Source organism: Paraburkholderia sp. 35.1 (genome assembly GCF_050436525.1).
In the GTDB taxonomy this organism is placed as follows: Bacteria; Pseudomonadota; Gammaproteobacteria; order Burkholderiales; family Burkholderiaceae; genus Paraburkholderia; species Paraburkholderia tuberum.
In genome coordinates, this window is the sequence record NZ_JBNDMJ010000003.1 from 3,033,506 (window position 1) to 3,146,748 (window position 113,243).

Sequence of the window (113,243 nt, forward strand, 5' to 3'; positions counted from 1 at the left end):
AACGATCGTTCACAAATTTCCATTTTGCGCTAAACTGGCACGCAAGCCCTGATTCCACATGAAGGTCCTCGATTTACAGTGTCCGCATGGCCATCGGTTTGAAGGCTGGTTCGCTTCGACCGATGACTTCGAGTCGCAGCAGTCCCGCAAGCTCGTCGAATGTCCGATCTGCGGCGCGAACGAGGTGAGCCGTTTGCCTTCGGCACCGCGTCTGAATCTGTCGGGCGCGACCGACTCCAAGGCGCCGGCGGGCGTGGAGCAAATGCAGGCGCACCTGATGCGCGCGCTGCGCGAGGTACTGGAGAAGACGGAGAACGTGGGCGACCGCTTCGCCGAGGAAGCACGACGCATTCACTACAACGAAGCGCCTGTGCGCAGTATTCGCGGTGTCACGACACCGGAGGATGCGCGTGCCTTGGTCGAGGAAGGCATCGAAGTGATGCCGCTGCCGGTCCCAGCTGCGCTGAAGGAACCACTGCAATAGCGCGGTGGCTCCAGGCGGCCGGGCGGTGGCGGCCAGGAGACACTACGCATGAATCTGGACTATTCCCCCGCTGAAGACGCGTTCCGCGCCGACATCCGCGCCTGGCTCGAAGCAAATCTGCCTCGCGAGCTGAGCGACAAGGTTCTCAATCACAAACGGCTTTCCCGCGAAGACTTCGCAAGCTGGCACAGGCTGCTCGGCACGCGAGGCTGGTCGGCAGTCGCGTGGCCGCGCGAATACGGCGGCCCCGGCTGGGACGCGACGCAACGACATATCTGGGAAGAAGAGTGCGCGCGTATCGGCGCACCTTCCGTGCTGCCTTTCGGTGTGTCGATGGTTGCGCCGGTGCTGATGAAGTACGGTAACGAGGCGCAGAAGCGCCACTATCTGCCGCGTATCCTCGACGGCACGGACTGGTGGTGTCAGGGCTACTCGGAACCGGGATCGGGCTCCGACCTTGCGTCGCTGCGCACCCGCGCGGAGCGCGTCGGTGATCATTACGTGGTCAACGGCCAGAAGACCTGGACCACGCTCGGCCAGCACGCCGACATGATGTTCTGCCTCGTGCGCACCGACAGCGGCGCCAAAAAGCAGGAGGGCATCTCGTTCCTGCTGATCGATATGAAAACCCCGGGCATCACGGTGCGGCCCATCATCACGCTCGACGAAGATCACGAAGTCAACGAGGTGTTCTTCGAGGACGTCAAAGTGCCGGTCGACAATCTCGTCGGCGAAGAAAATCGCGGCTGGACGTACGCGAAATATCTGCTCGGCCACGAGCGTACCGGCATTGCGCGAGTCGGAGCGTCGAAGCGTGAGCTGGCGTTTCTGAAGCGTGTCGCGCTGAATCAGAAAAAGAACGGCAAGCCGCTGCTGCACGATCCGGTATTTGCGGCGAAGGTAGCGAGTCTCGAAATCGAGTTGATGGCGCTGGAAGTCACCGTGCAACGGGTGGTAGCCAACGAGGCGGGCGGTCGCGGCCCGGGCCCGGAAGCGTCGATGCTGAAGATCAAGGGCACGGAAGTGCAACAGGGGCTCACCGAGCTGATGTTCGAAGCAATCGGCCCGCTGGCCGCGCCGTTCGACGTGCCGTTCCTCGAAGGCGAACGCGAGCACAGTCTTGCCGGCGACGACGATGCCGCGCCGCTTGCCGCGTACTACTTCAACTTCCGCAAGACGTCGATTTACGGCGGCTCGAACGAAATTCAAAAGAACATCATCGCGCAGATGATTCTCGGACTTTGAGGGGCGGCGCATGGACTTCACTTTCAACGACGAACAACAGCAATTTGCCGATGCGCTGCGCCGCTATCTCGACAGGAGCTACGGCTTCGAAGCGCGCCAGCAGATCGTGCGCTCGGAGGCGGGCGTATCGGCTGTGCACTGGGCCGCATTCACCGAACTGGGGCTGACCGCGTTGCCGGTGCCCGAAACGCACGGCGGCTTCAACGGTGGTCCGATCGACATGCTCGTGGTCATGCAGGAGCTCGGCCGCGCGCTCGTCGTCGAGCCGTTTTGGGCGACCGCGGTCGGCATCGAAGCGCTGCGCCTTGCCGGCACCGGCGACGGCGAAGATGCCGCGCTGCTCGAACGGGCGGCCCAGGGCGAAGCCAGGCTGGCCGTGGCGTTTCACGAGCCGCATGCGCGCTACGATCTGTTCGACGTCGCGACGACCGCGAGCGGGCAGGGTGCGCAGCACGCGCTGAGCGGCACCAAATCGGTCGTGCTGCACGGCGCGCAGGCGGACCACTGGATCGTGCCGGCGCGCCTCGATGGCGAGATCGCACTCTTTGTCGTCGCGCGTGACGCGGCCGGCGTCACGCTCACCGAGTACCGCACGATCGACGGTCAACGCGCCGCGACGCTCGAATTCAATGGCACGCCCGCGCGCCGGCTCGCCGGCGAACACGGGGGGGCGGCAACCCTCGAGCAGATCGCCGACTACGGCACGCTGCTGCTGTGCGCGGAAGCGCTCGGCGCGCTCGACGCGCTCAATCACGCCACCGTCGAGTACACCAAAACGCGCCAGCAGTTCGGCCAGCCGATCGCGCGTTTCCAGGCGTTGCAGCATCGCATGGTCGAGATGCTGATCCACGCGGAGCAGGCGCGCTCGATCACGTATCTGGCTGCGATGCGCTACGCGAGTGAAGACGCGAACGAGCGCCGTCGAGCGATCTCCGCGGCAAAAGTTCGGGTCGGCCAGGCCGCGCGTTTCGTTGGTCAACAGGCGGTGCAGTTGCACGGCGGCATGGGTGTCACGAACGAAGTGGCGGCCGCGCATCTGTTCAAGCGCCTCGCGATCATCGAGACCACGCTTGGCGACGTCGATCATCATCTCGCGCGGTTTGCCACGCTGCCCGGATTTGCGGTCGCCGAAGACTGATCGGGCCGTTCCACCGGACAAAGGAGGTGCACGATGAAAATCAGTTTCGAAGACATGGAAGTGGGCTCGAGCCGCGAAATCGGCAAGCACATGTTCACGCGCGAGGAGATTGTCGAGTTCGCGCAGAAGTTCGATCCGCAGCCGTTTCATCTCGACGAAGCCGCCGCGGCCGAATCGCCATTCCGCGGCCTCGTCGCGAGTGGTTGGCACACCTGCTCGGTAATGATGGGCATGCTCGTGCGCAAGGTACTGGCGGATTCGACATCGATGGGTTCGCCCGGGATCGACGAGATCCGCTGGCTCAAGCCGGTACGAGTCGGCGACACGATCACAATGATGAACGTCATCGTCGACAAGCGCGTGTCGCAGAGCAAGCCGGATCGCGGCATCGTGTCGACACGCTGGGAGGGCATCAATCAGCACGGCGAAACGGTGATCACCGTGCGCTCGAACGGCATGTTCGGCCTGCGCAATCCGGGAGCGGCGGCATGACGGCGAGCGCGGCGACGCTAGTCGCTTTCGACAATGCGGGTGCTTTGCGCGCGCTCATCGGCGCCGAGCCGCTCGTCAGCGAATGGCTGAGCGTCGATCAGGAGAGGGTCAACCGTTTCGCCGAGGCAACCGGCGATCATCAGTGGATTCACATCGATCCCGAGCGGGCCAAACGCGAATCGCCGTTTGGCGGCCCGGTCGCGCATGGGTTTTTGACGCTGTCGCTGATTCCGGCTTTGCTCGGCAAAACGGTGAAGATCGAGCAGCGCATGGGAGTCAACTATGGCTTGAACCGCGTGCGTTTCATGTCGCCGGTACTCGTGGGGTCGTCGCTGCGCGGGAAGTTCGCCGTCGAGTCGGTGACCGACGTCGACAACAGCGGCGTGCAACTCGCGTGGAACGTGATGCTGGAGCGTCAGGGCAGCGAACGACCGGTGTGCGTCGCGGAGTTCATCACGCGGCATTATTTCTAGCGTTTTCCCTTCGCAGACGAAATGAAAAAGCGCGAGCCGGCAGGCATGCCGCTCGCGCTTTCTGTTTGTGTCGAGCCGCGTCAGCGAGACGGCCGAAACTAGTGTTTCGCGTACTGCGTCGCGCCAAACAGGATCTCTTTCGCCTTGTCGTCCATCAGCGGCGCGCGCGCCGACGCCAGCACGTCGACGCCGCGCACCACCGCCGGCCGCGCAGCGATCTCTTCATGCCAGCGTTTCACGTTCGGCAACGTATCGAGCTCGATGCCCTGGTTTTTCCACGAACGGGTCCACGGAAACGCGGCGATGTCCGCGATCGTATAGTCATTGCCGGCCAGGTAACGCGTCTTGCCGAGTTGCGTGTCCATCACGCCGTACAGACGTCGCGCCTCATTGGTGTAGCGATTGACCGCGTATTCGATCTGCTCGGGTGCATACACGCGGAAGTGATGCGTTTGCCCCAGCATCGGACCGAGGCCGCCCATCTGGAACATCAGCCATTGCAGTGCCGCGTAGCGCGCGGCCGGATCGCTCGGTAGAAACTTGCCGGTTTTCTCGGCCAGATAAATCAGGATCGCGCCCGATTCGAATAGCGCGAAAGGCCGGCCGTCGGCGCCTTTCGGACCTTCGGAATCGACGATCGCGGGAATCTTGTTGTTGGGACTGATGGCGAGAAATTCCGGCTTGAACTGGTCGCCGGCACCGATGTTCACGGCATGCACGTTGTAGGGTAGGCCTGTTTCCTCGAGCATGATATGAATCTTGTGGCCGTTCGGGGTCGCCCAGCTATAGACGTCGATCATCCTGGCTCCTTTGTTCGTCGAAGCGGCGCCGCAAAGAGGGCGCCGCCGTTGCCGAAAATTAGAGCATAGATCGCGCGACGCTGCTTGCCGCGGGCTCAGTCCCCACGCTCACACCGAGCCGAAGCACTTAAACGCGTGTGACCGGCATGTCAACGCGAGCCGCCGCGCCCGCATCCATATGACGCGCAAGTTCGAGCTTGGCGATCGCGTTGCGATGCACTTCGTCGGGGCCGTCGGCGAAACGCAGCGTGCGCGCCGACGCATAGGCATACGCGAGCGGAAAATCGTCGCTGACGCCGCCGCCGCCATGCGCCTGAATCGCCCAATCGATCACCTGACACGCCATGTTCGGCGCGACCACCTTGATCATCGCGATCTCGCCGCGCGCGCCCTTGTTGCCGACGGCATCCATCATGTACGCGGTCTTCAGCGTGAGCAGACGCGCCTGCTCGATCATGCAGCGCGCCTCGGCAAGACGCTCCTGCGTGACCCCTTGCGACGCCACCGGCTTGCCGAACGCGACACGCTGCAGCGAGCGCTTCGCCATCAATTCGAGCGCGCGTTCGGCGAGACCGATCAGGCGCATGCAGTGGTGGATGCGTCCCGGGCCGAGACGGCCTTGCGCGATCTCGAAGCCGCGGCCTTCGCCGAGCAGCATGCTGGTAGCGGGCACGCGCACGTTGTCGAGTGTGATCTCCATGTGGCCGTGCGGCGCGTCGTCGTAACCGAACACCGTGAGCGGGCGATGCACGGTGATGCCGGTGGCGTCGGCGGGCACGAGGATCATCGACTGCTGCTGATGGCGCGGCGCGTCGGGATCGGTCTTGCCCATCACGATATAGACCTTGCAGCGCGGATCGCCCGCGCCCGACGACCACCACTTGTGACCGTTGATCACGTAATGGTCGCCATCGCGCACGATGCTGGTCTGGATGTTCGTCGCATCCGACGACGCGACCTCTGGCTCCGTCATCAGAAACGCCGAACGGATCTGTCCCTGCAGCAGCGGTTCGAGCCACTCGCGCTTGTTCTCTTCGCTGCCGTAGCGCTCGATCGTCTCCATGTTGCCGGTGTCCGGCGCGTTGCAGTTGAACACTTCCGGCGCCCACGGCACGCGGCCCATGATCTCGCACAGCGGCGCGTATTCGAGATTCGTCAGGCCCGCGCCGCGCTCCGATTGCGGCAGGAACAGATTCCATAGACCGGCGTCGCGCGCCTTCTGCTTGAGTTGCTCGACCAGTTCGGTCGGCACCCACGCGTTGCCGTTCTGGCGGTTGCGCGCGATCTCCGCATAGAACGCCTGTTCGTTCGGGTAAATGTGCTCGTCGAAAAAGGCGAGCAGCTTTTCGCGCAACGCCTGGACCTTCGGGGTGTAATCGAAATTCATCTTGGACCTCGCGGGTAACGGACTGCGAATGATGGGGAGCAGGGCGCGCCCTTGTGTCTAGAGAACCTTCTGCGCATAGCGCCAGGCGAGTTCGGCCATCGGCTTCGCGCGCCGGCCGGCGTCGAGCGCCTGCGCGTTCGATGCGGTACCGTCGACGACGCGCTTCATGATCCCTTGCAGGATCGCTGCGATGCGGAACATGTTGTAGGCCAGATAGAAATTCCAGTCGCCACGAATCTCGAAACCGGTGCGTTGGCAATAGCGCTCGACGTACCGCGCTTCATCGGGAATGCCGAGCGCGGCCCAATCGAGTCCCGCGATGCCGCGGAACTGCGTGGGGTCGACATGCCACGCCATGCAGTGGTAAGCAAAGTCGGCGAGCGGATCGCCGAGCGTCGACAGTTCCCAGTCGAGCACCGCGAGCACGCGCGGCTCGTTGCGATCGAAAATCAGATTGTCGAGCCGGTAGTCGCCATGCACGACCGACACGCGCTCGTTCGTCTCCGCCGGCATATGCTGCGGCAGCCAGTCGATCAGCCGGTGCATCGCGTCGATCGGCTCGGTCTCGGACGCCAGATACTGCTTGCTCCAGCGGCCGATCTGGCGCGCGAAGTAATTGCCTGGCTTACCGTAGTCGGCGAGGCCGGCGGCGGCGACGTCGACACTGTGCAACGCCGCGATCACGCGATTCATTTCGTCGTAGATCGCCGCACGCTCGGTGGGCGTCATGCCGGGCAGCGATTGATCCCACAGCACGCGACCTTCCACGAACTCCATCACGTAGAACGCGCGACCGATCACGCTTTCGTCCTCGCACAGCGCGAGCATGCGTGCGACCGGCACGTCGGTGTCGGCGAGCGCGTGCATCACGCGGTATTCGCGTTCGATCGCATGCGCGGACGGCAGCAGCTTCGCCGCGGGTCCGGGCTTCGCGCGCATCACGTACGCGCGCGACGGCGTGATCAGCTTGAACGTGGGATTGGATTGTCCGCCCGCGAATTGCTCGAGCGTGAGCGGCCCCTCGAATCCGCCGACATGTCCGGCCAGCCACGCGGCGAGCGCGTCGTTGTCGAAGCGTTGCCGCTCGTTGACCGGGCGGGTGCCCTCGAAAGCCGAGTAGTCCTGTCTGCGTGCCGGTTCGCCGGTCTGCGTGGCTTGCGCCATGTGTCTCCTCCAGTTCGGTGTCAGCTACGCTGGTATCGGATGAACTGTGCGTAGAGCATTTCCATCGTGGTGTTGCGAACGTCGCGATGCAACGGCGACGGCGGTGAATAGTTGAGCATGCGCAGCACCCAGTCGCGCGGCGCGGCGCCGACGTCGAGCGCATTGATGCAGCCGGTCGCCTGCGCCAGATGACCGAAGAACGTGCGGCCGCCGGCCGTCAGCGCGTGCGACAGGATCGCGCGATTGACGCCGCCGTGCAGCACCAGCAACGCGGTGTCCCACGACGTGTCTTCGCGCAGCGCCGTGACGGCCGGCAGAACGCGATCGAACAGATCGCCGATCGTTTCGCCGTCGAGAAAGCGCATGCTCTCCGGCACGATGCCGTCGAACACGCCGAGAAACGCGGCCTCGATATCGCTCGGCGGAATGCCGCCGAGCCGTCCGCCGCGAATTTCTCGCCACGCGGGCTCGATTTCGGGCTCGATCTGCTGACCCGTTTCGGCAAGCACGCACCGCGCGGTTTCGATCGTGCGCGGCAAGCCGCTGACGATCACGCGGTCGAAGCGCACCTGCTGTTCGGCGAACACGCGGCCCGCCGCGCTCGCCTGCTCGCGGCCGTTCGCGTTCAGCGGCACGGTTTCAGGATCGATCGCGCGGCCGGAGTCGTCGAAGTAGGTGACGTCGCCGTGACGCATCAGGAAGATGCGGCGCCGTTTCGGCAGTTGGTAGTCGGGCATGTCGGGCGGCTCTCTTGTGGCTTATTTGAAGATCGGCGCTCGTTTTTCGAGGAACGCGGTGATGCCTTCGAGACCGTCGCGATGATGCAGCGACGCGACGAAGTTATCTCGCTCGGCGACCAGATGATCCGCGAGCGGCTGCGTACCGGCCGCGGCGATCAGCCCCTTGACGCGCGCGACCGAATTGGGCGAAATCGCGCCGAGCTCGTCGGCCCAGGCGAGCGCGTTATCGAGCGCGGTGCCGGCTTTGGTGAGCCGGTTGACGACGCCGAGTTCGTGCAGACGCGCGGCGCCGATCGGCTTGGCTTCGATCAGTACCTCGGTGGCCAGCTGGCGCGGCAGCGCCTCGGCGAGAAACCACGAGCCGCCGCCGTCGGGCGTCAGACCGACGCGCGCGTAGGACATCGCGAATTTGGCGTTGTCCGCGGCGACGATCAGATCGCAGGCGAGCGCGAGCGAAAATCCGGCGCCTGCCGCCGCGCCTTCCACCGCGGCAATGACCGGCTTCGACGATAGCCGCAGTGCCGAAATCCATTGAGCGAGCATGTCGATGCTATCGGCTTGCACGGAGGGATCTTTGGCGCGATTTTCGAGCAGGCGGTTCAGGTTGCCGCCCGCGCAAAAGAAGTTATCGGCGCCGGTGATCACGACGGCGCGAATCGACGGATCGCGCTCGACGGTATCGAATGCCTCGATGCCCGCGGCGTACATGTCCGGATGCAGCGCGTTGCGCGCACCGGGGTTCGACAGCGTGAGGACCAGCGTGGATTCGCTGCTGGCCGGGCGTGAAGCGAGCAGGGCGGCGCTCATGATTGGGTCTCCGTTGGGATGTCGGCGGCGTCGCGCTGCGTGAGCGCGAGGCCGAGTTGCGCGCGTCTTGCGAGCCATGGCGACGGACGGTAGCGCGGCTCGCCGAGCACGCTGTGCATGTTGCGCAGGATCGTGAGAATGGTGGTGGCGCCGAGCGCGTCGCCGAGCGCGAGCGGTCCGCGCGGATAGCCGAGGCCGAGCATGACGGCGAGGTCGATGTCCTCCGGCGTCGCGATCTGCTTCTGCGCGATGTCGCAGCCGATGTTGACGATCGTCGCGACCACCCGCTGCGCGACGAAGCCGGTCGAATCGCGGATCACGGTGACGGGGATGCCGTCGGCGGCGAACAGCGCATGCGCGCTTTCGCGCGCGGCGCGTGTCGTGGCCGGTGTGGTCATCAGCGTGCGGCGTTGCGCGCTGAGGAGCGGGAACAGTGCGTCGACGGCGACGACGCGGCTCGCGTCGAGCGCTTCGTCGACCGCGGCCGTGGTCGCGTCGTGGCCAAACGGCGTGACGACGATCAGCGAACCGGCGGCGGGCGTCGCGCCTTCGTCGAGCTTTACGCCCGCTTTGCCGACCAGTTGCACGACGGCCTCGTATGCGTCGCGGTAGCGTTGGCTGACCCACACGCTTTGCGGCAGCGTGGTCGGCGCGGGCGCTTCGGCGGCAACCTGCTGCTTGCCGTCCACGTAGCGATAGAAACCTTCGCCGCTCTTGCGGCCGAGCAGTCCGCCCGACAGCCGCGTGCCCGTGATCGGCGACGGCGTGTAACGCGGTTCTTCGTAGAACTGGTGATAGATCGACTCCATCACCGGATGCGACACGTCGAGCGCGGTCAGGTCCAGCAGCTCGAACGGCCCGAGGCGAAAGCCGGCCTGCTCGCGCATGATGCGGTCGATGTCCGCAAAGCTCGCGACGCCTTCGCCCGCCACACGCAAGCCCTCGGTATTCATGCCGCGGCCCGCGTGATTGACGATGAAACCCGGCATGTCCTTCGCGCGCACCGGCGTGTGGCCCATGCGGCGCGCGAGATCCATCAGCGCGTCGCCGGCTTCGGGGTCGCTGCGCAGGCCGTCGATCACTTCGACGACCTTCATCAGTGGCACCGGATTGAAGAAGTGATAGCCGACCACGCGCGACGGATCGGTGCAGCCCGCGGCAATCGCGGTGATCGACAGCGACGACGTATTCGACGCGAGGATGCAGCGGCCGCTGACCACGGTTTCGAGCTCGCGAAACAGCGCCTGCTTCACCTCGAGCTTTTCGACGATCGCCTCGATGACGAGATCGCAGCCGACCAGTTCGCTGATCGCCTGCACGCCGCTCACGTTGGCGAGCGCGGCGAGCGAGCGCGACTGCTCCAGCTTGCCTTTGGCCGTCAATTTGGCGAAAGTCTCCGCGAGATAGTCGCGCGCGGCGCCGACGGCGGCCGCGTGGGTGTCGTAGAGCCGCACGCGCAGGCCCGCGAGCGCCGCGATTTGCGCGATACCGCGGCCCATCGCGCCGGTGCCGACGATGCCGATGGTCGCGATGCTGAAATTGCGAGAGTTCATTGTGATGCCCGACTCCATGGTTATTTTAGAATAGCACGATCGTGCAATTTCTTGGATGATTCGATGGAAAGCCGCTGCTTCAACCTCGACGCGCGGTCTCACACACCATGACACAAGGAGACACCCCATGATCAAGCTGTGCGGTTTTGCGCTGTCCAACTACTACAACAAGGTCAAGTTCGTGCTGCTCGAACATGGCATCGAGTTCGAGGAGCAGTTCGTGAAGCCGAGTCAGGAAGAAGCGCTGCTCGAGCATTCGCCGCTCGGCAAGGTGCCATATCTGCAGACCGAGCACGGCGACCTCTGCGAGTCGCAGTGCATCGTCGAATATCTGGCTGCGCGTTTTCCCGACAAGCGGATCTTCTCCGCCGATCCGTGGCAGGCCGCCAAGGAACGCGAAATGATCTTTTTCGTCGATGTACATCTCGAGCTGACAGTGCGTAATCTGTACAAGGAAGCGTTTTTCGGCGGCACGGTCAGCGACGCGACGAAAGGGCGCGTCGAGAAGCTGCTCACGCATCACATCGCCGGTTTCAAACGGATCGCGAAGTTCTCGCCGTATCTGTGCGGCGAGCAATTCAGCGTGGCGGATACCGCCGGCTACGTGAGCCTGCCGCTCGTCGGTATGGCGACACAGACCATTTACGGCCGCGATCTTCTGCTCGAAGCGGGGATCGACTGGAAGCGCTACGTGAAGACGATCAACCCGCGGCCGGCTGCGCAGCGCGTGACGGAGGATCGCAAGGCCTGTGTCGCGGCATCGCGTGCGTCCTGAGGGAATGAGCGCAGTGCCATGAAGCGCGCATGGGTGCGAAGCGCACACCCGTGCCGCGCAGCGCGATGGCAAGTAACGTGGGTTCGTTCGTGGCATCGCGCAAGGCATCCTAGAGCCGCGCGAGCCGTTCGAGCGCGGTAGCGAGCGTGCCTTCCTGCTTGGCGAAGCAGAAGCGCACCACGCCCGACTCGTGCGCCTCGTGATAGAACGCCGAGACCGGAATCGCCGCGACGCCGATTTCGCCGGTCAGCCATTGCGCGAATTCGGCTTCGGGCAGGTCGCTGATCGCCGAATAGTCGACGCACTGAAAATACGTGCCCGTGCACGGTAGCAGCCTGAAGCGCGAATTCGCGAGGCCCGCGTGGAAGAAATCGCGCTTGCGCTGATAGAACGCCGGTAGCTCCACGTACGGCGCCGGGTCTTTCATGTAATCGGCGAGGCCGATCTGCATCGGTGTGTTGACGGTGAACACGTTGAACTGGTGCACCTTGCGGAACTCGGCGGTCAGCGCGGCGGGCGCGGCCACATAGCCGACTTTCCAGCCCGTTACGTGGTAGGTCTTGCCGAAGCTCGACACGACGAAGCTGCGCTGCGCGAGTTGCGGATAACGCGCGACGCTTTCATGCGGCGCGCCGTCGTAGACCATGTGCTCGTACACCTCGTCGGACAGGATCAGCACGTTGGTGCCGCGCACGATCTCCTCGAGCTTGCGCATGTCCTGTTCGCGCCACACGGTGCCGGTCGGATTGTGCGGCGTATTGATCATGATGAGCCGCGTCTTCGGCGTGATCGCGGCGGCGAGCTTGTCGAACGGGATCGCGTAGTCGGGTGCGTCGAGCGTGACGAAGACCGGCTTGCCGCCCGCGAGTTCGATCGACGGCAGATAGCTGTCGTAGGTCGGTTCGATCACGATCACTTCGTCGCCGGGATGGACAGTGCAGAGAATCGCGGTCAGCAACGCCTGTGTGGCGCCCGCGGTCACGGTGATTTCGCTATTGGCGTCGTAGTGGCGGCCGTACAGATTCGCGATCTTGTCCGAAATCGCCTGACGCAGCGGCAGCACACCGGCCATCGGCGGATACTGGTTGTGACCGTCGCGCATCGCGTTCGCGACCGCGTCGACGATGCGCGGATCGCAGGCGAAGTCGGGAAAGCCCTGACCCAGATTCACCGCGCCTTTTTCCGCGGCGAGCGCGCTCATCACGGTGAAAATCGTCGTGCCGACGTTCGGCAGGCGAGACGGAAACGTGGGGCTCCTGGGCGTGTCGTGCGGTGCGTTCATGGCGTCGTGGGTAGCAGGGCGATAAGGTGGGCCGGTTCTCGAACTGTCGTTGCGAAGGGCGAAGCCTGATTGTAGGGAATCGCGACACGCTGTGCGCGCCGCGGGTGTCACGTTGATCGTCAGAAGCCGCCTGACGATGAACCTTCAACATGCGCTCGGCTCAACGCGCCGCACGGACGGTCGGATTCACGCGTTGCCGAACTCGCCCCCAGCATTCTGCGCGATGCCGATTGCCGCGACGAACGGTGCCGGTTGCGCGATCCTGAAGCCGAAGTCGCGCGCGATCCGTTTCGCGAGCTTCAGCACCGCACGGTCTTTCGACACGAGCCAGTCGGCCTGCGCCGCATGCGCAAGCTCAAGGAACTTCTGATCGTCGCGATCCTTGCATTGGGGCAGCGGCCGCGCGTCGGCGGCGGACTCGGTCGGCTCACACGGCTCGACCAGTTGCGCCAGCCGCGCGACGACCGCGAGCGCAGCGGCTTTGTCGACACTGCGGTGCGCGAACTGCGGATAGTCGAGCACGTAGGCGAGCTCGGCGAGGCAGCGCGCGTCGATCAGCGCGGCGAGCGCGCCGCTTTCGAGCGCGGCGGCGATCGGCCGCGTGTGAGGGTCGTCGAATACGAGTATGTCGATCCAGACATTGGAATCGAGTACGACGCGCAACGCGCCGCTTGAGGCGAGGGAACCGGGCATTCGTTACAATCGGGCTTTCGTCTTTGACCGCCAGGCACGGCGTGCCTGCAAGCCTCTATGATAATCGTTCTGTCGCCGGCGAAATCGCTCGACTACGACACCCCGCCGCACGTCAAAAAGCACACGATCCCCGATTTCGCCGATGACGCCGCCGAACTGATCAGCGGCCTGCGCCGTTTGTCGCCGCAACAGATCGCTTCGCTGATGAGCATTTCCGATCAGCTCGCGCACCTCAATTTTCAGCGTTACGCGGACTGGTCGCCGCAATTCGGCATGCACAACGCCAAGCAGGCGGTGCTCGCTTTCAACGGCGACGTGTACGAAGGTTTCGATGCGAAGACGTTGTCGTCGGCCGATCTCGACTATGCGCAGAATCACGTGCGGGTGCTGTCGGGCCTCTACGGCCTGCTGCGTCCGCTCGATCTGCTGCAGCCGTACCGGCTCGAAATGGGCACGCGCTTCGTCAACCCGCGCGGCAAGGATCTGTACGCGTTCTGGGGCGAGCGGATCACGCACGCGTTGAACGCGCAGTTGAAGAAGAATGCGGCCACCTCGCGCGTGCTGGTCAATTGCGCATCGGGCGAATATTTCAAGTCGGTCAAGCCGAAGCTGCTCGACGCGCCGGTCGTCACGCCGGTGTTCGAAGACTGGAAGGGCGGCCGCTACAAGATCATCAGCTTCCATGCAAAACGCGCGCGCGGCTTGATGGCGCGCTTCGCGGTGGAAAATCGCCTCGATCGTCCCGAGCAGTTGAAGGACTTCGAGACCGAAGGCTACGCGTTCTGTGCCGAAGCCTCGAACGACTCCACTTTCGTATTTCGCCGCCGCGTTGCGGAATAAGCGTGCCGCTGCGCTAAAAAGGCAGCGTGAATTCAGGCAGGGAAGACTCCGATGACGTTATCGATTACGAGCAATTTCGACGCAGGCGCAGTTGATGTGTTGTCCTGCGAGGACGCCGGCAATATTCGCCTGCGCGTACGGCCCGACAGCCATGCCGAGTTCGCGCAGTGGTTCTATTTCCGCCTGTCGGGCGCGGCGGGCGAGCGCTGCGTGATGACCTTCGAGAACGCCGCCGCGTGCGCGTTCGCGGAGGGCTGGCGCGACTATCGGGCGGTCGCGAGCTACGACCGCGTGAACTGGTTTCGCGTGCCGACGTCGTACGACGGCCGCGTGCTGACGATCGACCATACGCCCGATTTCGACAGCATCTACTACGCGTACTTCGAACCGTACAGCGAGGAGCGTCATGCCGAGTTTCTCGGCGCCGTGCAGCAGATGCCGCACGCGTCGCTGACCGAACTCGGCAAGACGGTCGAAGGCCGGCCGATTTCGCTGCTCACGCTCGGCGCGCCGCCCGCCAACGATGCCGCCAACGCCGCGCCCAAAAAGAACATCTGGCTGATTGCCCGGCAGCATCCGGGCGAGACGATGGCCGAATGGTTCATCGAGGGGTTCGTGAAGCGCCTCGCCGGTTGGGGCGATTGGGCGGGCGACCCGGTCGCGCGCAAGCTCTACGATCATGCGGTGTTTCACATCGTGCCGAACATGAATCCGGACGGCAGCGTGCGCGGCAATCTGCGCACCAACGCGGCCGGCGCGAACCTGAATCGCGAATGGATGGAGCCGGATGCCGCGCGCAGTCCCGAGGTGCTGGTGGTGCGCGACGCGATTCATGCGATAGGCTGCGACCTGTTCTTCGATATTCATGGCGACGAGGCATTGCCGTATGTGTTCGTCGCGGGCTCCGAAATGTTGCCGGGCTTCACCGAGCGGCAGGGCCGCGAGCAGACGGCGTTCATCGAGGCGTTCAAGCACGCGAGTCCGGATTTTCAGGACAAGTATGGCTATGCGGCGAGCAAGTATCGCGAGGATGCGTTGAAGCTCGCGTCGAAGTACATCGGCAACGAATTCGGCTGTCTGTCGTTGACGTTGGAAATGCCGTTCAAGGACAACGCAAATCTGCCCGACGAGCGGGTCGGCTGGAACGGCGAGCGCAGCGCATCGCTTGGCGCCGCAATGTTGCAAGCGATCCTGCGACACGTGGAGACGTTCGCCTGAAGAAGCGGACGGATGGACACAAAAAACGAGGCGCGCACGGCAAAAGTGCGTGCCTCGTTTTTTATTGGGGCGACTGATCGGACGATGGCGCGGCTCGATCAGCGCCAGATGTCATTGGCTCTTCTTCTTCGAGCTCTTGTTTGCCGATTTGCTCGACGTCGTGCGCGACGATTGGCCCGAGCCTGTCTTTGACGACTTCTTCGACGTCTTGCCGCCGACCGCGTGCTTGCCTTTGCCGCCTTTGTGCTTGCCCGATCCCGCGCTATGCGCGCGGTTTGGCGGTACCGGATCGTTCCAGCTGAATGCGAGCATCTGCGAGCCGACGTAGCCGCAGCGGAATTTCAGATCGGCCGGCTCGCCCGAGTTGTCCTGGCGCACGCCGACGCCCTCGACGGTGACGATGCTGTCCACCTTGACGCGCTGCTTGCCTTCGTCGAACGAGTCGTTCCATGGCGTGACCGACGAGTGCGCACTGTCGAACGAACTGGACGGGAATTCGACGTGGTCGAAAGCGGTCGACGTGCTCGCGACGAAGTCGCCATGCGCGGCGCAGTCCGCGACGAGCGGATCCGCGTGCATTTCGGTGATAAATCTTTTGACGAGGTCGTTGTGCTGTTCGAGTTGATCAGCGAGTGCGGGAGCCGCGCAGATGAGCGAGAGACTCGCTGCGCAGGCTGCCAACCGGCCGATCACCCGCAGCAACCGGCTCGGTACATTGGTGCGATCCATCTAGTTCTTTAGACGCAAATGGGAGATGAGGCAAATAAGATGCCGCGCGCAAGGGTTGAGTTCAATGTTGCTGCAAATATTCTGCCTTGTCCTGATGGGGGCGCCCGGAAAGTCTCCAGTGACGAGGCGCTGATTATCACAGATGCGCCGCACGCGACGTCAAAGCGCGCATTCTCAGGTGCGCGGGCCGCCCAGACGATAGCGCCGCACGTCGTAGGTGGTCACCCATGCGGGACGGTAGACCGCGATCAGCGCGGTCGCCATGCCAGTGAACCATGCTTCGCCGGTGGCGAGCAGCAGCACGCTGAGCGCGTAGCCGATCGGCACCACGGTCATCGAACCGCCGGACACGACGATATGGATGCCGAGCGCTGCCGCGGCCGTCAACGACACGGCAATGGCGGGCGAAACGAAGCCCTGGCCGAAGATGAACATGAAAAGATTGCGCGGTAGCCACGCGGTGCAGATGCGCTGGAGCAAGGTCGAGATGGCGACGGGCAGGGCTCCGTACACGAGGAACGTCAGCGCGATGCCCTGCCACGGCGCATCGAAGACGACGGCGGCCAGACCCGCGACCACCGCCATCGCGATCAGGGCGAGCCCCCAGTCGAACAGCGTGACGACGAGCGTGGCGCCGAGCAGGTGCATCACGGTGCCGTCGTCGAGCCAAGCGTTGCTCGACCACAGCACCGACACCGCGACGATTATCGCGAGCCAGACATGCTGGAGCGTGCCGTCCTGAAGTCTTTTGAAAGGTTTTTTCCACAGCGCGAGCGCGATCACCATCGCAGTGGCAATCCAGCCACCGACAGCGACCCAAAACGGAAGCGGTGTGTAGAGGAAACCCATGTGTCTCATATTACTCGTTGGACGACAAAAGGTGTGAGCGGATTCCATGCCAGCCCACCCTCGACGCTGCGCGCATGCGGACGTTCCAACCCATGCGCGCGGCGTGCCCCGCACCCCGCGTCATGCGGAACCCGGCCCGACCGACTTCCGCGCGGGCCGGCCGGGTGGGGCCTCACCGTACGACGTGGCGGGCTCCGCGGCCATCGGTAGCGCGCTGCTGGTGTCGCTGCCCGGCAACGGATACTGGAAGCGCGCACGTGTGCGGCGCCGGAGCGGAACTGGGCCAGGCTGCCCGCGGATGACCGGCCGCGCGCTGTGCTCGCCGTTGTTGCGCAGCACTTGCAAATGATTCGTGAGCCATCCGTTGTAAAGCGCGACCGCGGCGGCGCGATTGGGCGCACCAAGTTGCTGGAATATGCTCGTCAGGTGGATCTTGACCGTACCTTCGCTAATGCCGAGCGTGCGCGCGATCATCTTGTTGGTGCTGCCCATGTGCACGCAGCGCATGATCTGCTCCTGCCGCGGTGACAGCCCGCCCGAGAGTTTGTTGCGGCGGGGCGGCGGACTTTCTTCGTCGAACGTACGGATCGCGGTGTCGGTCGGCAGCGGCGGATCGATCGCCAGCGCGCCGGGCGGCACGTAGTGACCGCCGAGCAGCACCATTTCCAATGCGCGCACGATCAGGCAGGGATCGGTGTCGCGTGGAACAACGCCGAGCACACCTTCGTCCATCAGCGCGCGCACGAGCGCGGGCAAAGTCCCGTCGGTGAGCACGCTGATGCGCAGGTCCGGAAAGTGGCTGAGCAACGCGCGCACCTGCGCAACCGACATCCAGTCCTCCCAGTCGATCACGACGAGATCAGGCCGATAACGCTTGAACGGACGTTCGAGCAGACGCCATTCATCGGCTTCTGTGAAGCGTGCCAGCCGGTCGATCTGCCGCAGCAAGGCCTTGAGTCCATCACGTCGTTCTGCGTTTGAATTGAGAATCGCGAAGCGCATGCATGTCTCCAGATGTATCGGGCGAAATGGCGCGACGCATCTGTGGGACTCGTGGAGCTGACTCGATCACGGCGATGCGTCACCGTGCCTATGATGACAAATTCCCTTCGTTTTGACGGCTGTCCAAAAGGCATAAGAAATGCGGACAATCAACAAAAAAGCCCCGTGTATACGGGGCTTTTTTGCGATAAGGCAGGGATGACGACTTCGAAATCAATGGAAATGGGGTTGCGCGGGCTCGGCGTCTTCGGGCATTTCCGCGTGGACGATTTCGCCGAGCGGGTCCGCATACAGCGGCACGCCGCAGTCGTCGCAATATTCCGGCTCGAAGCGGCCCGCGTGGCGGCGCACATCCGTGATGCCGGTTTCCTTGAGCAGCGCGACGATTTCCTCGAGCGGTTCATCCGAGCCGGTGATTTCCTCCGGCTCCTCGTCGATGCCCGCCTCGCCGTTTTCGCGGCCGTAGAGTGGCCACACGACACCGTAGATCACGTCGTTGCTGCCCTTGCGCGTGAAGCCGACGCGGTACTCGTCGATGCGCCGTTCGCCGAAGCCGGCGACCACCGCGCGCAGATCCTGCGGCGCCGCGCCAATAGTGTCGAAAAGATAACGCACGGCGGTACGCACGGTGTGCGGACGCACACTTTCATCGGCGTCGCGGCACGCCGAGTAGTACGCATCCGGCAGCAGACATTCGAATTCGCAGCCCGGCAGCACGACCGACAGATTCGCGCCGCCTTGGGTGGCCCATTGTTCGAGACATTGGCCGCGCTCGATGCGAGCGCCGTGCTCTTCTTCCTGCCAGCGGAACGTCGCGTCGCCGACGGGAGCGGCGACTACGGCGAGCAGAAAGCGCGGGTCCGCCAGAATCGGCGAGGTCTCCGGCAGTTCGCCGAAATTGAGCTTCGCGTTGCCGCCGCTGACCGCGGCTTGCGCAAGTTGCTGGGCGATGCGCCACGTTTCGACGTGATGGCGCGGCAACTGGTCGATGCTGAACAGGAACGGAGCCATTGCCACGCGCGTGTTGGCGGCGAGCACGTGCGCTTGCAGGTGTGCGCGCAGGGCGTCGGCGGCGTCGGACTTGAGCGGGCCGGACGGAATCACGTAGCGGGTCCAGGCGAGCACAGGCGCGGCGATCAGCAGCGCTTCATAAGACACGCCTTCATATTCGATCACGAACGATTCGCTGTGCGTTTCCGCCATGTCGGCCAGCGCGCCGTAGGCATCCGGATGGTTTTGCTGCAGATGGTCGAGCGCGGCGTCTAGCGTAGTCTGGTTGGCGTTGCGCACGACTTTGGCCAGCAGCGCGTCGAGCTTCGCTTCCCAGAAGCGATCTTCGGTACGGCTGCCCGAGGCGAAAAGCGCGAGCGAGAGACCGACGAGCTTGTCGGCGTCGGGAGGGAGACGTTTGGTGATTCGCGAGCGCATAAATCCAGAAAAATTGGGGGCACGGAACCTTATATTCTAGTCTTTTCCAGGCAGCTATATGGATTGGCCAGCAATCTCCGGGCAATTTGGGCGCTTTCATCTCAAAAAATGCGGTCGCCACCGGCACAGTCGCAAGCGACTCGCAACACCCTGGCGGGATGGTATAAGACACCCCGGACGCCCAACTCGCTTCTATACTGACGGCGTTCAGCGGGCGCCTGACGGGCGTGTGTCATGTCATTGCCACGGTCTGGCGCAATAGGAGATTCATCGTGAAATCTGACCAACTGATCGAGCGACTTGCCGCGGTATTCGCATTGATTGTGCTCGTGGGTGGGTCGTTGCTGGTGCTGGCGCCATTTACGACCGCGCTGCTGTGGGGCGCCATCCTCAGCTACAGTTCCTGGGGACTCTACCGGCGACTCACCGGCGTGGTCGGCGGGCGGCGCAAGCTGGCCGCGACCTTGATCGTGCTGATTATTCTGGTCGTGGTGCTCGGGCCGTTCGTCTATGCGGGTTTCGCGTTCGGCGCGCATGTTCACGACATCGTTGCGCTGGTGCAAAGACTTTTCGAGTCGGGGTTGCCCGATTTGCCGCCGTGGGTGCAGCGGATCCCGCTGGTTGGTTCGAGCATCGAGGCCTTTTGGGAGCGCTTGACCAGCAGCAATTCCGAGTTGATCGCGCAATTGCACACGCTCGCCGCGCCGGCTGGGAAGTGGATTCTGGCGGCGGCGCTTGCGGTGACGCATGGGCTGGGGCTGCTGGCGTTGAGCATCGTGCTCGCGTTCTTCTTTTATACCGGTGGCGAGGGGGCGGCCGCCTGGCTGAACGCCGGCATGCGTCGAGTAGCCGGTGAGCGCGCCGGGTATCTGCTGGCGCTGGCGGGCAGCACGGTGAAGGGGGTGGTCTACGGGATTCTTGGTACGGCCCTCGTACAGGCGGTTCTCGCGGGATTCGGTTTCTGGATGGCGGGCGTACCGGCGCCGGCGTTGCTCGGGCTCGTGACGTTTTTTCTGTCGGTGGTGCCGGGCGGTCCGGTCATTGTCTGGTTGCCGGCAGCGATCTGGCTGTATCAGGGCGGGTCGACTGGATGGGCGATTTTTGTGGTCATATGGGGCCTGCTGGTAGTCGGCATGGCCGACAACGTCATCAAGCCGATCCTGATTGGCAAAAACAGTGACATGCCGTTGATTCTGGTGATGCTCGGCATCCTCGGCGGCGCGTTTGCGTTTGGTTTTCTTGGTGTTTTCATCGGCCCGACGTTGCTGGCGGTCGCTTATACCGTGCTGCATGATTGGACGATCGGCGCATCCGCCGCCCAGACGCTGGCGCCCGAAGTGAAAACCCCATCGATAGACGATCCGGGCCGTATGGGAAAGATCCCCTAAGGAAAACCCCAGGATTTCGCTTGCAAGTTCGGGCTGCGGCGACTGGAATTCCGGTCTTTCGTGCTCCGGACGCCGGGGTGCGGAGAAGCGGGAAGCCTTTGATGGCGTGGGCTTCGGCGGCGTGGGCAGGTTAGGCGAGTGATAAAAACCTGTTGACGATCCGGTGGAAGTTCTCCATAATTCCGCTTCTCTGCTGCAGACGCAGCGACGCAAACGAAGCGGTGCCGGGTAGTGGTGGTTCAGGCGCGGCGGGTTTGGCGGACCGATCTTTAAAAACTAACAGTCGATAAGTGTGGGCGCTTGATGCGGAATGCGGCGGCGGATTCTCCGGAGTCTGCTGTCAGGCAGAAGTATCAGAAGCCTCACACAGTATTAGAGGAAGGTTTGTCTGTCGAAAGACGGATCAATCATCGTCAGTACGTTGAGTGAGCGACCGGGTTCGAGAGAGCCCGAACACAGTAACAGGTTTGAACTGAAGAGTTTGATCCTGGCTCAGATTGAACGCTGGCGGCATGCCTTACACATGCAAGTCGAACGGCAGCACGGACTTCGGTCTGGTGGCGAGTGGCGAACGGGTGAGTAATACATCGGAACGTGTCCTGGAGTGGGGGATAGCCCGGCGAAAGCCGGATTAATACCGCATACGCTCGGGAGAGGAAAGCGGGGGATCTTTCGGGACCTCGCGCTCAAGGGGCGGCCGATGGCAGATTAGGTAGTTGGTGGGGTAAAGGCCTACCAAGCCGACGATCTGTAGCTGGTCTGAGAGGACGACCAGCCACACTGGGACTGAGACACGGCCCAGACTCCTACGGGAGGCAGCAGTGGGGAATTTTGGACAATGGGCGCAAGCCTGATCCAGCAATGCCGCGTGTGTGAAGAAGGCCTTCGGGTTGTAAAGCACTTTTGTCCGGAAAGAAAACCTTGTGGCTAATATCCGTGAGGGATGACGGTACCGGAAGAATAAGCACCGGCTAACTACGTGCCAGCAGCCGCGGTAATACGTAGGGTGCGAGCGTTAATCGGAATTACTGGGCGTAAAGCGTGCGCAGGCGGTGCTGTAAGACCGATGTGAAATCCCCGGGCTTAACCTGGGAACTGCATTGGTGACTGCAGCGCTGGAGTATGGCAGAGGGGGGTGGAATTCCACGTGTAGCAGTGAAATGCGTAGAGATGTGGAGGAACACCGATGGCGAAGGCAGCCCCCTGGGCCAATACTGACGCTCATGCACGAAAGCGTGGGGAGCAAACAGGATTAGATACCCTGGTAGTCCACGCCCTAAACGATGTCAACTGGTTGTCGGGCCTTCATTGGCTTGGTAACGTAGCTAACGCGTGAAGTTGACCGCCTGGGGAGTACGGTCGCAAGATTAAAACTCAAAGGAATTGACGGGGACCCGCACAAGCGGTGGATGATGTGGATTAATTCGATGCAACGCGAAAAACCTTACCTACCCTTGACATGTATGGAATCCTGCCGAGAGGCGGGAGTGCCCGAAAGGGAGCCATAACACAGGTGCTGCATGGCTGTCGTCAGCTCGTGTCGTGAGATGTTGGGTTAAGTCCCGCAACGAGCGCAACCCTTGTCCCTAGTTGCTACGCAAGAGCACTCCAGGGAGACTGCCGGTGACAAACCGGAGGAAGGTGGGGATGACGTCAAGTCCTCATGGCCCTTATGGGTAGGGCTTCACACGTCATACAATGGTCGGAACAGAGGGTTGCCAAGCCGCGAGGTGGAGCCAATCCCAGAAAACCGATCGTAGTCCGGATCGCACTCTGCAACTCGGGTGCGTGAAGCTGGAATCGCTAGTAATCGCGGATCAGCATGCCGCGGTGAATACGTTCCCGGGTCTTGTACACACCGCCCGTCACACCATGGGAGTGGGTTTTACCAGAAGTGGCTAGTCTAACCGCAAGGAGGACGGTCACCACGGTAGGATTCATGACTGGGGTGAAGTCGTAACAAGGTAGCCGTATCGGAAGGTGCGGCTGGATCACCTCCTTTCCAGAGCTGTGCATTCATTGCACTCAAGTGCTCACGCTTATCGGCTGTGGTTAGAAGAAACGCAGACAGGCTCAGGGGTCTGTAGCTCAGCCGGTTAGAGCACCGTCTTGATAAGGCGGGGGTCGATGGTTCGAATCCATCCAGACCCACCAGTGTCTTGTCTGGTGAGCTGAAGGGCTGGGGCCGCTGGAGTATCTGTGAGACTGGGGGATTAGCTCAGCTGGGAGAGCACCTGCTTTGCAAGCAGGGGGTCGTCGGTTCGATCCCGTCATCCTCCACCAATCCTCAATGCCAAGGGTTCAGCACGAAGTGATGCTGAGTACTTTGCATTGGCGATTGAGCCAGTCAGAGCGGTATGAGGCACAGGCTTCATACCGGCTGCCGTTCTTTAACAATCAGGAAGAAGTAGTAAAGAGATTCACGAAAGGCACCTGGAGATGGGTGCGGAGTAGGTGAATCAGGGTTGTGATTGTATCGATGTATTTTAAAGGTGATCGAAAGATTGCTTTGGAATACGGCGCAACACGAATACTCAACCTGTAGCGAGTGCGTCTATCCCCTGCGGGGATGGGACCCACGTAAGCGCTAAAGCGCTAGCGTGGGTCGACACAGAGACACACCCGTTATAGGGTCAAGCGAACAAGTGCATGTGGTGGATGCCTTGGCGATCACAGGCGATGAAGGACGCGGTAGCCTGCGAAAAGCTCCGGGGAGCTGGCAAACGAGCATTGATCCGGAGATGTCCGAATGGGGAAACCCACTCCTAATGGAGTATCCGTAGCTGAATCCATAGGCTGCGTGAGGCGAACGCGGTGAACTGAAACATCTAAGTAACCGCAGGAAAAGAAATCAACCGAGATTCCCAGAGTAGTGGCGAGCGAAATGGGATCAGCCGGTACACGTTATCTGTATTGTTAGTCGAACGCTCTGGAAAGTGCGGCCATAGCAGGTGATAGCCCTGTAGACGAAAACAGCATGGAAGAACTGGGTGTACGAGAAGTAGGGCGGGACACGTGAAATCCTGTCTGAAGATGGGGGGACCATCCTCCAAGGCTAAATACTCGTGATCGACCGATAGTGAACCAGTACCGTGAGGGAAAGGCGAAAAGAACCCCGGGAGGGGAGTGAAACAGATCCTGAAACCGCATGCATACAAACAGTCGGAGCCTCTGCGAAGGGGTGACGGCGTACCTTTTGTATAATGGGTCAGCGACTTACATTCAGTGGCGAGCTTAACCGATTAGGGCAGGCGTAGCGAAAGCGAGTCCGAACAGGGCGTCCAGTCGCTGGGTGTAGACCCGAAACCAGGTGATCTATCCATGGCCAGGTTGAAGGCACGGTAACACGTGCTGGAGGACCGAACCCACTAACGTTGAAAAGTTAGGGGATGAGCTGTGGATAGGGGTGAAAGGCTAAACAAACCTGGAAATAGCTGGTTCTCTCCGAAAACTATTTAGGTAGTGCCTCGTGTATCACCTTCGGGGGTAGAGCACTGTCATGGTTGTGGGGTCCATTGCGGATTACTACGCCATAGCAAACTCCGAATACCGAAGAGTGCAATCACGGGAGACAGACATCGGGTGCTAACGTCCGGTGTCAAGAGGGAAACAACCCAGACCGCCAGCTAAGGTCCCCAAATATGGCTAAGTGGGAAACGAAGTGGGAAGGCTAAAACAGTCAGGAGGTTGGCTTAGAAGCAGCCACCCTTTAAAGAAAGCGTAATAGCTCACTGATCGAGTCGTCCTGCGCGGAAGATGTAACGGGGCTAAGCCATATACCGAAGCTGCGGATGCACAGTAATGTGCATGGTAGGAGAGCGTTCCGTAAGCCTGCGAAGGTGCACTGGAAAGTGTGCTGGAGGTATCGGAAGTGCGAATGCTGACATGAGTAGCGATAAAGGGGGTGAAAGGCCCCCTCGCCGTAAGCCCAAGGTTTCCTACGCAACGTTCATCGGCGTAGGGTGAGTCGGCCCCTAAGGCGAGGCAGAAATGCGTAGCTGATGGGAAGCAGATTAATATTTCTGCACCATTGTGAAATGCGATGGGGGGACGGATCGCGGAAGGTTGTCCGGGTGTTGGAAGTCCCGGTCCTTGCATTGGAGAAGGCGCTTTGGCAAATCCGGGCGCGGAATTCAAGGGTGCGAGGCGAGCCACTTCGGTGGCGAAGCAACTGGAAGGGGTTCCAGGAAAAGCCTCTAAGCTTCAGTTTCACAGTGACCGTACCGCAAACCGACACAGGTGGGCGAGATGAGTATTCTAAGGCGCTTGAGAGAACTCGGGAGAAGGAACTCGGCAAATTGGTACCGTAACTTCGGGATAAGGTACGCCCTCATAGCCTGACTGGCCTGCGCCAGAAGGGTGAAAGGGTTGCAATAAACTGGTGGCTGCGACTGTTTAATAAAAACACAGCACTCTGCAAACACGAAAGTGGACGTATAGGGTGTGACGCCTGCCCGGTGCCGGAAGATTAAATGATGGGGTGCAAGCTCCTGATTGAAGTCCCGGTAAACGGCGGCCGTAACTATAACGGTCCTAAGGTAGCGAAATTCCTTGTCGGGTAAGTTCCGACCTGCACGAATGGCGTAACGATGGCCACACTGTCTCCTCCCGAGACTCAGCGAAGTTGAAGTGTTTGTGATGATGCAATCTCCCCGCGGCTAGACGGAAAGACCCCATGAACCTTTACTGCAGCTTTGCATTGGACTTTGAACCGGTCTGTGTAGGATAGGTGGGAGGCTATGAAGTTGGGACGCCAGTCTCAATGGAGCCGTCCTTGAAATACCACCCTGATCTGTTTGAGGTTCTAACCTTGGCCCGTGATCCGGGTCGGGGACAGTGCATGGTAGGCAGTTTGACTGGGGCGGTCTCCTCCCAAAGTGTAACGGAGGAGTACGAAGGTACGCTAGGTACGGTCGGAAATCGTGCTGATAGTGCAATGGCATAAGCGTGCTTGACTGTGAGACTGACAAGTCGAACAGGTGCGAAAGCAGGTCATAGTGATCCGGTGGTTCTGTATGGAAGGGCCATCGCTCAACGGATAAAAGGTACTCTGGGGATAACAGGCTGATACCGCCCAAGAGTTCATATCGACGGCGGTGTTTGGCACCTCGATGTCGGCTCATCTCATCCTGGGGCTGTAGCCGGTCCCAAGGGTATGGCTGTTCGCCATTTAAAGAGGTACGTGAGCTGGGTTTAAAACGTCGTGAGACAGTTTGGTCCCTATCTGCCGTGGGCGCTGGATATTTGAAGGGGGCTGCTCCTAGTACGAGAGGACCGGAGTGGACGAACCTCTGGTGTACCGGTTGTCACGCCAGTGGCATCGCCGGGTAGCTATGTTCGGAAGAGATAACCGCTGAAAGCATCTAAGCGGGAAACTCGCCTTAAGATGAGATATCCCCGGGGCTTCGAGCCCCTTGAAGGGTCGTTCAAGACCAGGACGTTGATAGGTCAGGTGTGCACGTACAGTAATGTACTGAGCTAACTGATACTAATTGCCCGTAAGGCTTGATCCTATAACAGGTGTGTCTCGACCCGCGTGAGTGCTTCAGCACTTACGCGGGTCCGATCCCCGAAGGGGATTTGTGTGACCTCCCGCGGGAGCTCACAGAAACGCACGGTTGGGATTCAGTGTTGTGCCAGAAACAACACAACCCCCCACACTCGAATCCTTTACGCTTCTTCCCGATTGGCTGTGGCGCGACCGGTTGACTTCAACCCTGCGACGCAGCAACCCGTCATGCCTGATGACCATAGCGAGTCGGCCCCACCCCTTCCCATCCCGAACAGGACCGTGAAACGACTCCACGCCGATGATAGTGCGGATTGCCCGTGTGAAAGTAGGTAATCGTCAGGCTCCCCTCCAGTCAGAAACCCCACCCGCCGCGGTGGGGTTTTTGCGTTTACGCGGCCCAAATCAACAGCAACATGCTCGACCGAGCACGAACAACAAGCGTGGTCGGACGCCGTTGCCAGCCACTGCCAAAAGTAGCCTGTTGATCGACGCGTTTTTGCGCATACGACCTGTGCACAAACAAGCGTCTAGCTCGTCCCGAGCGCTGCTCGGTGGCGTTCCCGCGCTCGACGCTAGCCTCCCGCACGTATCTAAGGACACAAGGACTCTCTTACTATATCGGATAGTCTTATGCGTATCAGTAAGCCAAATCACTACGTGGAAAGGGCGGTTTCAAGGTCGAAGCGCAATGGCGGGTTTAATTGTAGTGGTCAAGTTATTTCGGACAGGCTGATAGGTTCTTTTACTGTCGGTTTTGCCTCGTAGGCAACGGGCGACGGATAGCCCAAAGTCGAATGCAAGCGTACTGCGTTGTAAAAACCGACGATGTACTGGTTGATGTCGCGCCGTGCTTCATCGTGGTTGGCGTACTGACCGGTGAAAGACGATCAACAGGTTCAGCAGAAACTCGCCGCCCTGAAGTCCCTGCTCATCAAGTTGCCTATACACCGATTGCTGCTCGATGCTCTTGACCGGCACGTAACGCATGTTCGGCCCCGCGACTGCCTCGCAGATTGCCTCAGCATCCACCGCGTCATTCTTGTTCGTCTTGACGTACGGTTTGACAAACTGCGGTGCAATCAGTCGGACCATATGGCCCATGGCCTGCAGCTTGCGAGCCCCAATAGTGCGCAGGCGGGGAGGTTGGCTGTGGCGCGACAATCTGGATGAGAGGCCGTGTTGCCTCACGGGAAGATGTTACTCCAGCCTAATTGTCGTTTTCCGATTGTTTTGCGATGAAGGCTGGCGCTGCGTAGCGGCGCCAGCCTTCATCGCAGCGGGCTCATCGAGGATTCTGGTAACCAGTTCCCTCGCGCGGTTTGATCGCCATGCTTTCACGCGGCGCTGCAGGGTGCGTAGCTGGGCACTGGAATACATCGCGGGTGCCAGCGCGACGAGGCGCTCGTGCAGTTTCCTTGCTGTAATGCCAGGCTCGGATTCGAGCCATTGCTGGATCGTCGGCCACGTGTGCTCGAACGGATCTTGCCGGCTGCGCCACGTGTGGGGCACACCGGCCTTCCGCTGGTGGGTTGGTCTCACCTCGCCGTCCTGCCACGCTGTTCCGAGGCTGACCAGGAATTCCGCCAGGGCAACGCGGTCAGGTGTCTCTGTCTCGGCCGGTGGGGTGCCGCATTCACTGCAGGTCGCAACGTGCTGCTGTGCTTCACGCATCCGGCACAACAGATCCAGCGGGTCGAGCGCCCTGAACCGGGTTCGGAGTTTGCGTTTGGTTGCCTCCGGCACTGAGGCCGATCGCAGGACGCGCTCGAGCGGCGTCAAGGGTGATTCATAGTGCTTCGTCACCTTCGCGCCGTGACGTGTCTTGGATTTCAGCTTGAACGACGGCTGGAAGAAGTTGATGTAGAGCCGCGAAACCTGGTAAAGGGAGGCAAGGATTTCCGTGGCCTCCAGACCTTGCAGCCTTCCGTAGCCGACCAGGCGGCGAACGATAGCGCCATTCTTCTGCTCGACCCACGCCTGGTCGTTCTTCTTGTATGCACGCGACCGCGTAAGCTCGATGCCCATCGCTTTGCAGAAGTCGAACACCGTCTCGTTCATGAAGGCGGTATCGTTGTCGCAATCCAGACCGCGCAGGGGAAACGGCAACGCACGGCGGACCTGCTCGATATACTCCAGAACGAATGCGCCGCTGCGAAACGGCATGGCCAGGCATTCGGTCCATCCCGTCGCGATATCGGTCATCACAAGCGTGTGCACGAGTTCGCTGTCGACCTTGCCGCCACCACAATGCTGCACGAAATCGATCTCGAAATAACCGGGCAGCGGATCGTTCCAGTCCGAGAAGGTCCGGATCGGCACGGCACGGCGAATAGCACTGCCGACTCCGCTGGCGCGTCGGTGTTGGCCACCGAAAGCCTGCTCGCGCACGTCGTGCAGCAGTCGGTCAATGGTGGCGGCGCTGATCTGCTTGAGCCGCTGGTGGACGCCCTTCGATAGTGACAGGTGACCATGCCTTGTCATCGACTCGATCAGCGTCGGGATCAGCGCTTTCAGCCGCTTGCCGCAGATCCGGTCAGCGGCCTCCCAGAGGGTGATCAGCGCGGCGCCCACCTCATCGTCATAGCGTCTCTGCGGGCCGGGCTTTACCTTTGGCGGCCGCAACTCCCGGCACAGCACACGGATCGCGTGCTTCCGATGGTAACCCGTCAACTCAACGAATTCGTCCAGTATCTGGCGTTTCTCATTCTGGTCAGAACGGCGGTACCGCTCGCCGACTGCTTCAGTCAATTCCTGTCGTGTTGTCATGCTGAGCCGCCTCGTCATAAGTCGCTCCCGCCTGCATGCTGACGGGTAGCAAATTACATGAGGCAACGACCCTCGCCCGGTAACAAAAAACCTGAGTCAATGCGGCTCTCATCTTGTTTGACGCGCGGCAGGTTGGCGAAGAAGCCCGCAACGTGATTTCGCTTGAGCACTTTCTTCAGCACCGTTCGACCATGCTCATTTACACCATGGACGGCAAAAACGTTCTTCGCCAGATCGATGCCAACTGTCGTAATCTTCATGATGGGCGCTCCCCTCGGTCAGGTGGTTGCTTCGACACATCCACTTTGGCACATTGATGCCGCTTCGGGTGGGGGCGTCCATCCCATTAGTCTTGACGCTAGCTCGTTCGACGGCAGCGACCACTTCTGCTTGTGCTGCGCGATGAGTTCGAGAACGGCCTGCAGTCGCAAGTTCGCCTGTGGCGCGCTGACCGTGTGGACCGCCGGCTTCTCCCTGAATCCGTCGTGAAGCGCGACCTTCCACTGGGCGGCAGACAGTTCAAGCGACACTGCCAGGATGACGCTCTCAGCATGTGGTCCGGTAACGTGATTTGCGTCCGTGATGACCTCCGTTGAGCAAACCTTGGCACGGTCAATCTTACGACTCGGGCCTTGATGTCATCGGCAACTTGAAAGTCGTCGAGATCTGACGGTGCGAACGTCATCTTCTTCGTGGTGGTTTTTCTTCCGGGTGCGTTTTCTTCCGGCTTTTGTTTCATAAAGGCCTGGCTGTTCTTCGCTTTTCGCTTCTTCTTCGGCTGTTGTTTTTTGTTCGTGCCGAACCTGACGGCGAGGCTCGGGCGTAGGCGCGCGCATGATCTGCCCCCAAGGAGGGTCGGTCATGAAGCGCGTCGGACAGCGAAAGTGCCGGCATTGCGGGGCCTGGTTTCGTCCCGATCCCCGCAATGCGCGGCACCAACGGTACTGCAGCGAACCCGCGTGTCGCCGGGCGAGCAAAGCCGTCAGCCAGCGGCAATGGCTGGCCAAACCCGAGAACCAGGACTATTTCCACGGTGCGGAGCACGTCGCGCGGGTGCGGCATTGGCGCGCCGAGCATCCGGGCTACGGGCGCCGAACGCAGCAGAAGTCCGAGAAGTCTGGGGATGCGTTACAAGAGAACTGCCGCGCGCAAACCCTTGCCCCACAAGGCTCGGGGGCCGATTCGGGAGGCGCTGCGTTACAAGAAGTCTTATCGGCGCAACCGGCCGTCCTGATTGGGCTGATCGCCCATTTGACCGACAGCCCGTTACAAGAAGACATCGTGCGCAGCAGCCGGCGGTTGCTACAACTGGGGCAGGACATCTTGCATGGGAGGGGGGAGCATGCCGAGCAAGCGTGTGATTTGCCCTGAGCGGATCCGGCAGATTCCGGCGCACTTCAGTTGGGTCGATCACCGGCTGGTGCGCGAGCGCTACATCGAGCGCTGTGACGCCTGTGCGGCTGCGCTGTACCTGTTTCTGGTCACCGTCGCCGATGCGCAGGGCCTGAGCTACTACGCCGACGCGACGCTCGCACGGCGCCTGTCGATGGCGCCGGCGCGTCTGGAGATGGCCCGCAGCGACCTGATTCGCGTCGGCCTGATCGCCTGGCAAGGGCCGATCTATCAGGTGCTGGCGCTGGATGCGCCGGTGCCGGCGCCGCCGCTGCCTCACGCGGACGTGACGACGCAGCTTGAGCGGTTGCACGCGGCGCTGGGGAAGCGTCGTGCTTGATTATGAAACGTACTGCAAGATTCGCGACTGCCATGATCGGCAGCACCTGACGATCACGCAGACGGCGCGCGCGCTCGGCCTGCATCCGCAAACGGTGTCCAAGTGGTTGAAGGCCGCGCGGTACGCACATCGCGCGCAGCCGCCACGCACCAGCCGGCTCGATCCGTTCAAGGCGCAGGTGGTGCGCTGGCTCGATGCGCACCCGTACAGCGCGCAGCAGATCTTCCAGCGCTTGCGTGAAGCGGGCTTCGACGGCGGCTATACGATCGTGCGCGACTACGTGAGCAAGATCCGCCCGCCGCGGCGCGAGGCATTCCTGAAGCTCGCGTTCGCCCCGGGCGAGTGTGCCCAGGTCGACTGGGGCGAATACGGTTCGATCGCCGTGGGCTCGACGCGGCGGCGGCTCTCGTTCTTCGTCATGGTGCTGTGCTACAGCCGGCTGATGTATCTGGAGTTCACCGTCTCACAGACGATGGAGCACTTCCTCGCCTGCCACGAACATGCCTTTGCCGCCTTCGGGGGTTGTCCGGCCAAGATTATGGTGGACAATCTGAAGTCCGCGGTGCTGCAGCGGCTGATCGGCCAGGCGCCGGTATTCAATCCGCGCTACCTCGATGCAGCGCGCCACTGGGGGTTCGAGATCGTCGCCTGCAACGTCGGCAAAGGCAACGAGAAGGGCCGCGTCGAGAACGGCGTGGGCTACGTCAAGAAGAATCTCTTGAACGGGCTCGAGCTCGCCGAGTTCAGCGCCATCAACCCCGCGGCCCGACTCTGGCTCGATACCATTGGCAACGTGCGCATCCACGGCGAGACGCACCAACGCCCCGTCGATCTGTTCGAGACCGAGCGCGCGCATCTGAAGCCGCTCAATGCTTCGCCCTACGACGTCGCGCGCATCCTCACGGTGCGCACGAGCAGCCAGTTTCGCGTAGCGCTGGACACCAACCACTACTCGGTGCCGGCGCGCTACGCCAATACGCGCGTCACGCTCAAGGCCTATCCCGATCGGATTTGCATCTACTACGAGAACCAGTTGATTGCCCGCCATGTGCGCAGCTACGAGCGTCACCTCGATATCGAGGATCCCGAGCATCCGAAGGCCCTGCTCGCGCAGCGTCGCCATGCGCGCGAACAGCGGCTGATGCTGCGCTTCCTGAGCCTGGGCCCGCACGCCCAGGCCTATTGCGAAGGCCTCGAGCAACGGCGCATCAATGCGCGCCAGCATGTGCGCAAGATCGTCGCGTTGAGCGAAATCTACGGCATCGAGGCCGTTGCGCGCGCCCTGCAGGACGGGCTCGCGTTCCAGGCCTTCAGTTGCGAGTACATCGCCAACATGCTCGAGGCCAGAGCGCGGCAGCGGCCCGAGGCCGGAGCACTGCATCTGATCCGCCATCAGGATTGGCTGGAGTTCGAACTCGCGCAGCCGGATCTCTCGTGCTACCGCGTGCCGGAGGCCAACGATGACCAGGATGACGACAAAGACAAAAGCTGAATCCAGCGCGCCACAGTCAGGCGCCGATTCTGCGGCGACGCTGCGCACGCAGCTTATGCAGCTGCATCTGGCCTACACGCTGCAACACTACGAGGCTTTGGCCAGCGAGGCAGCCGCCCAGCACTGGTCGCATGTCGGGTATCTGGCCCGCCTGGTCGAAGGCGAGGCGCATCGGCGTGAAGATCGCAGCGTCGCCCGACGCGTCGCGCTCGCGCGATTCCCGGTACTCAAGACATTGGACCAATTCGAGTGGAACTGGCCCACCAAGATCAATCGTCTGCAGGTCCAGAATCTGTTTCGCCTGAACTTCATCGAGGAGCACGCCAACGTGATCTTCCTCGGCGGCGTCGGGCTGGGCAAAAGCCACTTGAGCATTGCGCTGGGCCATACCGCCTGCCTGCGCGGCTACTCGGTGCTATTTGCCACGGCCGTGGACATCATCAATTCGGTGAATGCCGCCTGTGCCCATGGCGGGCTCAGGCGTGAATTGCGCCGCTACGCCAAGCCGCGCCTGTTGATTATCGACGAACTCGGATATTTGCCCATCGACCAGCAAGGCGCCGACATCCTGTTTCAGATCGTCAGTCAACGCTACGAACACGGCGCCACCATCATCACCTCCAATCGCGCCTTCAAGCACTGGCCCGACATCCTCAACCACGACAGCACCTTGACCTCCGCGCTGCTCGATCGCGTCTTGCATCATGCCGAGACCGTCGTCATCGAAGGCAAGAGCTATCGCATGAAAGACCAGAGCGACCCCGAACCCGCCGCTTGACGCCGTTCACCACCGTGAGTTTCAAACCGCCCGATTCGCGTGAAATTGACGCCGCCGCTGACACTTGACGACTCTCACGCTACATAGCTTCCGAAGGCCGCCAATCGTCCCCGGTGTTCCGGAAGAAACGATGATGGGCTATAACACAGGCGGCAGCGCGTGATGACCGGAAGATCACTGGTGCGCGCATGCGACGTCCCCGGACGCCGTGTGGCGAGTCCGGTACATAGCATGGTCCGGGAATCGTCGGTGACATTGGTGAGCGGCGCGAGCTGCATCCCGTTTGAGAGATCGAGTCGATTCAGACGCTTCCCCCTGGTGCTGCCCTGAACCAACCAGCCAGGAGCAGGCCATGGCCATGCGCAAGCGGGAAGACGATGAGGTGTATCCGAACGCCGCCGGGATCGATGTGGGCGCGTCCAGCCACTGGGGGGCAGTCCCCCGGACGGCCGACGACCAGCCGGTGCGCGAGTTCGGCACGATGACCGGTGACCTGCACGCGATGGCCGACTGGCTGCTCACGTGCGGCGTCGATACGGTGGCACTGGAATCCACCGGCGTCTACTGGATCCCGGTGTATGAGGTGCTCGAGCGGCGCGGGCTGACAGTCTGGCTTGTCGATGCGCGGCAGATGAAGTACGTGCCGGGGCGCAGGCGGCGCGCGTCAAGCAAGTTGTCGCCTCACTCATGCAGCCAGAGGCTGTTTATTTGCGCTGATCGACGCCATCTCGACGACTGAGTCGCGTTCGGGGTTAAGCGTCACGGCACCAACCGGTGTCCAGTTGCGCGTGTGACGCGACCAGCGGGCCGGATTGCACGCGCGCGCCTTCGCGTACAGTGCGTGACGTGCCACGAGAAGCGCACGATCGTCACCGGCATGCCGCTGCGCAGGTGTCACGTAGCGGATGCCGCTATGACGATGCTCGAAGTTGTACCACTGCACGAAGCCGGCAGCCCAGTTGCGAGCAGCGTTCAGGTCCTCGAAGCCTGTGACCGGAAACTCCGGCCGGTACTTCGCGGTTCGGAACAGCGCCTCGGCGTAGGCGTTGTCGTCGCTGACCCGGGGGGCGCGAGTACGACGGCTTGACACCCAGCCAGTGCAGCATCGCCAGCACGGTGGTGGCCTTGAGCGTCGCACCGTTATCGCCGTGCAGCACCGGCCGGGTCTCAAGGACGGCAATGCCTTCGGAGAGCGCCGTACGACGCACGAGATGAGCAGCGTGTTCGGCCGCGTCGCTGTCGTGCACCTCCCAGCCGACAATCTTGCGGCTGTACAGGTCCAGGATCATGTACAGGTGGAACCATCGCCCTGTTACCGTTGCCGGCAGATAGGTCATGTCCCAGCACCACACCTGGCGCGGTGCCGTGGCGACGTGCGTGGTCGGCGGCCGGGCGCTCGAAGGCGTTCTGGCACGGCCACGGCGCGTCATCTGCCCATGCTCGCGCAGCACGCGTGCAAAGGTCGATTCGCTGGCGATGTACACGCCTTCGTCGGCCAGCATCGGCACGATGCGCGCCGGTGGCATGTCGGCAAAGCGCGGCTCGCTGGCTACACGCAGCACGTTCGCCCGCTCCTGCGGGCTCAGGGCGTGCGCGGGCAGCGGGCGCGTCGCGCCTGGCGTCACCCTTGACGAGCCCCTCATGGGCCTTCCAGCGCTGCAGGGTACGCACGTCGATCCCGGCCACCTCGCAGGCCAGGCGCAACCGTGCGCCAGCCAGTCTTGCCGAATCGATTTCCCGGGCCAGGAACTGGCGATCTTCGAGGCCGATCATTCGTCCTCGCCCTTGTCCGTGTTGAAGATCGCCCCGAGTTTTTTTGAAAGAACCAGCAATGCGGCTGCCTCGGCCAGTGCTTTCTCCTTGCGCCGCAGTTCGCGTTCCAGTTCCTTGATGCGACGCTGGTCCTGCTTCGTTTGCTGTGGACTCGCACGGGCCTCTTCGGGCTCGGCCAGCGCCTGCGTGGCCGCTTGCCGCCACTGCGCCAGTTCCTGCGGATACACGCCATGCTCGCGGCACCACGCATTGCGGGCCGTCTCGTCCATCGCTGCCGTGCTCAACACCGCTTCGAAACGCGCGGCCGCCGTCCATGCCCGCTCGCGAGCGGGCCTGGACAGCGCATCACTGCGCCAGCGCTCCAGCGTCTGCGCGCCCACACCGATCTCTCGCGCAACCTCTTCCACTGATGCGCTCTCCGGCGGCAACAACCGCGCCACCGCTCTGTCCTTGAATGTCTTTCCGTAACGCGTCAACTTGTTCTCTCTTTATCGCCCCCAGATTCCAATTTTATCCAGGCGACAACCATTGTGACGCGGGGGCAGGAGCGACGTACAAGACTGCCAGTGGCTGCAGAAGCTCATGAGTCTCGGACTGCTGCGTGCGGCCTGGCGCCCCGCTGGCGAGGTCTGCGTGGTGCGCGCGGTGGTGCGGCAGCGCGAGCTGCTGCTCACCGAACAAGGTAGCTGGGTGCAGCGCATGCAGAAGGCACTGCTGCAGATGAACCTCCAGCTCACCGACGTACTCACGGACGTGATGGGTACGACCGGACAGGGGATCATCCGCGCGATCGTGGCCGGCGAACGCGACCCGAAGGTGCTCGCGCGTTTCCGCCACAGTCTCGTCAAGGCCAGTACCGAAGACATCATCAGGGCGCTGACCGGCAACTGGCGCGAGGAGCACCTGTTCGTGCTCGCGCAGGCGCTCGCAATGTTCGACAGTCTCGCCGAGCGCATCCTCGAGTGCGATGCGAAGACCGGGGCGCTGCTGGTCCCCCTGGGGCGTCACGACGTCCAGCTGGCCGGGCCGGACAAGAAACGCCAGAAGAACGCCCCCGGTTCGACGCGCGTACCGCGCTCGCGCGCTGGGCGGGCGTGGGCCTGACGCGCATCAACGGCCTGTCCGTGGCCACCGTGATGACGATCCTCTCCGAGATCGGCCCGGATCTGAGCCGCTTTGCCAGCGTCAAGCACTTCTGTTCGTGGCTGCGCCTGTGCCCCGCCACGAACAGAAGTGCTTGACGCTGGCTTCCGGCACACGACCCTCCGCCAACCGCGCCCGGCAGGCGCTGAAAATGGCAGCCATGAGCCTGTCGCGCAGCGACTCGGCGCTCGGCGCGTTCTACCGCCGGCTGTCCTCACGCATGGACAAGCCGCGCGCCAATACCGCGGTCGCCCACAAGCTTGCCCGCATGGTGTACTTCATGCTCACGCGCGGCGAAGCCTTCGTCGACCAGGGGCAGCAGCGCTATGAGGAACAGCAGCGCCAGCGCAGCATCGCAGCCCTCAGGCGACGTGCTTCCGCCCTCGGATTCCAGCTCCAGCCAAACGCGGATTGTTCGCCGGGTCGCTGCGCGCTGGCCAACGAACTCAACGGTCACGAACCCCACGCATATCTGAAAGACATCGGGACACGGCCTCCCACCCACAGGGCAAGCGACATCGCCGCATTGCTGCCACATAACTGGCAACCTCTTACCGCTGTCGCCTGATTCACCGTTCGTCAACGGGGGTTTGCCAGCCGCTTACCGCACGCACGCAAGGCGCCGGATCATACGGAAGTTGCCTGTCCCTGCCACGGAAACGCGGCCAGCACCTCCCGGATCGCCATATCGAAAGGCGTGCGTCGACCGATTCCGAGTACCTCTAAACGGCTCGATGCCAGATGACAGTTGTGCGGGCGCGGCGTCGCGTCGGTGGGTGTGCGCTGGGGCGTCAGACGCGCGTCGAGTTGCAACGCTTCTGCCAGACGCACGGCGATCTCGTACTTGTTCATCGGTTCGTCGCCCGACCATTGCACGATGCCAGAGACCGTTTCGCCGCGCGCGTGCCGCTCGAGCATCTGTCGGATCACGAAAGCGACATCGGGCGTGAACGTAGGATAGCGGATCGCCCAAGCGTCCATCCTGGCAGCCTGGGCCCCCGGCGCCGCCGCCGCTGCAATCGCCGGCATGAGGCTAGTCACGGCCGATTCCGACCAACTGACGATCGGACCATATAGCAGCGGCAGACGCAGCACGCATCCGCCCTCGGCCGTGTCGGTCAGCGCTCGCTCGCCTTCGAGCTTGCTCTGTCCGTACGCGTTCAGTGGCGCAGGTGTGCTGTCGTGACGATAGGGCGGGTGCGTGCCGTCGAACACGTAGTCGGTCGAAATCGACAGTGTCCACGCGCCGTGTCGGTTCGCCGCCCCGGCGATCATTCGCACGGCATCGACGTTCAGCGCGCGAGCAAGCGCCGGATCGCGCTCGCATACATCGGGACGGCGCTCCGCCGCGGCAACCACGACGGCATCCGGCGCTACGCGGTCGATGAAACGCTCGACCGCGACGCTATCGCGAACATCCAACGCGACCATTCGCGGAGACGTTCGGCTATATGCGGTGGAGACGGTCTGCCAGCCGGTCTGGCGCGCGAGTTCGTCGTTGAGCGCGCGGCCGAGCAATCCGGAACCACCTATTACGGCAACCTTGAACATGCGCGGCACCCTCAGCGCACAGACGTGACCGTGTATCCGGCCTCGTCAATCGCGGCCTTCAGCGCATCGACGGGTTGCGCCGACTCCACGAGCACGCGGCCGGTCGCGAGATCCACCTGAACCTGCGCGGCGGCGTCGTGCTCGCGAATCGCGCTCGTGACAGCGGCAACGCAGTGCTGGCAGCTCATGCCTTCTACATGGAGTTCGGTTGTCATTGCAAAGACCTCGGCGGAATCAGATTGCGGATAGTCGAATTATGCCTGCCGTACCTTGTTTGGGTAGCTGACCTTCCCAGCATGGGAAGGTATAGGATCGATTGGAGTTCAGCCGCAACCTTGAGGAAACAGTCATGAACATAGGCGAAGCGGCCCGCGTGTCGGGCGTTACGGCAAAAATGATCCGCTACTACGAAAGTGTCGGCCTATTGACTGCGAAGGCGCGCACGAGTGCCGGTTATCGCGTGTATGGCCCGCAGGAAGTGCATTCCTTGCGCTTTATTCGCCAGGCTCGCCGGCTCGGATTTCTGGTCGAGGATATCCGGCGGCTGCTTGCTCTATGGCACGACCGCTCGCGTGCAAGTGCCGAAGTAAAGCGGATCGCGCTCGAACATGTCGCCGAACTCGATCGCCGCATCGCCGAACTCACGGACATGCGCGACACTCTCGCGCATCTGGCCGATCATTGCCATGGTGATGACCGGCCAGATTGTCCGATTATCGAGCGGCTGGCGGACACCGATCTTGTATCGGGACAAGGTTGCCGTCCGCTTTAAGCGGCTAATCGAAGTGCAACCCGGCCTGCCGATTCTTAAGGTCGAGCGATTCATGCACCGAAAGTGCGCATAAAAATTGCGAAAATGACGTCCACATAAAGAACGCCTGGATGAATCCCAATAAAATCAGGAAATGCGTTGCACCTTTCCAGTGCACTATTCCAAAACGGAATGCACACCATGCGGGCATTTCACTATTCAGGTTGCACCTTAAGGCTATAATGCGGGTTAACCCTTTCACGGGAAATCCCTGATGTCAAATCACCGGGGATTCGATCTGATCCTTGGAGAACATCATGTTTGCATTCATTCTTGAGAAGCTCAGCACCTGGTTCGAAACCGCGGAACGTAGCCGTCGTGAGGCATATCTCGCCTCGTCGTCGGATATCGTTCAGCTCGAACAGCGCATCCGTTCGCTCGAAACCAACGGCTATTCGCTGTAAGTTTCCGCTTCGAGTTTGACCTGGCGGCGCTGCTTTTGCGCGGCCGTGCAGTACCAATGTCGAGCCCCGTCAAAGCGGGGCTTTGTCATATCTGGACATCGAAATCCGCGTGTGGCTTCGACGTTTTTTCGAGTGAACGGCGCAAGAAAGCTGCTGATGGCGAATATCGACTAGCTTCGTAACGCGGCCCGCGGTAATGTATGGCGTTTTTCGCGCAAGACGGCATTCATAACCAATCGGGCTGTCCATGTCCTCCGTCCGTTCGCTGCAAACTTTCCGAGCCGTGATGGCCGCGGCCGCCATGGCGACGCTCGCCGCCCTCTGCGCCGCGTCGGACGCATTCGCGGTGTCCGATAACGGGCGTCCTCCCGTGATCCTCGATACGCTTGGCGGCGTCAATAATGGCCAGAGCGGTACCGTACTGCTGAGCTCGCCGCCAGCGCCGGAGCCGATCGTCGCCGCGCCGCCGATCGCGGCACCGGTCGAGCTGCCTCCGGAATCGTCGCCGCCGTTCGTGGTCGCGCCGTATATCCAATTGCCGGCGGGTGGTGGCGTGCCGCCGCGGCCGGTGCCTCGAGCGGTGCCCGTTCCGCAATAGGTACCGACGGCGCGAAAGATCGTCGGCGGTGCTTCTGCGCGGTCCCGTTTCTCCCCCATACGCCAGCTTGCCTCGCACCCGACAATCTCATTCGGGTTTGGGCGCATGGCGTCCGTGAAACCGTCCGACGACAATCGTTGCGCGCCTCGCCGCCGTGAGCTTGGATCTCGGCAAGTGCGCCTGCGTCACTGCTTCGAACGGAAAACACAACAAGGAGACGTCACCATGCTCAATCAATGGATGCAGCGTGCGACGCGCGCCTGCGTGATGCTGCTCGCACTGGCCGCGTTGCCCGGCGCTGGGTTCGCGAAGGACACGCCGGAAATGCCGACACTGACGATGGCCGTCGGCGGCTTACCTGGCCTGTACTATCTGCCGGTCCTCGCCGCACAGCAGCTCGGCTACTTCAAGGACGAAGGCCTGAACGTCACGCTCGAAGATTTCGCGGGCGGCTCGAAAGCGCTCGAAGCGGTGGTGGGCGGCAGCGCCGAAGTCGGCGCGGGCGCGTTCGAGCACACGTTGTTCATGCAGGCGAAGGGTCAGCACTATCGCGCGTTCGTGTTGATGGGCCGCGCACCGCAGATCGTGATCGGCGTGGTGAAGTCGAAGGCCGATCAGATCAAGTCGCTCGCGGACTTCAAAGGCGCGAAGGTCGGCGTGAGCGCACCGGGTTCGTCGACGGATCTCGTGCTCACCGTTGCGTTGCGCAAGGCCGGCGTGCAGCGCAGCGACATTTCGGCGATCGGTGTCGGCAGCGGCGCGACGGTGCTGGCCGCGGTGGGCAGTGGGCAGATCGACGCGCTGTCCAATGTCGATCCAATGATGACCAAGCTCACGCGTAGCGGCGCCATCAAGGTGCTTGGTGATACGCGCACGGTGAAAGGCACGCAGGAGGTGTTCGGCGGCATGATGCCCGCGGCGACGCTTTACGCGGCCGAAAGCTTCATCCAGAAAAATCCGAAGACAACGCAGGCGCTGACCAACGCGATCGTGCGTGCGAATCATTGGCTGCAGACTGCGAGCGACGCGGATCTGCTGAAGATGGTGCCGCAAGCTTATCTATTGGGCGACCCGACGCTCTATCTCGACGCCTTTCACAACGTGCGCGACGCGTATTCGCCGGACGGACTGATGCCCGCTGATGGCCCGGCGACGTCGCTGCGCGCGTTGTCGTCGTTCGATAGCCGGCTCGATCCGAAGAAGATCGATCTGAGTGCTACCTATACGAACCAGTTCGCGAGCAAGGCGGCCGCGCAGTTCAAGTGAGCCTATGCGGAGATCGGGTTGCGCAAGACAGGTGACGGGGAACCGCGCGCGGCACGCTCACGCGCCGCTCATCACGTTCAATTGCCGCGATATTCGACCTTGAACGTCGCAGCCTTGTCCTCGCCGAGCGTTTTGACGAGCCATGGCATCTGATCCTTCAGCGTCTTGGCGAGCGTATACGGCGGATTCAGGATGAACATGCCGCTACCGAACAGCCCATAGCCGTCTTCCGGCGGATTGCTGACGCTCAGGCTGACGTGCAGCCAGTTGTCCTTCTGCAACTGCTTCAGTTGATCGGGAAAGCGCTGCGACTCAGGGCGCTTGACCTGCGGATACCAGACCGCATACGTGCCGGTCGGAAACCGCTTCAGACTTTCCTCGACACAGCGCAGCGTGCGCCCGTAATCGCGCTTGTCTTCATACGACGGGTCGAGCAGGATCAGCGCGCGGCGCGGCGCGGGCGGCAACAGCGTGAGAATCCCGTCGAAGCCGTCGCCCGCATACAGCATTGCGCGTCGGCCCGCGTCGCGAAAATTGTGGCGCAGCACGTCGATTTCGGTGCTGTGCAATTCGAAGAGCCGCATACGATCCTGCGCGCGCAGTTGTCGCCACGCAAGATACGGCGAGCCCGGATAAAAATGCAACTGGCCATCGGCATTGAGCGCGCTGACTTCATCGACGTATTCGGCGAACAGCGGCGGGAGATCGTTGCGGCCCCACAGTTTCGCAATACCCGTTTCGAACTCGCCGGTCTTCGTCGCGTAGCCTTCCTTCAGCGAGTAAACGCCGGCGCCCGCGTGGGTGTCGATATACCAGTAGGCCTTGTCCTTCTGGCCAAGGTAGCGCAGGAGCTGCAACACGACGGCGTGTTTCAGAACGTCGGCGTGATTGCCGGCATGAAAGGCGTGGCGGTAGCTGAGCATGATGAGAGGACGCTGAGAGAGCGCAGGCTGGCCCGAAGGAGCCGGCGACGCGCGGTCGCGTATTGTACGCGACCGCGCGTGCCCGGTTAGCCACCCGGTGCGTGGCGCTGCGCCCGCGATTACTCGTGCGCGTCGCCGATGATCTCCTCGATCCGCTGCTTTATCTCCGGTGTGATGCGCTTGGCCACCTCGGCGGACTGCATGTTTTCGCCGATCTGTTCGACCCGCGAGGCGCCGGTGATCACCGTGCTGACATTCGGATTCTTCAGAATCCACGCGATCGCGAGCTGACCGACCGTGCAGCCGAGCTCGTCGGCGACAGCGCCGAGCTGGCCGACCACGTTGTTCCGGGTCGGGTCCGTGAGCTGCTGACGCAGCCAGTCATAGCCCTGCAACTGCGCGCGACTGTCGGCTGGCACGCCGTCACGATATTTGCCGGTGAGCAGACCCGATGCGAGTGGGCTCCACGTGGTCAGGCCGAGGCCGATGTCCTCGTAGAGCCGTTTGTATTCCTGCTCGACGCGTTTGCGGTGAAACAGGTTGTATTGCGGCTGCTCCATGACCGGCTTGTGCAGATGATGCCGCTCGGCGATTTCATAGGCGGCGCGAATCTCGTCGGCGCTCCATTCCGAGGTGCCCCAGTACAGCGCCTTGCCGCGCGCGATCATGTCGCTCATTGCCCACACCGTTTCCTCGACCGGCGTGTTCGGGTCCGGACGATGACAGAACACGAGATCCACATAGTCGAGCTGCAGGCGCTTCAGCGACGCGTCGATCGCGTTGATCAGGTACTTGCGGTTCAGCGTGTGGTACTGGTTCGGCGCTTCGTTGAGTCCCCAGAAGAATTTCGTCGACACGATGTAGCTCACGCGCGGCCACGCGAGCTCCTTCAACGCATGGCCCATGATCTCCTCGGATTTGCCGCCCGCGTAGACTTCGGCGTTGTCGAAGAAATTGACGCCCGCGTCGCGCGCCGCGGCAAGCGATTCGCGCGCGGCGCGGTGATCCACCTGGTTGCCGTACGTGACCCATGAGCCGATGGACAACTCGCTCACTTGCAGGCCCGAGCGGCCCAGACGTCGATAATTCATGCATGTCTCCTGGTTGGTGATGCCACGGGAACGGAGCCCGGATTCAGCCCGAAAGCGTCCAGTTTAAAGAGATACGGTTCGATGTGCGTTTTACCTATGTCGTTCACAGGGTTCATGCACAATAGCGAAGTCGGCCGCCGCGCTGCATCCGCCGAACGGTCTATACCGTTTGGCCGACTTCTCGCCGCGCGCGGTCTCGTGGTCTCATTGCTCATCAACTGCATGGAGGTTCTGGATGTCGTCTCTGAACTCGAATCTGAACGGCAAAGTTGCCGTCGTCACTGGTGCCGCGAGCGGCATCGGCAAACAGATCGCGTTGACTCTGTCGGCCGCGGGTGCTGCGGTCGCGATCGCCGACCTGAACCAGGACGGTGCGAACGCCGTGGCTGAAGAAATCAGAAAGGGCGGCGGTAAGGCAATCGGCGTGGCAATGGACGTGACGAACGAAGATGCCGTCAACCAGGGGATCGACAAGGTCGCCGAGGAATTCGGTTCGATCGACATTCTCGTTTCCAACGCCGGCATCCAGATCGTCAATCCGATCGAAAACTATTCGTTCTCGGACTGGAAGAAGATGCAGGCCATTCACGTGGATGGCGCGTTCCTGACCACCAAGGCCGCGCTCAAGCACATGTACAAGGACAATCGCGGCGGCGTCGTGATTTACATGGGCTCGGTCCACTCGCATCTCGCCTCGCCGCTGAAGTCGGCGTACGTGACCGCGAAGCACGCTCTGCTGGGCCTGTCGCGCGTGCTTGCCAAGGAGGGCGCTGCGCATAACGTGCGTTCGCACGTCGTGTGTCCGGGCTTCGTGCGCACGCCGCTCGTCGACAAGCAGATTCCCGAGCAGGCGAAAGAATTCGGCATCAGCGAAGAGGAAGTGATCAAGCGCGTGATGCTGGGCGGTACCGTCGACGGTATCTTCACGACGGTCGAAGACGTCGCGCAGACCGTGCTGTTCCTGTCGACATTCCCGAGCGCGGCGCTGACCGGCCAGTCGTTCGTCGTGAGCCACGGCTGGTACATGCACTAAGGGGCGGCCCATGGCGCAACGCAATCTGAAGCGGGCGCGGGTGGGCGTGTCGGGCGACGGGGAGGGCGCGGGTCCGTCGGTCGCCGCCCGCCCGCGCCGGCATCTCCGGTTGCCCAACTACGAAACCGTCGCGCTGATGCTGCAAGGCGGCGGCGCGCTCGGCGCCTATCAGGCCGGCGTCTTTCAGGGACTTTACGAAGCCGGCATCGAACCGAACTGGATCGCGGGCATCTCGATCGGTGCACTGAATACGGCGATCATTGCGGGCAATCCACCGGAACGACGCGTCGAGCGTCTGCTGCAATTCTGGGAGACGATCTGCCAGCCGGCGTTCGGGGCGCCCTTGCCGGCTCCGATCGAGCACCTTCTGTTCAATTCGAGCGAAGCGGTGCGCAAGGCATTTACGGCAGCGCAGGCAATGAGCGCGATCGTCGAAGGGCAAAAGGGCTTTTTCGTGCCGCGTTTCCCACCGCCGTTGCCCACGGTGTCCGGTCCGCCGCAATTGGCGAGCTACTACGACACCACGCCGCTGAAGGCCACGCTCGAGTCGCTGTGTGATTTCGACCGGATTAATTCCGGCGAAATACGCGTGTCGGTGGGCGCGGTGAATTGCGGCACGGGCAATTTCGCGTACTTCGACAATACCCACACCACGCTCAGGCCCGAGCATTTCATAGCGTCTGGCGCGTTGCCGCCGGGCTTCGCGGCCGTCGAGATCGACGGTCAGTTCTACTGGGACGGCGGCCTGATGTCGAATACGCCGCTCTACGAGATGCTCCAGTCCACGCCGCGTCGCGACACGCTCGCGTTTCAGGTCGACCTATGGAGTGCGATCGGGCCGGTGCCGGACAACCTCACCGACGTGCAGGGCCGCATGAAAGACATCCAGTATTCGAGCCGTACGCGTCTCGTGACCGACATGCTGCAGCGCTCGCAGCGTTTCCGCCACGTACTGCGCGAGGTGCTGGACCGTGTGCCAGAAGACCAACGCGACGATCCGTGGTGCAAGCTGGCCGAAGATCTGTCGTGTTCAAAGCGCTACAACGTGATTCACCTGATCTACCGGCACAAGGAATACGAAGGACACTACAAGGACTTTCAATTCGGTCTGTCGACGATGCGCGAGCATTGGCGAAGCGGTCTCGAAGATATTCTCCGTTCTCTCGAGCAGCCCGACTGGCTCGATATGCCGGAAAACGATGCCGGGTTCGTCACGCACGATATTCATCGGGATTCGCGCTGATTCCTCGCGGAGAGCCCCGACGCTGCGCCAACCAAGGCCGAACCGTCAGAAAATAAAAAAACGGCGCCCTTTCAGAAAAGGGCGCCGTTTTTACAGGCGGTGGCAGCGGCGAACCTGCTGCACTTGCACGGCAAACCTCCGCGCTGTGAATCGCCTTACTTCAGCACGTGAGCAATCGCGGTGGCGACGACGTCGAGGTTGCGCGTATTGAGCGCAGCCACGCAGATGCGGCCCGTGCTGACCGCATAGATACCGAACTCTTCGCGCAGACGGTCCACTTGCGGTGCCGTCAGACCCGTGTACGAGAACATGCCGCGCTGGGCGTTCACGAAGCTGAAGTCACGATCAACGCCGCTTGCCTTCAGACGCTCGACGAGACCATTGCGCATCGCGCGGATGCGCTCGCGCATTTCGCCCAGTTCGCTTTCCCACGTCGCGCGCAGTTCCGGCGATGCGAGCACGGCCGCGACTACCGAGCCGCCGTGCGTCGGCGGGTTCGAGTAGTTGGTGCGGATCACGCGTTTCAGTTGCGACAGCACGCGCGCCGCTTCTTCCTTGCTCGCGGTGATGATCGACAGTGCGCCGACGCGCTCGCCGTACAGCGAGAACGACTTCGAGAACGACGAAGACACGAACACGTTCAGTTCCTGCGCCGCGAACAGACGCACGGCTGCCGCGTCCGCTTCGATGTTGTCGCCGAAGCCCTGGTAGGCGATATCGAGGAACGGCACGAGGTTGCGCGCCTTGACGACCTCGACGACCTGCTTCCACTGCTCGACGCTCAGGTCGACGCCGGTCGGGTTATGGCAGCACGCGTGCAGCACGACGATCGTGCCCGCCTCATAGCTGTTCAGCGCGCTCAACATGCCGTCGAAGTTCACGCCGTGCGTCTGCGCGTCATAGTACGGATACGATTCGACGACGAAGCCCGCGCCTTCGAACAGCGCGCGGTGATTTTCCCAGCTCGGATCGCTGATCGCGACCTTGCTATTCGGATTCACGCGCTTCAGGAAGTCGGCGCCGATCTTCAGCGCTCCCGTGCCGCCCAGCGCCTGCGCCGTGACGACGCGGCCGGCCGCGATCAGCGGCGAGTCGTTGCCGAGCAGCAGCTTTTGCACGGCGGCATCGTAAGCGGCGATACCTTCGATCGGCAGATAGCCACGCGGCAGCGCGGCTTCGACGCGAGCCTTTTCCGCCTCGCGCACGGCGCGCAGCAGCGGAATCTTGCCTTCTTCATTGAAGTACACGCCAACGCCGAGGTTGACCTTGGTGGCGCGCGTATCGGCGTTGAAAGCTTCGTTCAGGCCCAGAATCGGGTCGCGGGGAGCAAGTTCGACGGCGGAGAACAGAGACATGATGGGTGGGCAGCAGTAGTGAAAAGAGGGCGGCTTCGCGCGCGAGCGGCCTCATCTTGGGCGTCGGCGGCGTTTCGCGGGTGGGCGTGAGTTCGACGAAACGCGAAAATCGGGGACGGCCTATGGACAGCGGCGAGCGAGCGCAACTTCGCATTGTAACGAATCCGGGCGCTTTTTTCGGACGACCAGACGGGCAAAAGGCGATTATTTGCTTGAAAAACAGGCACTGGAGAGCCATGTGGCAGTAAGGAATTCGAGCGGGCGTGGCGATGTCGACCGCGCGACCAGGCCGAGGTGCGTTGCCCCTTGGCGCTGACTGCGCCACGATGACGCGTGGCGTGGAGGACAGAGCCCGGCATGGGAGTTCGCGGTAAACCCCGTCAGGGCGCGCAAGTCCGCAAAGGGCCATACACACCGGCGCCTAGGGCGCCCTACGTAAGCCCGCTCGATCTTCGCTTTCCGCAACCCGTTAGAATGATTCTTTGCCCAAGGCCCGGTGCCGCCCCTCATGTCCGAACACCATCTGACTGAAGCCGACGATACGCTCGACGAATCAAAATTCATCGCGTTCGAAGGTTCACCGTTCAAGCTCTACCAGCCGTATCCGCCCGCCGGCGACCAGCCCACGGCCATCGACACGCTCGTCGAAGGCGTCGGCGACGGTCTCGCGTTCCAGACGCTGCTCGGCGTGACCGGCTCCGGCAAGACTTTCACGATGGCCAACACGATCGCGCGGCTCGGCCGCCCGGCGATCGTGTTCGCGCCGAACAAGACGCTCGCCGCGCAGCTGTATTCGGAGTTCCGCGAGTTCTTTCCGCGCAACGCGGTCGAGTACTTCGTTTCGTACTACGACTACTACCAGCCGGAAGCGTATGTGCCGCAGCGCGATCTGTTCATCGAGAAAGACTCGTCGATCAACGAGCATATCGAGCAGATGCGGCTGTCGGCGACCAAGAGCCTGATGGAGCGTCGCGACGTGGTGATCGTCGCGACGGTGTCGGCGATTTACGGTATCGGCAATCCGTCCGAATACCACCAGATGATCCTGACGCTGCGCACCGGCGATCGGCTCGGCCAGCGCGACGTCATCGCGCGGCTGATCGCGATGCAGTACAGCCGCAACGAAGCCGACTTCCAGCGCGGCTCGTTCCGCGTGCGCGGCGACACGATCGATATCTTCCCGGCCGAGCACGCCGAGATGGCGGTGCGCGTCGAGCTGTTCGACGACGAAATCGAAACACTGCAGCTATTCGATCCTCTCACCGGCCGCGTGCGACAGAAAATTCCGCGCTTTACCGTGTATCCGTCGTCGCACTACGTGACGCCGCGCGATACCGTGCTGCGCGCCGTCGAAACGATCAAGGCCGAGCTGCGCGAGCGCCTCGAATTCTTCTATAGCCAAGGCAAGCTCGTCGAGGCGCAGCGCCTCGAGCAGCGCACCCGCTTTGACCTCGAAATGCTGCAGGAGCTCGGTTTCTGCAAGGGCATCGAGAATTATTCGCGGCACTTCTCGGGCGCGGCGCCGGGCGAGCCGCCGCCGACGCTCGTCGATTACCTGCCGCCCGACGCGATCATGATGCTCGACGAATCGCACGTGCTGATTGGCCAGCTGAACGGCATGTACAACGGCGACCGCGCGCGCAAGGAAAACCTCGTCGACTACGGCTTCCGGCTGCCGTCGGCGCTCGACAACCGGCCGCTCAAGTTCAACGAGTTCGAGCGCAAGATGCGCCAGGTCGTGTTCGTGTCGGCGACGCCCGCCGATTACGAGAAGAGGACCGCGGGGCAGGTCGCCGAACAGCTTGTGCGTCCGACCGGCCTCGTCGACCCTGAAATCGAGGTGCGGCCGGCGCGCAGCCAGGTCGACGACGTGCTTGGCGAGATCAACGAGCGCATCAAGGCCGGCGACCGCGTGCTGGTCACGACGCTGACCAAGCGGATGGCCGAGCAGCTCACCGAGTTCCTGGCCGACCATGGCATCAAGGTGCGCTATCTGCACAGCGACATCGACACGGTCGAGCGCGTCGAGATCATCCGCGATCTGCGTCTCGGCGCGTTCGACGTGCTGGTCGGGATCAACCTGCTGCGCGAGGGGCTCGATATTCCCGAGGTGTCGCTCGTCGCGATTCTCGACGCGGACAAGGAAGGCTTCCTGCGCGCCGAGCGGTCGCTGATCCAGACCATCGGCCGGGCGGCGCGTAACGTGAACGGCAAGGCGATTCTGTACGGAGACAACATCACGGACTCGATGCGTCGCGCGATCGACGAAACCGAGCGGCGGCGTACGAAGCAGATCGCGTTCAACGCCGCGCACGGCATTACGCCGCGCGGCGTCGTGAAACGGATTCGCGACATCATCGATGGCGTGTACAACATCGACGAAGCGCGTGCCGAGTTGAAGGAGCAGCAGACTCGCGCGAAGTTCGAGGACATGTCCGAGAAGCAGCTCGCCAAGGAGCTCAAGCGCCTCGAAAAGCAGATGATGGAGCACGCGAAGAATCTCGAATTCGAGAAGGCCGCGCAGACCCGCGACCAGCTAGCGCTGCTGCGTCAGCGCGTGTTCGGCGCGAACGTCGGCGACCACGTGTCGGGCGTCGAATAGCTAGCGTCCCTCCACCGCTTTTGTCCACCACGAAAGGGCGCGGCCATTCGCCGCGCCTGTTCACATCGGCCGGCGCTTTAGCTCCCGCTGCAGCCGTCGGCGCGGCCAACTTGGCCGTGACGAATTCCGTCCCTGTTTCCTCGCCGCACGAAGGTTTCTTAAGCGAGCCTTAAGACCCTGCTGACCTCAGGCAGAGCGTGCTGACAGGTTTGTTCTCGTCAACGATCGATGATAAACTCGCGCCAATATTGAGAATGGTTCGCATTTAAATTTACATCTGACTTGCGAGCGCAGTGTTTCAACGAAATCGATTCCCAGTCTGATCAAAACAAGGAGCTTCAATGCGGATTTCTTCGTTTGTGCGCGGTGGCGCGGCAGCGGTAGCTGCTGTCGCGGCGCTGTCGGTCTCGGCCGCCGAATATCCGATTGGCAAGCAGCAGATCCAGGGCGGCATGGAAATCGGCGCGGTCTACCTGCAGCCGGTCACGATGGAACCTGAAGGCATGATGCGCAAGGCGTCGGATTCGGACATTCACCTCGAGTCCGACATCCACGCGGTCAAGAACAATCCGACCGGTTTCGCCGAAGGCGACTGGATGCCGTATCTGCAGGTGCACTACGAACTGACGAAGGCCGGCTCGAACCAGCCGTTGAAGGGCGACCTGATGCCGATGGTCGCGAACGATGGTCCGCACTACGGCGACAACGTCAAGCTGCAAGGCCCGGGCAAGTATCACCTGAAGCTGATCGTCGAACCGCCGATGCAAATGGGCCACATGGCGTTCGGCCGTCACGTCGACAAGGAAACCGGCGTGGGTCCGTGGTTCAAGCCAATCACGCTCGAATACGACTTCACCTTCGCTGGCATCGGCAAGAAGGGCGGTTACTGATCGGCGCGCGGTGCCAATGCGTCGCTCGACGTATCAGTGAATGCAGCAGACGGCGCGCGGACAGTCGGAGTCATATCTGGCATTGGCGCGTCGCGTTTTCCGGAAAGGGCAATGAGAATCAACCGAAAGATCGCGATGCTTGCCGCCACGTTTTGCCTGGCGGCCACGGCTCATGCAGCCGACCTGCCGACCTTCAAGCTCGAAATGAACGACGGCAAACTGAAGCCGGCCCGCATCGAAGTGCCGGCAGGCCAGCGTATCAAGATCGAAGTACGCAACACCGGCAAGGGCGCGGCCGAATTCGAAAGCGTGCAGTTGCGTAAAGAGAAGGTTCTGGCGCCGGGCGCCGATTCGTTCGTCGTGATCGCTCCGCTGGAGCCGGGCGAATACAAGTTTTTCGACGACTTTCACCACCAGGCGCAGGGCGTGATCGTCGCGAAGTAAGCAGTGGTCTCGATCGAATGCGAACGCGAACGCGAACTCGCCACGGCAAGCGGGCGCTGTCGGTCGCGCGAGGCAACGGAAGCGGGCAGTAGAAGGATCGAAGGGAGAGCTTGAATGGGTCAGATTCTGTTCATCGTGTGGCGGGAGAGCGTCGAGGCGCTGCTGGTCGTCGGCATCCTGTACGCGTGGTTGAAAAATGGCGACGACGACGCCCGCCGCGGCTTGCCGTACCTGTGGGGCGGCGTGGCGGCCGGCGTGATCGCGGCGGTGGCGCTCGGCGCGGCGCTGGTCGGCTTCACCGAGGTGCTCTCCGGTGACGCGCAGGATTACTTCCAGACCGCGATGGTGCTCATCGCCTGCGTGCTGATCGTGCAGATGGTGCTATGGATGAAGCAGCACGGCCGCACGCTGAAGCGCGACATGGAACAGTCGCTGCAAAAGAGCCAGCGCGATTCGAACTGGTGGGGCGTGGCGCTGCTGGTCGCACTGGCGATCGCGCGCGAAGGCAGCGAAACCGTGATCTTCCTGTACGGCCTCGGCTTTGGCCAGTCGGGTCATGTCGACGGCAGTCAGATGCTCGCTGTCGTGATCGGTCTCGCGCTTGCGTTCCTGACCTTCTACGTGTTGCAGCTCGGCGGCAAGATCATCTCGTGGCGGCTCTTTTTTCGCGTCACCGAAATCATGCTGCTGTTCCTCGGCGCGGGGCTGTTCCAGACCGGCGTCGACAAGCTGATCGACAAGGAAATCCTGCCGACGCTCGTCGACCAGCTGTGGAATTCGTCGGCGATTCTCGATGACTCGAGCACCTTCGGTTCGCTCGTCGCGACGCTGACCGGCTACCGCGCGCATCCGGCGCTGATGAATCTGCTCGCCTATGCCGTGTATTGGGCGGTCGTTTATCTGCTCGTGCGCCGCGCCAGTCGCAAGCCCGCGCAGCAGACGGTAGGGCGCGCGGCATGAGCGCCGTGATGGCTTCCCGGCCGGGCCGCCTCGCGGCGGCCGGCCGGTGGATGCAGCGCCACGGCGCGGTGATTCGCGGCATCCAGTGGGTCGTGGTCGCGGTGTATGTGTTCCTGATCGTCGTGCCCGCGCTGATGCCGCTGCCGGACGACACCGCGCATCTGTGGAACAACCTGACGCTCGCCGCGCAGTTCGTGTTCTGGGGCATCTGGTGGCCGTTCGTGTTGCTGTCGATGGTGATGCTCGGCCGCGTCTGGTGCGGCGTGCTGTGTCCGGAGGGCGCGCTCGCCGAATTCGCGAGCAAATTCGGTCGCGGCCGCGCGATTCCGCATTGGATGCGCTGGGGCGGCTGGCCGTTCGTCGCGTTCGGCATCACGACGATCTACGGGCAGATGGTGAGCGTCTACCAGTATCCGAAAGCGGTGTTGCTGGTGCTCGGCGGCTCGACCTTCGCGGCAATCGTGATCGGTCTGCTATACGGACGCGAGAAGCGCGTCTGGTGCAAATACCTATGCCCGGTCAACGGGGTTTTTTCGCTTCTGTCACGGCTCGCGCCGTTTCACTACAAGGTCGACGAAGACGCGTGGCGCCGCTCGTACACGAACGGCGAGCATGGGCATCGCGTGATTCCGATCAACTGCGCGCCGCTCGTGCCGTTGCGCAACATGAAGGGCGCGGCGGACTGCCATATGTGCGGCCGCTGCAGCGGACACCGCGATGCGATCGCGCTGACGTGGCGCAAGCCGTCGACCGAAGTCGTGCAGTTGGGCGACAAGAACGCGAACCCGTGGGACACCGCGCTGATCCTGTATGGCCTGCTCGGCATCGCGATCGGCGCGTTCCACTGGACCGCGTCGCGCTGGTTCATCGACCTGAAGATGTTCGCCGCGACGTGGCTCGTCGATCGCGACATCACGTGGCCGCTCGACACCAACGCGCCGTGGTTCCTGTTCACGCATTACCCCGACCAGAACGACGTGTTCTCGTGGCTCGACGGCTCGCTGCTGATCGGCTACATCCTGTCGACGGCGCTTGTCTACGGCACCGTGCTGCTGCTGTTGCTGACGGGCGCGACGCGCATGCTCGGGCGCTTCGACGCAACGCGTCTGCATCACTTGACGCAGGGGCTGATTCCGATCGCGGGCGCGGGCGTATTCCTTGGTTTGTCGGCGACGACGCTGTCGCTGCTGCGCGCCGAGCACGTGTCGCTGTGGTGGGCGTCGGATCTGCGCATCGCAATTCTCGTGATTGCGAGCGCGTGGAGCGCATGGCTCGCGTGGCTCGTCACGCGCCGCTACAGCGAGCGCTTCGTGCAACGCGCGCTGGCGATGCTGTGGTTCGTCGCGGCGCTGGCGGTCGTCAATAGCGCGTGGTGGCTGATGTTCTGGGGCTGGGCCTCGAAGTAAGTCTTCAGCCTGTGTCCGGTGCGAACGCAGGCGCAAACGAAAAGCCGTGGGATGGTGACATCCCACGGCTTTATCATTTTCAGCGATGTACGCCGTTGCGCGCATCGGCTTTCGAGCGAGAACCAAAAAAGCGGCCTGGCTTGCTGCGACGGCTGGCTTGGTGTCTGCACGAAGGGGTCTAGTTCTCGCGTGCAAACCGTCGTGGCTGGCTAATGCCTAACACCTCTCTGGGAGGTGGTCCCCACAATACCCGGTACTTACCTCGTGTTGCCTTGCTACTTCGTCAGGATCAGCTTGCCGAGGCGCGTCGCACGCAGTTGATACGTGTCGCCGTTGTGCACGATGCTGATGTGACTATGGCCTTGCAGCAGCGCGTCGCTGCGCACGACCCGTTCCGACGTCTCGCTCTGGCCGGCGGTGCGTTGCGCGCCGGGTTTCGCCGCGGGCGCGGCCGTCGTCGACGATTTCGGGCGGCTGGTTAGCGCGGCCGCCGAGCGGCGCAGGCTGAGCGTGGAGGAGCGGGTCATATCGGTCATTCGTTTTAGCTTGTTCGTCGATTCGATGTGATTATTCTAAATGATAACCATTCCTATTTACAAGATCGAGAAATTGATCGGATCCGACTTTTGATAGCTGAATGAAAGTGCGTCTAGATGGCGATTCTGGAAGCCATTCTGACATGGCCCCGCGAAAGCGCGGGCAGGGCGCCCGCGCGGTACGTCAGTGCAACGGTCCCGGTTCCTGCCCGGCCGCGACGTACTGGCGGATCAGCCGCACCGTATCGATATCGTTCTCGCGATACGCGGACTTGACGATCTCCTGCGTCTGCACGGCGTCCTGGTCGGTCGAGACGGGCAGCGTGGTCGCGTACTCGAAGCGTAGGAACAACTGCAGCTCATCGGGCTGCTCGATCGTCATCGTCAGTGAGCCGCCGACGTGCTCGGCGGTCGGCAGGATGTCGTAGCGCACGCTTTCGCTTTCCTGCAGCGTGACGCGATCGCGCACGGTGGCCTGGCCGTAGTGCAACTCACGCTCGAGCACATTGCCGTCGCGCGACAGGATCGTGCAGCTGTCGAGACCAATCACGAACAGTTGCGGCTGCTCGGCGCGCAGCACGAGCCCTTCCCACAGCTGCTCGCGGGTCATCGATTCGACGAAGGGATTCAACGGATCGTTGATCTGAATAAGGTGTTCGAAATTCAAGACGACTGCGTCCTATGAAAATATTGCAATACCCGTGACCCGAACGGACGGCGTCCGACCGTCCTATGCGCGTTTGCTGCGACTGTTAAGCGACCGCGAGCGAGGAGCGGATCGAGATCGTGTGCGTGAGGATCTTGTGCACGGGGCACGCATTGGCAATTTGCAAAAGCCGTTCCCGCTGCTCGTCGGAGAGTTCGCCATCGAGCATGATCTGGCGGTCGATCGTCGAGCCTGCGTCGCCGGTTTCCATCGACAGTTTGACGCGTACGCCCGCGAGCGGCCAGCCTTTGCGCTGCGCGTACATCTTTAGCGTGATCGACGTACAAGCGCCGAGGCTCGACAGCAGCAGCGAGACCGGCGTCGGGCCGCGGTCGCCGCCGCCTAGCGATTCGGGTTCGTCGGCAAGCCAGGTGTGCTTGCCGTCATCGAATACGACCTGGAAATTCGTCGAACCGATGTGGGCGGTGACGGTGGGCTCTGCCATGCGCGGCTCCTCTGCTAGGGATCTAATAGCGTCGCGCGCCGCGGACTGTCGAAATCAACGCGGGCCGCGCGACATGAGCCGATATTGTGAACGAATTTAGCGGCGTTCGCGGCCCGTGGCGGATGATTTGGCGGCGCGCGTGGCTGGTGGCAAGCTTCGCCTCGCGCCGACAGGCGTGACAAACGCGCGGCACGCGCTCGCCTGTCAGTGCGTGATCGCGCCCATCCGCCCGGCCTGATAGTCGATCACCGCCTGACGAATCTCGTCTTCGGTATTCATCACGAACGGGCCATAGCGCACCACCGGCTCCTTCAGCGGCACACCGCCGAGCAGCAGTACTTCGAGTGGTTCGTCGCCGGCCGTGATGGTCACCGCGTCGCCGTCGTTGGCGAACACCACCATCGTGCGCGCGTCGATGTCCGCGCGCGCGTCGCCTTCGCCATACACGCCCTTGCCGGACAGCCCATACGCGAACACGCGATAGTCGGCCGGTACCGGCTGGCGGATCGTCGCGCCCGGCTGCAACGAGAAATGCTGATACAGGATCGGCGTGCGCGTTTCGATCGCGGCCTTGACGCCGAGCGCGTCGCCCGCGATGACCTTCACGCGCACCTGACCGTCTTCGGACGTCGCGGCCGGAATGCGTGTCGACGGAATTTCCTGGTAGCGCGGCGCGATCATCTTGTCGCGACGCGGCAGGTTCACCCATAGCTGCAGGCCGTGCACGCGACCGCCGGTGCGCGTGAATTCCGGGTCCGGCATTTCGCTATGCACGACGCCCGCGCCCGCGGTCATCCATTGCACGTCACCGGCGTGCAGCGTGCCGGAATGGCCCGCCGAATCCTTGTGGCCGAACTGGCCCTCGAGCACATAGGTGACCGTCTCGAAGCCGCGATGCGGATGATCGGGCGCGCCGATCGCCTCGCCTGGCGCATAGTCGACCGGCCCCATTTCGTCGAGCAGCAGGAACGGATCGAAGTCCATCAGCAGACGCGTCGGAAACGGTCGATGAACGATGAATCCGCCGCCCTCCACTGTGCGAACCGACGGGAACGTGCGTTCGATCGTGCGTGACGTAGTCATCAATATCACCTCGAAAAATGGGGAATAGCGCGATTTCTGAAACATGGGGCTATTATAGGGACCGTTTTTGGCGGTGCCAGCCGCCCCTCAGCAATGGATTGTTCTATTCATGGAACGATGAGATGAAGATCGATTCACACAATCTGAACGACCTCATGTACTTTTCGCAGGTCGTCGAACATGGCGGATTTTCGGCCGCCGAGCGGGTGCTGGGCATCTCGAAGTCGCGCCTGTCGCGTCGGCTCACGGAGCTGGAGGCGTCGCTCGGCGTGCGCCTGTTGCAGCGTTCCACTCGCAAGCTCGCACTGACCGAAGCGGGGCAGCTGTTCTACCAGCACTGTCAGGCGATGCTCAGCGAAGCGCAGGCGGCGGTCAATGTCGTGCAGCAACTGCGCTCGTCGCCGCGCGGCACGGTGCGCGTCAGCGTGCCGGTCACGATCTCGCAGACGATTCTGTCGACGATCCTGCCGGAATTCATGCACCGCTTTCCGGAGGTGCGCGTCGTGATGCGCGTGACGAATCGCGTGGTCGATCTGTTCGAGGATTCGATCGACGTCGCACTGCGCGTGCGTTCGGATCCGCCGGAAAACGCGAACATCGTCGTGCGGCCGCTGTGGCGCACCGAGCAGATGCTGGTCGGCGCGCCGAGCCTGCTGCAGCAGAATGCGCCGCCGCTGACGCCGGGCGACCTGAACCGCTTCGAAACACTCGACGTGCCGACGAGCGACGGCCGCCACGTGTACAACCTGATCTCACCCGACGGCACGCGCCATGCTCACGAACACGAGCCGCGCCTCGTGACCGCCGATCTGATGACGATTCGCGAGGCGGTGCTCGCCGGCGTCGGCATCGCCGCCTTGCCGGAGATGATGTATGGAGCCGCGTTGAGAGCGGGGCAACTGTCGCCCGTGATGCCGGGCTGGAGTTTTCCGACGCCGCAGTTGTACGCGGTGTTCGTGTCGCGTCAGGGGATGGTGCCGGCCGTGCGCGCGTTCGTCGATTATCTGGTCGAGATGCTCGATCCGGATGAGGGCAAGCACATCATCGGCGAGTGTCCTGAGCGCGCCGAAAAAGCGGCGGCGCAGGGATCGGTGGCGAGGGCTTCCTCCGCTGTGTCGGCGGCGGTTTCATGAGGCTCTGTGGCAACTTGAGGGGGCACGGTGCGCCGCGGGCCGCTAGCGCGCTTCGCAAATCGTTTTTAGCATTTAAGCGCGGCCTGTCATGATTACTTTCAATGGTCGTTTGCTTGAATGCGCGCACACACAGGCATATAGTGAAATCCCTTTCGCTAAGGAGTGTCCTATGCGAAAACTCATGGCCGCTATCATAGCGGGCCTGATAGGGCTGACCGCGTTGTCCGTGTCGACCACGGCCCTCGCATGCGGTGATAAAAGCTATCAGTCTTCGGCCGATGGCAAATGATCCCGCCGCCCGAAGGCGCCAAGTGCGCACAAAAAAAGGCCTTCATCCGACGATGAAGGCCTTTTACTTTTTGGCCCTGTTTAAAAGGGGTGTTCCCGTGGACGAGCGCGCCGCTCCGCGTGCCACGTTACCGTTTACTTCGCTTTGGGCTGCGTGACGAAACCAATCTTCGTCAGTCCGCCAGCCTGCGCGGCCGACATCACCTGAGCGACCTTCTCGTACGGCACCTTGCGGTCCGCATCGAGATGCAACTCCGGCTGCGGGCTCGCCTGCGCGGCCGCGGCGATCTTCGCGGCGAGCGCCGCATCGTCGACCTTGGTGCTGTCCCACAGCACGTTGCCGTCCGCGTCGATCGACACCGTCACCTGCGCGGGCTTCGTGTCTTCCCTCTGACTGCTCGCGTGCGGCAGATCGATCTTGACCGCGTGACGGATCACCGGAATTGTCACCATAAAGACGATCAGCAGAACCAGCATCACGTCGACGAGCGGCGTCATGTTGATCTCGTTCATCAGGCCGTCGTCATCGTCTCCGGCGAAAGGGCTCATTGCCATTGGAATGCCTCGTCGATCAGTTGGCGCGGGTTGCGAGACGCAGGCCGTCGCCGCGCCTGGTCGACGACAGACGGGCACCGGTCACGAAGAACGCATGCAGGCCGTGAGCGAAGCGGCTCAGCTTCGCGACGATCGCCTTGTTGGCGCGCGTCAGCGCGTTATAGCCGAGCACGGCCGGAATCGCGACGAACAGACCAAATGCGGTCATGATCAGCGCTTCGCCGACCGGGCCGGCGACCTGGTCGATCGACGACTGGCCGCTCGCGCCGATCGCGAGCAGCGCGTGATAGATGCCCCAGACCGTGCCGAACAGGCCGACGAACGGCGCGGTGCTGCCGATCGACGCAAGAATTGCGAGACCGCTCTGCATGCGCGCGACGCTTTCGTCCATCGTGTCTTTCAGGCAGCGCGTGATCCAGTCCGACACGTCCATGCGGTCGTGCAGATGCGGCTGCGTCTGGTGATGATGGTCGGCCGCTTCCTGGCCCGACAGCGCGAGCGCGAGGAACGGGTTGTCATGCGGCGTCGAGGCGCCGCCGCCGAGCTTCTTCACGCCGTCGGCGAGGTCGTCCGAATGCCAGAACGCCTGCTCGGCGTTCTTCGTCAGGCGCTTCAGGCGCATCACGTTCCAGCCTTTGACGACGATCACGCTCCACGACATCACCGACATGATCAATAGCGCGAGCGCGATACCGCGCGTCACGAAATCCCCTTGCGCCCACACGTGTGCCAATCCGTAGTTTTGCATTGCAATCCCTTGTTTTTGAAATCTTGCTTCAGTCGGTCAGATTGAAGTTGAAAGGCTGGGTGTACGCGGCCCTGACGGGCTCGCCGTTCTCGAGATACGGTTTGCAGGCGCTCGCGCGTATGGCGGCCAAGGCCGCGTCGTCGAGACGGCTAAAGCCGCTGCTTTTCTTCAACTCGATGTTCTCGAGCTTGCCGGTCAGACCGACGACGAAGTGCACGTACGCGGTGCCGGATTCGCCGCGGCGCCGCGATAGAGCCGGGTATTCGGGCTGGCTGATATTGCAATCGAGGTGCGACACGTTTTTCGGCGCGCTGATTTCCATCGTGGGCTTGCCGATCGCGGGCGCTGCCGCGGTGGGCGGTGTCGCGGGCGCGGTGGGCGCGGCCGGCGTCGGATCGGGCGCCGCGACCGGCGTCGGCGATGGCGCAGCGGCCTGTGGCAACGGAGTTGGCGTCGGCTTGGGCGTTGGAGTCGGCTTCGGCTGGGCTTTCGGTCTTGTATGGACGGGCGGCGTCGGCCGGGGCGGCGGCGGAGCGATCGATTGCAGCGCGACCGGCGCGGCGAGCGGCGCGGGCGGCAGCAGTTCGGCGGTCATCACGTGCGATTCGAGCGCGACCGGTACAGGCTCGTGACGCAGCGTCATGATCACGGCGAGCAGAGCGACGTGAACCGCGGCGACTATGGCAGTGGCCGTCAGCGCGCGGGAATTCGGTCGGGTGGACGACGCCAGCGGGGCGCTGGCGGAAACGGGATGCGGAGCCTGCATGGTCAGTGTGGCGGCGCACCGTGCGGGCGGCGCGTCAAACAGGGCATCGTCATGTTCGGAAAATCAGCAGCGAAATGAACAAAGTAGTCACGAAACCAATCAGCAATTCCATCTCGAACTCCTTTCGAAGGGGGAGCGGGGTGGCTGGCTGGTACGAGTACTGGCTTGCTGACGGCAGTGGGATACCGCAGTACGGCGGACAGTACTGCGGTTGTGTTGCAGACGTGCGGCACATTCAACGTCGCATCGGAGCGCTACATAAAGCGTGCGTGAAGCAGAGGGGCTTTTAGACGCACCAACACGGCCTGCACCGGCCCTGCTAGCGGAGCTCAGGCTGCCTTGCGCTCGTAGAACGCGACTTGCACGACCTCGACGACGCTCTGCACCTGCCGATGCTCGACCACGCCGCAACGGCTCGCGCACACGCCGCTTTGCAGCATCACGTCACGCACGGATTCCTCGCATTTGCCGCAGCACGAGGCGACGCCGAGTTCAAACTGCAACTCGTCGAACGAGTCGATGCCGTCCGCAATCAAGGAGCGGATTGTGCGGTCGGATACGGATTTGCAGACACAGACGATCATGGCAGGCGTCATAGCTAACGTTAATGCGAATTATTATCATTTTGTTTGGTTCGTTTGGCAAGCGTCCCGTGCGATTTTTTGTAACAAAACCAGACTCTTAGAATGGATTTCGTCGGCAGGAAGGGCGGGGCGCGCGCCGGTTGCCGGCGCTAGGCGGCGCGAGAATCCGATGCGGCCGTGCGGCCAGACGGTATCGATACCTGCTCGACCGCGGCCTCGATCCGCAGCAGCGTGGCGGCGAGTTGCTGCTGATGGATGCCGTCGTCGGTGGAATAGAAGCGCGGCAGCGGCGTGCCCCCGGCCGACGCCGCGGCGCGCAGGCCGTGCTGCTCGAGCACGCGTTCGAGCTGACGCGCGATCGCCACGCTCGTGTCGATCAGCGCGAGCCGCTCGCCGACGATGTCGCGGATCGCCGCGTCGAGAAAGGGGTAATGGGTGCAGCCGAGCACCAGCGTGTCGGCGCCCGCGTCGAGCATCGGTTCCAGGTAGCTGCGCAGCAGTGCCTGCAGCTCGGCCGAGCCGACGTCGCAACGCTCGACCGCCTGCACGAGCCCGTGGCCGGGCTGGCACAGAAAGCGGCAGTCGGCGGCGTAGCGTTCGAGCAGCCCCTGAAAGCGGGCGCTGCGCAGTGTCGCCTGGGTCGCCAGCACGCCGGCGACGCGGCTTTTCGATTGCAGCGCGGCGGGCTTGACACCCGGCTCGACGCCGACGAGCGGAATCGGCAGCTTTTCGCGCACCAGCGCGATCGACTGCGCGGTCGCCGTATTGCATGCGACCACGAGCGCCTTCGCGCCTTGTGCGGCGAGCCATTCGCCGATGGCCAGCGTGCGGTCGGTGATGAAGTCGTCGTCGCGCTCGCCGTAGGGCGCGTACAGCGAATCCGCGACATACAGCAACGCCTCGTCAGGCAGTTGCGCGCGCACCGCGCGCAGCACCGACAGGCCGCCGAGCCCCGAATCGAAAATGCCGATCGGCGCCCGCGACGCGGCGCCAGCGGCAACACTGCGGACAGTCGGGGACGGCGAAGGGGCGGGCATAGGCGAAAAAAACGAGCGGGAAGTGGCGGTCGGCGAAAAGGGTGAAACCACGGTGAGGCGCGAACAAGCGCGCAAGTATATCGCCCGTGCGGTACGGTCCGGCGCGAATGCCTGCTGGGCAGGCGTCGTGCCGCTACCGCGCGGGATGCTTCAGCGTGCTTCGATCAGGACTCGACCGAGCCCATCGCGCTTTGCTGGTAGTTCTGGATACCGACCTTGTCGATCAGATCGAGCTGGGTTTCGAGCCAGTCGATGTGCTCTTCGGTGTCGTCGAGAATCTTCGTGAAGATTTCGCGCGAGATGAAATCGCGCACCGATTCGCAGTAGGCAATCGCCTCCTTGCAGGTGCCTTGCGAAATCTGTTCGAGCTTCAGATCGCATTCGAGGATCTCTTTGGTTTCCTCACCGATCAGCAGCTTGTGCAGGTCCTGCAGATTCGGCAGACCGTCGAGCATGAAGATCCGTTCGATCAGCATGTCGGCATGCTTCATTTCGCCGATCGACTCGTCGTACTCGTGCTTGCCGAGCTTGTCGAGGCCCCAGTGGCCGTACATTCGGGCATGCAGGAAATATTGATTGATCGCGGTCAGTTCGTTTTTCAACTGCGCGTTCAGATATTCGATGACCTTCTTGTCGCCTTGCATGTTATTTCCTTTTTCGGGAACCTTGAATTTCCAACAACAATAAACGCCATGTCCAAAAAAGCCAAGAGATCCGATACAACTGTTGGCTGCGTTGGCGGCCTCGTGCGTGCGGCGCCTTGCGCGTACATGACGCACGGAAAGAAAAAGCCGGGATCGCGGCCCCGGCTTTTCGACTGACCTGAGTAGCGTTAATCGCGACTCATCAAGCCGTGGCGACCGGAATCTTGCCGATCTTGGCTTGCCATTCCTTCGGGCCGGTCTGGTGCACGGAGGTGCCGTTCGAATCGACGGCGACCGTGACCGGCATGTCCTGCACGTCGAACTCGTAGATCGCTTCCATGCCGAGGTCTTCGAACGCGAGCACCTTCGCGCTGCGGATCGCCTTCGACACGAGGTACGCCGCACCGCCGACGGCCATCAGATACGCGGCCTTGTGCTTCTTGATCGCCTCGATCGCGACCGGGCCGCGCTCGGCCTTGCCGATCATCGAAATGAGGCCCGTTTGCGCGAGCATCGTCTCGGTGAACTTGTCCATCCGCGTCGCAGTGGTAGGGCCCGCCGGGCCGACCGCTTCGTCGCGCACCGGATCGACCGGGCCGACGTAGTAGATCACGCGGTTCGTGAAATCGACCGGCAGCTTCTCGCCCTTCGCGAGCATGTCGGCGATGCGCTTGTGCGCGGCGTCGCGGCCCGTCAACATCTTGCCCGACAGCAGCAGCGTCTGGCCCGGCTTCCAGCCCGCCACTTCTTCCGGCGTCAGCGTGTTGAGGTCGACGCGCTTGCTGGTTTCCGTGTTCGGTTCCCAGTGCACCTTCGGCCATGCGTCGAGCGACGGCGCTTCGAGCCTGGCGACGCCCGAACCGTCGAGCGTGAAGTGCGCGTGGCGGGTCGCCGCGCAGTTCGGGATGATCGCGATCGGCTTGGATGCGGCGTGCGTCGGCGCGGCCATGATCTTCACGTCGAGAACAGTGGACAGACCGCCGAGGCCCTGCGCGCCGATACCGAGTGCGTTGACCTTCTCGTGCAGCTCGACGCGCAGCTCTTCGATCCAGTCCTTCGGGCCGCGCGCGATCACGTCCTGAATGTCGATCGGGTCCATCAGCGATTCCTTCGCCATCACCATCGCTTTCTCAGCGGTGCCGCCGATGCCGATGCCGAGCATGCCCGGCGGGCACCAGCCCGCGCCCATCGTCGGCACGGTCTTCAGGATCCAGTCGACGATCGAGTCCGACGGGTTCAGCATCGCGAACTTCGACTTGTTCTCCGAGCCGCCGCCCTTGGCCGCGACCTGCACGTCGACGGTGTTACCCGGCACGATCTCGTAGTGGATCACGGCCGGCGTGTTGTCCTTGGTGTTCTTGCGCGCGCCTTCGGGCGGGCTCACGATCGATGCGCGCAGCACGTTGTCCGGATTCAGATAACCGCGGCGCACGCCTTCGTTGATCATGTCGGTGACGCTCATCGTCGCGCCGTCCCAGCGCACGTCCATACCGACCTTCACGAACACCGTGACGATGCCGGTGTCCTGGCAGATCGGGCGCTTGCCTTCGGCGCACATGCGGCTGTTGGTCAGGATCTGCGCGATCGCGTCCTTCGCTGCGGGGCTCTGTTCGAGCTCGTACGCGCGGCCGAGCGCTTCGATGTAGTCGAGCGGATGGTAGTAGCTGATGTACTGCAGCGAATCAGCGATGCTCTGAATCAGGTCTTCCTGTTTGATGACGGTCATGGCTAGCTCAGTGGGGAGTGGCGCTTGTTGTCGGATCGCAGCACGGTGCGGTCAGTCTTGCGCTTTCATGGGAGTGGAAACCTTGATGCCGCCCACGGCGTGCAATGCCGCGGGCCCTTCGAAATGTTTGGGGTGCGTGTGCGTTTCGTCGAGCTTCATCGAGTCGGTGACCAGATGCCAGACTTCCTTCAGGAATAGCACGACGTAGACCGCCTGCGCGACGATCAGCCCGAGGTACAGCGGCACCTGCAGCCAGCGGCTCATGAAAACGAGGCGGGGCGGCGCGCGCATGGGGCGGCGCGGACGGGCGCAGGCGGGTCGCGAAGCGGACATAGGCAACGGTCAGATGAAGCGCGGGTGACGGAACAGGGGGCCAGGCGTCGACGGCGGTGCGGGGCGCGGCCACCGAAGGGGCGCGAGACTCGCGTCAGGCGCGCCATTGTACAGCGTCGGTCGAATCTGCTGCTTTGCGGCGGGCAGCGCGCCCGCCACACCGGAATTACGATGCGATCGGCGGCACGCTGCGCGGACGGCTAGTTCAGTTAGCATTGTAAAAGGCCGTGCGAGAGAGCATAAGGGTGCGAAAGCGGGCGTGCTGGCGGTGCGTCGAGTTCGCATCAGCGGTAGCAATGTGCTGCGAGTGAGCGTAGAAGGCTCTGTAGAACGGCGATCTTTTTCGCGCGCATCTCGTCTGATCAACGCGTAACTGCATCGATGGCTGGCGGGATCTAAGGGTTTTCGCTTGCAGATCAACACGATGCGCGTAAGTGGCCGGTAAGTTGCAGCGCTTATGGTTAAGCCTTGACGCGGAATAGGATCGCGCAGGGCGCCCGCATGCACGGATGTTGCGATGCCGCACGCACGCGCGTTTGACGGTATCGCGAGGTGGGAGACAGCGCCGCTCGTGGCGGCTCGAACAGGATAAGGCCCGCGCGCGCCGCGCGCCGGTACAGGTTTTACGTTTCATCTTCACCAAGGGGTTGTCGATGTCTGCGATTGAATCGGTTCTTCAGGAACGCCGCGTTTTTCCGCCCTCCGCTGACACTGCGACGGGTGCCACGATCTCCGGCATGGACGCGTACCGGGCGCTCGCCGCCGAAGCGGAGCGCGACTATGAAGGCTTCTGGGGGCGTCTCGCGAAGGAGACGCTGAGTTGGCACAAGCCGTTTACGAAGGTGCTCGACGAATCGAAGGCGCCGTTCTACACGTGGTTCGAAGACGGCCAGCTGAACGCGTCGTATAACAGCATCGACCGTCACGTCGAGGCCGGCAACGGCGAGCGCGTCGCGATCGTGTTCGAAGCCGACGACGGTAGCGTCACCAACGTCACCTATCAGGATCTGCTGCAACGCGTATCGCGCTTCGCGAATGCGCTGAAAAAACGCGGCGTGAAGAAAGGCGACCCGGTCGTCATCTATATGCCGATGTCGATCGAGGGCATCGTCGCGATGCAGGCGTGCGCGCGGATCGGCGCGACGCACTCGGTCGTGTTCGGCGGCTTCTCGTCGAAGTCGCTCAACGAGCGGCTCGTCGACGTCGGCGCGGTCGCGCTGATCACGTCCGACGAACAGATGCGCGGCGGCAAGGCCTTGCCGCTGAAGAACATCGCCGACGAAGCGCTCGCGCTCGGCGGCTGCGAGAAGGTCAGGAGCGTGATCGTGTACCAGCGCACCGGCGGCAAGGTCGCGTGGGACGCAGGGCGCGACCTGTGGATGCACGAACTCGCACAGGCCGAGTCGGACCAGTGCGCGCCCGAATGGGTCGGCGCCGAGCATCCGCTCTTCATCCTCTATACGTCGGGCTCGACCGGCAAGCCGAAGGGCGTGCAGCACAGCACCGGCGGCTATCTGCTGTGGGCCGCGCAAACGCTGAAATGGACCTTCGACTGGCGCCCCTCCGACGTGTTCTGGTGTACCGCCGACATCGGCTGGATCACCGGCCACAGCTACATTACGTACGGGCCGCTCACGCTTGGCGGCACCCAGGTCGTGTTCGAGGGCGTGCCGACCTATCCGGACGCCGGGCGCTTCTGGCAGATGATCGCGAAGCACAGGGTCACGCTGTTCTATACGGCTCCTACTGCGATCCGCTCGCTGATCAAGGCCTCCGAGGCCGACGCTAAAGTGCATCCGAAGAGCTACGACCTGTCGACGTTGCGCATCATCGGCACGGTCGGCGAACCGATCAATCCGGAAGCGTGGGTGTGGTACTACGAGAACGTCGGCGGCGGCCGCTGTCCGATCGTCGATACGTGGTGGCAGACCGAGACCGGCGGCCACATGATCGCGCCGATGCCGGGCGCGACGCCGCTCGTGCCGGGTTCGTGCACGCTGCCGCTGCCGGGCATCATGGCCGCGGTCGTCGACGAAACCGGGCAGGACGTGCCGAACGGGCAGGGCGGCATTCTGGTGATCAAGCGCCCGTGGCCGGCGATGCTGCGCAACGTGTGGGGCGATCCGGAACGCTACAAGAAGAGCTACTTCCCCGACGAGCTCGGCGGCAGGCTCTACCTCGCCGGCGACGGCGCGGTGCGCGACAAGGAGACCGGCTACTTCACGATCATGGGCCGCATCGACGACGTGCTGAATGTGTCGGGCCATCGTCTCGGCACCATGGAGATCGAGTCGGCACTGGTGGCCAATCCGCTCGTCGCGGAAGCCGCCGTGGTGGGCCGCCCCGATGCGACGACCGGCGAGGCGGTGTGCGCGTTCGTGGTGCTCAAGCGTGCGCGTCCGCAAGGCGAAGAGGCCGTGAAGCTCGCGAACGACCTGCGCAACTGGGTCGGCAAGGAGATCGGTCCGATCGCGAAGCCGAAGGACATCCGTTTCGGCGAGAACCTGCCGAAAACGCGTTCGGGCAAGATCATGCGTCGTCTGTTGCGTTCGCTCGCGAAAGGCGAGGAAATCACCCAGGACGTGTCGACGCTGGAAAACCCGGCGATTCTCGATCAGCTCGGCGAGTCGATTTAAAGCGTTGTAAGCGGGTCTGCGCGGACGGCGGCGGCGTGTCGATCGACACGCTTGTGGGCACGCCGCGCAGAACCGTTATTCGAGTGGACGGCTTACGTCACGGCGTTGCGCGGACAATCCCAATTGCCTCGCCGATGCCTTTTTGATACATAGGCGCATGGCCGCGCCGCACCTATCCTCCCACGCCAGGTTGAACCCCCCGCCCGAACCGCCACCGGTCTCGGCGGCGATGGCGCTCGCGCATCGCAAGTACTGGCGTTTCAACCTCGCGCTGATCGCGGTGCTGATGACGCTTGGCTTCTTCGTCTCCTTCGTCGTGCCATTGCTGGCGCCCGCGCTCGCGCAGGTGCACGCAGGCGGCTTCAGGCTGCCGTTCTACTTTGGCGCACAAGGCGCGATCCTGATCTACCTCGCGCTGATCGTCGTCTATATCGTGCTGATGCAGCGCGCCGATCGTCAGTTGCAGCACGCGTTCGAAGCGGATTCGCAGCGCGATGCGGCAAGTGGTCCCGCCGCGGATTCCACCACCGGCGCGAACGATGACGTCGCGATCGGCAAGGCCGCGCCGGCCGCGCGCGGGCGCTGAGCCGATGAAGCTCACGCATCGGCTGATCCGCTCGTACGCGCTCTATACGCTCGGCTTTCTGCTGTTCGTCTACGTGATGTGGCACATCGAGCGCAGCACCGGTCCCGGGGTGTGGATCGGCTATGTGTTCCTGTTCGTGCCGATCGCGGTGTATGCGGTGATCGGCGTGCTGTCGCGCACGTCCGACCTGGTCGAATACTACGTAGCAGGGCGGCGCGTGCCGTCGGCGTTCAACGGCATGGCGACCGCGGCCGACTGGTTGTCGGCCGCGTCGTTCATCGGTCTGGCCGGCTCGATCTACGCGACCGGCTACGACGGCCTCGCGTACATGATGGGCTGGACCGGCGGCTATTGCCTCGTCGCGTTCCTGCTCGCGCCGTATGTGCGCAAGCTCGCGCGCTATACGATTCCCGATTTTCTCGGCACGCGCTATTCGAGCAACGCGGTGCGCGGCCTCGCGGCGCTCGCCGCGATCCTGTGCTCGTTCGTTTATCTGGTCGCGCAGATCCAGGGCGTCGGGCTGATCGCGACGCGCTTTATCGGCGTCGATTTCACGGTCGGCATTTTCTGCGGGCTCGCGGGCATTCTGGTGTGCTCGTTTCTGGGCGGCATGCGTGCCGTCACGTGGACCCAGGTCGCGCAGTACATCATCCTGATCCTCGCGATGCTGATACCGGTATCGATGATCGCGCACAAGGACGGCCTCGGCTGGGTGCCGCAATTCAGCTACGGGCGCCTGATGGAGCGCATGGAAGGGCTCGAGAAACAGGTGCGCGACGCGCCGCTCGAGGAGCGCGTGCACGACGACTATCGACGCCGCGCCGCGTTGATGCAACTGCGGCTCGATACGCTGCCGCAATCGTTCATCGAGGAAAAGCAGCGGCTCACGCAGGAGGTCGGCGATCTGCGCCGCCATAACGGTCCGTTGCGCGAGATCAAGGAGCGCGAGCGCGCGCTCGAACAGTTTCCGCGCGATGCCGCCGCCGCGCAGATCGTCTGGAGTCAGAAGCGCGACGACATGCTGATGCGGGCGAGCGCGCCGGTGCCGATGCAGGAACCGTTTCCTGCTGTCGGTGAGGAAGACCGGAGCACGCACGCGCGTAACTTTCTATCGCTGCTGCTGTGTCTGTCGCTTGGCACGGCGAGCCTGCCGCATATCCTGACGCGCTATAACACGACGACTTCGGTGGCGTCGGCGCGGCGCTCGGTCGGCTGGACGCTCTTTTTCGTCGCGCTGTTCTATCTGACCGTGCCGGTGTTGGCGGTGCTGATCAAGTACGAGATCCTGTCGAATCTGGTCGGCCATCATTTCGCCGATCTGCCGCAGTGGCTGATGCAATGGCGCAAGGTCGAACCGAGCCTGATCAGCCTCGCCGATACGAACGGCGACGGTATCGTGCGCTGGAGCGAGATCCAGATGCAGCCCGATATGGTCGTGCTCGCGGCGCCCGAGATCGCGGGGCTGCCGTATGTGATGTCGGGCTTGATCGCGGCGGGGGCGCTCGCGGCGGCGCTATCGACCGCGGATGGTCTGCTGCTGACGATCGCGAACGCGCTATCGCACGACGTGTACTACCACATGGTCGATCCGAACGCGTCGAGCCAGCGGCGCGTGACGATCTCGAAGATTCTGCTGCTGGGTGTCGCATTGTTCGCGTCGTACGTGGCGTCGCTGAATACGGGGAATATTCTGTTTCTGGTCGGGGCGGCGTTTTCGCTGGCGGCGTCGAGTCTGTTTCCGGCGCTCGTGCTCGGCGTGTTCTGGAAACGCACGACGCGGCTCGGCGCGGTGGCGGGGATGGTCGCGGGGCTTGTCGTGTGCATCTACTACATCGTGTCGACGTATCCGTTCTTCACGCAGTTGACGGGATTCACGGGTGCGCGCTGGTTTGGCATCGAGCCGATCAGTTCGGGCGTGTTCGGTGTGCCGGCGGGTTTTCTCGTGGCGATCGGGGTGAGTTTGCTCGATCGAAAGGCGGACGCTTATACGATCGCGCTGGTCGACTATATCCGGCATCCGTAGGCGGTTTGCGCGGAGCTTTGGCCAGGGTGTGGCGCAGGGCGCGAAGTTTGCTATAATTCGGCTCCCCGCCGGAGAGATGGATGAGCGGTTTAAGTCGCACGCCTGGAAAGCGTGTATAGGTTAATAGCCTATCGGGGGTTCGAATCCCCCTCTCTCCGCCAGAATGAAATATCAAAACCCTGCAAGTTCAGTGAATTGCAGGGTTTTTGTTTTTCTGACTGACAAATCGACTATCAAACGACCTTCAAACGACCTTCAAACGACTTTCGGCGGGGCGCGGGTCAGGGACACCATAAGCGCATCGCTGACCGCGCCCCGCTGAAAGCGTATCGTGCGCACCCTGAGAGGGCAAATTCGTACTGGCAAGATGTTCGAGCAGTGCGCGTCGCGCCCCGTGGGGTCGGCAACAATCACATTGCTCCGGCGAGGCCGCGCATTTTGCGTTGGGCAAAAGTTGTGATCTTTCCACGGAAACGTTGATAAGACGGCAAATCCTGCACCGGTCCGCTAGTGTTGAGATCAAACGCTAGGCGCGCTCGCATCTCAAAGAAACGATTCTTAAATTTCCTCAAGCGAGCGCCCTGAGTCTCGCTCGCTTCACATAGGGCCTCGAGCAACAGCCCCTTGGCGTCTCTAACATCCTCCAGTCGGCGAATCGCGGGAATACAATCCAACTTCCCTCTGTAATCCGCGTTGCCGGCTATGCGCTTGATTGCCTCGCGATCGGTGAGGAGCCACGTTTCCAACTGCGTCACCGGAATGACTGGAATGACCCTGTCTGCTGCCACCAGACCGTCTGCGGCCGCGATGATTTCTTGTTCCCGCTGGACGATCCCAGCGTTGTCCGCGTCTCGATGGACAAATATCACGTCGGCGTTTGGATAGTGCCTCAATAGAGCATCAAGCTTCTCACGAACCGTGCGCCCAACTGGACGCTGGAACATGCTCAAATCCGGAGCTTCGCCGCTGACTTCTGAGAAACCCTCCTCAATTAAGACATTTTCGATATGGTCCACCAAATTCAAATCGGATGTGCCTTCGCCCGTGAGTATGAAACGTATTTTCATGTCCGCCTCCCCATCGTTTATTCTTCTAAGTCCAGCTCTATTTGAGCATTCGGCGGAAGTGTGAGATAAGCAATGATCGACCCTCGGTCGACGCAGGCGTTGTTTGGCACGTTTCGCCAGCTATCCTGCAAACTCTTGCAGCGAATCGTTGATGCCGGTTTGCCATCTGGCCCACGAACTTTGACGATATCTGCGTAGATCAGGTCGTCCGGCGTCTCGAGCTTCACCAGTACTGGTGAGTGTGTGGCAATAAAAATCTGCCGCATGGGGTTGTCCTCGCCTGCAGGCTGGTTCGCATCGACTGCCAACTCCTTGAGCAATCCAAGCATCGCACTCATCTTGGCGGGATGAATGCCATTCTCAGGTTCCTCAAAGCAGAGCAACCCTTTGAAGTCTGGGTCCTCAGCCATAATGCACAGTGCAAGGAATCGCAATGTACCGTCAGAAAGCGCTCGTGCTGGAAGGAAGGCGCCCGAGCGTTCCTTGACTTCAATGGTTAATAGTTGTCGGACCTGATCGACGTCGACCCTGACATCCGAAGTAGGAACAATCTCCGACAATCGACTGGCAATACGCGAACAGACGTTCTGATCTCGTCGCTGAAGTTTATACAACGTGGCGGCCAGTTTCCCCCCGTCTGCACCGACACTGCTTTCTTCGTGCATCTTGTTTGAACGCCGCATGGCGCTCGGCTCCAAGGAAAGAAAGCGCCATGACTGCATTTCCCTGCGCGCTGCGAGAACAGTAGGCCACACTGCGCTATTGGTATTTGCAACAACCGTCTTTGGAATTCGATGCGCGGGGATTTTTTGCGGTTGACCGCCACTGCCCCCGTCTTGGTGCAAATGAATTTCGGTTATGCCGTCGTCCACGACCTGTGTCGAAATGTATCCGGCTCCCTTCCGCTTATTCACGACTACCTGATCGCGAAACAGCGCGGCACTCAAAGGAAAATGAAGCTTGTTGGCCGCTTCGCCCTTATTGATATATGTCAGCGCTTCGCGGGCGAGATAAAGCCCCAAGGATCCGGAAGACTCGTCCTGTGGACCGCGAGCGAGTTCCACCTCGTAGCGCAGAAAGGTTGATGTAGCTCGTGCTCTTCGACCGAAGTCGTCGACGAGGTCCAGTGGCACGATCATTTCTACCGCCAGTGAAAGTCGCTCCGCCCGAAAATCACTGCTGGTCCAGAAGACGTCAAGCGGATCGGAAGACTCCGAATCGCGTACCGCCAATGCAGCTTCCATAATGGACTTATCGCTCAGCAGCGAGAGGAATTTTATCGCATCGAAAATGTTCGACTTGCCGACGCCATTGAGCCCTGCGATGCAATTGAAAGGGCCAAACGACACGGAAAAGTTGAGCAGGTTTTTGAATCCGTGAGCTTCGAGCTTAGTAAGCATAGCTTTCCCGGTTATCTAGCCAGCGGGCGAGGTGGCAGCCTACGATGTCTTGTTACTGGCTCTTTCGTCTACTAGCGGACGCTGGCTTGGTCGTGCCAGATCATAACGCGCCATTCCAATATTGGGTATCAGAGACGGTAATGAATCGTCCGTCTGATTGATCTGGTGGACCGTCCTCTCGGCAGTCATTGTCTTGACCATTGAATGAAGCCAAGTCGCCATTGCGTGGCAGTTAGCCCGTAGTAGGCAGCGATTACCGCGAGGGCTCCGACGACGACGCCAACCGCCGTCTTGGCGGCATGACTCAAAAGGCTCATAGGTCTTTCCCATACGCACACGAGTGCAGCACTGTAGCGCACGCGGACCAAGATCTGCGCCGCTAATCCGTGCCCCCTGCGACGCAGCGTGCCTGTCTGTTTTTCCCCCATATGGCCCTCCGCCAAATGCTTGGGAAAGTTGAACCGCGAAGCCATTCCCGCGAGCGTCTTTTTTTTTCCGTTTCAGCGAGAGCCGTCGAGATTTTGGGCGGTCGCCCATGTACGGACTGCCTGTCGCACAGTAATTATCTGACTGCTGTCAACTCCGGCAGCGACTTCAGATAGACCATCGACACACCCATGTCCCTGTCCGTATTTGAAATGCACTCCGTGGAGCTGTTCTGCCAGCGGCCACCGGGTGCCTGTTATGTCATCTGCGACGAATGGCACTATAAAGCGTGCCTCGGCAAGGCCGCAGACCTTCAGAGAGCCAGGGCGGAGACCCGGGAATTTCTTGCTATCGCCGCACTGAATCGCAGGAAGTGGGAGGAGGACCGGAAACTGATTAGGAATCTCATTGGCAGTCACTGGCTGTTTTTTCATGATGTACGGGACCGGAATCCTGACTCCGATGGCTGGCGGGTCATCGTTGCTCTGCTCGAAGAGGTGCGCCGGGGCAAACTGCTTGCCGTTAAAGGTCCGCGTAATGGCCTGTTTCCGTCACCGTACAGCAGCACGCCGTTAATGAATCCCGTAGCGAGGACAGGTAGTCACACGAACGGCGAGCCCATTCTGTCCGTCCAGTATGATCCGGCCACCTGGCAAACCCGGCTGGACGCTGCGCGCGCAGCCAGGGCTGGCGATAGGGGTGCATCAACGCTGCTTGGTGATGCGCAGCCATTCGAGTATCGGCCTGTCATGCCTGATGTAGACGCCGTGCAGGTCGCTGGCAATCAGGGAACACCTCGCAACAATCAGGCACAGAACAAACAAACCGATGACATCGCTCGAATTTTGCGGCTAACGCCCGGTCAATCCCGGCAGCTTCACGACGAGATTACCGGTCAAGGGCTCGGGTTTCATGAAATCATGGAGCGCGCGAAAGATATGTTCAACCTGTGGTAATTGACAAGGTCAGAACAGGAGAATTTTGATGGTTGATACACAGAAAGAAATCGGGCGTCGTTTATCGGCGCTTCAGGGCCTGCAATTGAGCAGCGTGAACCGTGCTGCCGATATGCTGACTTTGGGGTTTGGCGATCTGCGGCCCGTCACCAACTTTCGCGGCGTTATCAAACATGTCGGCGAATGGGCACTCCATATCCAATGCGCTTGGAGGCTAGAGGAAACGGCTCAAGTTGTGGCAACTCAAGAAGATCTCAGCGGGTCCGACGAAAGCGCATACGCGACTGCGGATCACCTTCGAGGACTGCTGGTAGAGCGCGGACCTTGTATTGTCGATGGCGTGTCAGTCAGTGATGACGGGGGCATGATCGTTTCGCTGTCGCGCGGATTTCGTCTCGTCGTTACCCCGGATGGAATCGAAGGAGCCGAAGACTGGCGATTTTTCGCCCCAGGCGTTGACGCGGCGCATCTTGTGATTAAAGGTGGGGCCGTCGCCCCTGAGTCTTTCGAGTGAAAAGTAAAAGCCGATCCTTGCACCCCTGTTCGATCGTCGTTCGCTACGACACCGAGAAAAAATGCTGGTGTGCAATGCTGTCGCCGAAGCGGCAATACGTCCGTTGTGCGAGGGGAAACTGGACATTCCCGTACTGCTGGAAGAATTCGATTTCAAGCTTGACGACGAGTTTGCACGTCGTTTTGGCGCTGCCATTCTGAGCCTGCTGGCTGAATACAAGCTGGAGCTGAAACAGTTCGTTTCTGTCACTCCGGCACCATAGAGAGCTTGTCCGTTTCGCGCTGTCCGGCAGAAACGGAGAACAACCCGAGGACATCTCGAAGCTGGAAGAGACGATGACGCCTCGATTCGCACCGTACGATTTGCGAAATACGAAGATTGCCTTCGAGCAGGAAATCATCGAGAACGGCAATTGGAAACTCGTGATGGAAAATAACCGCGAGTGCTACCACTGCCAGGCCACTCATCCGGAACTAACGGCCTCATTCCTGCCCGAAGACTTCGGCTTCTGTCCAGAGAATCTGAGCGAAGAATCGCTGTGCGCACTCGAAGACTACAAGACGCGTAACGCAGCGTGCCAGACGAGCTGGGAGCGCGATGGGTTCATAGGCGAGGCCGTCGAGTGGCTTGACGAAGATGCGGTCACCCAGTTCCGGGCGCAGCAACTTGGCATCGCCGGCGAAGGCGAGTCGCAGACCATCAGCACCAGGGTCGCCAGCACGAAGCTGTTCGGCAATCTCACGCGACGCGACCTCGGCGACCAGCACCTGTGGACACACAACTCATGGACTCACGTCATGAGCGACCACGCGGTCATCTCGTACATCATTCCCGTTGCCCCCGACAAGACGCTGGTGCGCACCAAGTGGCTGGTTTATGCCGATGCGGTTGAGGGTGCCGATTACAACCTCAAGGATTTGACTGAAGTCTGGATAGCGACCAACACACAGGACAAGCACCTGGTGGAAATCACGCACGAAGGTACGCAAGACCCGGCATATGTGCCGGGTCTGTTCTCGCCGTTCACCGAAGCCTATGTCGACCAGTTTTCACGCTGGTATGCGGTCCGCCTGAGCGCGCACGGCATCTGAAGCAGAGTCACCATCATGAATTCCGTAGAAAAGATGTTTGACCGGGCACCGGAGATTGTCGACCGACTCACTCACGCCGGAACCTGGGAAAGTGGTGCCCGGCATTGGCCGAGTGGTGAACAGCAAACGCTGACGTGCTGCCGCATCGTTGACGAAACGCACGACGTCAAGAGCTTCGAGTTCCGCACGGAGGATGGTTTGCCAGTGCGCTTTGAGCCGGGGCAGTTCATGACGGTGTCCGCGAACGTACAGGGACACACAGTCGAACGCTGCTACACGATTTCTTCGCCGCCAACGCGTCCATATCTGGTGTCCATTACCGTCAAGCGCGTGCCTGGCGGCGTCATGTCGAACTGGCTTCACGACAATATGAAGCCGGGGGGCAGTTGCGCGCATATGGTCCGTCGGGAACCTTCACGTCTACGGTTTCCGCTGCGCCAAAGTCGCTCTATCTGTCAGCCGGTTCGGGAGTGACGCCACTGATGTCGATGACCCGGGCGAGCATCGACCTCGGGCTTGACCGGGATATCGCATTTGTGCACAGCGCGAGGACGCCTGCCGATATCGTTTTTCGCGCGGAACTGCAGAGGCTGGCGAAGCTGTCGCCGCGACTGAAGCTGTTCTTCGTATGCGAAGGCATCGGTGACGAAGGCGACTGGGCTGGCGCGACAGGTCGGCTTAGCCTGCAACGGCTTTCTGAATGGCTGCCCGACTTCAAGGAGCGGGAATTCTTCACCTGCGGCCCTGCCGGCTACATGTCCGCAGTAAAAGAATTGCTCCACGAAGGCGGTCACGACCCGGACCGTTACCATCAGGAAAGCTTCACTTTCGCGCCGGCTGTGGCGCCGGAGCCTGTGGAGGAAAAGAACGGTGCGGTTCGAGAGGTGTTCACGGTCAGGCTTTCCCGCTCGGCCAGGACGTTCACCATGAGCCCGTCTGACACCGTGCTGGCTGCTGCCAGGAAGAACAGCGTCCCGATACCGTCGTCCTGCAGTCAGGGTGTATGCGGGACGTGTAAAACCAGGGTGCTCGAGGGCACTGTGGATATGAAGCACAACGGTGGGATTCGTGAAAGAGAGGTTCAAAAGGGCTTCCGTTTGCTTTGCTGCAGCCGACGCACATCGGACCTCGTTCTCGAGCTTTGAAACTGCATTCCGAATTCCTCCCGCGATAGTCCGGTCGTGCGGACTGTGCTCCAGATTGAGGTTGGCGCGAGCGGCGCTGCACATGGTGATGACAAGGTAACGGTGGTGCGGCAAAACCAACGTGCTAGACTGCATCGGTGGTCATTCGCAACATAAACATTGCCGATACACCCAACATGAATACTTCCTTCGTGAATCCGTTGCCAGGCGTTCCAGATGTTGAATCGCCGTTCTTCGACGAGCTTTTCGCCCAGAAGGAGGCATCTGAAAACGTTTTACGTGTGGCCAGACAACTCCGTGAGAATGGCTTCGCGATTATCGATTTTCCGGATGCCGAGTTCGACGCGCGCGCGGAACGAATCAAAACGAAATTCCATGGAAGGTTTGATTTTGACCACTGGCGCGACGAGCTCTGGCATAAAAATGACGGCATGAGGGTGCAGGACGCGTGGGAGACCGACGAGGGCGTGCGATCGCTGGCCTCCAATCCACAGATTCTTCATCTTCTTTCCCAGCTCTACGGACGCCGTGCCATCCCGTTCCAGACGCTGAACTTTCCTGTCGGAACCCAGCAGCCTATCCACAACGACGCCATACACTTTTCGTGCGTTCCAGAGCGCTTCATGTGCGGTGTGTGAGTCGCATTGGAAGACGTGGACGGCACCAATGGCGCGCTCGAATACTATCCGGGCAGCCACAAATTTCCGACCTATGTGAATGAGCACATGGGCGTCTGCTCGGCAACGCAGCACAAGCCCACGGCGCACTACGCTCGATACTTGAGCCTCTGGCAGCAACTGATCAGGAAAGCAGGAATCGCCCCTGTAACGTTCCACGCCAGGAAGGGGCAGGCACTGATTTGGGCTTCGAACCTGCTGCATGGCGGCTCGAAGCAGACCGATCCAACCCGTACCCGTTGGAGTCAGGTCACGCACTATTACTTCGAAAACTGCGTGTACTACACCCCTGTGGTATCTGACCCGGCGTTCGGTCAGACCCACTATCGACAGATCAAGGATGCCAGCACAGGTTTTGTTCAGCCCAACATTTATTCTGGAGTCGAGGTCGAGCATGCCGTCATCGAACGCAGCATGCCTGACGCATTTGAGCCTTACGCAAGGCCGAAACTCCCACCGTATTTCGATTCCGCCGTCTATCTCCAACTCAATCCGGACGTTGCGGCAGCCAATGCAGATCCGGCGGCACACTACCTTGAACACGGGTGTCGGGAAGGGCGGCGGTGGAAGTTTCTCTGAGACGTGGGGTATTCGATCCACGCCGGTTCAGCCATCAGATCGGCAAGGTCGGGCTCGGAGTGGCCACGCCAGGTGAGATCGAACCAACCTCGCGCTCCGACGAGTCGCTTACTCGCTCAGAAGACGCCTCAATTCCTCGAGAAACGAAGCGGTCGTGTAGCCCCACAACGCCGGGTCGAAATCTTGCCCGTAATCCGTTTCAAACGCTGAATCCAGATCATCCGGGTGCTCGCTTATGAACGAATCTATTTCGTGGATCATTTCGAGTTGGCTTTCCCGCGGGCAGTCCCTCTTGTAGCATGAAACAATTTCCGGAATCGTATCTCCCCATAAATCAGAATCCTGATTAAGGTATGCGCCAAACAACTGATACAGTTTCGGGTAACGATCATCCAACATATGCAGTAAGAATGTAGTACGGCATTCCATTGTAGGTTTGATATTTCAGTACAACGACAACCTCATTCATCCGCGTCAATTTTCCTGTCTGTCGTGCAATTCCCGAGAGGCGCGAAGCTTCGACGAGCCTCACCCCTCATCCCCCTCCCGCAACTCCCCCGTATTCCCCCGTTCCGCGCAAGCGCCCGTAACAGGCGGCCGCCCCCGCGTCGCCTCTGACAGCGTCACTCCCTGCTGAATCCCAGCCTTCGCGAGCATATGTGCGCTAATCGGCGCGGTGAGAAACAGAAACGCCGGAATCAGCAACTCATGCAGGCTCGCGAAGTTGTTATGCGCGCTGAAATACACCACCGACGCGAGCACGATGCCGCCCACACCGAGCGTGGTCGACTTGGTCGGACCGTGCAGCCGCATGAAGAAGTCGGGCAGCCGAGCGAGCCCGACCGCCCCGACCAGCGTGAACAGGCTGCCGGCCAGCAGCAGCAAACAAACGATCGCTTCGACAAAAGTTTCCATCGGCATACCCCACGCTAGTTGAGTTCGATGATGTCGCCGCGCTGCAGGTACTTGGTGAGCGCGACGGTACCCACGAAACCCATCACGGCAATCAGAAGCGCAACCTCGAAGAGCACCGTCGAGCGCAAGCTGATGCCGTACACGACGATCAACGCGATCGCATTGATGTTGAGCGTGTCGAGCGCGACGATGCGATCGGGCAGCGACGGCCCGCGCACGAGGCGCCACAGCGCGAGCAGGAACGCGATGCCGAGGATCGCGAGCGAGATCGGAATCACGATGGCTAGCATGCGAAGATCTCCATCAATGGGGCTTCATAACGGGACTTGATGAGCGCGATGAGTGCCGCTTCGTCGCCGAGATCGAGCACGTGCACGGAGAGGCGCGTGCGGTCGTCGCTGAGTTCGGCGCACAGCGTGCCCGGGCTCAGCGAGACCACGCTGATGAGCACCGTGAGCGCGATCTCGTGGGTGCTGTCGAGCGGCACTTCGATGAACGCCGGGCGCATCCGCTGCGTCGGGCCGAGCACGAGCAGCGCGACCTCGACGTTGGCCACGATGATATCGACCAACACATGCCAGGCGAGGAGCACGAGCAGCCACGGTCGGCCGAAGCGCACCGGTCGCAGCCACAAGCCTTCGGCGACGCGAAAAGAGATCACGTAGCCGAGCGCGGCGCCGAGCAGCAGATTGCCCGGCGAGACGTCGTTCATCAGCAGCAACCAGCAGATGATCAGCAAGACCGCGAGCCACGGGTGGGGGAAGAGCCTTTTCAACATCGTCAGTTCCCCTGTGCGTCGGCCGTGGTCGCGGCGGCCGCTGGTGGCGAGGAGCGCGCCGCGGGCAGGATCGCGTGCACGTAGGCGGCGCGATCGAATAGCTGTGTCGCCGTATCGGTGAGATAGTGCCGCACCGCGCCCGCGCCGAGCGTGATGGCCACGACGCAGCCGAGCAGGACCGCGCAGGCGGCGAGCTTCGCATTACTGCCACGCGGTGCGCGCTCCTCTTTGCCGGCGGCGGCGCGCGCGGCCGGCGCGGCCCACATCAGGCGCGTGCCCGTGCGGCTCAGCGCGACGATCGAGAGCAGGCTCGACAGCAGTACGGCCGGCCACAGCACGACTGCCGCGCCGAGCGGCGTGGCGGCCAGCACCATCGCCTTGCCGAGGAACCCGGACAGCGGCGGCAGGCCCGCGGCGCCCACCGCGGCGATCAGATAGAGCAGCGCGGCGAGGTTCGACGGCCACGGTGCATGCGTCCGCGGGACCGCTTCGACCGTAGCTTCGGCTTCGGTGTGAGCCGGTTCCCCGACCAGCACGGCGAGCGCGCCGGCCGTCTCGACCTGCAGCGGCTGCACCCGCGCCAGCGTCGCCACCGCTTCGCCGTCCGGGTCGGGCGAGATGGCCGCCGCGGCCGCGTCGTCGAGCGCTTCGAGCGAGCCGGGCTCGATCGAATTGGCATCGGCGGAAACGGCGGCATGGGCGGCGTGCGGGGTCGGGGCTTGCTCGGGTTCGAGCGTGTCGGCGAGCAGGAACAGCGCGCCAGTGCAGAGCGTCGTGCTGATCAGGTAGTAGAGCAGCGCGCTCCATGCGAGCGGCGTCTGTAGTGCGATCGCCGCGATCAGCAGACCCACCGAAACCAGCACGAGATAGCCCGTCGTGGTCTTGAGACTCGACACCGCCAACGCGCCCAGCGCGCCGAACACGATCGTCGCGATCGCGAGCCACCACGCCCACTGATGCATGAACGCATCGAGCACGCCGCCCGCCGCGCCGAACACGAGCGCGTCGCAGCGCAGCATCGCATAGATGCCGACCTTGGTCATGATCGCGAACAGCGCGGCCACCGGGCCGATGGCGCTGCGGTAGGCCTGCGGCAACCAGAACGACATCGGAAACACGGCGGCCTTGAGGCCGAACACGAGCATCAGCGTCGCGCCCGCGAACTGCGCGAGCGGCAGCGACTCCGGCCCGAGACGCGCCAGACGTTCGCCCATGTCGGCCATGTTGAGCGTGCCCGTGACGCCGTAGAGCACGCCGATCGCGACCAGAAAGAACGACGAACCGACGAGGTTCATCAACAGATAGTGCAGCCCGTTGCGCACCCGTCGCGCGCCGCCACCATGCAGCAGCAGCGCGTACGACGCGATCAGCAGCAGCTCGAAGAACACGAACAGGTTGAAGAGATCGCCCGCGAGGAAGGCGCCGTTCAGGCCCATCAGCTCGAACTGGAACAGCGCACGGAAATAGCGGCCGCGCCTCGCGTCCTCGCTCGAGGTGCCGAGCAGGCAGCAGACCGCCAGCACGGCAGTGAGCACCAGCATCAGCGCGCCGAGCCGGTCGAGTTCCAGCACGATGCCGAACGGCGCGGGCCATGCGCCGAGCGCGTAGCTGGCGATCTCGCCTTGCGCGGCGCGCGCCATCAGCAGGCACGCGACGGGCAGCAGCGCGATGATGGCGAGCGCGTTCAGCGCGCGTTGCAGGCGTTTCGCGCGCAGCGGCAGCACGACGATGACGCCCGCGGAAAAGAGCGGAATCAGGATCGGGAGCAGGAGAACGTGGTTCATTCGACGGGCGTCTCCTCGTCATTGACGTGATCGTTGCCCGTGATCGAAAACGAGCGCAGCGCGAGCACCACGGTGAAGGCCGTCATTGCGAAGCCGATCACGATGGCCGTCAGCACGAGCGCTTGCGGCACCGGATCGACGTATTGCGCCCCCGCCGCGATGACCGCTGGCTTGCCGATCGCAAGCCGGCCCATCCCGAGCAGGAACAGGTTGATCGCATACGAGAACAGCGTGATGCCGAGAATCACCGGCAACACCCGTGCGCACAGCAGCAGGTAGATGCCGCACGCGCAAAGCACGCCGATCGCGATGGCAAAGGCGGCTTCCATCAGCTTTTCTCCACGGACTGCATGTCCTTGTCGCGTACGCCGAGGTGCGAGACGATCGTGAGCGTCGTGCCGACCACCGCGCCCGTTACGCCGAGATCGAACAGCATCGCCGTGGACAGTTCGATCTCTCCGATCAGCGGCACGTGCAGGTGCCCGAACGCACTGGTCAAAAACGGCTGGCCGAACGCGAGACTGCCGAGCCCCGTGGTCGCGGCGATCAGAATGCCGAAGCCCGCAAGCGCGCGGTAGTTGAGGTGGATGCGCGACTCGGTCCACAGCACCCCGCTCGCGACGTACTGCAGCAACAACGCGATCGAGAGGATCAGCGACGCGATGAAGCCGCCGCCCGGCAGGTTGTGGCCGCGCAGGAACACGAACACGGCGACGAGCACGGTGAGCGGCAGCATCAGCCGCGCGAGGATCGCGAGCATCAGCGGATGCGATTGCGACGACCATGGCCGGCCATCCGGCCCCGCATCGGGCGACTTCAGGCGCAGCCCGCGCAGCAGCGCCTTGACGGCGAGCCCCGCGACCACGAGCACGCTGATTTCGACCATCGTGTCGAAGCCGCGGAAATCCACGAGGATCACGTTGACGACGTTGTGGCCGCCGCTGCCGGGCAGCGCATTGGCGAGGAAGTACGGAGCGATGCCTGGCAGCGGCGCGCTCGTCATGATCCTGTACGACACGGCGCCGAGCAGCGCGCCGCCCGCGAGCGCGAGCACGCCGTTGCGCAGCCGGACGGGGAGCGGCTCGACGGCGCGTTGCAGCGCGGGCAGGAAATAGACGGCCAGCACGAGCAGCAGGATCGTGACCAGTTCGACGGAGATCTGCGTGAGCGCGAGATCGGGCGCGGAGAAGCGCACGAAGGCGAGCGACACGAGCAGGCCGCAGGTGCTCAGCATCACGAGCGCGTAAAGGGTGCGCGCACGCACGCACACCACGCCGACGGCGAGCAACGCCATCAGCACGAGGCCGCCCAGCGTGAACGGATCGGGCGGCAGGCGCGTGTGGCTGCCGCTCCAGGTGTCGAGCGCGACGAGCGGCACGCCCGGCACGATCAGCATTGCCGCGATCATCCATGCGAGGTAGGCCGGCAGCGAGCGCGTCTCGAACAAGCGCACGATCACGCCGGCGCACTGTTCGAGACGCTGCACGAAGCGGTCGAAGATTTCGCTCGCGTTCAACTCGGTGAGCGCCGTGCGACGGTGGCGGAACGCATTGCGGCGCAGGAAAAAGAGCGCCGCACCCGCCGCGAACGACACCGCGCTCATCACGAGCGGCGTATTGACGCCGTGCCACAGGCTCAGGCTGTAGTCGGGCAGCTTGCCGCCGAGCGTGACCCACGCGGCCGACTCGAGCAGCCTGCCGATGCTTTGCTGCGGGAACAGGCCGATCAGCAGGCACAGCGCCACGAGAATCTCGACCGGCAGCCGCATGAAGCGCGGCGCCTCGTGCGGCGGATAGTGCGGCAGATCGCGCGGCGTCTCGCCGTCGAAAAACACGCCCCAGACGAAACGTAGCGAGTACGCCACGGAGAGCGCCGCCGCCACGATCGCGATGACCGGCACGGCGAGGTTCAGCGGCCCGAACATGCTTTGCGCGAGTGTTTCGCCGAAGAACATTTCCTTCGAGAGAAAACCGTTGAGCAGCGGCACGCCGGCCATCGACAGCGACGCGACGCTCGCGAGCACGGCCGTATGCGGCATGTACCTGCGCAGGCCGCGCAGACGGCCCAGATCGCGCGTGCCGGTTTCGTGATCGACGATGCCCGCGGCCATGAAGAGCGACGCCTTGAACACCGCGTGGTTGACCGTGTGAAAGAGCGCGGCGACAGTCGAGAGCTGCGTGTCGAGGCCGAACAGCAGCACGATCAGGCCGAGATGGCTGATGGTCGAATAGGCGAGCAGGCCCTTCAGATCGCGCTGCAACAACGCCATCCCCGCGCCGCCCACCAGCGTGACGAGCCCGGCCACTGTCGCCGTGTACGCCCATAGGTGGGTACCTTCGAAAACCGGATAGAGACGCGCGAGCAGGAACACGCCGGCCTTCACCATCGTCGCCGAATGCAGATAGGCCGACACGGGTGTAGGCGCCGACATCGCGTGCGGTAGCCAGAAGTGAAAAGGAAACTGCGCCGACTTCGTGAACGCCGCGAACAGCGTGAGCAGCAGAATGGCCGGGTAGAGCGGATCGTGCTGCACCTTGTCAAGCTGGGCGAGCACGTCGTTCAGCTCGTAGCTGCCGCATACGTGGCCGAGCAACAGCACGGCCGCAAGCAGCGCGAGACCGCCCGCGCCGGTGATGGTGAGCGCCATGCGTGCGCCGCGCCTTGCGTCGGGCCGCGATGGCCAGAAGCCGATCAGCAGGAACGAGACGAGGCTCGTCAGTTCCCAGAAGATGACGAGCAGCAGCAGGTTGTTCGACAGCACGATGCCGAGCATCGCGCCCATGAAGAGCAGTAGCAGCAGGTACAGACGCGGCAACGAATCGCTGCCGGCGAGGTAGTAGCGTGCGTAGATGAAGACGAGCAGGCCGATCGCGAGTACGAGCAACGCGAACATGAACGAGAGGCCATCGAGGCGCAGCGACAGCGCGAGGCCGATGTCGGGCATCCACTCATGGCGCCATTGCAGCACGTCGTGGTCGCCCATGCCCACGCGCTCGCTCAGCAGCAGCGCGCAGCCGAACAGCGCCGTCGCGAACGCGATCCAGGTGCAGAGCGCGGCGGCGCGCGGCCTCGTGAGCGCAATGAGCGCCGCGGCCATGAACGGAAGTAGGACGAGCCACCCCAGTACCATTCGATGCCCTCCGGGAGTTCGAGTGTTAGACGGTGTGGCTGGCCGGTGGGACTGGGCCGGCGTGCCGCCAGCCGGGCGGCTGCCCACGGGGCACAATCATAGCCGCAAACAGCCCGGCAGTTCACATCGATACATCAAGCATAAATATACGCACCGCGAAGCGCGCGGCGAGCCCGACTGATGCCCAATCATGCCCATTGATGCGGACGCGCGTTCGATTTAACACCCGTCGCGTGACATGCGGCGCGCTGATGCACTGTAATCGGCAAACTTGACGATCAATCGAGGCGCCAAATTGAAAGGAACCGAACTGGATCTGTATACAACTGAAGAGCCAGGCCACAATTGGCTTTCAATCTTTTCGATGGCACATGGGTGTCCGATGTGCCGGGCTACGGTTTAGGTATGGCGTCCCATTTCGACGATGGGCGTCTCCACTGGTTCGAGATCAGCCTCCTTTGTGCATACCCTCCGGTCTTGCTCTAAACTAGCGCCCGCCCAACCCACGCCCCGATGCGCCCCGTCACGAGCAACAACCGATGCCCCCAGCCTCCATCGATCCCGCCGATTCCCCGCATTTCAGCCTGCCGAAACACCCGCCGTTCCAGCGTTTCTGGTGCACCCGCATCCTGTCGTCGCTGTCGTTCCAGATGCTCGCGGTCGCGATGGGCTGGCATGTCTACGCGCTCACGCATAGCGCGTTCGCACTTGGCCTCGTCGGTCTCGCGCAGTTTCTGCCGATGTTCCTGCTGACGCTCGTCGTCGGCCATGTCGCCGATCGTTACGATCGCCGCCGCATCGCCGCCGTCTGCCAGAGCCTCGAAAGTGTCGCTGCATTGCTGTTCGCGATCGGCACCTTCGGCGGCTGGATCAGCGCGCCGGTCATTTACGTGCTGGCTGCCTGCGTCGGCGCGTCGCGCGCGTTCGAATCGCCGGCCGTGGCGTCGCTGCTGCCGGCCGTGGTGCCGCGCGGCTATCTGCCGAAGGCGACCGCGTGGGCGACGTCCGCCAATCAGACCGCGCAGATCGCCGGGCCCGCGCTCGGTGGTCTGCTGTACGGCATCGGTCCCGGTGCCGCGTATCTCGCGTGCACGCTGACGTTCGCGGCGGCGGCCGCGTCGGTGTGGAGCATTCCGTTGCAGATGAAGCCGGCGAGCCGCGCGCCCGTCACGCTCGAATCGATCTTTTCGGGCATCGCGTTCATTCGTCGCGAGCCGGTGATTCTCGGCGCGCTGTCGCTCGATCTGTTCGCGGTACTGTTCGGCGGCGCGACCGCGTTGCTGCCGATCTTCGCGCGCGACGTGCTGCATGCGGGCCCGCTCGGTCTCGGCCTGTTGCGCTCGGGCACGGCGATCGGCGCGCTCGCGGGCACGATCTGGCTCGCGCATTTTCCATTGCGCAACCGGCCCGGCGCGGCGATGTTCGGCGGCGTGATCGTGTTCGGCATCGCGACGATCGTGTTCGGGCTGTCGCATCAGTTTCTGGTGTCGTTGTTCGCGCTGATGGTGCTCGGCGCGTCGGACACGATCAGCGTGGTGGTGCGGCTGTCGCTCGTGCAATTGCGCACGCCCGATGAAATGCTCGGCCGCGTCAGCGCGGTCAATTCGTTGTTCATCGGGACGTCGAATCAATTGGGCGAGTTCGAATCGGGCCTGACCGCGGGATGGTGGGGCGCGCAGCCGGCGGTGCTGGTCGGCGGTGTCGCGACGATCGCGATCGCGCTGTTGTGGATGCGGTTCTTTCCCGAACTGCGGCACACGCGCACGCTCGAGCGCGAAGAGGCGCTCGCGGCGAGCGCCTGATTGCCAGGGCCTGGGCGCCATCGCCCGATCCATGACACGACGAGGAGACGAACCGCATGAGCCAGTCCGAACTGCACCCCGCCGCGCCGGTCGCGGCGACGATCTATCGTGGCGAATCCGTCGAGAACACGCATCTCGCGCACGTCGCGGTCGTCGATGCGCCGCAGCGCCTCAACACGATGGGCGTCGAGATCGGCCGGATGGACTTCTCGATCGAGCTTGCCGCGCATCGTTGAGCGCGGCGATCCGATTCACTGCTCGACACTCCAGACGTCAAGCCGCCGCCGCCTTCGCCGGCGCGGCACCCAGCGCATCACGGATCGCGTCAGCGAGCTCGCTCGCCGCGAACTTCGCGACATAGCCGTTGGCGCCCGCGTTCTTCACATGCGCCTCGTTGGCCGCGCCCGTCAGCGACGAGTGAATGATCACCGGAATATCGCGCGTGCGTTCATCGGCCTTGATCTGGCGCGTCAGCATGAAGCCGTCCATCTCCGGCATCTCCAGATCGGTCAATACGAGCGCGATGGTGTCTTTCGCGCGCGCGCCGTTTTTCTGCGCTTCGCGCGCGACCTGCTGCAGCGTCTGCCACGCTTCCTCGCCGGTCTTCGTCATGATGTAGTCAGCGCCGATCGCGGCGAGCGCCTGTTCGATCAGCTTGCGCGCGAAGCCGGAGTCGTCGGCGGCGAGGATCTTCGCGCCGCGGCGGATGCCGAGCGCCTGGCCGACCGAGGCCGGATCGACGCTCGGATGCTGCGAGGGGAACACGTCGCGCAACACCTGCTCGACGTCGATCACCTGGGCGAGGCGCGAGTCGCCGGTATTGCCGTCGATGCGCGCGATGCTCGTGACGAGCTTGCCGCCCGCCGAGCCATCGGCCGACAGCACCTGGTTCCATTCGAGCCGGACGATGTCGTCGACTTCCTCGACCGCGAAGGCCTGCGTCGAACGCGCGAATTCGGTGACCAGCAGGATGTTCAGGCCGCGCGTCGGCTCGCAGCCCATCAACCGCGGCAGATCGATCACGGGGATGATCTGCCCGCGAATGTCGACCGCGCCCATCACGTAAGGCGACGATCCGGCGATCGGCTTGACGGTCGGCATCGTCGAGATTTCGCGCACCTTGAACACGTTGATCCCATACAACTCGTGCGCGTCGCTGCCCGGCACGTGGCCGAGGCGGTACAGCAGCAGCTCGAACTTGTTGGAGCTCGTCAGGTTGCTGCGTTCGGTGTGGCGCTCGTGATTGGCACGGTGGTCGTCTGCCATCGGAATCGTTCTCCAGAATTGCGGTGCTGAGCGGTGCTGAGCGTTGCCTGTATCTGGTTATCGGCGCCGATGGCAAAAAATTCAGCACTGCGTGGCAGCGTCGAGCGGCGCGCGCGATTCACGCGAATACGGCAAACGTGTGCGCATTCATATGAGGGTTACCTAAGGTTACAGAAGCGACAGCAGGGTTTCACCTGCCCGACGGTGTGGCTTCTAGAATCGGCAGCGATAAAAGCGTGGCGCCGCGCTGGGCTCGCAAGCAGTCCGCAGCGTTTTGCATCGCACGCTTTCGTTCGCGGCGCACACGTGTCCGTCGTTTTGCTTTCAGATGCTTTCACCTCAAGGAGAACGTATGATCCGCCTGCCTTCCGTCCCTTCCGTCCCTTCCGTCGCTTTGGCCCGCATCGCCGCCGTTGCCTGCTTCGGTGGTCTTCTGACGGCCGCCTCGGTGGCCAGCGCGCAGAGCGCCGCGTCCACGGACACGGGCCGCCTGCATGCCGCCGACCAGACCTTCATCGCGGACGGCACGCAAGCCGTCGCGACGCAGCGCGATGCCGCGCGTATCGCCACCGCGCGTTCGGCCGACCGCGACGTAAAGGCCTTCGCCGAGCGCGTGTCGAGCGACGACGCGAAGATCACCGACGCGTTGCGCGCGGCGAGTCCGCGCGGTGTCGACGTGCCGAAGAACGATCCCGATGCGGCCGTGCTCGCAAGCATCAACCATCTGCGCGGCGCGGACTTCGACAAGGTGTACATCGAGCAGGTCGCGCTCGCGGGTGAACAGAAGGCACTGTCCGCTTTCCAGGCGGAAATCGCAGCGGGCCGCGACGAGCAGTTGACGGCCGGCGCGAAACAGGCGCTGCCGACGATCCAGCAGCACTATGCGATGGCGCAGGATCTCGCGAAGCGCAAGCATCTGTCCGTGGCCGCGCAATAAGCGGCGTCACGTCGCTACGCGGCAGGCGGCGGTACTTCGAACCCGGGCTTTTCGGCGATAATCGTGCGCTTCTTCCGACGATTCTTCGCGCCTGCGATTCCAGGTACCGCATGAGCAAGCACGCCAGTCTGCCGCAACAGTTGGACCATCTGCTTCGACAAGCCGTCGCGCTCCAGCAGAACGGCGCGCTCGTCGAAGCCGAGGAGTTGTATCGCGAGATACTCGAACTGAAGCCGAAGCATGGCGACGCGTTGCGCTGGCTCGGCGAACTCGCGCTGCAAACGGGCCGCTTGCAGGAAGGCATCGATCTGCTGAACAAGGCGCTCGTGGTCAACGCGAGACAGCCGGCCGTGCATTCGAATCTCGCCTATGCGCTGAACGCGTTGCAGCGCCATGACGAAGCGCTCGCGTGTGCCGAGCGGGCGCTCGCGATGCAGCCGAAATTCGCCGATGCGTTGAACCATCGCGGCAACGCATTGGCGGCGCTGAACCGTTCGCTCGATGCGCTCGCGAGCTACGAACGCGCGCTTTCGCTCGTGCCGGAGTTTGCGCCGGCGTGGAACAATCGCGCATGCGTGCTGCGCGATCTCGGCCGCTATGCCGATGCGCTCGATAGCTGCGACCAGGCGCTCGCGTTGCAGCCGAACTATCCGGATGCGTGGAGCAATCGCGGCAACGTGCTCGGCGATCTGAACCAGCCGCACGAAGCACAACACTGCTACCAACGCGCGCTGGAACTTGCGCCTGCTTTCGTCGATGCATGGAACAACCTCGGTCTCGCGCAGATCGATCTGAATCAGCGCGAACAGGCGTTGTCGAGCTATCAGCGCGCGCTTGCGTTGAATCCGGTGTCGGTCGAAACGCACTGGAACCAGGCGCTGTGCCTGCTGCAAATGGGCCGCTTCGATACCGGCTGGCGCGAATACGAATGGCGTTGGGAGCGCAGCCGCATCAAGGCCGGCAGGCGCGCGTTCGCGCAGCCGTTGTGGCTCGGCGATGTTCCGCTCGACGGCAAAACGATCCTGCTGCATGCGGAGCAGGGCCTGGGCGACACGTTGCAGTTCTGCCGCTATGCGCCGCTCGTTGCGAAGCTCGGCGCGAAGGTCGTGCTCGAAGTGCCGGGCGCGTTGTTGCGATTGCTGTCGACGCTCGATGGTGTCGATCAGTTGATCGAAGCGGGGCAGCCGTTGCCGCCGTTCGATTGTCATTGCCCGCTGCTGAGCTTGCCGCTTGCGTTCGGCACGAACGAAGCGAGCATTCCGGCGGCGACGCCGTATCTTTTTGCGCAGCCGGCGGCCGTCAGCGAATGGCGTGAGCGGATCGAACACGACGGCAACATCAACGCGGATGCCGATGCAATCAGGCCGCTGAAAGTCGGCCTCGTCTGGGCCGGCGAGAACCGCGCGCATATCGCCGAGCTGCGCAAGATCGACGCGCGTCGGTCGCTCACGTTCGAGCAACTCGCGCCGCTCCTCGAGGTGCCGAACGTTCGCTTCTTCAGCGTGCAGAAGGGCGCGGCCGCACCGCAATTAGCCGAAAGCGCCTACGGTGAACGCGTCGCCGATTACACCGGGCTGCTGCACGATTTCGCCGATACCGCCGCGCTCGTCGCCAGTCTCGATCTGGTGATTTCGGTCGACACCTCCACTGCGCATCTGGCCGGCGCGCTCGACAAACCCGTCTGGATCCTGAACCGCTTCGACACCTGCTGGCGCTGGTTGCTCGAACGCAGCGACACGCCGTGGTATCCGTGCGCACGTCTGTTCCGTCAACCGGCGCTCGGCGATTGGGGCGGCGTGATCGATGCCGTGCGCGATGCATTGGGGAATCTGAGCGCCCCGCCTTCGTGACGCCTTTGGGCGCACACGCGTAGACTGAACCTCCGTTCATCGATGGCAATGCCACGGAGAGTTCTTCAATGGAATACAGACATCTGGGTGCATCGGGTTTCAAGGTGCCGGTGCTGAGTCTCGGCACCGGTACGTTCGGCGGCAAGGGGGAATTTTTCCAGGCGTGGGGCGCGACCGACGTCGCCGAAGCGCGGCGTCTGATCGACATCTGTTTCGATGCGGGCGTCACGATGTTCGACACCGCCGACATCTATTCGAAGGGCGCGTCCGAGTCGGTGCTCGGCGAGGCGCTGAAGGGCAAGCGCGACAAGGCGATCCTGTCGACCAAGGCGACGTTTCGTTTCGACGACGATCCGAACGGCGTCGGCTCGTCGCGCTTTCATCTGATCCAGGCGGTCGATTCAGCGCTCAAGCGTCTGCAAACCGATTACATCGACCTGTTCCAGCTGCACGGCTTCGACGCGAAAACGCCGATCCCCGAAGTGCTGTCCACGCTCGACGACCTCGTGCGCGCGGGCAAGATCCGCTATATCGGCGTGTCGAATTTCTCCGGCTGGCATCTGATGAAGTCGCTCGATATCGCCGACCGTTACGGCTATCCGCGCTATGTCGCGAATCAGACCTACTACTCGCTGGTCGGGCGCGACTACGAGTGGGAGCTGATGCCGCTCGGCGTCGACCAGGGCGTCGGTGCCGTGGTGTGGAGCCCGCTCGGCTGGGGTCGCTTGACCGGCAAGCTCAAGCGCGGCCAACCGCTGCCGGAGACGAGCCGTCTGCACAAGACCGCTGACATGGGGCCGCCGGTGCCGGAAGACTATCTGTTCCGCGTGCTCGACGCGCTCGACGAAATTGCCGCCGAAACCGGCAAGACCGTGCCGCAGATCGCGCTGAACTGGCTGCTGCAACGGCCGACCGTCGCGACGCTGTTGATCGGCGCGCGCAACGAGGAGCAACTGCGGCAAAACCTCGGCGCGGTCGGCTGGAATCTGACGCCGGAGCAGGTCGCGAAGCTCGATGCGGCCAGCACGGTGCGCCCCGCGTATCCGTACTGGCATCAGGAAGGCTTCGCGGAACGCAATCCAAAGGCGGTTTGAGCGGCGGGTCGACCACGTTCCAGGCGCTGCAGCCGGCGCAATGCACTGGTCCAGCGCGGCCGCACGCTGGACCAGTGCATCCCATCAAGCCAAACCGCCATTGGCCCGCAATACCTGCCCATTGACCCAACCCGCATCCGGGCCGACCAGAAACGCGACCACGCCCGCCACGTCTTCCGGCTCGCCGAGGCGTTGCAGCGGCGGCATCTTCGCGAACGTCTCGATCTGCTCGTCGGTCTTGCCTTCGAGGAACAGCGCGGTCGCGATCGGTCCCGGCGCGACCGCATTCACTGTGATGTTGCGCCCGCGCAGTTCCTTCGCGAACACACGCGTGAACGCTTCGACGGCTGCCTTGGTCGCCGTGTAGATGCCATAGCCGGGCAGGTTCAGCGCGAGCACGCTGGTCGAGAAATTGACGATGCGCCCGCCGTCGTTCAGGCGCGCGGCCGCTTCGCGCAGCGTGTTGAAGGTGCCGCGCACGTTGATGTCGAAGGTTTGGTCGTAGAGTGCGTCGGGCGTGTCGGCGAGCGGCGTGGGCTTCATCACGCCCGCGTTGTTGACGAGCACATCCACCTTGCCGAGTTCGCGTTCGGTGATCTCGAACATGCGACGTACGTCGCCGGGCTTCGACACGTCGGCTTGCACCGCGACCGCCTTGCCGCCAGCTTCGCGGATCGCACTGACGAGCGCGTCGGCTTCGCCCGCGCTCGCTGCGTAGTTGACGGCGACCGCGTAGCCGTCGTTCGCGAGCCGCTGTGCGATCGCCGTGCCGATGCCGCGCGATGCGCCCGTGACGATGGCGATTTTCGGTTGTGGGTTCGTGCTCATGATTGGTTTCCTCATAGAAGGTGGTGGATCGGTGAGGTGAATCATGAACGCTTTGCGCGCTGAGATAATCCGGTTAGACTCGCCATCATCATTCCATTTGCTTTAATAATCCGTCGCTATGGACCGTTTCGAGGAAATGCGCGTATTCGTGCGGATCGCCGAGCGCCAGAGCTTCACGCGCGCCGCCGACGATTTGCAAATTCCGCGCGCGACCGTCACCAACCTGATGAAGCGCCTCGAGCAGCGGCTCGGCGCGCGGTTGCTCGAACGCACGACCCGCACGGTGCGGCTCACGCCCGACGGTGAAGCGCACTACCAGCGCTGCGTGCGCCTGATCGCCGATATGGAGGAGGCCGAGGGGGCGTTCTCCAATCTCGCGCCGAAGGGGCTGTTGCGCGTGAACGTGCAGGGCACGCTCGCGCGGCACTTCGTGGTGCCGGCGCTGCCCGCGTTTCTCGCGCGCTTTCCCGACATCGAGCTGATGATCGGCGAGGACGACCGGCTCGTCGACCTCGTGCGCGAGGGCATCGATTGCGTGCTGCGCGCGGGCGTGCTGCAGGATTCGTCGATGGTCGGGCGGCGCGTCGCGCAACTGCAGCAGGTGACGGTCGCGAGTCCCGCGTATCTGGCCACGTATGGCGAGCCGGCCGATCCTGACGCGCTGTCGACGCATCGCGCGGTCAACTACGTGTCGAGCGCGACCGGCAAGCCGGTGCCGCTCGAATTCCGCGTCGACGGGCGGGATGCCGCGCTCGTGCTACCGTCGGCGGTGTCGGTCAGCGGCGCCGAACTGTACACGGGCGCGGCCCTCGCCGGGCTCGGCATCGTGCAGGTACCGCGTTACCGCGTGGATGGCGAGTTGGCGGCGGGGCGGCTGCGGGTCATTCTGGCGGACTATCCGCCGCCACCGATGCCGGTGTCGGTGCTGTATCCGCAGAACCGGCAGTTGTCGTCGCGCGTGCGGGTGTTCGCGCAGTGGCTGCGGGAGATTTTCGAGCCGGTGAGCTGAGGGAGCGAAAAACGCAAAGGAATGCGTTTTCGTGGTTAACGCCTGGACATGTGCGCCTCGCATAATGTCATTCTCAAGAGCGCAGAAAGCCGCCCGTGATCGAGGGTGGACGCACAGAACGACCGGGGGATCTGATCATGAATCGTTTTCGTTCGCTGGGTGTGGCGACGGGCGCGGCGCAGTTCGCCAGTGCCGACATCCTCAGCCGGATTAGCACGGCGTCGCGCCGGCCAGGCGCCGCGCGCCCCTTCGATCTGATTTTCGAACTGCGCGCGTGGCAGGGGCCCGCCGCGCCCGAGGCGACGGACCCGCAGTTCAAGATCCACGTGTTCGACACGATGCGCGCGTTCGAAAAACGCGGCGTCGACGCGATCGTGCTGCCTTGCTTTCTGAGCCACACCTTCATCGACGAACTCGCGGCCAACGTCACCGTGCCGGTCGCCAATATCATGACCGCGCTGTCCGCGCACGTGCGGCGCACCTATCCGTCGGCGCGCCGAATCGGCGTGCTGACGTCGGCGGCGATTCGCGCGAACGGCCTGTTCGAGCGCTACTTCGAAGCCGGGCGGTTCGACGTGTGCTATCCGCGCAACGACACCGGTTTCGACGGCGTGACGAGCGCCGTCTTTGGTGTCGGGGGCATCCGCGATGGGCGCCTGCACGGGCGGCCCGTCGAGCTGTTGCGCGCGGCGTGCGCGGATCTGGTCGCGCAGGGCGTCGACGTGATCGCGCCGGGGCTCGCGGAGATCGGCCTCGTGCTGCGCGCGCTCGGGCGCATCGAGGTGCCGCTCGTCGATACGAACCAGGTGTATGCGCGCTATGTCGCGGCGGCGCAGTACACGCAGCCGGAGCGGGCGTTCCGCCTGGGCGTGGTCGGCGGCATCGGGCCGGCCGCGACCGTCGATTTCATGGCCAAGGTCGTGCGCAACACGCCGGCCGCGCGCGACCAGGACCATATCCGGATCATGGTCGAGCAGAATCCGCAGATCCCCGACCGCACCGCGGCGCTGCTCGAGCGCGGCGACGATCCCACCCTCGCGCTGTACGCGGCCTGCAAGACGCTCGAGGACGGCGGCGCGGATCTGATCGCGATTCCGTGCAATACCGCGCATGCGTTCGTCGAGCGGCTCCAGCCGGCGCTGCGCGTGCCGATCGTCAATATGCTGACCTGTACCGCCGATTATCTGCGCGAGACCTTTCCGGGTCTGCGCGAAGTGGGCGTGCTGGCCACCTCGGGTACGCTCGCGAGCCGCGTCTACGAACAGGCGCTCGACGCGCGCGGCCTGGTGCAGATCGCGCCGTCCGCCACTGCGCAAGCGCGTCTGATGAACGCGATCTACGGCCCGCGCGGCGTGAAGGCGGGGCACACGGCGGGCGACTGTTGCGACGACCTCGCGGCGGCTGTCGACGATCTGCTCGCGCAGGGCGCGCAGGTGATCGTGCTCGCGTGCACGGAGTTGCCGTTGCTGTTGCGCGAACCGGTGCTCGCGTGTCCGGGCGGGCGCGTGGTGCGGCTGGTCGATCCGACCGACGTGCTGGCGAGGCGCTGCGTTGCGTATGCGCATGGCGACGGTGTCGCGCGTGGCACACCGGCGGGTTGCGCGACGCCGGATGCGGCGGGGTGCTCGCGGGTTGAAAGCGCGCTCGGCTAGTCGGGTGGCGTGACCGCGGCGCAGCCGTTTGCGCCTCGCCGCCGATCCAGAGGTCAAGGCGCGTCTGCGCCCGCCATGGAAAACTGTATAAACATACAGTATAGTATCCCCCTACAGCCAGGCTTCCGGGCGCTCCTCGCGCCGACCCGGCTGCACCGAACTTGCGCGGTCGCGAGAGCCGGCCGTGAGAGGTGACCCACTCCTTCAGACGGTCGGAAAAATTGTCCTCCAACGACGCAACCCTTGACACCCTCGCTGACACTCCCCAAGGCGGCAACCCGAGCGGCAACAAGATCCAGGGCACGATTCGCATTCGCGGCGCCCGCCAGCACAACCTGAAAAACGTCGACCTCGACGTGCGCACCGGCGAAATGACGGTCGTCACGGGGCCGTCCGGCTCGGGCAAGTCGAGCCTCGTGTTCGACACGCTGTATGCGGAAGGCCAGCGCCGCTACGTCGAAACCTTCAGCGCGTACGCGCGCCAGTTCCTCGACCGGATGGATCGGCCGCAGGTCGACCGCGTCGACGGCGTGCCGCCCGCCATCGCGATCGACCAGACCAACCCTGTGCGCAGCTCGCGCTCCACGGTCGGCACGATGACCGAGCTCAACGATCACCTGAAGCTGCTGTACGCGCGCGCGGCCGAGCTGTTCGACCGCCAGAGCGCGTATCTGGTGCGGCACGACACGCCGGAGACGATCTACGCGGAACTGCTCGAGCGCACCGCGCAGGAGGAGCCGCGGCTCGTCGTCACGTTCCCGGTCGAGCTGCCGGAGTCGGCGTCCGCGCAGGAGGTCGAGCAGTGGTTGTCGGCGAGCGGCTATACGCGCGTGCAGGCGCAGCGCGAAGTCGATTCGCCGACCGGCAAGCGCAAGCTGCTCGACGTCGTCGCCGACCGCTTCCGGCTGCGCTCGGTGGATAAAGCACGCGCGATCGAGGCGATCGAGGCATCGCTGAAGCGCGGCGGCGGGCGCGTCAATATTTACGTGCTGCCGGCTACCTCGGACGAGCCGCAGGCCGAAGCCGCCGAGCCGCGCATCTGGCGTTTCTCCACCGGCTTGCACAGCCCCGAAAGCGATCTGCGCTATGCCGATCCGCAGCCCGCGCTGTTCTCGTTCAACTCGGCCTATGGCGCTTGCGATGCCTGCCGCGGTTTTGGCCGCGTGATCGGCGTCGACCTCGGTCTCGTGATCCCCGACGCGCGCAAGACGCTGCGCGAAGGTGCGGTCAAGCCGATGCAGACGCCCGCGTGGAAGGAGTGCCAGGACGACCTGATGCGCTACGCGGCGAAAGCCGACATCCGCCGCGACACGCCGTGGGGCGAGCTCAGCGAGCGCGAACGCAACTGGGTCATCAACGGCTCGCCGGACTGGAACGGCAAGTGGCAGACGCATTGGTACGGCGTCAAACGCTTCTTCGACTATCTCGAATCGAAGGCGTACAAGATGCATATCCGCGTGCTGCTGTCGAAATACCGCAGCTACACGCCGTGCGAAACCTGCGGCGGCGCGCGTCTGAAAACCGAATCGCTGCTGTGGCGCCTCGGCAGCAAGGCCAATGCGAACGACGTGCTCGCGCCCGCGCAGCGCTTCATGCCGCGCGGCGTGAAGTGGTCGCGCGCGCAGCTCGAGGCGTTGCCGGGCCTGACCGTGCACGATCTCATGCTGATGCCGATCGAGCGCATCCGCCGCTTCTTCGACGGCATCACGCTGCCGAGCGCGTTGCTCGACGACGCGCTGAAGCTGCTGCTCGCCGAAGTGCGCACGCGCCTCAAGTATCTATGCGACGTCGGTCTCGGCTATCTGACGCTCGACAGGCAAAGCCGCACGCTGTCGGGCGGCGAGGTGCAGCGTATCAACCTGACCACCGCGCTCGGCACATCGCTGACCAAGACGCTGTTCGTGCTCGACGAGCCGAGCATCGGCCTGCATCCGCGCGACCTGAACCGCATCGTCGAAGCGATGCACCGGCTGCGCGACGCGGGCAATACGCTGGTCGTGGTCGAGCATGATCCGTCGGTGATGCTCGCGGCGGACCGGCTCATCGACATGGGTCCGGGACCGGGCGAGCGCGGCGGCTCGATCATTTTCGACGGCGTGCCCGAGGCGATCCGCTCGACCGGCACGCTGACCGGCGAGTACCTCGGCGGCCGGCGCCATGTCGCGGATGCCGCGCACTGGTCGCGTCGCGCGGTCGACGCGAGCACGCCGCGCATCGTGCTCGAAGGTGCGAGCGAGCACAATCTGCGCGACGTCACGGTCGAAATTCCATTGCAGCGGCTCGTCTGCGTGACCGGCGTGTCGGGTTCCGGCAAATCGACGCTGCTGCAGGACGTGCTGTATCCGGCGATGGCGCGCCACTTCGGGCTCGCCACCGAAGCGCCGGGCGCGTTCAAGGCGCTGAACGGCGCGGACCGGGTCACCGACGTCGTGTTCGTCGACCAGTCGCCGATCGGCAAGACCGCACGCTCGAATCCGGCCAGCTACGTCGGCGCGTTCGACGAAATCCGCAAGCTGTTCGCGAAGGCACCGCTCGCGCAACAGCGCGGCTACGGCCCCGGCATGTTCAGCTTCAATTCGGGCGACGGCCGCTGCCCGACCTGTGGCGGCTCGGGCTTCGAGCACATCGAAATGCAGTTCCTCTCCGACGTGTACCTGCGCTGCCCCGATTGCGACGGGCGCCGTTATCGCGCGGAAATTCTGGAGGTGAAGATCGAGCGCGGCCAGCCGGCGCGCGGGTTGAGCATTGCCGACGTGCTCGAACTGACCGTCAGCGAGGCTGCCGCGTACTTCGCGCAGGACGCCGAAGTATTGCGCGTGCTGCAGCCGATCGTCGACGTCGGGCTCGAATATGTGAAGCTCGGCCAGCCCGTGCCGACGCTGTCGGGCGGCGAGGCGCAGCGGCTCAAGCTCGCGGGCTTTCTCGCGGAGTCGGCACAGGCGCGCGGCGCACGCGGCGCGAAGCAGGTGATCGCGAAGCGTCTGTTCATGTTCGACGAACCGACCACGGGTCTGCATTTCGACGACATCGCGAAGCTGATGCAGGCGTTCGGCAAGCTGCTCGCGAGCGGTCATTCGCTGATCGTGATCGAGCACAACCTCGACGTGATCCGCGCGGCCGACTGGATCATCGACCTCGGTCCCGAAGGCGGCGACGGCGGTGGCCGCGTGTTGTGCGCGGGCACGCCGGACGAAGTGAAAGCGTGCGCCGAATCGCATACCGGCGAGGCGTTGCTGCAATACGACCGCGCGATGGACACCGCAACCGCGGCGGAGCCCCAGGGCATCCCGCTGCAGAAGGCCCTGAGCGCGGCCCGCGCACGTCGCGCGATCGAAGGCGAGGACGTGGTGCGCATCGTCAACGCGCGCGAGCACAACCTGAAGGCGCTCGACGTCGACATTCCGCACGGCAAGTTCAACGTGATCACCGGCGTGTCGGGCTCGGGCAAATCGACGCTCGCGTTCGACATCCTGTTCCACGAAGGTCAGCGGCGCTACCTCGAATCGCTGAACGCGTATGCCCGCTCGATCGTGCAGCCAGCCGGACGGCCCGAAGTCGACGCGGTGTACGGCATTCCACCGACCGTCGCGATCGAGCAGCGGCTCTCGCGCGGCGGTCGCAAGAGTACCGTCGCCACGACCTCGGAGGTGTGGCACTTCCTGCGTCTGCTGTACGTGAAGCTCGGCTTGCAGCACTGCATTCACGACGGCACGCCGGTCACGTCGCAAAGCGCCGAATCGATCGCGGCGCAGTTGCTGCGCGATCACAAGGGCCAGCACGTCGGCTTCCTCGCGCCGCTCGTCGTGAACCGCAAGGGCGTCTATACCGACCTCGCGAAATGGGCAAAAGCGCGCGGCAATACGCATCTGCGTGTGGACGGCGAGTTCGTGCCGGTCGATCCGTGGCCGAAGCTCGACCGTTTCCGCGAGCACACGATCGAGCTGCCGGTCGCTGACCTCGTCATCTCGGCCGATCATGAAGCGGAGCTGCGCGAAGCGCTCGATCAGACGCTCGACATCGGTAAAGGCATCATGCATCTGCTCGCGCCGCTCGACGGTCTGCACGACGCGCTCAATGGCGGCGAGTCCACCGCGAAGCTCGGCGACGTGAAGGTGCTGTCGACCAAGCGCGCGTGTCCGGTGTGCGGCACGAGCTACCCCGAGCTCGATCCGCGCATGTTCTCGTACAACAGCAAGCATGGCTGGTGCACGAGCTGCGTCGGCACGGGGCTGTCGCTGACGCGCGAGCAGCGGGCCGCGTACGACGACACGATCGTCGACGACGACAATCGCGGTCGCGAGCAGAGCCTGCCCTCGGAGGAGCAGGAACCGGAAGGACTCGTCGACGAGCCGTGTCCGGATTGCGCGGGCACGCGTCTGAATCCGGTCGCGCGCGCGGTCACGTTCGACTCGCAGGCGATCGTCGATGTCGCGCAATGGACGGTGTCCGACACGCGCGCGTGGATCGATACGCTGCGGATGACGGGCCGCGACGCCGAAATCGCGCGCGACGTGGTCAGCGAAATCGGCAGCCGGCTGCAGTTCCTCGAAGAAGTCGGGCTCGGCTATCTGAGCCTCGATCGCGCGGCGCCGAGTTTGTCGGGCGGCGAAGCGCAGCGCATCCGGCTCGCCGCGCAGCTCGGCAGCAATCTGCAGGGCGTGTGTTACGTGCTCGACGAGCCGACCATCGGTCTGCATCCGCGCGACAACCAGATTTTGCTGAACGCGCTGCGCAAGCTCGGCGACAAGGGCAATACGCTCGTCGTCGTCGAGCATGACGAAGATACGATCCGGCGCGCGGATCACATCATCGATATCGGGCCGGGCGCGGGCAAGCGCGGCGGCACTCTGATCGCGCAGGGCAGCGTCGCGGACCTGTCCGCGCAGCCCGATTCGCTGACCGGGCGTTTCCTCGCGCAGCCGATCGTGCATCCGCTGCAGCCGCGCCGCGAGGTCGTCGCGCCGGGCAAGCGTGCGGCCGCGGTGCCGGAGAACTGGCTCACCGTGCATGGCGGCAAGCTGCATAACCTGCGCGACGTGACGGTCGGCATTCCGCTCGCGCGGCTTGTCGCGGTGACGGGCGTCAGCGGCTCCGGCAAATCGACGCTCGCGCGCGACGTGCTGATGACCAATCTGCTCGATGCGGTCGGGCGCTCGGTGCTGTCGTCGCCGGCCACGCGCCGCGCGCGTGCGGCCGCCGAGGAGAAGCCGGCCGCGAACCGGCGTTCGAGCGTGCTCGCGCGCTCGGCGCCGCGCGCGCCGCTGAACGTCACGCACATATGGCAGGGCTGCGATTCGGTCACCGGCTGGGAAAGCATCGACCGCGTGCTGGAAGTCGATCAGACGCCGATCGGCAAGACGCCGCGTTCGTGTCCCGCCACCTACATCGGCGTGTGGGATGCGATCCGCAAGCTGTTCGCGGGCACGCTGGAGGCGCGCGCGCGCGGCTATACCGCGTCGCGTTTCTCGTTCAACACGGGCGAGGGCCGTTGCCCCGCATGCGAGGGCCAGGGCGTGCGCACGATCGGCATGAGCTTCCTGCCCGACGTGAAGGTGCCGTGCGACGTCTGCCACGGGCAGCGCTTCAATCCGGAGACACTCGCGGTCACGTGGCGCGGCAAGAACATCGGCGACGTGCTGACCATGGAAATCGACGAAGCGGTCGAGTTCTTCGCGTCGATTACGAACATCGGGCATCCGCTGCAACTGATGAAAGACGTCGGGCTCGGCTATCTGACGCTCGGTCAGCCATCGCCGACGCTGTCGGGCGGCGAGGCGCAGCGCATCAAGCTCGTCACCGAGCTGAGCAAGGTGCGCGACGACATCACGCGGCGTGGCCAGAAGCCGCCGCACACGCTGTACGTGCTGGACGAGCCAACGGTCGGCCTGCACATGGCGGACGTCGCGAAGCTGATTCGCGTGCTGCACCGGCTCGTGGATGGCGGGCATAGCGTCGTCGTCATCGAGCACGATCTCGACGTGATCGCCGAAGCGGACTGGATCATCGACCTCGGTCCGGAGGGCGGTGTGGGCGGCGGTACGATCGTTGCGGCAACGGATCCGGAAAGCCTGTCGCGCGTGGCCGCGAGTCACACGGGCAAGGCTCTGCGGCCGGTGCTCGCGCGCACGGCCGCTGCGGCGACGCTGGCCGGCGAAGGGACGAATGGCTGAGGCGACGAATGGCTGAGGCACGGTGACGAGCGGTGGCGCGGCCGTTGCAACCTTCGCAGGTTGCAACGGCCGGCGCCTCGTCGCGTGTCCGCCACATATGATTGCTGCGCTGCATCCAATCATACGAAGTTCGATCAATGCGGCGCATGCGCGCTTTTAAATCATACGAAAGAGGCCAGCGATGTTTCAAAATAGAAACATTTTTAGAACTCCCCATAAATCAGCATTTTGATATTAATTTGTCGTGCGGAGCGAATGCCACGGAAATGCCTAATGCCGCGGGCAATAAATTTACGCTTTGCGAATAAACTACCGAATTGGCCGGACATAATAGGGCGATAAGCAGTTCACAATTGAAACATTTTTGAACCGCGCAAGAAACGTACTCGGTAACGCGCAATGGCCGGGCTTCGCATTATCGGCAACTTTGTCCGAATGCGCGAGAGTGCCGTCCATCAAGGCTTTGCGGTAAGATCTCCTCAAGCTCTTCGCGCGGCTTGCATAGTTGCCCGGCCTGTCGCGCGCTTATATCAATCGCTCAATAACCGCTTTTCCTCAGACATGGGCTGTCCTGATGAAACTCGTTTTTCAAATTTACTATAGCGATCCATTCCGCTAACATCACGCTTAATCCTTTATGCGGCGTGAGTCTGCTTTTTCGCCGTAATAACGCATTCTCTCGTTCCGTCTGATGGCGGGGCAAATCGGGGTCCGCAACGTATGACCGTTTGGGGAAGATCATGCCGCATATGCACCTTGATACAACGAGAATTACGTGGCTACACACGCCCGCTTTGAACGTCCGTACTGCAGCGCGGCGAATCGGCATTCTGCTGTTCGACGGCTTCTGGCTGCTTGGCCCCGGTACCGTCGTGGAAATGTTCCAGACCGCCAATGAGTTCGCGGGCACGCGAGCGGGCGAAGATCCGCCCTACGAAGTGCAGTTCCTGTCGATGGACGGCGGCAATGTCGCCAGTTCGTCGTCGGCGCGCATCTGGACTGACCACATCGACACGCGCTTTGGCGGCGGTTTCGACGTGCTGTTCATCGCTGGCGGCTACGGCGCCCACGTGGCCGCGCGCGACGAACGCCTGCTGAACTGGCTGCGCGCCGTGCAATCGCGCACACGCGCGATCGAAACGATCGGCGAGGGGCGCCTCGTGCTCGAAGCGGCCGGCCCGACCGAGCATGACGGCCTGATGAGCCGCTATCCGGGCGCGAGCGCCAGCGAAGGCGCGTTCAGCGCGGCCAACGACCGTCACGACTGCGCCCGCAGCGCGCTGATGTTCATCAAGCGCGACCTGGGCGCCGAGCTTGCGCGCAGCGTCGCCGATCGCGTGATGCCCGGCATGGCTGCGACGTGGGTGCCGCTGCCGGCCGAGGGCGGCACGCTGAGCGTCGCCGAAAAGATTCGCGCGGCCGCGCGCTGGATGGAGGCCAACTGCGACCGTCCGGTCTCGGTCGCCGATGCCGCGCAGGTCGCCGCAATGAGCGAGCGCAATTTCCTGCGCCGTTTCAAGCACGAGATGCAGATCACGCCGTCGGACTACCTGCTGCAGGTGCGGCTGCGTATCGCGTGCAACTTCCTGACCGAGACCGAATTGCCGGTCGACAAGATCGCGCGTCGCAGCGGCACCGGCAACGGCGATCGTCTCGCGAAAATTTTCCGCAAGCGTATGGCTTTGTCGCCAACCGAGTATCGCGCCCGCAGCCGGGCGGCCAGTGAGGCGTAGCATGTATCTTTAGCATGCGATAGGGCGCCCGCGTTGCGGGCGCGCCTCGTCTGTCGGACGCGGTCGCGAGAGCGGCCGTATGTTCGCTGGCCAGCCTTTTTACGAGCACAGTGGCGATGGGCAACAGGGTCATGGCGACGGCATTGCCGGAGGTGAAACTCATCGAGCCGGAAGTGTTCATCGACGAGTTCGGCTTCTGCTTCGAGAGTTTCAGCGCGGACGAGTTTTCGGACGACGTCGCGCAAGGTTTCAACTTCGTGCAGGACCGCCATCTGCGCGCCGTGCATGGCGTGCTGCGCGGCTTGCACTACCAGGTGCAGCGTCCCCAGGGGCGGCTGCTGCGCGTCGTGCGCGGCGAGATCTTCGACGTCTCGGTCGACGTGCGCCTGAACTCACCGAACTTCGGCAAATGGAGCGGCGAATATCTGAGCGAAGCCAACCATCGGCAGATCTGGGCGCCGCCCGGTTTCGCGCACGGCTTCGTCGTGCTGTCCGATGTCGCCGAATGCATGTGGAAGACCACCGAGTACTGGTTCCCCGAACTCGAGCGCTGCCTGCTGTGGTCCGATCCCGATATCGGCATCCAGTGGCCGATCGACTTTCAGCCCATCCTCGGCAGCAAGGATGCGGCGGGCCGTCGTCTGTACGAGGCTGAAAACATCTCGTGAACGACAGGGCCAACCCTACACGTCGGGCATCCAGTCAGTACGAGGTGCTCAACGCGAAGCGTCGCGCAAGCCATCCGCAATCCGTTCCGGTCCGCTATGGGTGTCGCGCGTTTGCGCCGCTCGGCGCGCAGGGGCTCAATTGCACGTGCCATGTCGCGGTGTATGAAGGACACATCGCCGGCACGATGACGCTTTATGCTTCGGATGGCGAAGCATCGTACGAGCTATACCGGCACGGCGATGTCGCGAGCCTGCGTCAGTTCGCGGTCGATCCCGCATGGCAGAGGCGCGGCATCGGCACGTTACCGATCGCGTTCGCCGAACGTTGGGCCGCGAGGCGTGGCTATGCGCAACTCGCACTCGATACGCCGCGACCGGCCACGCAGCAGATCACGTTCCATGACGCCGCAGACGTATGCGGCCTGAGCAGAGTTGAAGCGCCCGATGCTTCGGCAACTATTGCAATATGCTGCGGCAAGTATTGCAACGGCGGAAGCGGCCGCGCAATCCTCAACGCGGTACCCACGCAGCGTGGCCAGTTCGCATCGGGCGAGGCGTGAATTCACCGAACGCTGTATGCAGCCGTCAGCGTCGGATCACGCCCATCAGCAGGGTGACGAGGAAGATCACCAGGAAGATGAAGAACAACACCTTGGCGATTTCGGTTGCGCCCGCGGCAATGCCTCCAAAGCCGAACACTGCGGCGATGATGGCGATGATGAAGAAAATCACAGCGTATCGAAGCATGGTGCCTCCACCGGTGGATTGTTGAAATGACGTTTGAACGGCGCCCCGTTGCGTACGTCACGCGGCTTCACGGGTGAGATGCCGGCGAGCGGATTTCAGCAATAGATGTGCCATCGCTTGCTTGCCGCCGACGTTCCAGCGATTCACGATCAGATAGCCGACGAGCGCCGCCCGCCAAGCGCAGCGGTCCACCGCGCGCGGCGGCTGGCCCGTCGACGACATCCGCGGCCTCGCGCTGCGTCTGCCGGAGGTCGAGACGGGGCGCTATTTCGATGCCCAGGCGAAGGAGGCTTGCCAGCAGTCGCTGCTGAAGTGGCCGGTGCTCGCGCGGCTGATGAACCTCGTGCCGCGCGACGAAGCCGATGCGCCCGCCGCGCGAGGCGAGCCGCAAGAATCGGCGCTGAAATCAGGCCCGCGTCGAACGCTCAACGCAATTGCGTGAACGCGAGCAGCAACACCATGCTGCCGATCGCGCCATCCAGCACGCGCCACGCGGTTGCGCGGCGAAACAGCGGCGCGAGCATGCGAGCGCCATAGCCGAGTGCGACGAACCACACCGCGCTGACCGTCATCGCGCCGAGCGCGAAGGCGACCCGCGCGCCTTCCGGTTCACGCGCGCCGGCCGTGCCGATCAACAGAAACGTGTCCAGATAGACGTGCGGATTGAGCCACGTGAACGCAAGCGTCATCAGGATGATCGGCAGCGCGCGTTGCGCAGGCGGCGCCTGATCGCGGGACGCGCCGGCCGAGCCATCGAGCACCGCGTGTCCGGGCCGCACCGCGCGGCGCAGCGCGCTGATGCCGAACCAGGCGAGATACGCGAGCCCAACATAGAGCATCGCGTGCACGAAGCGCGGGAAACGCTCCATCAGCACCGCGGCGCCGCCGACGCCCGCGCCGATCAGAATGAAATCGGACAACGTACACAACAGCACGATCTTGCCGACATGCGAGCGCATGATGCCCTGCCGCAGCACGAACGCGTTCTGCGCGCCGATCGTAACGATCAGCGACGCGCACAGCGCCGCGCCATGGGAAAAAGACAACCAGTTCATAAATGGTCCGGAAAAAGGAAAGCAGCGGGGATAGACGGGAAAATCCAACAGCGCTAGTCTGCGGGTCGGCATCTCATAAGAGAAGCTAATTTGCTTAATGCCGATTAAGGAACGCTAATGCTCGACTACGCCTTGCTCGACGCGCTGGCCGCCGTGGTCCGTCACGGCTCGTTCGACCGTGCCGCGAGCGAGCTCAATATCACGCCGTCCGCGGTGTCGCAGCGGGTCAAGCTGCTCGAGGAGCGCGTCGGCAGCGTGCTCGTGAAGCGTGGGCAGCCGTGCGTCGCGACCACCTCGGGCGCGCTGCTATGCCGCCATACCGAACGCGTGCAACTGCTCGAAGCCGAGCTGAAAGGCCGCCTGCCGGCACTGCCCGGCGCGCTCGTCGAGCAGTGGCCGGCACTGCGCGTCGCGGTCAACGACGACAGCGTCGGCACCTGGTTCATCGACGCGGTCGCGCCGTTCTGCGTCGAACGCGAAATGCTGCTCGACCTCGTGATCGACGACCAGGACTACACCGCGCAGCGCATTCGCGACGGCAGCGTGCAGGGCGCGATCACGACGCAGGCCGAACCGGTGCAGGGCTGTCGCTCGACGCGCCTCGGCCGCATGCGATACCTGGCGGTGTGCTCGCCGGCGTTTTTCGCGCGCTATTTCGCCGACGGCGTCACGCGCGACAGCCTGCGGCGCACGCCGTGCGTCGACTTCAATCCAAAGGATCAGCTGCAAAAGCGCTTCATGCGGCGCATTACGCGCGCGGAGCTCGATCCGCCGCTGCACTGGATTCCGCACGTCGCCGGTTTTTTGCGCGCGTGCGTGATGAGCCTCGGCTGGGGTATGTGCCCCGAGCGGATGATCGCCGGGCATTTGCAGCGCGGCGAACTGGTCGAGATCGCGCCGGGCAAGCATATCGACGTCGATCTGTACTGGCAGAGCTGGCGTCTGTCGATCGGCTGGCTCGACGATTTCAGCGCGATGCTCAGAAAGCGGGCGGTAGAGTTTCTCGATTGACCACGCGGCGGGCCGCATGAAAAACCGCGCCAGCCGTTACAGCAACAGCTCGATCGAATGAAACAGGCGGCGCTGTGGCGCGTCCTGCGAGCGCGCGCCTTCGTCGATCGTCTCGCGCAGGCAGTCGAGAAAGCAGGCGGCCGCCGGGCTCGTGGGCGCGCCACGCCGCGACGTGATGCTGACGATGGTTTCGTCCAGCGTTTCACGCAGCGGCAGCGCCCACAGGTTTTCCTTCGCGCGTATCACCTCGACGAGCGGCCACGGAAAGACGCTGACCATATCCGTGTGCGCGAGCAAGCCCAGCACGATCGCGAGCGAATGCGCGAGCACGATCGTGTGCGGCACCGGCATGCCGCGCTTGACGAACAGATTGTTCGACATCGACTCGCGGCTCGCCGGGTCCCAGTTCAGTATCCATTCCGCGTCTTGAAGGTCGAGCAACGTGCGGCAACCGGCCTTCGGATGGTCGCGCCGCGCGACCACCGCCGCGTGCGTCGAAAAGAGCGGCGCGTTCTGAAACTCCGACTGCGGCGACGCGGGCGGCGGCCGGCCGATCGAAAAATCGAGGCTGCCGTCGCGCAGACGCGGCTGCACGACCGCGAGCAGGCCTTCGAAAAATTCCAGTTGCACCTCCGGCATCCGCTCGCGAAAGCGCCGCACGGCGGGCGGCAGAAAAGTCAGCGCGACCCACGGCGTGACGCCGATCGACAGCTTGCCGGCGGCGGCTCCGCGCAACCCCTCGATCTCGGCTTGCGCGCGCTGCAACTGGCCGAGCACGAGCCGCGCATGCACGACGAGCGCGCGCCCGAACTCGGTGAACGCGACACCGCTCGCGCTGCGCACGACGAGCGGCGCGTGCAGATCGGCTTCGAGCTCGCGCATCGCCTTGGTCACGGCGGCCGGGGAAAGCCCCAGCGAGCGGGCGGCCGCCCGGATACTTCCGGTATCGGCGATCGCCGCCAAGGTATTGAGCTGATGCAGTTTCATTCGAATGAGAGGCGAGACGGGGGCAACCAAGGGTTGGCACCGCAACGATTCTACGCCTGCCGCCCGAATATCGGCGCCGCTATGCTGGGTTCACGCTGACAGGGGCGCAACCAGTTGCATGGGATCGGACTAAGCGCTGAAGCGCCAGGTCCGATCGACAGGAGACGGCATGAACACGATGGTCATTCCGGCGGGCATCGCCGAAGTCGAACAGGAAATGATCGCGCTGCGACGCAGCATCCACGCGCATCCGGAGCTCGCCTACGAGGAGTTCGCAACCGGCGATCTGGTCGCCGATCGCCTGCGGGAGTGGGGTTACAGCGTCCATCGCGGCTTGGGGCAGACCGGCGTGGTCGGGCAACTGAAGCTCGGCCACGGCACGCGCCGGCTCGGCCTGCGCGCTGACATGGACGCGCTGCCGATCCAAGAAACCACTGGCCTGCCGTACGCGAGCAAGCTGCCCGGCAAGATGCACGCATGCGGTCACGACGGCCATACGGCGATGCTGCTCGCCGCCGCCAGGCATCTGGCGCGCGAAAAAAGCTTCGACGGCACGCTGAATCTGATCTTCCAGCCGGCCGAGGAAGGGCTCGCCGGCGCGAAGAAAATGCTCGACGACGGCCTGTTCGAACAGTTTCCCTGCGACGCCGTGTTCGCGATGCACAACATGCCGGGCTTTCCTACGGCCAAGCTGGGCTTCATGCCGGGGTCGTTCATGGCGTCGTCGGATACGGTGATCATCAAGGTGATCGGCCGCGGCGGCCATGGCGCGGTGCCGCACAAGGCGGTCGATCCGGTCGTCGTGTGCGCGCAGATCGTGCTCGCGCTGCAGTCGATCGTGTCGCGCAACATTGCGCCGCTCGATATGTCGATCATCACGGTCGGCGCGATTCACGCGGGCGAAGCGCCGAACGTGATCCCCGAAACCGCCGAGATGCGCCTGTCGGTGCGCGCGCTGCGGCCCGAGGTGCGTGACCATCTGCAGCAGCGCATCACCGAGGTCGCGACCGGGCAGGCGGCCGTGTTCGGCGCGCGCGCCGAGGTCGACTATCAGCGTCGCTACCCGGTGCTCGTCAACGATGCGGCCATGACCGCGCTCGCGCGCCAGGTCGCGCTCGACTGGCTGGACGTCGACGGGCTGATTCACGACATGCAACCGCTGACCGGCAGCGAGGACTTCGCGTTCCTGCTCGAACGCTGCGCGGGCAGCTATCTGATCATCGGCAATGGCGACGGCGAGGGCGGCTGCATGGTCCACAACCCCGGCTACGACTTCAACGACGCTTGCCTCGCGACCGGCGCGGCCTACTGGGTCAAGCTCGCGCAGACGTTCCTCGTTTGACGCGGCGGCGGCGCGCGAGCGCCTTGCCGTAGCAGCCACAAGATAATGACGGAGACACAGATGGACTATTCAGCCACACCGCGGTCCGCGAGCGCCAATGGGCTCGATGCGCTCGATGCGCAGCGCCTCGCCGATGAACCTAAAAAGCGCGTCGGCCACGCGAAGGCGATCGCCGCGATCACGCTCGGCAACGGCCTCGAGTTTTTCGACTTCACGATTTACAGCTTCTTCGCGACGATCATCGGCAAGCTGTATTTCCCGGTCGAAGGTCAGCTCGTGCAGCTGATGCTCGCGGTCGGCACGTTCGGCGTCGGCTTCATCATGCGGCCGGTGGGCGGCATCGTGCTGGGGGGCTACGCGGACCGCGCCGGACGCAAGGCCGCGATGAGCCTGACGCTGTGGCTGATGACGCTCGGTTCCGCGATCATCGCGTTCGCGCCGACCTATGCGGCGATCGGCGTCGCGGCGCCGCTGCTCGTGATTCTCGCGCGGCTGATCCAGGGTTTCGCGCTGGGCGGCGAGGTGGGCGCATCGACGGCGCTGCTGCTCGAATACGGCAGCGATCGCACGCGCGGCTTCTACGGGAGCTGGCAGTTCGTGAGCCAGGGGATGAACACGGTGGCGGGCTCGCTGCTCGGCGTTGCCCTGGCCGCGACGCTGTCGCCGGCCGCGCTCGAAAGCTGGGGCTGGCGCGTGCCGTTCGTGATCGGCATGGCGATGGGGCCGGTCGGCATCTATATCCGGCGGCATCTCGACGAGACGCTGCCGGGTGTTGAAGATGGCACGGCAGCGTCTGGCGGCGCTGTTGCGCAGGCTGCTTCGGATACCGCTGCGAAGCCCGCTGCGCAAGTTCCGTCGCTACCTGTGCGCGACCTGTTCCGCGACCACGCGCGCTCGATCACGACCGGCGTGCTGACGACGATCGGCGGCACCGCGGCGAACTACATCGTGCTGTTCTACCTGTCGACGTACGCGATCCGCATCCTGCATCTGCCGATGACGACCGCGCTGTGGGCCGCGTGGACCGGCGCGGTGGTCACGGTGATCTGCTCGCCGTTCGCGGGCGCGCTGTCGGATCGGGTCGGCCGCAAGCGCGTGCTGTGGGTATCGCGCGTGCTGCTGATTCTCGCCGTCTACCCGGCCTTCATGACGATCAACGCGTCGCCGACGGTGCCGGTGCTGCTTGCGGTGGTCGCGGGCCTCGCGCTGCTCGTCACGTTCACCGCGGTGCCCAATATCGTGATGCTGCCCGAGCTGTTTCCGCGCGCGATCCGCGCGACCGGCATGTCGATCGTGTACTGCCTCGGCGTGTCGGTCTTCGGCGGCTTCGCGCAGTTTTTCGCGACCTGGCTGATCCAGATTTCGGGCAGCAATCTCGCGCCGGCGTGGTATCTGATCGGTTGCAGCGTCGTGTCGTTGCTGCCGTTGCCGTTCATGCGAGAGACCGCGGGTAGGGCGATCGATTGACGTGATGGCGATCGGGGTCCGCTGAAAAAAGAGGCGCGATCTTTTCGATCGCGCCTCTTTTGCCATTTGCCCTGCTTCACGCTGACTATCGGATCTTGATGACAACCTTACCCTTTGTGCGTCCGGTTTCGACGTAAGCCAAAGCCTCCTGGGTCGACTCGAACGGAAAGACCCGATCGATGACGGGTCGTATCGCTCGCGCGTCGATCAGTGCGGCAATCCGGCTGAGCTGTTCTCCGCTGGCCCGCATAAAGAGAAATGTATAGCTGACGTCATGACGTTTCGCGGCCTTCCTGATGCGATAACTCAGAAAGCGCATCACCGTTTTCAGGAACCACGACGCACCGATCTCTTTCGCAAATTCGGCATCAGGCGGACCGGCGATCCCGATGAGCTTGCCGCCGGCCTTGAGCACACGCAGCGACTTCTCGAGCGCATTGCCGCCTTGCGTATCCAGTACCAGGTCGTAGTCCTTCAGGATGGTCGCAAAGTCGTCTTTCCTGTAATCGATGACGATATCCGCGCCGAGTTGCTTCACCAGTTCGATATTTTGCGCGCTCGCTGTTGTCGCGACGGTCGCGCCCACATGCTTCGCCAGTTGAATGGCGAAGCTGCCGACACCGCCCGAGCCGGCATGTATCAGCACTTTCTGCCCTTTCTTCAATTGCCCTTTTTCGATCAGCGCCTGCCAGGCGGTCAATCCAACCAGCGGGATTGAAGCCGCTTCCTCCATCGTGAGTGCTGTCGGCTTGAGGGCCACGCCATCCTCTTTGACCGAGATGAATTCCGCGAAAGTGCCGATGCGATCCTTGTGCGGGCGCGCGTAGACCTCGTCGCCGGGCTTGAATCGCCGCACGCGCGAGCCGACGCGCACGACAACCCCTGCCAGATCGTTGCCCAAAATCAGCGGCAAACGATAGGGCAAAATGAGCTTGAACTCTCCGTCTCTGATTTTGGCATCGAGCGGGTTCACGCCCGCGGCGTGGATCTGGATCAATACGTCGTCCTCGCGCGGCTCTGGAACCGGCATATCGCCGGCTCGTAAGCCATTCTTGCGTCCATATCGATCGACGACGAATGCTTGCATCATGGTTCCTTGTCAGTGGCTCGTTAAGTCTGGTTGTTTCGCTGGCAATAGCACGGATGCAGAGCCTTTGAACAGGGAGGAGACAGTCACGTCGCCTACGTTGCCAGCCGCAGATCTTTGCGGATACCGGCGTCCACCAGTCCAGCGGGCGCAAATCTGCGCAGCAATCGCAGACGGGCGGCGAGTCCGCCAGCGGTATAGCGGAGTTTCGGACGAGCCGCGATGGCGGCCTGCAGTACGGTTTCGGCCACGACCTCGGGACCGTCGGCGCCCTCGACCACTTCCTTCACTCGCTTGTCCACGGCCGAGCGCACCTCGCGGTATTCGTCGAGAGGGGCGTCGGGCGCGATCAAGTTCGCGTCGAAAGGCGTCTTGATGTAGGCAGGTTCAATGACCGATACGCGGATGCCCAGCGTACGCAACTCATGGTCGAGCGACTCCGAATAACCTTCCACCGCGTGCTTGGTGGCGGAATACAGCGCCATATAGGGCATTGGCAGAAAACCGAGCACGGAACCGATGTTGATGATGCGGCCGCTGCGTTGTCGCCGCATATGAGGCACGACAGCACGCGTCATGCGGATGATCCCGAAGAAGTTCGTATCGAAGATCGTGCGTGCCTGGTCGATCGAACTCTCTTCCGCGGCGGCAGGGGCGACGCCGAAACCGGCATTGTTCACCAGCAGGTCGATGCGGCCCTGCAGGCGCAGCACTTCGCTGACGGCGGCTGCAACGGATGCATCGCTGGTCACATCGAGCGGCAGCATGTCGAACGACTGTTGGCCGGCTCGTTGGCCGCGCCGACTGGTACCGTAGACCTTGTATCCGGCCTTCGCAAGCCGCTTTGCCGTGGCTTCGCCGATTCCTGACGAGGCGCCCGTCACGAGCGCTATTTTGGTTTGCATGATGTTCTTCCCAAGATGTCTTTGCGTGGTTGGTTGAGCATTCGTTTCACTAAAATATGATGATGGTCATATTTGTGGTCCAACGAAAACCGGCACAGGGCCGGCGTATTTACGCTTCAGTCGGTGCGAGTTTTTTCAATGCCGCTTCAAGAAAACTCTCCGATAGTTTGGGGTCGTCGACGGCACGCGCCATCACCATCGTGCCAACCATTGTGGCGACCATCAAAAGCGCCTGTTCGTGCGCGCCTGGCTGACCCCAATCGGGCAATTGGCGCGCAACGACATCGATCATCTCCTTGATGCGGCGGGTGGCCGCGCGCCGTACGGCCGGCGCCTGGCGCGGCATCTCCGAGCCGAGGGCAGAGATCGGGCAACCTGTCTCAATGCTCTCGCAATGCTCCTTCGACAGATAGGCGCGCATCATCGCCGGCAACGCCTGTTCCGGGGGCACGGACGCGGCGATACGCTCCGACAGCGCCACGGATTCAGCTCCGGCGCGGTCAGCGGCTTCGGCAAGCAGCACCTCGCGCGACGGGAAATGGGCATAGAAGCCGCCATGCGTCAGACCTGCCTCCTTCATGATGTCAGCCACGCCCGTGCCGTCGTAGCCGCTGCGCCGGATCGCGCGTGCGGCGACCTCGACGATGCGCTCATGCGTGATTTCCTTGCGGCTGGCTGGCTTCCGGGTGATGGGTGGATTTTTCATGATGACCATCATATATCATTCCGGCGGGATTTGCAGGGGCCATCCAGAGACCGACGGTTCAGGCGGTAACCGCTAGAATTGCGGCTTTAGCCCGGAATACGCCAATGTCTTTTGCCTCGCTTGGCCTGATCGATCCCTTGCTGCGCAATGTGCAGGACCTCAATTACCAGACACCTACGCCGGTGCAGGCCAAGGCGATTCCTGCCGTGCTCAGTGGCAAGGACGTCATGGCTGCGGCGCAGACCGGCACTGGCAAAACGGCGGGTTTTGCGCTGCCGCTGTTGCAACGGCTGGTGCAACACGGCCCGGCGGTGTCCAGCAACCGCGCGCGGGTTCTGGTGCTGGTGCCCACGCGTGAACTGGCCGAACAAGTGCTGCAAAGCTTTATCGCTTACGGCAACGGCCTCGACTTACGATTTCTGGCCGCCTACGGCGGTGTGAGCATCAACCCGCAGATGATGAAGTTGCGCAAAGGCGTGGACGTGCTCGTCGCCACGCCGGGCCGTTTGCTAGATCTCCATCGCCAGAACGCGGTGCAGTTTGATCAGGTACAAACGCTGGTGCTGGATGAAGCCGACCGCATGCTGGATCTGGGCTTTGCGCGCGAACTCAACGCCGTCTTTGCTGCCTTGCCCGCTCAGCGCCAGACCCTGCTGTTCTCTGCCACGTTTACCGATGATATCCGCGCCATGGCGGCGGGCATTCTGCGCGGCCCGGTCAATATCAGCGTCAGCCCGCCCAATGCCACGGCCAGTAAGATCAAGCAGTGGGTGGTGCCGGTGGATAAAAAGAACAAGCCCGACCTCTTCATGCACCTTGTGGCTGAGAACGACTGGAAGCACGCGCTGGTGTTCGTCAAAACCCGCAATGGCGTGGATTACCTGGCGGCCATGCTGGATGAAGCGGGCTATGCGGTCGACACCATCCACGGCGACAAACCGCAACCCGCGCGCCTGCGTGCGCTGGAGCGCTTCAAGACGGGCGAAGTACATATGCTGGTCGCTACCGATGTGGCTGCGCGCGGGCTGGATATCGACGATCTGCCGCTGGTGATCAACGTTGATCTGCCGATCGTGGCGCAAGACTATGTGCACCGTATTGGCCGTACCGGCCGAGCGGGCGCCAGCGGCGTGGCGGTGTCCCTTGTGTGCGCCGATGAAGCCCCGCAACTGGCCGCGATTGAAGCGCTGATCCGGCAAACGCTGCCCCGTGAAGAAGAGCCGGGTTTTGAAGCCGAACACCGCGTGCCGCAAACTAGCGCCACGGGCCAGATCATCAAGAAACCCAAAAAGCCTAAGAAGCCCAAAGTGCCGCAAGCTGCGCCGGGCGCCATGGAGTTGCTCAGCAAAAAACCGCGCCCGCAAAGTGGCGAAAACAAACGCAAGCCCGCGGCGCAACGCGCTGTGGCCGCGGGTAAAGGCGCAAGCTTGTCCAGCGGTAGCCCATTCAGCGTGCAAAAGCCACGCAGCAAACCGGCCAGCAAGCCAGTTGCGGGTTCACGTAAGCCGGCTGGCAAACCCGCTGGTGGTCGCGGCAAACGCCAACCCTGATCCGTGTGTGACGGCAACGCACGCGCCATTCCATCTCACATCATCCGACCTTAGCGGATTCCGCGTTTGATCAACGGAATGAGCGAGTCGATCGTCGCAGGTGTTTGGACACCTGCGCCGGTGTTGATGGTCAGTCCCGCGAAATGATAAGCAGCCGAGAGCACGCATTGCGTGACCGGCAGGAAGCCTTGCAGATAGAGTTGCTGGTCGAGCGTCGCGGTAATGTATTTGCTCTGCAGCCCCGAAATCGTGGCCGGTGCCAGATCGATGCCACCAATGATGATTTGCCCCGGCTTCTTGCCAGCCTGCTGGAGCGCCTGCGGAATGAACCCGGTTACACCGCCGTGCTGAGTCCCAATCGCCCTCAGATTAGGGTGCGCCTGGATAAAGGCGACCAGGATCGGCACGGCGAGCGATGAATCGGAATCCACCTGAGGTGAGATATTGAGCCTGGTCACCTTTACGCCGGCCTTCTCCAGCGTTTCGGCAAGACCACGGTCAGACTGACTGCGCACACTCTCGTTGAACACACCGTATTCCAGCGCCTCGTCGCCCTTCTTGATCCCAGCGTTGAGCATCGCCTGCGCGGTGATCTGCCCGCCGACGTAGAGTTCGACGCCGGCGTAGCCGAAGCCCTTCGCGTCGTAAAGTTTCTGGTTCTCGGGTAGCGGCGTGTTGCCGACGGTAACGATGATGCCCTGGTCTACCGCCTGCTTGATCAGTGGCGCGAAGGCTGGATCGCCCGGATGGCCCATGATGCCGATGCACGTCGGATGCGCCGCCATCGCCTGGCGAAACTGCGCAAGCATTGTCTCTGGGCTCCAGG

At 63.0% G+C, this 113,243-nt stretch carries 97 protein-coding genes, 3 tRNA genes, 3 rRNA genes and 11 pseudogenes (1 of these 114 cut by a window edge); 59 read left to right on the forward strand and 55 right to left on the reverse strand.

All coding sequences use genetic code 11. The annotated features are described in order from the left end of the window. The first annotated feature begins 58 nt into the window (after positions 1-58). Genes OKW27_RS34135 through OKW27_RS34155 form a run of 5 tightly spaced genes read left to right on the forward strand, consistent with a single transcriptional unit; the run spans position 59 to position 3,832 of the window. On the forward strand, positions 59-484 hold the full coding sequence (locus OKW27_RS34135; RefSeq protein ID WP_184072125.1) for a DUF1178 family protein: 426 nt from the start codon (positions 59-61) through the stop codon (positions 482-484). A 48-nt stretch (positions 485-532) separates the two neighbouring features. After that, positions 533-1,729, forward strand: coding sequence for an acyl-CoA dehydrogenase family protein (locus tag OKW27_RS34140; RefSeq protein WP_090803787.1), 1,197 nt, complete (start codon positions 533-535; stop codon positions 1,727-1,729). Between the two features lie 10 nt (positions 1,730-1,739). Further along, the gene (locus tag OKW27_RS34145; RefSeq protein ID WP_429336040.1) at positions 1,740-2,867 is read left to right on the forward strand and encodes an acyl-CoA dehydrogenase family protein; all 1,128 of its coding nucleotides are present in this window, start codon (positions 1,740-1,742) and stop codon (positions 2,865-2,867) included. A gap of 33 nt (positions 2,868-2,900) precedes the next feature. Beyond that, positions 2,901-3,359, forward strand: a complete 459-nt coding sequence (locus OKW27_RS34150) for a MaoC family dehydratase (RefSeq protein ID WP_090803790.1) — start codon at positions 2,901-2,903, stop codon at positions 3,357-3,359. Further along, entirely contained in the window at positions 3,356-3,832 is a 477-nt protein-coding gene (locus tag OKW27_RS34155) for a MaoC family dehydratase (protein WP_429336041.1), read from the forward strand. Before OKW27_RS34150 ends, OKW27_RS34155 begins: the two co-directional genes overlap by 4 nt. A 98-nt stretch (positions 3,833-3,930) precedes the next feature. On the opposite strand, the gene OKW27_RS34160 is transcribed toward OKW27_RS34155, so the two are convergent. The 6 genes from OKW27_RS34160 to OKW27_RS34185 form a co-directional block, all read right to left on the reverse strand. Further along, positions 3,931-4,632 (reverse strand): glutathione binding-like protein, encoded by a 702-nt coding sequence (locus OKW27_RS34160; RefSeq protein WP_018420032.1) that lies wholly within the window; start codon positions 4,630-4,632, stop codon positions 3,931-3,933. Positions 4,633-4,759: 127 nt separating this feature from the next. Then, positions 4,760-6,019 carry an acyl-CoA dehydrogenase family protein gene (locus tag OKW27_RS34165; RefSeq protein WP_429336042.1) on the reverse strand — a complete coding sequence of 420 codons (1,260 nt, stop codon included), beginning with the start codon at positions 6,017-6,019 and terminating at the stop codon, positions 4,760-4,762. Positions 6,020-6,076: 57 nt separating this feature from the next. Further along, positions 6,077-7,183, reverse strand: coding sequence for a phosphotransferase (locus OKW27_RS34170; RefSeq protein WP_429336043.1), 1,107 nt, complete (start codon positions 7,181-7,183; stop codon positions 6,077-6,079). Between the two features lie 20 nt (positions 7,184-7,203). Then, positions 7,204-7,920 carry a histidine phosphatase family protein gene (locus tag OKW27_RS34175; RefSeq protein ID WP_429336044.1) on the reverse strand — a complete coding sequence of 239 codons (717 nt, stop codon included), beginning with the start codon at positions 7,918-7,920 and terminating at the stop codon, positions 7,204-7,206. Positions 7,921-7,941: 21 nt separating this feature from the next. After that, on the reverse strand, positions 7,942-8,730 hold the full coding sequence (locus OKW27_RS34180) for an oxepin-CoA hydrolase, alternative type (protein WP_429336045.1): 789 nt from the start codon (positions 8,728-8,730) through the stop codon (positions 7,942-7,944). Further along, positions 8,727-10,283 (reverse strand): 3-hydroxyacyl-CoA dehydrogenase, encoded by a 1,557-nt coding sequence (locus OKW27_RS34185; RefSeq protein ID WP_429336046.1) that lies wholly within the window; start codon positions 10,281-10,283, stop codon positions 8,727-8,729. The genes OKW27_RS34180 and OKW27_RS34185 overlap by 4 nt, the downstream gene beginning before the upstream one ends. Positions 10,284-10,410: 127 nt before the next feature. Between OKW27_RS34185 and OKW27_RS34190 the strand changes: the two genes are divergently transcribed. Next, positions 10,411-11,058, forward strand: coding sequence for a glutathione S-transferase family protein (locus tag OKW27_RS34190; RefSeq protein ID WP_187610954.1), 648 nt, complete (start codon positions 10,411-10,413; stop codon positions 11,056-11,058). A 109-nt stretch (positions 11,059-11,167) separates the two neighbouring features. Here OKW27_RS34190 and OKW27_RS34195 read toward each other — a convergent pair whose 3' ends face one another. Both OKW27_RS34195 and OKW27_RS34200 read right to left on the reverse strand, forming a co-directional pair. Then, a complete protein-coding gene (locus OKW27_RS34195) occupies positions 11,168-12,340 on the reverse strand; it encodes a pyridoxal phosphate-dependent aminotransferase (RefSeq protein WP_429336047.1) in 1,173 nt (390 codons plus the stop codon). Between the two features lie 186 nt (positions 12,341-12,526). After that, positions 12,527-13,033 (reverse strand): putative toxin-antitoxin system toxin component, PIN family, encoded by a 507-nt coding sequence (locus tag OKW27_RS34200; RefSeq protein WP_429336048.1) that lies wholly within the window; start codon positions 13,031-13,033, stop codon positions 12,527-12,529. 57 nt (positions 13,034-13,090) lie between these two features. Here OKW27_RS34200 and yaaA point away from each other — a divergent pair, with 57 nt between their 5' ends. Both yaaA and OKW27_RS34210 read left to right on the forward strand, forming a co-directional pair. Then, the gene (gene yaaA, locus OKW27_RS34205) at positions 13,091-13,873 is read left to right on the forward strand and encodes a peroxide stress protein YaaA (RefSeq protein WP_429336049.1); all 783 of its coding nucleotides are present in this window, start codon (positions 13,091-13,093) and stop codon (positions 13,871-13,873) included. Positions 13,874-13,924: 51 nt separating this feature from the next. Next, positions 13,925-15,091: a M14 family metallopeptidase gene (locus OKW27_RS34210; RefSeq protein ID WP_429336050.1), complete on the forward strand. Its 1,167-nt coding sequence runs from the start codon at positions 13,925-13,927 to the stop codon at positions 15,089-15,091. 111 nt (positions 15,092-15,202) lie between these two features. Here the strand turns inward: OKW27_RS34210 and OKW27_RS34215 are convergent, their stop codons facing one another. The 4 genes from OKW27_RS34215 to OKW27_RS34230 all read right to left on the reverse strand — a co-directional run bounded on the left by OKW27_RS34215 (position 15,203) and on the right by OKW27_RS34230 (position 19,099). Beyond that, positions 15,203-15,820 carry a BspC domain-containing protein gene (locus OKW27_RS34215; RefSeq protein ID WP_429336051.1) on the reverse strand — a complete coding sequence of 206 codons (618 nt, stop codon included), beginning with the start codon at positions 15,818-15,820 and terminating at the stop codon, positions 15,203-15,205. 174 nt (positions 15,821-15,994) lie between these two features. Beyond that, complete coding sequence (locus OKW27_RS34220; RefSeq protein ID WP_184028785.1) at positions 15,995-16,669, reverse strand: energy-coupling factor ABC transporter permease; 675 nt, start codon at positions 16,667-16,669, stop codon at positions 15,995-15,997. Between the two features lie 120 nt (positions 16,670-16,789). Beyond that, complete coding sequence (locus OKW27_RS34225) at positions 16,790-17,671, reverse strand: response regulator transcription factor (RefSeq protein ID WP_090803814.1); 882 nt, start codon at positions 17,669-17,671, stop codon at positions 16,790-16,792. 213 nt (positions 17,672-17,884) lie between these two features. Then, on the reverse strand, positions 17,885-19,099 hold the full coding sequence (locus OKW27_RS34230) for a DUF2863 family protein (RefSeq protein WP_429336052.1): 1,215 nt from the start codon (positions 19,097-19,099) through the stop codon (positions 17,885-17,887). A 272-nt stretch (positions 19,100-19,371) separates the two neighbouring features. Here OKW27_RS34230 and OKW27_RS34235 point away from each other — a divergent pair, with 272 nt between their 5' ends. The 6 genes from OKW27_RS34235 (at position 19,372) to rrf (ending at position 26,341) form a co-directional block, all read left to right on the forward strand. Continuing rightward, positions 19,372-20,487, forward strand: coding sequence for an AI-2E family transporter (locus tag OKW27_RS34235; RefSeq protein ID WP_429336620.1), 1,116 nt, complete (start codon positions 19,372-19,374; stop codon positions 20,485-20,487). A gap of 469 nt (positions 20,488-20,956) precedes the next feature. Next, positions 20,957-22,489 (forward strand): 16S ribosomal RNA (locus OKW27_RS34240). A 75-nt stretch (positions 22,490-22,564) separates the two neighbouring features. Further along, positions 22,565-22,641, forward strand: a tRNA-Ile gene (locus OKW27_RS34245). A gap of 53 nt (positions 22,642-22,694) precedes the next feature. Next, positions 22,695-22,770, forward strand: a tRNA-Ala gene (locus OKW27_RS34250). A gap of 348 nt (positions 22,771-23,118) precedes the next feature. Beyond that, positions 23,119-26,000: ribosomal RNA gene (locus tag OKW27_RS34255) — 23S ribosomal RNA — on the forward strand. A gap of 227 nt (positions 26,001-26,227) precedes the next feature. Then, positions 26,228-26,341 (forward strand): 5S ribosomal RNA (rrf, locus tag OKW27_RS34260). Together the 16S, 23S and 5S rRNA genes with 2 tRNA genes alongside form the textbook arrangement of a ribosomal RNA operon. 368 nt (positions 26,342-26,709) lie before the next feature. On the opposite strand, the pseudogene OKW27_RS34265 reads toward rrf, so the two are convergent. The 5 genes and pseudogenes from OKW27_RS34265 to OKW27_RS34285 form a co-directional block, all read right to left on the reverse strand. Next, positions 26,710-26,853: pseudogene (locus OKW27_RS34265) on the reverse strand (hypothetical protein); the annotation flags it as partial. Positions 26,854-26,944: 91 nt separating this feature from the next. Further along, a pseudogene (locus OKW27_RS34270) lies at positions 26,945-27,131 on the reverse strand (IS110 family transposase); the annotation flags it as partial. Between the two features lie 65 nt (positions 27,132-27,196). Further along, complete coding sequence (locus tag OKW27_RS34275) at positions 27,197-28,765, reverse strand: transposase (RefSeq protein WP_425199440.1); 1,569 nt, start codon at positions 28,763-28,765, stop codon at positions 27,197-27,199. A 125-nt stretch (positions 28,766-28,890) separates the two neighbouring features. After that, positions 28,891-29,025 (reverse strand): annotated as a pseudogene (locus tag OKW27_RS34280) (IS110 family transposase); the annotation flags it as partial. A 378-nt stretch (positions 29,026-29,403) separates the two neighbouring features. Next, positions 29,404-29,628, reverse strand: coding sequence for a hypothetical protein (locus OKW27_RS34285; protein ID WP_429332105.1), 225 nt, complete (start codon positions 29,626-29,628; stop codon positions 29,404-29,406). On the opposite strand from OKW27_RS34285, the gene OKW27_RS34290 reads away from it, so the two are divergent. The 5 genes and pseudogenes from OKW27_RS34290 to OKW27_RS34310 form a co-directional block, all read left to right on the forward strand. Beyond that, positions 29,627-30,136, forward strand: a complete 510-nt coding sequence (locus OKW27_RS34290; RefSeq protein WP_429332867.1) for a hypothetical protein — start codon at positions 29,627-29,629, stop codon at positions 30,134-30,136. The genes OKW27_RS34285 and OKW27_RS34290 overlap by 2 nt on opposite strands. Continuing rightward, complete coding sequence (locus OKW27_RS34295) at positions 30,108-30,497, forward strand: hypothetical protein (RefSeq protein WP_429332104.1); 390 nt, start codon at positions 30,108-30,110, stop codon at positions 30,495-30,497. Before OKW27_RS34290 ends, OKW27_RS34295 begins: the two co-directional genes overlap by 29 nt. Further along, complete coding sequence (gene istA / locus OKW27_RS34300) at positions 30,490-31,989, forward strand: IS21 family transposase (protein WP_429332103.1); 1,500 nt, start codon at positions 30,490-30,492, stop codon at positions 31,987-31,989. Before OKW27_RS34295 ends, istA begins: the two co-directional genes overlap by 8 nt. Then, the gene (gene istB, locus OKW27_RS34305) at positions 31,967-32,767 is read left to right on the forward strand and encodes an IS21-like element helper ATPase IstB (protein WP_429332102.1); all 801 of its coding nucleotides are present in this window, start codon (positions 31,967-31,969) and stop codon (positions 32,765-32,767) included. The genes istA and istB overlap by 23 nt, the downstream gene beginning before the upstream one ends. 352 nt (positions 32,768-33,119) lie before the next feature. Further along, a pseudogene (locus tag OKW27_RS34310) lies at positions 33,120-33,422 on the forward strand (IS110 family transposase); the annotation flags it as partial. A 30-nt stretch (positions 33,423-33,452) separates the two neighbouring features. Here OKW27_RS34310 and OKW27_RS34315 read toward each other — a convergent pair. Beyond that, positions 33,453-35,016, reverse strand: a pseudogene (locus OKW27_RS34315) (IS3 family transposase). A 61-nt stretch (positions 35,017-35,077) separates the two neighbouring features. Between OKW27_RS34315 and OKW27_RS34320 the strand changes: the two are divergent. Both OKW27_RS34320 and OKW27_RS34325 read left to right on the forward strand, forming a co-directional pair. After that, a pseudogene (locus OKW27_RS34320) lies at positions 35,078-36,089 on the forward strand (IS110 family transposase); the annotation flags it as partial. A 5-nt stretch (positions 36,090-36,094) separates the two neighbouring features. Beyond that, positions 36,095-36,251 (forward strand): annotated as a pseudogene (locus OKW27_RS34325) (transposase domain-containing protein); the annotation flags it as partial. A gap of 59 nt (positions 36,252-36,310) precedes the next feature. Here OKW27_RS34325 and OKW27_RS34330 read toward each other — a convergent pair. Then, a complete protein-coding gene (locus OKW27_RS34330) occupies positions 36,311-37,234 on the reverse strand; it encodes a dTDP-4-dehydrorhamnose reductase family protein (RefSeq protein WP_429336053.1) in 924 nt (307 codons plus the stop codon). A gap of 11 nt (positions 37,235-37,245) precedes the next feature. Beyond that, positions 37,246-37,449 (reverse strand): heavy-metal-associated domain-containing protein, encoded by a 204-nt coding sequence (locus tag OKW27_RS34335; RefSeq protein WP_429336054.1) that lies wholly within the window; start codon positions 37,447-37,449, stop codon positions 37,246-37,248. Positions 37,450-37,583: 134 nt separating this feature from the next. Between OKW27_RS34335 and cueR the strand changes: the two genes are divergently transcribed. The 4 genes from cueR to OKW27_RS34355 all read left to right on the forward strand — a co-directional run bounded on the left by cueR (position 37,584) and on the right by OKW27_RS34355 (position 40,313). Further along, positions 37,584-38,006, forward strand: a complete 423-nt coding sequence (gene cueR, locus OKW27_RS34340) for a Cu(I)-responsive transcriptional regulator (protein ID WP_018418651.1) — start codon at positions 37,584-37,586, stop codon at positions 38,004-38,006. A 296-nt stretch (positions 38,007-38,302) separates the two neighbouring features. Further along, entirely contained in the window at positions 38,303-38,449 is a 147-nt protein-coding gene (locus OKW27_RS34345; protein ID WP_018418650.1) for a DUF3563 family protein, read from the forward strand. A gap of 247 nt (positions 38,450-38,696) precedes the next feature. Then, positions 38,697-39,047 carry a hypothetical protein gene (locus tag OKW27_RS34350; protein WP_429336055.1) on the forward strand — a complete coding sequence of 117 codons (351 nt, stop codon included), beginning with the start codon at positions 38,697-38,699 and terminating at the stop codon, positions 39,045-39,047. A 225-nt stretch (positions 39,048-39,272) separates the two neighbouring features. Next, entirely contained in the window at positions 39,273-40,313 is a 1,041-nt protein-coding gene (locus OKW27_RS34355) for an ABC transporter substrate-binding protein (protein ID WP_429336056.1), read from the forward strand. 77 nt (positions 40,314-40,390) lie between these two features. Here OKW27_RS34355 and OKW27_RS34360 read toward each other — a convergent pair whose 3' ends face one another. Next, positions 40,391-41,236 carry a 23S rRNA (adenine(2030)-N(6))-methyltransferase RlmJ gene (locus OKW27_RS34360; RefSeq protein WP_184062159.1) on the reverse strand — a complete coding sequence of 282 codons (846 nt, stop codon included), beginning with the start codon at positions 41,234-41,236 and terminating at the stop codon, positions 40,391-40,393. A gap of 119 nt (positions 41,237-41,355) precedes the next feature. Continuing rightward, positions 41,356-42,327, reverse strand: a complete 972-nt coding sequence (locus tag OKW27_RS34365) for a potassium channel beta subunit family protein (RefSeq protein ID WP_429336057.1) — start codon at positions 42,325-42,327, stop codon at positions 41,356-41,358. A 235-nt stretch (positions 42,328-42,562) separates the two neighbouring features. Between OKW27_RS34365 and OKW27_RS34370 the strand changes: the two genes are divergently transcribed. Continuing rightward, positions 42,563-43,360, forward strand: a complete 798-nt coding sequence (locus OKW27_RS34370; RefSeq protein WP_090803833.1) for a 3-hydroxybutyrate dehydrogenase — start codon at positions 42,563-42,565, stop codon at positions 43,358-43,360. A gap of 10 nt (positions 43,361-43,370) precedes the next feature. Beyond that, positions 43,371-44,603 (forward strand): DUF3734 domain-containing protein, encoded by a 1,233-nt coding sequence (locus OKW27_RS34375; RefSeq protein WP_090803834.1) that lies wholly within the window; start codon positions 43,371-43,373, stop codon positions 44,601-44,603. A gap of 155 nt (positions 44,604-44,758) precedes the next feature. On the opposite strand, the gene OKW27_RS34380 is transcribed toward OKW27_RS34375, so the two are convergent. Next, on the reverse strand, positions 44,759-45,958 hold the full coding sequence (locus tag OKW27_RS34380; RefSeq protein WP_429336058.1) for an amino acid aminotransferase: 1,200 nt from the start codon (positions 45,956-45,958) through the stop codon (positions 44,759-44,761). 508 nt (positions 45,959-46,466) lie between these two features. Between OKW27_RS34380 and uvrB the strand changes: the two genes are divergently transcribed. The 5 genes from uvrB to OKW27_RS34405 all read left to right on the forward strand — a co-directional run bounded on the left by uvrB (position 46,467) and on the right by OKW27_RS34405 (position 52,260). Further along, positions 46,467-48,560: an excinuclease ABC subunit UvrB gene (gene uvrB / locus OKW27_RS34385; protein ID WP_090803838.1), complete on the forward strand. Its 2,094-nt coding sequence runs from the start codon at positions 46,467-46,469 to the stop codon at positions 48,558-48,560. A 341-nt stretch (positions 48,561-48,901) separates the two neighbouring features. Beyond that, a complete protein-coding gene (locus tag OKW27_RS34390) occupies positions 48,902-49,450 on the forward strand; it encodes an iron transporter (RefSeq protein ID WP_090803840.1) in 549 nt (182 codons plus the stop codon). A gap of 111 nt (positions 49,451-49,561) precedes the next feature. Then, the gene (locus OKW27_RS34395) at positions 49,562-49,894 is read left to right on the forward strand and encodes a cupredoxin domain-containing protein (RefSeq protein ID WP_429336059.1); all 333 of its coding nucleotides are present in this window, start codon (positions 49,562-49,564) and stop codon (positions 49,892-49,894) included. Between the two features lie 114 nt (positions 49,895-50,008). Beyond that, a complete protein-coding gene (locus tag OKW27_RS34400; RefSeq protein ID WP_187631087.1) occupies positions 50,009-50,854 on the forward strand; it encodes an FTR1 family iron permease in 846 nt (281 codons plus the stop codon). Continuing rightward, complete coding sequence (locus OKW27_RS34405; RefSeq protein ID WP_429336060.1) at positions 50,851-52,260, forward strand: 4Fe-4S binding protein; 1,410 nt, start codon at positions 50,851-50,853, stop codon at positions 52,258-52,260. The genes OKW27_RS34400 and OKW27_RS34405 overlap by 4 nt, the downstream gene beginning before the upstream one ends. A gap of 275 nt (positions 52,261-52,535) precedes the next feature. Here OKW27_RS34405 and hemP read toward each other — a convergent pair whose 3' ends face one another. The 4 genes from hemP to OKW27_RS34425 form a co-directional block, all read right to left on the reverse strand. Next, positions 52,536-52,796 carry a hemin uptake protein HemP gene (gene hemP / locus OKW27_RS34410; protein WP_090803846.1) on the reverse strand — a complete coding sequence of 87 codons (261 nt, stop codon included), beginning with the start codon at positions 52,794-52,796 and terminating at the stop codon, positions 52,536-52,538. A gap of 184 nt (positions 52,797-52,980) precedes the next feature. Next, complete coding sequence (locus OKW27_RS34415) at positions 52,981-53,463, reverse strand: SRPBCC family protein (RefSeq protein WP_090803848.1); 483 nt, start codon at positions 53,461-53,463, stop codon at positions 52,981-52,983. 85 nt (positions 53,464-53,548) lie between these two features. Further along, positions 53,549-53,947: an OsmC family protein gene (locus OKW27_RS34420; RefSeq protein WP_090803849.1), complete on the reverse strand. Its 399-nt coding sequence runs from the start codon at positions 53,945-53,947 to the stop codon at positions 53,549-53,551. A gap of 204 nt (positions 53,948-54,151) precedes the next feature. Continuing rightward, positions 54,152-55,030: a pirin family protein gene (locus OKW27_RS34425; protein WP_429336061.1), complete on the reverse strand. Its 879-nt coding sequence runs from the start codon at positions 55,028-55,030 to the stop codon at positions 54,152-54,154. A gap of 122 nt (positions 55,031-55,152) precedes the next feature. Here OKW27_RS34425 and OKW27_RS34430 point away from each other — a divergent pair, with 122 nt between their 5' ends. Then, positions 55,153-56,163 (forward strand): LysR family transcriptional regulator, encoded by a 1,011-nt coding sequence (locus OKW27_RS34430; protein WP_187613915.1) that lies wholly within the window; start codon positions 55,153-55,155, stop codon positions 56,161-56,163. A gap of 423 nt (positions 56,164-56,586) precedes the next feature. Here the strand turns inward: OKW27_RS34430 and OKW27_RS34435 are convergent, their stop codons facing one another. The 8 genes and pseudogenes from OKW27_RS34435 to OKW27_RS34470 form a co-directional block, all read right to left on the reverse strand. After that, on the reverse strand, positions 56,587-57,006 hold the full coding sequence (locus OKW27_RS34435; RefSeq protein WP_090803854.1) for an ExbD/TolR family protein: 420 nt from the start codon (positions 57,004-57,006) through the stop codon (positions 56,587-56,589). Between the two features lie 16 nt (positions 57,007-57,022). Beyond that, positions 57,023-57,754, reverse strand: a complete 732-nt coding sequence (locus OKW27_RS34440; protein WP_018418631.1) for a MotA/TolQ/ExbB proton channel family protein — start codon at positions 57,752-57,754, stop codon at positions 57,023-57,025. A 28-nt stretch (positions 57,755-57,782) separates the two neighbouring features. Further along, positions 57,783-58,520 carry an energy transducer TonB gene (locus OKW27_RS34445; protein ID WP_429336062.1) on the reverse strand — a complete coding sequence of 246 codons (738 nt, stop codon included), beginning with the start codon at positions 58,518-58,520 and terminating at the stop codon, positions 57,783-57,785. Positions 58,521-58,849: 329 nt separating this feature from the next. Then, on the reverse strand, positions 58,850-59,104 hold the full coding sequence (locus OKW27_RS34450) for a (2Fe-2S)-binding protein (RefSeq protein ID WP_429336063.1): 255 nt from the start codon (positions 59,102-59,104) through the stop codon (positions 58,850-58,852). A 149-nt stretch (positions 59,105-59,253) separates the two neighbouring features. Next, positions 59,254-60,141: a glutamate racemase gene (gene murI / locus OKW27_RS34455; RefSeq protein ID WP_429336064.1), complete on the reverse strand. Its 888-nt coding sequence runs from the start codon at positions 60,139-60,141 to the stop codon at positions 59,254-59,256. 164 nt (positions 60,142-60,305) lie between these two features. Next, positions 60,306-60,785 carry a bacterioferritin gene (gene bfr / locus OKW27_RS34460; protein WP_018418627.1) on the reverse strand — a complete coding sequence of 160 codons (480 nt, stop codon included), beginning with the start codon at positions 60,783-60,785 and terminating at the stop codon, positions 60,306-60,308. 202 nt (positions 60,786-60,987) lie between these two features. Continuing rightward, positions 60,988-62,511 (reverse strand): fumarate hydratase, encoded by a 1,524-nt coding sequence (locus OKW27_RS34465; protein WP_184138591.1) that lies wholly within the window; start codon positions 62,509-62,511, stop codon positions 60,988-60,990. 138 nt (positions 62,512-62,649) lie between these two features. After that, positions 62,650-62,802 (reverse strand): annotated as a pseudogene (locus OKW27_RS34470) (YqhA family protein); the annotation flags it as partial. A 695-nt stretch (positions 62,803-63,497) separates the two neighbouring features. Between OKW27_RS34470 and acs the strand changes: the two are divergent. The 4 genes from acs (at position 63,498) to OKW27_RS34490 (ending at position 68,250) form a co-directional block, all read left to right on the forward strand. Then, on the forward strand, positions 63,498-65,480 hold the full coding sequence (acs, locus tag OKW27_RS34475) for an acetate--CoA ligase (protein WP_429336065.1): 1,983 nt from the start codon (positions 63,498-63,500) through the stop codon (positions 65,478-65,480). 157 nt (positions 65,481-65,637) lie between these two features. Continuing rightward, complete coding sequence (locus OKW27_RS34480) at positions 65,638-66,066, forward strand: DUF4212 domain-containing protein (RefSeq protein WP_429336066.1); 429 nt, start codon at positions 65,638-65,640, stop codon at positions 66,064-66,066. A 4-nt stretch (positions 66,067-66,070) separates the two neighbouring features. Then, on the forward strand, positions 66,071-68,089 hold the full coding sequence (locus OKW27_RS34485) for a sodium:solute symporter family protein (RefSeq protein ID WP_429336067.1): 2,019 nt from the start codon (positions 66,071-66,073) through the stop codon (positions 68,087-68,089). 70 nt (positions 68,090-68,159) lie between these two features. Beyond that, positions 68,160-68,250, forward strand: a tRNA-Ser gene (locus OKW27_RS34490). 249 nt (positions 68,251-68,499) lie between these two features. Here OKW27_RS34490 and OKW27_RS34495 read toward each other — a convergent pair. Then, positions 68,500-69,156: a hypothetical protein gene (locus OKW27_RS34495; protein WP_184032626.1), complete on the reverse strand. Its 657-nt coding sequence runs from the start codon at positions 69,154-69,156 to the stop codon at positions 68,500-68,502. 17 nt (positions 69,157-69,173) lie between these two features. Then, positions 69,174-70,556, reverse strand: a complete 1,383-nt coding sequence (locus tag OKW27_RS34500; protein WP_184032628.1) for an AAA family ATPase — start codon at positions 70,554-70,556, stop codon at positions 69,174-69,176. Positions 70,557-71,173: 617 nt separating this feature from the next. Here OKW27_RS34500 and OKW27_RS34505 point away from each other — a divergent pair. The 7 genes and pseudogenes from OKW27_RS34505 (at position 71,174) to OKW27_RS34535 (ending at position 75,944) form a co-directional block, all read left to right on the forward strand. Beyond that, positions 71,174-71,938: a hypothetical protein gene (locus OKW27_RS34505; protein WP_429336068.1), complete on the forward strand. Its 765-nt coding sequence runs from the start codon at positions 71,174-71,176 to the stop codon at positions 71,936-71,938. A gap of 28 nt (positions 71,939-71,966) precedes the next feature. Further along, positions 71,967-72,452 (forward strand): hypothetical protein, encoded by a 486-nt coding sequence (locus OKW27_RS34510; protein WP_260330531.1) that lies wholly within the window; start codon positions 71,967-71,969, stop codon positions 72,450-72,452. Between the two features lie 61 nt (positions 72,453-72,513). Then, complete coding sequence (locus tag OKW27_RS34515; protein ID WP_184032630.1) at positions 72,514-72,714, forward strand: hypothetical protein; 201 nt, start codon at positions 72,514-72,516, stop codon at positions 72,712-72,714. Between the two features lie 37 nt (positions 72,715-72,751). After that, positions 72,752-73,543 (forward strand): annotated as a pseudogene (locus OKW27_RS34520) (RHO alpha subunit C-terminal catalytic domain-containing protein); the annotation flags it as partial. A 15-nt stretch (positions 73,544-73,558) separates the two neighbouring features. Continuing rightward, a pseudogene (locus OKW27_RS34525) lies at positions 73,559-74,688 on the forward strand (2Fe-2S iron-sulfur cluster-binding protein). A 176-nt stretch (positions 74,689-74,864) separates the two neighbouring features. Beyond that, the gene (locus OKW27_RS34530) at positions 74,865-75,326 is read left to right on the forward strand and encodes a hypothetical protein (RefSeq protein WP_429336069.1); all 462 of its coding nucleotides are present in this window, start codon (positions 74,865-74,867) and stop codon (positions 75,324-75,326) included. A gap of 6 nt (positions 75,327-75,332) precedes the next feature. Beyond that, a complete protein-coding gene (locus tag OKW27_RS34535) occupies positions 75,333-75,944 on the forward strand; it encodes a phytanoyl-CoA dioxygenase family protein (protein ID WP_429336070.1) in 612 nt (203 codons plus the stop codon). Between the two features lie 108 nt (positions 75,945-76,052). Here OKW27_RS34535 and OKW27_RS34540 read toward each other — a convergent pair whose 3' ends face one another. Genes OKW27_RS34540 through OKW27_RS34575 form a run of 8 tightly spaced genes read right to left on the reverse strand, consistent with a single transcriptional unit; the run spans position 76,053 to position 82,551 of the window. After that, positions 76,053-76,343 carry a contact-dependent growth inhibition system immunity protein gene (locus OKW27_RS34540; RefSeq protein WP_429336071.1) on the reverse strand — a complete coding sequence of 97 codons (291 nt, stop codon included), beginning with the start codon at positions 76,341-76,343 and terminating at the stop codon, positions 76,053-76,055. Continuing rightward, positions 76,333-76,413, reverse strand: coding sequence for a hypothetical protein (locus tag OKW27_RS34545; RefSeq protein ID WP_409259047.1), 81 nt, complete (start codon positions 76,411-76,413; stop codon positions 76,333-76,335). Before OKW27_RS34545 ends, OKW27_RS34540 begins: the two co-directional genes overlap by 11 nt. Positions 76,414-76,472: 59 nt before the next feature. Then, positions 76,473-76,865, reverse strand: coding sequence for a Na+/H+ antiporter subunit G (locus OKW27_RS34550; RefSeq protein ID WP_090803870.1), 393 nt, complete (start codon positions 76,863-76,865; stop codon positions 76,473-76,475). An 8-nt stretch (positions 76,866-76,873) separates the two neighbouring features. Continuing rightward, the gene (locus tag OKW27_RS34555) at positions 76,874-77,149 is read right to left on the reverse strand and encodes a K+/H+ antiporter subunit F (RefSeq protein ID WP_018418609.1); all 276 of its coding nucleotides are present in this window, start codon (positions 77,147-77,149) and stop codon (positions 76,874-76,876) included. Next, positions 77,143-77,637 carry a Na+/H+ antiporter subunit E gene (locus OKW27_RS34560; RefSeq protein WP_429336072.1) on the reverse strand — a complete coding sequence of 165 codons (495 nt, stop codon included), beginning with the start codon at positions 77,635-77,637 and terminating at the stop codon, positions 77,143-77,145. Before OKW27_RS34560 ends, OKW27_RS34555 begins: the two co-directional genes overlap by 7 nt. Positions 77,638-77,639: 2 nt before the next feature. After that, complete coding sequence (locus OKW27_RS34565; protein WP_429336073.1) at positions 77,640-79,421, reverse strand: monovalent cation/H+ antiporter subunit D; 1,782 nt, start codon at positions 79,419-79,421, stop codon at positions 77,640-77,642. Beyond that, entirely contained in the window at positions 79,418-79,750 is a 333-nt protein-coding gene (locus OKW27_RS34570; protein ID WP_090803875.1) for a Na+/H+ antiporter subunit C, read from the reverse strand. Before OKW27_RS34570 ends, OKW27_RS34565 begins: the two co-directional genes overlap by 4 nt. Further along, on the reverse strand, positions 79,750-82,551 hold the full coding sequence (locus OKW27_RS34575) for a monovalent cation/H+ antiporter subunit A (RefSeq protein ID WP_429336074.1): 2,802 nt from the start codon (positions 82,549-82,551) through the stop codon (positions 79,750-79,752). The genes OKW27_RS34570 and OKW27_RS34575 overlap by 1 nt, the downstream gene beginning before the upstream one ends. A 539-nt stretch (positions 82,552-83,090) precedes the next feature. Here OKW27_RS34575 and OKW27_RS34580 point away from each other — a divergent pair. Continuing rightward, positions 83,091-84,353, forward strand: coding sequence for an MFS transporter (locus tag OKW27_RS34580; protein WP_187611969.1), 1,263 nt, complete (start codon positions 83,091-83,093; stop codon positions 84,351-84,353). Positions 84,354-84,409: 56 nt separating this feature from the next. After that, positions 84,410-84,526, forward strand: a pseudogene (locus OKW27_RS34585) (asparaginase); the annotation flags it as partial. A 100-nt stretch (positions 84,527-84,626) separates the two neighbouring features. Here OKW27_RS34585 and OKW27_RS34590 read toward each other — a convergent pair. Beyond that, the gene (locus OKW27_RS34590) at positions 84,627-85,619 is read right to left on the reverse strand and encodes a chemotaxis protein (RefSeq protein ID WP_429336075.1); all 993 of its coding nucleotides are present in this window, start codon (positions 85,617-85,619) and stop codon (positions 84,627-84,629) included. A gap of 352 nt (positions 85,620-85,971) precedes the next feature. Between OKW27_RS34590 and OKW27_RS34595 the strand changes: the two genes are divergently transcribed. The 3 genes from OKW27_RS34595 to OKW27_RS34605 all read left to right on the forward strand — a co-directional run bounded on the left by OKW27_RS34595 (position 85,972) and on the right by OKW27_RS34605 (position 89,500). Further along, the gene (locus OKW27_RS34595) at positions 85,972-86,556 is read left to right on the forward strand and encodes a DUF4142 domain-containing protein (protein ID WP_429336076.1); all 585 of its coding nucleotides are present in this window, start codon (positions 85,972-85,974) and stop codon (positions 86,554-86,556) included. A gap of 110 nt (positions 86,557-86,666) precedes the next feature. Next, positions 86,667-88,406 (forward strand): tetratricopeptide repeat protein, encoded by a 1,740-nt coding sequence (locus OKW27_RS34600; RefSeq protein WP_429336077.1) that lies wholly within the window; start codon positions 86,667-86,669, stop codon positions 88,404-88,406. Between the two features lie 68 nt (positions 88,407-88,474). Beyond that, positions 88,475-89,500, forward strand: a complete 1,026-nt coding sequence (locus OKW27_RS34605; RefSeq protein ID WP_090803887.1) for an aldo/keto reductase — start codon at positions 88,475-88,477, stop codon at positions 89,498-89,500. Positions 89,501-89,584: 84 nt separating this feature from the next. On the opposite strand, the gene OKW27_RS34610 is transcribed toward OKW27_RS34605, so the two are convergent. Next, positions 89,585-90,328, reverse strand: coding sequence for an SDR family oxidoreductase (locus OKW27_RS34610; protein ID WP_429336078.1), 744 nt, complete (start codon positions 90,326-90,328; stop codon positions 89,585-89,587). A gap of 118 nt (positions 90,329-90,446) precedes the next feature. Here OKW27_RS34610 and OKW27_RS34615 point away from each other — a divergent pair, with 118 nt between their 5' ends. The 6 genes from OKW27_RS34615 to OKW27_RS34640 all read left to right on the forward strand — a co-directional run bounded on the left by OKW27_RS34615 (position 90,447) and on the right by OKW27_RS34640 (position 102,120). Then, the gene (locus OKW27_RS34615; protein WP_429336079.1) at positions 90,447-91,337 is read left to right on the forward strand and encodes a LysR family transcriptional regulator; all 891 of its coding nucleotides are present in this window, start codon (positions 90,447-90,449) and stop codon (positions 91,335-91,337) included. Positions 91,338-91,474: 137 nt separating this feature from the next. Then, on the forward strand, positions 91,475-92,989 hold the full coding sequence (locus OKW27_RS34620) for an amino acid racemase (protein WP_429336080.1): 1,515 nt from the start codon (positions 91,475-91,477) through the stop codon (positions 92,987-92,989). 221 nt (positions 92,990-93,210) lie between these two features. Beyond that, positions 93,211-99,159 (forward strand): excinuclease ABC subunit UvrA, encoded by a 5,949-nt coding sequence (gene uvrA, locus OKW27_RS34625; protein WP_429336081.1) that lies wholly within the window; start codon positions 93,211-93,213, stop codon positions 99,157-99,159. Between the two features lie 740 nt (positions 99,160-99,899). After that, positions 99,900-100,892 carry a GlxA family transcriptional regulator gene (locus OKW27_RS34630; protein WP_090803900.1) on the forward strand — a complete coding sequence of 331 codons (993 nt, stop codon included), beginning with the start codon at positions 99,900-99,902 and terminating at the stop codon, positions 100,890-100,892. A gap of 116 nt (positions 100,893-101,008) precedes the next feature. Continuing rightward, positions 101,009-101,560 carry a dTDP-4-dehydrorhamnose 3,5-epimerase gene (rfbC, locus tag OKW27_RS34635; protein WP_429336082.1) on the forward strand — a complete coding sequence of 184 codons (552 nt, stop codon included), beginning with the start codon at positions 101,009-101,011 and terminating at the stop codon, positions 101,558-101,560. Further along, positions 101,557-102,120 carry a GNAT family N-acetyltransferase gene (locus OKW27_RS34640; protein ID WP_429336083.1) on the forward strand — a complete coding sequence of 188 codons (564 nt, stop codon included), beginning with the start codon at positions 101,557-101,559 and terminating at the stop codon, positions 102,118-102,120. The genes rfbC and OKW27_RS34640 overlap by 4 nt, the downstream gene beginning before the upstream one ends. A gap of 25 nt (positions 102,121-102,145) precedes the next feature. Here the strand turns inward: OKW27_RS34640 and OKW27_RS34645 are convergent, their stop codons facing one another. The 3 genes from OKW27_RS34645 to OKW27_RS34655 form a co-directional block, all read right to left on the reverse strand. Continuing rightward, on the reverse strand, positions 102,146-102,307 hold the full coding sequence (locus tag OKW27_RS34645; protein WP_013089029.1) for a DUF1328 domain-containing protein: 162 nt from the start codon (positions 102,305-102,307) through the stop codon (positions 102,146-102,148). Positions 102,308-102,364: 57 nt separating this feature from the next. Further along, positions 102,365-102,529 (reverse strand): hypothetical protein, encoded by a 165-nt coding sequence (locus tag OKW27_RS34650; RefSeq protein ID WP_429336084.1) that lies wholly within the window; start codon positions 102,527-102,529, stop codon positions 102,365-102,367. Positions 102,530-102,732: 203 nt separating this feature from the next. Continuing rightward, a complete protein-coding gene (locus OKW27_RS34655) occupies positions 102,733-103,362 on the reverse strand; it encodes a LysE/ArgO family amino acid transporter (protein WP_018418582.1) in 630 nt (209 codons plus the stop codon). A gap of 117 nt (positions 103,363-103,479) precedes the next feature. On the opposite strand from OKW27_RS34655, the gene OKW27_RS34660 reads away from it, so the two are divergent. Continuing rightward, positions 103,480-104,373, forward strand: coding sequence for a LysR family transcriptional regulator ArgP (locus tag OKW27_RS34660; protein WP_184062124.1), 894 nt, complete (start codon positions 103,480-103,482; stop codon positions 104,371-104,373). Positions 104,374-104,409: 36 nt separating this feature from the next. Here the strand turns inward: OKW27_RS34660 and OKW27_RS34665 are convergent, their stop codons facing one another. Further along, positions 104,410-105,360, reverse strand: coding sequence for a LysR substrate-binding domain-containing protein (locus tag OKW27_RS34665; protein ID WP_429336085.1), 951 nt, complete (start codon positions 105,358-105,360; stop codon positions 104,410-104,412). Positions 105,361-105,529: 169 nt separating this feature from the next. On the opposite strand from OKW27_RS34665, the gene OKW27_RS34670 reads away from it, so the two are divergent. After that, entirely contained in the window at positions 105,530-106,702 is a 1,173-nt protein-coding gene (locus OKW27_RS34670; RefSeq protein ID WP_429336086.1) for a M20 aminoacylase family protein, read from the forward strand. A gap of 60 nt (positions 106,703-106,762) precedes the next feature. Then, on the forward strand, positions 106,763-108,169 hold the full coding sequence (locus OKW27_RS34675; protein WP_429336087.1) for an MFS transporter: 1,407 nt from the start codon (positions 106,763-106,765) through the stop codon (positions 108,167-108,169). Positions 108,170-108,254: 85 nt separating this feature from the next. On the opposite strand, the gene OKW27_RS34680 is transcribed toward OKW27_RS34675, so the two are convergent. The 3 genes from OKW27_RS34680 to OKW27_RS34690 all read right to left on the reverse strand — a co-directional run bounded on the left by OKW27_RS34680 (position 108,255) and on the right by OKW27_RS34690 (position 110,879). Continuing rightward, positions 108,255-109,256 (reverse strand): NADP-dependent oxidoreductase, encoded by a 1,002-nt coding sequence (locus OKW27_RS34680; protein ID WP_429336621.1) that lies wholly within the window; start codon positions 109,254-109,256, stop codon positions 108,255-108,257. Positions 109,257-109,351: 95 nt separating this feature from the next. Continuing rightward, positions 109,352-110,161: an oxidoreductase gene (locus OKW27_RS34685; protein ID WP_184062121.1), complete on the reverse strand. Its 810-nt coding sequence runs from the start codon at positions 110,159-110,161 to the stop codon at positions 109,352-109,354. Between the two features lie 109 nt (positions 110,162-110,270). After that, positions 110,271-110,879: a TetR/AcrR family transcriptional regulator gene (locus OKW27_RS34690; protein WP_429336088.1), complete on the reverse strand. Its 609-nt coding sequence runs from the start codon at positions 110,877-110,879 to the stop codon at positions 110,271-110,273. Positions 110,880-110,971: 92 nt separating this feature from the next. Between OKW27_RS34690 and OKW27_RS34695 the strand changes: the two genes are divergently transcribed. Next, positions 110,972-112,417, forward strand: coding sequence for a DEAD/DEAH box helicase (locus tag OKW27_RS34695; protein ID WP_429336089.1), 1,446 nt, complete (start codon positions 110,972-110,974; stop codon positions 112,415-112,417). 50 nt (positions 112,418-112,467) lie between these two features. Here the strand turns inward: OKW27_RS34695 and OKW27_RS34700 are convergent, their stop codons facing one another. Beyond that, positions 112,468-113,243: the 3' portion of a substrate-binding domain-containing protein gene (locus OKW27_RS34700; RefSeq protein WP_429336090.1), read on the reverse strand. 229 nt of this gene lie beyond the right edge of the window; only the last 776 of its 1,005 coding nucleotides appear in the window; its start codon lies off the right edge, out of view; it ends in the stop codon at positions 112,468-112,470.

Coding starts and splice junctions, on each gene's coding strand:
- OKW27_RS34675 (WP_429336087.1), top strand. CDS start 106,763: ATGGACTATTCAGCCACACCGCGGTCCGCGAGCGCCAATGGGCTCGAT.
- OKW27_RS34450 (WP_429336063.1), bottom strand. CDS start 59,104: ATGATCGTCTGTGTCTGCAAATCCGTATCCGACCGCACAATCCGCTCC.
- OKW27_RS34185 (WP_429336046.1), bottom strand. CDS start 10,283: ATGAACTCTCGCAATTTCAGCATCGCGACCATCGGCATCGTCGGCACC.
- OKW27_RS34630 (WP_090803900.1), top strand. CDS start 99,900: ATGCCGCATATGCACCTTGATACAACGAGAATTACGTGGCTACACACG.
- OKW27_RS34580 (WP_187611969.1), top strand. CDS start 83,091: ATGCCCCCAGCCTCCATCGATCCCGCCGATTCCCCGCATTTCAGCCTG.
- OKW27_RS34145 (WP_429336040.1), top strand. CDS start 1,740: ATGGACTTCACTTTCAACGACGAACAACAGCAATTTGCCGATGCGCTG.
- OKW27_RS34600 (WP_429336077.1), top strand. CDS start 86,667: ATGAGCAAGCACGCCAGTCTGCCGCAACAGTTGGACCATCTGCTTCGA.
- OKW27_RS34275 (WP_425199440.1), bottom strand. CDS start 28,765: ATGACAACACGACAGGAATTGACTGAAGCAGTCGGCGAGCGGTACCGC.
- OKW27_RS34375 (WP_090803834.1), top strand. CDS start 43,371: ATGGCGCAACGCAATCTGAAGCGGGCGCGGGTGGGCGTGTCGGGCGAC.
- OKW27_RS34610 (WP_429336078.1), bottom strand. CDS start 90,328: ATGAGCACGAACCCACAACCGAAAATCGCCATCGTCACGGGCGCATCG.
- OKW27_RS34440 (WP_018418631.1), bottom strand. CDS start 57,754: ATGCAAAACTACGGATTGGCACACGTGTGGGCGCAAGGGGATTTCGTG.
- OKW27_RS34195 (WP_429336047.1), bottom strand. CDS start 12,340: ATGAACGCACCGCACGACACGCCCAGGAGCCCCACGTTTCCGTCTCGC.
- rfbC (WP_429336082.1), top strand. CDS start 101,009: ATGGGCAACAGGGTCATGGCGACGGCATTGCCGGAGGTGAAACTCATC.
- OKW27_RS34655 (WP_018418582.1), bottom strand. CDS start 103,362: ATGAACTGGTTGTCTTTTTCCCATGGCGCGGCGCTGTGCGCGTCGCTG.
- OKW27_RS34160 (WP_018420032.1), bottom strand. CDS start 4,632: ATGATCGACGTCTATAGCTGGGCGACCCCGAACGGCCACAAGATTCAT.
- OKW27_RS34560 (WP_429336072.1), bottom strand. CDS start 77,637: ATGTTGAAAAGGCTCTTCCCCCACCCGTGGCTCGCGGTCTTGCTGATC.
- OKW27_RS34685 (WP_184062121.1), bottom strand. CDS start 110,161: ATGCAAACCAAAATAGCGCTCGTGACGGGCGCCTCGTCAGGAATCGGC.
- cueR (WP_018418651.1), top strand. CDS start 37,584: ATGAACATAGGCGAAGCGGCCCGCGTGTCGGGCGTTACGGCAAAAATG.
- OKW27_RS34660 (WP_184062124.1), top strand. CDS start 103,480: ATGCTCGACTACGCCTTGCTCGACGCGCTGGCCGCCGTGGTCCGTCAC.
- OKW27_RS34670 (WP_429336086.1), top strand. CDS start 105,530: ATGAACACGATGGTCATTCCGGCGGGCATCGCCGAAGTCGAACAGGAA.
- OKW27_RS34295 (WP_429332104.1), top strand. CDS start 30,108: ATGCCGAGCAAGCGTGTGATTTGCCCTGAGCGGATCCGGCAGATTCCG.
- OKW27_RS34435 (WP_090803854.1), bottom strand. CDS start 57,006: ATGGCAATGAGCCCTTTCGCCGGAGACGATGACGACGGCCTGATGAAC.
- OKW27_RS34395 (WP_429336059.1), top strand. CDS start 49,562: ATGAGAATCAACCGAAAGATCGCGATGCTTGCCGCCACGTTTTGCCTG.
- OKW27_RS34565 (WP_429336073.1), bottom strand. CDS start 79,421: ATGAACCACGTTCTCCTGCTCCCGATCCTGATTCCGCTCTTTTCCGCG.
- OKW27_RS34605 (WP_090803887.1), top strand. CDS start 88,475: ATGGAATACAGACATCTGGGTGCATCGGGTTTCAAGGTGCCGGTGCTG.
- OKW27_RS34170 (WP_429336043.1), bottom strand. CDS start 7,183: ATGGCGCAAGCCACGCAGACCGGCGAACCGGCACGCAGACAGGACTAC.
- uvrB (WP_090803838.1), top strand. CDS start 46,467: ATGTCCGAACACCATCTGACTGAAGCCGACGATACGCTCGACGAATCA.
- OKW27_RS34150 (WP_090803790.1), top strand. CDS start 2,901: ATGAAAATCAGTTTCGAAGACATGGAAGTGGGCTCGAGCCGCGAAATC.
- OKW27_RS34390 (WP_090803840.1), top strand. CDS start 48,902: ATGCGGATTTCTTCGTTTGTGCGCGGTGGCGCGGCAGCGGTAGCTGCT.
- acs (WP_429336065.1), top strand. CDS start 63,498: ATGTCTGCGATTGAATCGGTTCTTCAGGAACGCCGCGTTTTTCCGCCC.
- OKW27_RS34510 (WP_260330531.1), top strand. CDS start 71,967: ATGGTTGATACACAGAAAGAAATCGGGCGTCGTTTATCGGCGCTTCAG.
- OKW27_RS34135 (WP_184072125.1), top strand. CDS start 59: ATGAAGGTCCTCGATTTACAGTGTCCGCATGGCCATCGGTTTGAAGGC.
- OKW27_RS34140 (WP_090803787.1), top strand. CDS start 533: ATGAATCTGGACTATTCCCCCGCTGAAGACGCGTTCCGCGCCGACATC.
- OKW27_RS34465 (WP_184138591.1), bottom strand. CDS start 62,511: ATGACCGTCATCAAACAGGAAGACCTGATTCAGAGCATCGCTGATTCG.
- OKW27_RS34285 (WP_429332105.1), bottom strand. CDS start 29,628: ATGACCGACCCTCCTTGGGGGCAGATCATGCGCGCGCCTACGCCCGAG.
- OKW27_RS34290 (WP_429332867.1), top strand. CDS start 29,627: ATGAAGCGCGTCGGACAGCGAAAGTGCCGGCATTGCGGGGCCTGGTTT.
- OKW27_RS34445 (WP_429336062.1), bottom strand. CDS start 58,520: ATGCAGGCTCCGCATCCCGTTTCCGCCAGCGCCCCGCTGGCGTCGTCC.
- OKW27_RS34555 (WP_018418609.1), bottom strand. CDS start 77,149: ATGCTAGCCATCGTGATTCCGATCTCGCTCGCGATCCTCGGCATCGCG.
- OKW27_RS34515 (WP_184032630.1), top strand. CDS start 72,514: ATGCTGGTGTGCAATGCTGTCGCCGAAGCGGCAATACGTCCGTTGTGC.
- OKW27_RS34425 (WP_429336061.1), bottom strand. CDS start 55,030: ATGACTACGTCACGCACGATCGAACGCACGTTCCCGTCGGTTCGCACA.
- hemP (WP_090803846.1), bottom strand. CDS start 52,796: ATGACCGATATGACCCGCTCCTCCACGCTCAGCCTGCGCCGCTCGGCG.
- OKW27_RS34570 (WP_090803875.1), bottom strand. CDS start 79,750: ATGGAAGCCGCCTTTGCCATCGCGATCGGCGTGCTTTGCGCGTGCGGC.
- OKW27_RS34505 (WP_429336068.1), top strand. CDS start 71,174: ATGTCCCTGTCCGTATTTGAAATGCACTCCGTGGAGCTGTTCTGCCAG.
- OKW27_RS34485 (WP_429336067.1), top strand. CDS start 66,071: ATGAAGCTCACGCATCGGCTGATCCGCTCGTACGCGCTCTATACGCTC.
- OKW27_RS34645 (WP_013089029.1), bottom strand. CDS start 102,307: ATGCTTCGATACGCTGTGATTTTCTTCATCATCGCCATCATCGCCGCA.
- bfr (WP_018418627.1), bottom strand. CDS start 60,785: ATGCAAGGCGACAAGAAGGTCATCGAATATCTGAACGCGCAGTTGAAA.
- yaaA (WP_429336049.1), top strand. CDS start 13,091: ATGATAATCGTTCTGTCGCCGGCGAAATCGCTCGACTACGACACCCCG.
- OKW27_RS34400 (WP_187631087.1), top strand. CDS start 50,009: ATGGGTCAGATTCTGTTCATCGTGTGGCGGGAGAGCGTCGAGGCGCTG.
- OKW27_RS34360 (WP_184062159.1), bottom strand. CDS start 41,236: ATGCTCAGCTACCGCCACGCCTTTCATGCCGGCAATCACGCCGACGTT.
- OKW27_RS34200 (WP_429336048.1), bottom strand. CDS start 13,033: ATGCCCGGTTCCCTCGCCTCAAGCGGCGCGTTGCGCGTCGTACTCGAT.
- OKW27_RS34225 (WP_090803814.1), bottom strand. CDS start 17,671: ATGCGCTTCGCGATTCTCAATTCAAACGCAGAACGACGTGATGGACTC.
- OKW27_RS34350 (WP_429336055.1), top strand. CDS start 38,697: ATGTCCTCCGTCCGTTCGCTGCAAACTTTCCGAGCCGTGATGGCCGCG.
- OKW27_RS34550 (WP_090803870.1), bottom strand. CDS start 76,865: ATGCCGATGGAAACTTTTGTCGAAGCGATCGTTTGTTTGCTGCTGCTG.
- OKW27_RS34690 (WP_429336088.1), bottom strand. CDS start 110,879: ATGATGGTCATCATGAAAAATCCACCCATCACCCGGAAGCCAGCCAGC.
- OKW27_RS34380 (WP_429336058.1), bottom strand. CDS start 45,958: ATGTCTCTGTTCTCCGCCGTCGAACTTGCTCCCCGCGACCCGATTCTG.
- OKW27_RS34365 (WP_429336057.1), bottom strand. CDS start 42,327: ATGAATTATCGACGTCTGGGCCGCTCGGGCCTGCAAGTGAGCGAGTTG.
- OKW27_RS34405 (WP_429336060.1), top strand. CDS start 50,851: ATGAGCGCCGTGATGGCTTCCCGGCCGGGCCGCCTCGCGGCGGCCGGC.
- OKW27_RS34695 (WP_429336089.1), top strand. CDS start 110,972: ATGTCTTTTGCCTCGCTTGGCCTGATCGATCCCTTGCTGCGCAATGTG.
- OKW27_RS34355 (WP_429336056.1), top strand. CDS start 39,273: ATGCTCAATCAATGGATGCAGCGTGCGACGCGCGCCTGCGTGATGCTG.
- OKW27_RS34615 (WP_429336079.1), top strand. CDS start 90,447: ATGGACCGTTTCGAGGAAATGCGCGTATTCGTGCGGATCGCCGAGCGC.
- OKW27_RS34530 (WP_429336069.1), top strand. CDS start 74,865: ATGAATACTTCCTTCGTGAATCCGTTGCCAGGCGTTCCAGATGTTGAA.
- OKW27_RS34480 (WP_429336066.1), top strand. CDS start 65,638: ATGGCCGCGCCGCACCTATCCTCCCACGCCAGGTTGAACCCCCCGCCC.
- OKW27_RS34155 (WP_429336041.1), top strand. CDS start 3,356: ATGACGGCGAGCGCGGCGACGCTAGTCGCTTTCGACAATGCGGGTGCT.
- OKW27_RS34370 (WP_090803833.1), top strand. CDS start 42,563: ATGTCGTCTCTGAACTCGAATCTGAACGGCAAAGTTGCCGTCGTCACT.
- OKW27_RS34180 (WP_429336045.1), bottom strand. CDS start 8,730: ATGAGCGCCGCCCTGCTCGCTTCACGCCCGGCCAGCAGCGAATCCACG.
- OKW27_RS34540 (WP_429336071.1), bottom strand. CDS start 76,343: ATGTTGGATGATCGTTACCCGAAACTGTATCAGTTGTTTGGCGCATAC.
- murI (WP_429336064.1), bottom strand. CDS start 60,141: ATGCCCGCCCCTTCGCCGTCCCCGACTGTCCGCAGTGTTGCCGCTGGC.
- OKW27_RS34500 (WP_184032628.1), bottom strand. CDS start 70,556: ATGCTTACTAAGCTCGAAGCTCACGGATTCAAAAACCTGCTCAACTTT.
- OKW27_RS34590 (WP_429336075.1), bottom strand. CDS start 85,619: ATGGCAGACGACCACCGTGCCAATCACGAGCGCCACACCGAACGCAGC.
- OKW27_RS34220 (WP_184028785.1), bottom strand. CDS start 16,669: ATGGGTTTCCTCTACACACCGCTTCCGTTTTGGGTCGCTGTCGGTGGC.
- OKW27_RS34190 (WP_187610954.1), top strand. CDS start 10,411: ATGATCAAGCTGTGCGGTTTTGCGCTGTCCAACTACTACAACAAGGTC.
- OKW27_RS34175 (WP_429336044.1), bottom strand. CDS start 7,920: ATGCCCGACTACCAACTGCCGAAACGGCGCCGCATCTTCCTGATGCGT.
- OKW27_RS34335 (WP_429336054.1), bottom strand. CDS start 37,449: ATGACAACCGAACTCCATGTAGAAGGCATGAGCTGCCAGCACTGCGTT.
- OKW27_RS34575 (WP_429336074.1), bottom strand. CDS start 82,551: ATGGTACTGGGGTGGCTCGTCCTACTTCCGTTCATGGCCGCGGCGCTC.
- istB (WP_429332102.1), top strand. CDS start 31,967: ATGACGACAAAGACAAAAGCTGAATCCAGCGCGCCACAGTCAGGCGCC.
- OKW27_RS34680 (WP_429336621.1), bottom strand. CDS start 109,256: ATGCAAGCATTCGTCGTCGATCGATATGGACGCAAGAATGGCTTACGA.
- OKW27_RS34650 (WP_429336084.1), bottom strand. CDS start 102,529: ATGTCGTCGACGGGCCAGCCGCCGCGCGCGGTGGACCGCTGCGCTTGG.
- OKW27_RS34495 (WP_184032626.1), bottom strand. CDS start 69,156: ATGAAAATACGTTTCATACTCACGGGCGAAGGCACATCCGATTTGAAT.
- OKW27_RS34420 (WP_090803849.1), bottom strand. CDS start 53,947: ATGGCAGAGCCCACCGTCACCGCCCACATCGGTTCGACGAATTTCCAG.
- OKW27_RS34345 (WP_018418650.1), top strand. CDS start 38,303: ATGTTTGCATTCATTCTTGAGAAGCTCAGCACCTGGTTCGAAACCGCG.
- OKW27_RS34230 (WP_429336052.1), bottom strand. CDS start 19,099: ATGCGCTCGCGAATCACCAAACGTCTCCCTCCCGACGCCGACAAGCTC.
- OKW27_RS34545 (WP_409259047.1), bottom strand. CDS start 76,413: ATGAATGAGGTTGTCGTTGTACTGAAATATCAAACCTACAATGGAATG.
- OKW27_RS34330 (WP_429336053.1), bottom strand. CDS start 37,234: ATGTTCAAGGTTGCCGTAATAGGTGGTTCCGGATTGCTCGGCCGCGCG.
- OKW27_RS34165 (WP_429336042.1), bottom strand. CDS start 6,019: ATGAATTTCGATTACACCCCGAAGGTCCAGGCGTTGCGCGAAAAGCTG.
- OKW27_RS34430 (WP_187613915.1), top strand. CDS start 55,153: ATGAAGATCGATTCACACAATCTGAACGACCTCATGTACTTTTCGCAG.
- OKW27_RS34665 (WP_429336085.1), bottom strand. CDS start 105,360: ATGAAACTGCATCAGCTCAATACCTTGGCGGCGATCGCCGATACCGGA.
- OKW27_RS34210 (WP_429336050.1), top strand. CDS start 13,925: ATGACGTTATCGATTACGAGCAATTTCGACGCAGGCGCAGTTGATGTG.
- OKW27_RS34595 (WP_429336076.1), top strand. CDS start 85,972: ATGATCCGCCTGCCTTCCGTCCCTTCCGTCCCTTCCGTCGCTTTGGCC.
- OKW27_RS34620 (WP_429336080.1), top strand. CDS start 91,475: ATGAATCGTTTTCGTTCGCTGGGTGTGGCGACGGGCGCGGCGCAGTTC.
- OKW27_RS34215 (WP_429336051.1), bottom strand. CDS start 15,820: ATGGATCGCACCAATGTACCGAGCCGGTTGCTGCGGGTGATCGGCCGG.